This is a genomic window from Pseudomonas sp. 2848 (assembly GCF_003253945.1).
Lineage (GTDB): Bacteria > Pseudomonadota > Gammaproteobacteria > Pseudomonadales > Pseudomonadaceae > Aquipseudomonas.
In genome coordinates this window covers 281,184-392,036 of record NZ_QKZD01000005.1, presented here as the reverse complement: position 1 = coordinate 392,036, position 110,853 = coordinate 281,184, and the positions used below count along the sequence as shown (strand labels likewise).

General features: G+C 64.8%; 105 protein-coding genes and 2 pseudogenes (2 of these 107 running past the window's edge). 52 read left to right on the top strand and 55 right to left on the bottom strand.

Features of this window, described 5'->3' with window-relative positions; genetic code table 11:
- Positions 1-17, bottom strand: partial view of a DUF2388 domain-containing protein gene (locus DFS21_RS26915; protein WP_250888454.1) — the beginning only. The gene continues 142 nt to the left of window position 1, outside the view; 17 of the gene's 159 nt are visible here — the first part of the coding sequence; the start codon lies at positions 15-17; the stop codon falls past the left edge of the window.
- A 324-nt stretch (positions 18-341) separates the two neighbouring features.
- Here DFS21_RS26915 and DFS21_RS12960 point away from each other — a divergent pair, with 324 nt between their 5' ends.
- Positions 342-782, top strand: a complete 441-nt coding sequence (locus DFS21_RS12960; RefSeq protein WP_110699658.1) for an N-acetyltransferase — start codon at positions 342-344, stop codon at positions 780-782.
- On the opposite strand, the gene DFS21_RS12955 is transcribed toward DFS21_RS12960, so the two are convergent.
- The 3 genes from DFS21_RS12955 to DFS21_RS12945 form a co-directional block, all read right to left on the bottom strand.
- Complete coding sequence (locus DFS21_RS12955; RefSeq protein ID WP_111532452.1) at positions 779-1,594, bottom strand: protein phosphatase 2C domain-containing protein; 816 nt, start codon at positions 1,592-1,594, stop codon at positions 779-781. The two genes, DFS21_RS12960 and DFS21_RS12955, sit on opposite strands and share 4 nt — an antisense overlap.
- 61 nt (positions 1,595-1,655) lie before the next feature.
- Positions 1,656-2,264, bottom strand: a complete 609-nt coding sequence (locus tag DFS21_RS12950) for a hypothetical protein (protein ID WP_110699654.1) — start codon at positions 2,262-2,264, stop codon at positions 1,656-1,658.
- A gap of 76 nt (positions 2,265-2,340) precedes the next feature.
- The gene (locus DFS21_RS12945; protein WP_110699652.1) at positions 2,341-2,832 is read right to left on the bottom strand and encodes a GNAT family N-acetyltransferase; all 492 of its coding nucleotides are present in this window, start codon (positions 2,830-2,832) and stop codon (positions 2,341-2,343) included.
- A 244-nt stretch (positions 2,833-3,076) separates the two neighbouring features.
- Here DFS21_RS12945 and DFS21_RS12940 point away from each other — a divergent pair, with 244 nt between their 5' ends.
- Positions 3,077-3,556 carry a VOC family protein gene (locus DFS21_RS12940; RefSeq protein WP_111532451.1) on the top strand — a complete coding sequence of 160 codons (480 nt, stop codon included), beginning with the start codon at positions 3,077-3,079 and terminating at the stop codon, positions 3,554-3,556.
- Between the two features lie 5 nt (positions 3,557-3,561).
- Here DFS21_RS12940 and DFS21_RS12935 read toward each other — a convergent pair whose 3' ends face one another.
- Positions 3,562-4,248, bottom strand: a complete 687-nt coding sequence (locus DFS21_RS12935) for a GNAT family N-acetyltransferase (RefSeq protein ID WP_110699648.1) — start codon at positions 4,246-4,248, stop codon at positions 3,562-3,564.
- 72 nt (positions 4,249-4,320) lie between these two features.
- Positions 4,321-5,250 carry an N-acetyl-gamma-glutamyl-phosphate reductase gene (argC, locus tag DFS21_RS12930; protein WP_111532450.1) on the bottom strand — a complete coding sequence of 310 codons (930 nt, stop codon included), beginning with the start codon at positions 5,248-5,250 and terminating at the stop codon, positions 4,321-4,323.
- A 122-nt stretch (positions 5,251-5,372) separates the two neighbouring features.
- On the opposite strand from argC, the gene DFS21_RS12925 reads away from it, so the two are divergent.
- Positions 5,373-6,254, top strand: a complete 882-nt coding sequence (locus DFS21_RS12925; protein ID WP_111532449.1) for a LysR family transcriptional regulator — start codon at positions 5,373-5,375, stop codon at positions 6,252-6,254.
- 5 nt (positions 6,255-6,259) lie between these two features.
- On the opposite strand, the gene DFS21_RS12920 is transcribed toward DFS21_RS12925, so the two are convergent.
- Positions 6,260-7,057, bottom strand: coding sequence for a helix-turn-helix transcriptional regulator (locus DFS21_RS12920; RefSeq protein ID WP_110699642.1), 798 nt, complete (start codon positions 7,055-7,057; stop codon positions 6,260-6,262).
- A 180-nt stretch (positions 7,058-7,237) separates the two neighbouring features.
- Between DFS21_RS12920 and DFS21_RS12915 the strand changes: the two genes are divergently transcribed.
- Positions 7,238-8,602: an APC family permease gene (locus DFS21_RS12915; protein ID WP_110699640.1), complete on the top strand. Its 1,365-nt coding sequence runs from the start codon at positions 7,238-7,240 to the stop codon at positions 8,600-8,602.
- A gap of 17 nt (positions 8,603-8,619) precedes the next feature.
- Positions 8,620-9,729: a P1 family peptidase gene (locus DFS21_RS12910; protein ID WP_110699638.1), complete on the top strand. Its 1,110-nt coding sequence runs from the start codon at positions 8,620-8,622 to the stop codon at positions 9,727-9,729.
- A 44-nt stretch (positions 9,730-9,773) separates the two neighbouring features.
- On the opposite strand, the gene DFS21_RS12905 is transcribed toward DFS21_RS12910, so the two are convergent.
- The gene (locus DFS21_RS12905) at positions 9,774-11,105 is read right to left on the bottom strand and encodes an MFS transporter (RefSeq protein ID WP_110699636.1); all 1,332 of its coding nucleotides are present in this window, start codon (positions 11,103-11,105) and stop codon (positions 9,774-9,776) included.
- Between the two features lie 158 nt (positions 11,106-11,263).
- Between DFS21_RS12905 and DFS21_RS12900 the strand changes: the two genes are divergently transcribed.
- The 6 genes from DFS21_RS12900 to DFS21_RS12875 all read left to right on the top strand — a co-directional run bounded on the left by DFS21_RS12900 (position 11,264) and on the right by DFS21_RS12875 (position 18,009).
- Complete coding sequence (locus DFS21_RS12900) at positions 11,264-12,361, top strand: sugar diacid recognition domain-containing protein (protein ID WP_110699634.1); 1,098 nt, start codon at positions 11,264-11,266, stop codon at positions 12,359-12,361.
- A 111-nt stretch (positions 12,362-12,472) separates the two neighbouring features.
- Positions 12,473-13,612 carry a glycerate kinase gene (locus DFS21_RS12895; RefSeq protein ID WP_111532448.1) on the top strand — a complete coding sequence of 380 codons (1,140 nt, stop codon included), beginning with the start codon at positions 12,473-12,475 and terminating at the stop codon, positions 13,610-13,612.
- Positions 13,613-13,918: 306 nt separating this feature from the next.
- Positions 13,919-14,392, top strand: coding sequence for a MarR family winged helix-turn-helix transcriptional regulator (locus tag DFS21_RS12890; protein WP_038706300.1), 474 nt, complete (start codon positions 13,919-13,921; stop codon positions 14,390-14,392).
- Between the two features lie 30 nt (positions 14,393-14,422).
- Positions 14,423-15,616, top strand: coding sequence for an HlyD family efflux transporter periplasmic adaptor subunit (locus DFS21_RS12885; protein WP_110699630.1), 1,194 nt, complete (start codon positions 14,423-14,425; stop codon positions 15,614-15,616).
- Entirely contained in the window at positions 15,613-17,148 is a 1,536-nt protein-coding gene (locus DFS21_RS12880) for a DHA2 family efflux MFS transporter permease subunit (RefSeq protein ID WP_110699628.1), read from the top strand. Before DFS21_RS12885 ends, DFS21_RS12880 begins: the two co-directional genes overlap by 4 nt.
- A gap of 114 nt (positions 17,149-17,262) precedes the next feature.
- The gene (locus tag DFS21_RS12875) at positions 17,263-18,009 is read left to right on the top strand and encodes an SDR family oxidoreductase (RefSeq protein ID WP_110699626.1); all 747 of its coding nucleotides are present in this window, start codon (positions 17,263-17,265) and stop codon (positions 18,007-18,009) included.
- A 166-nt stretch (positions 18,010-18,175) separates the two neighbouring features.
- Here DFS21_RS12875 and DFS21_RS12870 read toward each other — a convergent pair whose 3' ends face one another.
- The 6 genes from DFS21_RS12870 to DFS21_RS12845 form a co-directional block, all read right to left on the bottom strand.
- Complete coding sequence (locus DFS21_RS12870) at positions 18,176-20,269, bottom strand: PAS domain-containing protein (protein WP_111532447.1); 2,094 nt, start codon at positions 20,267-20,269, stop codon at positions 18,176-18,178.
- Positions 20,238-22,334: a PAS domain-containing protein gene (locus tag DFS21_RS12865; RefSeq protein WP_111532446.1), complete on the bottom strand. Its 2,097-nt coding sequence runs from the start codon at positions 22,332-22,334 to the stop codon at positions 20,238-20,240. The genes DFS21_RS12870 and DFS21_RS12865 overlap by 32 nt, the downstream gene beginning before the upstream one ends.
- Positions 22,335-22,384: 50 nt before the next feature.
- Positions 22,385-24,451 carry a PAS domain-containing sensor histidine kinase gene (locus DFS21_RS12860; protein ID WP_111532445.1) on the bottom strand — a complete coding sequence of 689 codons (2,067 nt, stop codon included), beginning with the start codon at positions 24,449-24,451 and terminating at the stop codon, positions 22,385-22,387.
- Positions 24,452-24,513: 62 nt separating this feature from the next.
- Positions 24,514-25,923: a GntR family transcriptional regulator MpaR gene (gene mapR, locus DFS21_RS12855; protein ID WP_110699617.1), complete on the bottom strand. Its 1,410-nt coding sequence runs from the start codon at positions 25,921-25,923 to the stop codon at positions 24,514-24,516.
- Between the two features lie 39 nt (positions 25,924-25,962).
- Positions 25,963-27,369 (bottom strand): cytochrome c oxidase accessory protein CcoG, encoded by a 1,407-nt coding sequence (gene ccoG, locus DFS21_RS12850; protein ID WP_110699615.1) that lies wholly within the window; start codon positions 27,367-27,369, stop codon positions 25,963-25,965.
- Positions 27,370-27,681: 312 nt separating this feature from the next.
- Positions 27,682-28,437 carry a DUF4239 domain-containing protein gene (locus tag DFS21_RS12845; RefSeq protein WP_110699612.1) on the bottom strand — a complete coding sequence of 252 codons (756 nt, stop codon included), beginning with the start codon at positions 28,435-28,437 and terminating at the stop codon, positions 27,682-27,684.
- Positions 28,438-28,704: 267 nt separating this feature from the next.
- Between DFS21_RS12845 and DFS21_RS27275 the strand changes: the two are divergent.
- The 4 genes and pseudogenes from DFS21_RS27275 to DFS21_RS12825 all read left to right on the top strand — a co-directional run.
- Positions 28,705-29,058 (top strand): annotated as a pseudogene (locus tag DFS21_RS27275) (hypothetical protein); the annotation flags it as partial.
- A gap of 471 nt (positions 29,059-29,529) precedes the next feature.
- Positions 29,530-30,045 carry a sigma-70 family RNA polymerase sigma factor gene (locus tag DFS21_RS12835; RefSeq protein WP_110699610.1) on the top strand — a complete coding sequence of 172 codons (516 nt, stop codon included), beginning with the start codon at positions 29,530-29,532 and terminating at the stop codon, positions 30,043-30,045.
- Complete coding sequence (locus DFS21_RS12830; protein ID WP_110699608.1) at positions 30,042-30,962, top strand: FecR domain-containing protein; 921 nt, start codon at positions 30,042-30,044, stop codon at positions 30,960-30,962. Before DFS21_RS12835 ends, DFS21_RS12830 begins: the two co-directional genes overlap by 4 nt.
- A 171-nt stretch (positions 30,963-31,133) precedes the next feature.
- A complete protein-coding gene (locus DFS21_RS12825; RefSeq protein WP_111532444.1) occupies positions 31,134-33,545 on the top strand; it encodes a TonB-dependent receptor in 2,412 nt (803 codons plus the stop codon).
- 82 nt (positions 33,546-33,627) lie between these two features.
- On the opposite strand, the pseudogene DFS21_RS12820 reads toward DFS21_RS12825, so the two are convergent.
- From DFS21_RS12820 to DFS21_RS12805, 3 genes and pseudogenes are all read right to left on the bottom strand, one after another.
- Positions 33,628-34,008: pseudogene (locus DFS21_RS12820) on the bottom strand (LLM class flavin-dependent oxidoreductase); the annotation flags it as partial.
- A 392-nt stretch (positions 34,009-34,400) separates the two neighbouring features.
- Entirely contained in the window at positions 34,401-36,251 is a 1,851-nt protein-coding gene (locus DFS21_RS12810) for an ABC transporter ATP-binding protein (protein WP_111532443.1), read from the bottom strand.
- Positions 36,252-36,388: 137 nt separating this feature from the next.
- Positions 36,389-37,615, bottom strand: a complete 1,227-nt coding sequence (locus tag DFS21_RS12805; protein WP_102684034.1) for an MFS transporter — start codon at positions 37,613-37,615, stop codon at positions 36,389-36,391.
- 240 nt (positions 37,616-37,855) lie between these two features.
- Here DFS21_RS12805 and DFS21_RS12800 point away from each other — a divergent pair, with 240 nt between their 5' ends.
- The 5 genes from DFS21_RS12800 to DFS21_RS12780 all read left to right on the top strand — a co-directional run bounded on the left by DFS21_RS12800 (position 37,856) and on the right by DFS21_RS12780 (position 41,459).
- Positions 37,856-38,203, top strand: a complete 348-nt coding sequence (locus DFS21_RS12800) for a metalloregulator ArsR/SmtB family transcription factor (protein ID WP_102684010.1) — start codon at positions 37,856-37,858, stop codon at positions 38,201-38,203.
- A gap of 21 nt (positions 38,204-38,224) precedes the next feature.
- Positions 38,225-39,508, top strand: a complete 1,284-nt coding sequence (locus DFS21_RS12795; protein ID WP_110699602.1) for an arsenic transporter — start codon at positions 38,225-38,227, stop codon at positions 39,506-39,508.
- Between the two features lie 27 nt (positions 39,509-39,535).
- Entirely contained in the window at positions 39,536-40,006 is a 471-nt protein-coding gene (locus DFS21_RS12790) for an arsenate reductase ArsC (protein WP_110699600.1), read from the top strand.
- Positions 40,007-40,018: 12 nt separating this feature from the next.
- Positions 40,019-40,720, top strand: a complete 702-nt coding sequence (gene arsH / locus DFS21_RS12785; RefSeq protein ID WP_110699598.1) for an arsenical resistance protein ArsH — start codon at positions 40,019-40,021, stop codon at positions 40,718-40,720.
- A gap of 304 nt (positions 40,721-41,024) precedes the next feature.
- Positions 41,025-41,459 carry a PRC-barrel domain-containing protein gene (locus DFS21_RS12780; RefSeq protein WP_110699596.1) on the top strand — a complete coding sequence of 145 codons (435 nt, stop codon included), beginning with the start codon at positions 41,025-41,027 and terminating at the stop codon, positions 41,457-41,459.
- A gap of 142 nt (positions 41,460-41,601) precedes the next feature.
- Here DFS21_RS12780 and DFS21_RS12775 read toward each other — a convergent pair whose 3' ends face one another.
- Together DFS21_RS12775 and DFS21_RS12770 are read right to left on the bottom strand one after the other, a co-directional pair.
- Positions 41,602-42,045, bottom strand: a complete 444-nt coding sequence (locus DFS21_RS12775) for a GFA family protein (protein WP_110699594.1) — start codon at positions 42,043-42,045, stop codon at positions 41,602-41,604.
- A 174-nt stretch (positions 42,046-42,219) separates the two neighbouring features.
- Positions 42,220-42,942 carry a tellurite resistance TerB family protein gene (locus tag DFS21_RS12770; RefSeq protein ID WP_111532442.1) on the bottom strand — a complete coding sequence of 241 codons (723 nt, stop codon included), beginning with the start codon at positions 42,940-42,942 and terminating at the stop codon, positions 42,220-42,222.
- Positions 42,943-43,219: 277 nt separating this feature from the next.
- Here DFS21_RS12770 and DFS21_RS12765 point away from each other — a divergent pair, with 277 nt between their 5' ends.
- Genes DFS21_RS12765 through DFS21_RS12750 form a run of 4 tightly spaced genes read left to right on the top strand, consistent with a single transcriptional unit; the run spans position 43,220 to position 45,336 of the window.
- Entirely contained in the window at positions 43,220-43,873 is a 654-nt protein-coding gene (locus DFS21_RS12765) for a hypothetical protein (protein ID WP_110699590.1), read from the top strand.
- A 22-nt stretch (positions 43,874-43,895) separates the two neighbouring features.
- Entirely contained in the window at positions 43,896-44,420 is a 525-nt protein-coding gene (locus tag DFS21_RS12760) for a hypothetical protein (protein WP_110699588.1), read from the top strand.
- Positions 44,417-44,971, top strand: coding sequence for a hypothetical protein (locus tag DFS21_RS12755; protein WP_111532441.1), 555 nt, complete (start codon positions 44,417-44,419; stop codon positions 44,969-44,971). Before DFS21_RS12760 ends, DFS21_RS12755 begins: the two co-directional genes overlap by 4 nt.
- A gap of 50 nt (positions 44,972-45,021) precedes the next feature.
- Positions 45,022-45,336 (top strand): hypothetical protein, encoded by a 315-nt coding sequence (locus tag DFS21_RS12750; RefSeq protein WP_111532440.1) that lies wholly within the window; start codon positions 45,022-45,024, stop codon positions 45,334-45,336.
- A gap of 97 nt (positions 45,337-45,433) precedes the next feature.
- Here DFS21_RS12750 and DFS21_RS12745 read toward each other — a convergent pair whose 3' ends face one another.
- Genes DFS21_RS12745 through DFS21_RS12735 form a run of 3 tightly spaced genes read right to left on the bottom strand, consistent with a single transcriptional unit; the run spans position 45,434 to position 47,687 of the window.
- Complete coding sequence (locus DFS21_RS12745) at positions 45,434-46,672, bottom strand: MgtC/SapB family protein (protein WP_111532439.1); 1,239 nt, start codon at positions 46,670-46,672, stop codon at positions 45,434-45,436.
- Positions 46,657-47,466: a helix-turn-helix domain-containing protein gene (locus tag DFS21_RS12740; protein ID WP_111532438.1), complete on the bottom strand. Its 810-nt coding sequence runs from the start codon at positions 47,464-47,466 to the stop codon at positions 46,657-46,659. Before DFS21_RS12740 ends, DFS21_RS12745 begins: the two co-directional genes overlap by 16 nt.
- 2 nt (positions 47,467-47,468) lie before the next feature.
- On the bottom strand, positions 47,469-47,687 hold the full coding sequence (locus tag DFS21_RS12735) for a hypothetical protein (RefSeq protein WP_111532437.1): 219 nt from the start codon (positions 47,685-47,687) through the stop codon (positions 47,469-47,471).
- A 315-nt stretch (positions 47,688-48,002) separates the two neighbouring features.
- Between DFS21_RS12735 and DFS21_RS12730 the strand changes: the two genes are divergently transcribed.
- Complete coding sequence (locus DFS21_RS12730; RefSeq protein ID WP_111532436.1) at positions 48,003-48,929, top strand: universal stress protein; 927 nt, start codon at positions 48,003-48,005, stop codon at positions 48,927-48,929.
- 28 nt (positions 48,930-48,957) lie between these two features.
- On the opposite strand, the gene DFS21_RS12725 is transcribed toward DFS21_RS12730, so the two are convergent.
- Complete coding sequence (locus tag DFS21_RS12725; RefSeq protein WP_111532435.1) at positions 48,958-49,506, bottom strand: GNAT family N-acetyltransferase; 549 nt, start codon at positions 49,504-49,506, stop codon at positions 48,958-48,960.
- A 181-nt stretch (positions 49,507-49,687) separates the two neighbouring features.
- Between DFS21_RS12725 and DFS21_RS12720 the strand changes: the two genes are divergently transcribed.
- From DFS21_RS12720 to DFS21_RS12710, 3 genes are read left to right on the top strand one after another with little or no spacing between them, the layout of a single operon-like run.
- Complete coding sequence (locus tag DFS21_RS12720; RefSeq protein ID WP_111532434.1) at positions 49,688-50,614, top strand: universal stress protein; 927 nt, start codon at positions 49,688-49,690, stop codon at positions 50,612-50,614.
- Complete coding sequence (locus DFS21_RS12715) at positions 50,605-51,972, top strand: MBL fold metallo-hydrolase RNA specificity domain-containing protein (protein WP_111532433.1); 1,368 nt, start codon at positions 50,605-50,607, stop codon at positions 51,970-51,972. The genes DFS21_RS12720 and DFS21_RS12715 overlap by 10 nt, the downstream gene beginning before the upstream one ends.
- 56 nt (positions 51,973-52,028) lie before the next feature.
- The gene (locus tag DFS21_RS12710; RefSeq protein ID WP_256591377.1) at positions 52,029-52,637 is read left to right on the top strand and encodes a hypothetical protein; all 609 of its coding nucleotides are present in this window, start codon (positions 52,029-52,031) and stop codon (positions 52,635-52,637) included.
- A 219-nt stretch (positions 52,638-52,856) separates the two neighbouring features.
- Here the strand turns inward: DFS21_RS12710 and DFS21_RS12705 are convergent, their stop codons facing one another.
- Both DFS21_RS12705 and DFS21_RS12700 read right to left on the bottom strand, forming a co-directional pair.
- The gene (locus DFS21_RS12705) at positions 52,857-53,426 is read right to left on the bottom strand and encodes a GNAT family N-acetyltransferase (protein ID WP_111532431.1); all 570 of its coding nucleotides are present in this window, start codon (positions 53,424-53,426) and stop codon (positions 52,857-52,859) included.
- Positions 53,427-53,624: 198 nt separating this feature from the next.
- Positions 53,625-54,050 carry a potassium channel family protein gene (locus DFS21_RS12700; protein WP_111532464.1) on the bottom strand — a complete coding sequence of 142 codons (426 nt, stop codon included), beginning with the start codon at positions 54,048-54,050 and terminating at the stop codon, positions 53,625-53,627.
- 320 nt (positions 54,051-54,370) lie between these two features.
- Here DFS21_RS12700 and DFS21_RS12695 point away from each other — a divergent pair, with 320 nt between their 5' ends.
- A complete protein-coding gene (locus DFS21_RS12695) occupies positions 54,371-56,449 on the top strand; it encodes a PAS domain-containing sensor histidine kinase (protein ID WP_111532430.1) in 2,079 nt (692 codons plus the stop codon).
- A 94-nt stretch (positions 56,450-56,543) separates the two neighbouring features.
- Positions 56,544-57,914, top strand: a complete 1,371-nt coding sequence (chrA, locus tag DFS21_RS12690) for a chromate efflux transporter (RefSeq protein ID WP_111532429.1) — start codon at positions 56,544-56,546, stop codon at positions 57,912-57,914.
- A gap of 182 nt (positions 57,915-58,096) precedes the next feature.
- Here chrA and DFS21_RS12685 read toward each other — a convergent pair whose 3' ends face one another.
- From DFS21_RS12685 to DFS21_RS12670, 4 genes are all read right to left on the bottom strand, one after another.
- Positions 58,097-58,783 carry an anti-sigma factor domain-containing protein gene (locus tag DFS21_RS12685; RefSeq protein WP_111532428.1) on the bottom strand — a complete coding sequence of 229 codons (687 nt, stop codon included), beginning with the start codon at positions 58,781-58,783 and terminating at the stop codon, positions 58,097-58,099.
- A complete protein-coding gene (locus DFS21_RS12680) occupies positions 58,780-59,328 on the bottom strand; it encodes a sigma-70 family RNA polymerase sigma factor (protein WP_111532427.1) in 549 nt (182 codons plus the stop codon). The genes DFS21_RS12685 and DFS21_RS12680 overlap by 4 nt, the downstream gene beginning before the upstream one ends.
- A 103-nt stretch (positions 59,329-59,431) precedes the next feature.
- Positions 59,432-59,959, bottom strand: coding sequence for a DUF3455 domain-containing protein (locus DFS21_RS12675; RefSeq protein ID WP_111532426.1), 528 nt, complete (start codon positions 59,957-59,959; stop codon positions 59,432-59,434).
- Between the two features lie 387 nt (positions 59,960-60,346).
- Positions 60,347-61,261, bottom strand: coding sequence for a LysR family transcriptional regulator (locus DFS21_RS12670; RefSeq protein ID WP_111532425.1), 915 nt, complete (start codon positions 61,259-61,261; stop codon positions 60,347-60,349).
- A 207-nt stretch (positions 61,262-61,468) separates the two neighbouring features.
- Here DFS21_RS12670 and DFS21_RS12665 point away from each other — a divergent pair, with 207 nt between their 5' ends.
- The 6 genes from DFS21_RS12665 (at position 61,469) to DFS21_RS12640 (ending at position 70,854) form a co-directional block, all read left to right on the top strand.
- The gene (locus DFS21_RS12665; RefSeq protein WP_110699525.1) at positions 61,469-62,494 is read left to right on the top strand and encodes a zinc-dependent alcohol dehydrogenase family protein; all 1,026 of its coding nucleotides are present in this window, start codon (positions 61,469-61,471) and stop codon (positions 62,492-62,494) included.
- A 208-nt stretch (positions 62,495-62,702) separates the two neighbouring features.
- Positions 62,703-64,082: a hypothetical protein gene (locus DFS21_RS12660; RefSeq protein ID WP_110699523.1), complete on the top strand. Its 1,380-nt coding sequence runs from the start codon at positions 62,703-62,705 to the stop codon at positions 64,080-64,082.
- Between the two features lie 79 nt (positions 64,083-64,161).
- The gene (locus DFS21_RS12655) at positions 64,162-65,814 is read left to right on the top strand and encodes a VRR-NUC domain-containing protein (protein ID WP_111532424.1); all 1,653 of its coding nucleotides are present in this window, start codon (positions 64,162-64,164) and stop codon (positions 65,812-65,814) included.
- On the top strand, positions 65,811-68,066 hold the full coding sequence (locus DFS21_RS12650) for an ATP-dependent DNA helicase (protein ID WP_111532423.1): 2,256 nt from the start codon (positions 65,811-65,813) through the stop codon (positions 68,064-68,066). Before DFS21_RS12655 ends, DFS21_RS12650 begins: the two co-directional genes overlap by 4 nt.
- A 79-nt stretch (positions 68,067-68,145) precedes the next feature.
- Positions 68,146-69,783 carry a phosphoglucomutase (alpha-D-glucose-1,6-bisphosphate-dependent) gene (gene pgm / locus DFS21_RS12645; protein ID WP_110699517.1) on the top strand — a complete coding sequence of 546 codons (1,638 nt, stop codon included), beginning with the start codon at positions 68,146-68,148 and terminating at the stop codon, positions 69,781-69,783.
- Between the two features lie 183 nt (positions 69,784-69,966).
- Entirely contained in the window at positions 69,967-70,854 is an 888-nt protein-coding gene (locus DFS21_RS12640; protein WP_111532422.1) for a pirin family protein, read from the top strand.
- A 70-nt stretch (positions 70,855-70,924) separates the two neighbouring features.
- Here DFS21_RS12640 and DFS21_RS12635 read toward each other — a convergent pair whose 3' ends face one another.
- Positions 70,925-71,341 (bottom strand): RidA family protein, encoded by a 417-nt coding sequence (locus DFS21_RS12635; protein ID WP_111532421.1) that lies wholly within the window; start codon positions 71,339-71,341, stop codon positions 70,925-70,927.
- Complete coding sequence (locus DFS21_RS12630; RefSeq protein ID WP_111532420.1) at positions 71,341-72,657, bottom strand: NAD(P)/FAD-dependent oxidoreductase; 1,317 nt, start codon at positions 72,655-72,657, stop codon at positions 71,341-71,343. The genes DFS21_RS12635 and DFS21_RS12630 overlap by 1 nt, the downstream gene beginning before the upstream one ends.
- A 256-nt stretch (positions 72,658-72,913) precedes the next feature.
- Here DFS21_RS12630 and DFS21_RS12625 point away from each other — a divergent pair, with 256 nt between their 5' ends.
- Positions 72,914-73,591, top strand: a complete 678-nt coding sequence (locus tag DFS21_RS12625) for a DUF1028 domain-containing protein (RefSeq protein WP_111532419.1) — start codon at positions 72,914-72,916, stop codon at positions 73,589-73,591.
- Positions 73,584-74,744 (top strand): acetylornithine deacetylase, encoded by a 1,161-nt coding sequence (gene argE / locus DFS21_RS12620; protein ID WP_111532418.1) that lies wholly within the window; start codon positions 73,584-73,586, stop codon positions 74,742-74,744. The genes DFS21_RS12625 and argE overlap by 8 nt, the downstream gene beginning before the upstream one ends.
- Positions 74,745-74,793: 49 nt before the next feature.
- Here argE and DFS21_RS12615 read toward each other — a convergent pair whose 3' ends face one another.
- Positions 74,794-75,231: a carboxymuconolactone decarboxylase family protein gene (locus DFS21_RS12615; protein ID WP_038705936.1), complete on the bottom strand. Its 438-nt coding sequence runs from the start codon at positions 75,229-75,231 to the stop codon at positions 74,794-74,796.
- 198 nt (positions 75,232-75,429) lie between these two features.
- Here DFS21_RS12615 and DFS21_RS12610 point away from each other — a divergent pair, with 198 nt between their 5' ends.
- Both DFS21_RS12610 and DFS21_RS12605 read left to right on the top strand, forming a co-directional pair.
- Entirely contained in the window at positions 75,430-75,888 is a 459-nt protein-coding gene (locus tag DFS21_RS12610) for a nucleoside deaminase (RefSeq protein ID WP_110699507.1), read from the top strand.
- Positions 75,885-77,078 (top strand): cyanate transporter, encoded by a 1,194-nt coding sequence (locus DFS21_RS12605; RefSeq protein WP_111532417.1) that lies wholly within the window; start codon positions 75,885-75,887, stop codon positions 77,076-77,078. Before DFS21_RS12610 ends, DFS21_RS12605 begins: the two co-directional genes overlap by 4 nt.
- Here DFS21_RS12605 and DFS21_RS12600 read toward each other — a convergent pair.
- From DFS21_RS12600 to DFS21_RS12570, 7 genes are all read right to left on the bottom strand, one after another.
- Complete coding sequence (locus tag DFS21_RS12600; RefSeq protein ID WP_111532416.1) at positions 77,071-78,504, bottom strand: PLP-dependent aminotransferase family protein; 1,434 nt, start codon at positions 78,502-78,504, stop codon at positions 77,071-77,073. The genes DFS21_RS12605 and DFS21_RS12600 overlap by 8 nt on opposite strands.
- A 112-nt stretch (positions 78,505-78,616) precedes the next feature.
- The gene (locus tag DFS21_RS12595) at positions 78,617-78,955 is read right to left on the bottom strand and encodes a hypothetical protein (RefSeq protein ID WP_111532415.1); all 339 of its coding nucleotides are present in this window, start codon (positions 78,953-78,955) and stop codon (positions 78,617-78,619) included.
- A gap of 194 nt (positions 78,956-79,149) precedes the next feature.
- Positions 79,150-80,388: a glycolate oxidase subunit GlcF gene (gene glcF / locus DFS21_RS12590; RefSeq protein ID WP_110699499.1), complete on the bottom strand. Its 1,239-nt coding sequence runs from the start codon at positions 80,386-80,388 to the stop codon at positions 79,150-79,152.
- A gap of 9 nt (positions 80,389-80,397) precedes the next feature.
- Positions 80,398-81,444, bottom strand: a complete 1,047-nt coding sequence (glcE, locus tag DFS21_RS12585; RefSeq protein ID WP_111532414.1) for a glycolate oxidase subunit GlcE — start codon at positions 81,442-81,444, stop codon at positions 80,398-80,400.
- Positions 81,444-82,943: a glycolate oxidase subunit GlcD gene (gene glcD, locus DFS21_RS12580; RefSeq protein ID WP_111532413.1), complete on the bottom strand. Its 1,500-nt coding sequence runs from the start codon at positions 82,941-82,943 to the stop codon at positions 81,444-81,446. Before glcD ends, glcE begins: the two co-directional genes overlap by 1 nt.
- Before the next feature lie 20 nt (positions 82,944-82,963).
- Positions 82,964-84,190, bottom strand: a complete 1,227-nt coding sequence (locus tag DFS21_RS12575) for a M20/M25/M40 family metallo-hydrolase (RefSeq protein WP_110699493.1) — start codon at positions 84,188-84,190, stop codon at positions 82,964-82,966.
- Between the two features lie 72 nt (positions 84,191-84,262).
- Positions 84,263-85,051, bottom strand: coding sequence for an SDR family oxidoreductase (locus DFS21_RS12570; protein WP_111532412.1), 789 nt, complete (start codon positions 85,049-85,051; stop codon positions 84,263-84,265).
- Between the two features lie 103 nt (positions 85,052-85,154).
- Here DFS21_RS12570 and DFS21_RS12565 point away from each other — a divergent pair, with 103 nt between their 5' ends.
- On the top strand, positions 85,155-86,117 hold the full coding sequence (locus DFS21_RS12565; RefSeq protein WP_111532411.1) for a GlxA family transcriptional regulator: 963 nt from the start codon (positions 85,155-85,157) through the stop codon (positions 86,115-86,117).
- Positions 86,114-87,019, top strand: a complete 906-nt coding sequence (locus DFS21_RS12560; protein WP_111532410.1) for a LysR family transcriptional regulator — start codon at positions 86,114-86,116, stop codon at positions 87,017-87,019. Before DFS21_RS12565 ends, DFS21_RS12560 begins: the two co-directional genes overlap by 4 nt.
- A 204-nt stretch (positions 87,020-87,223) precedes the next feature.
- Here the strand turns inward: DFS21_RS12560 and DFS21_RS12555 are convergent, their stop codons facing one another.
- The 3 genes from DFS21_RS12555 to ppnN form a co-directional block, all read right to left on the bottom strand.
- A complete protein-coding gene (locus DFS21_RS12555) occupies positions 87,224-88,234 on the bottom strand; it encodes a zinc-binding alcohol dehydrogenase family protein (protein ID WP_102690666.1) in 1,011 nt (336 codons plus the stop codon).
- Between the two features lie 118 nt (positions 88,235-88,352).
- The gene (locus DFS21_RS12550; protein ID WP_111532409.1) at positions 88,353-89,003 is read right to left on the bottom strand and encodes a TIGR04211 family SH3 domain-containing protein; all 651 of its coding nucleotides are present in this window, start codon (positions 89,001-89,003) and stop codon (positions 88,353-88,355) included.
- Positions 89,004-89,219: 216 nt separating this feature from the next.
- A complete protein-coding gene (gene ppnN, locus DFS21_RS12545) occupies positions 89,220-90,593 on the bottom strand; it encodes a nucleotide 5'-monophosphate nucleosidase PpnN (RefSeq protein WP_046855903.1) in 1,374 nt (457 codons plus the stop codon).
- Between the two features lie 265 nt (positions 90,594-90,858).
- Here ppnN and DFS21_RS12540 point away from each other — a divergent pair, with 265 nt between their 5' ends.
- Complete coding sequence (locus tag DFS21_RS12540) at positions 90,859-91,128, top strand: hypothetical protein (protein ID WP_110699489.1); 270 nt, start codon at positions 90,859-90,861, stop codon at positions 91,126-91,128.
- A gap of 98 nt (positions 91,129-91,226) precedes the next feature.
- On the opposite strand, the gene pncB is transcribed toward DFS21_RS12540, so the two are convergent.
- Entirely contained in the window at positions 91,227-92,426 is a 1,200-nt protein-coding gene (gene pncB / locus DFS21_RS12535) for a nicotinate phosphoribosyltransferase (protein WP_110699488.1), read from the bottom strand.
- A complete protein-coding gene (locus tag DFS21_RS12530; protein WP_110699487.1) occupies positions 92,423-93,073 on the bottom strand; it encodes a nicotinamidase in 651 nt (216 codons plus the stop codon). Before DFS21_RS12530 ends, pncB begins: the two co-directional genes overlap by 4 nt.
- A gap of 140 nt (positions 93,074-93,213) precedes the next feature.
- On the opposite strand from DFS21_RS12530, the gene DFS21_RS12525 reads away from it, so the two are divergent.
- From DFS21_RS12525 to DFS21_RS12510, 4 genes are all read left to right on the top strand, one after another.
- Complete coding sequence (locus tag DFS21_RS12525) at positions 93,214-93,915, top strand: NUDIX hydrolase (protein WP_110699486.1); 702 nt, start codon at positions 93,214-93,216, stop codon at positions 93,913-93,915.
- Between the two features lie 60 nt (positions 93,916-93,975).
- Positions 93,976-95,229, top strand: a complete 1,254-nt coding sequence (locus DFS21_RS12520; RefSeq protein ID WP_110699485.1) for an RES family NAD+ phosphorylase — start codon at positions 93,976-93,978, stop codon at positions 95,227-95,229.
- 13 nt (positions 95,230-95,242) lie between these two features.
- Positions 95,243-95,749 (top strand): hypothetical protein, encoded by a 507-nt coding sequence (locus tag DFS21_RS12515; protein WP_111532408.1) that lies wholly within the window; start codon positions 95,243-95,245, stop codon positions 95,747-95,749.
- Between the two features lie 78 nt (positions 95,750-95,827).
- Positions 95,828-96,223, top strand: coding sequence for a hypothetical protein (locus tag DFS21_RS12510; protein ID WP_111532407.1), 396 nt, complete (start codon positions 95,828-95,830; stop codon positions 96,221-96,223).
- A 3-nt stretch (positions 96,224-96,226) separates the two neighbouring features.
- Here DFS21_RS12510 and DFS21_RS12505 read toward each other — a convergent pair whose 3' ends face one another.
- Entirely contained in the window at positions 96,227-96,844 is a 618-nt protein-coding gene (locus tag DFS21_RS12505; protein WP_038705946.1) for a LysE family transporter, read from the bottom strand.
- Between the two features lie 92 nt (positions 96,845-96,936).
- Here DFS21_RS12505 and DFS21_RS12500 point away from each other — a divergent pair, with 92 nt between their 5' ends.
- Complete coding sequence (locus DFS21_RS12500; protein WP_046855896.1) at positions 96,937-97,203, top strand: Pathogenicity locus; 267 nt, start codon at positions 96,937-96,939, stop codon at positions 97,201-97,203.
- Between the two features lie 80 nt (positions 97,204-97,283).
- Here DFS21_RS12500 and DFS21_RS12495 read toward each other — a convergent pair whose 3' ends face one another.
- The 5 genes from DFS21_RS12495 to DFS21_RS12475 form a co-directional block, all read right to left on the bottom strand.
- A complete protein-coding gene (locus DFS21_RS12495) occupies positions 97,284-98,699 on the bottom strand; it encodes an efflux transporter outer membrane subunit (protein ID WP_111532406.1) in 1,416 nt (471 codons plus the stop codon).
- A complete protein-coding gene (locus tag DFS21_RS12490) occupies positions 98,696-101,875 on the bottom strand; it encodes an efflux RND transporter permease subunit (protein WP_110699477.1) in 3,180 nt (1,059 codons plus the stop codon). Before DFS21_RS12490 ends, DFS21_RS12495 begins: the two co-directional genes overlap by 4 nt.
- 12 nt (positions 101,876-101,887) lie before the next feature.
- Positions 101,888-103,129 carry a multidrug efflux RND transporter periplasmic adaptor subunit MexE gene (gene mexE / locus DFS21_RS12485; RefSeq protein WP_111532405.1) on the bottom strand — a complete coding sequence of 414 codons (1,242 nt, stop codon included), beginning with the start codon at positions 103,127-103,129 and terminating at the stop codon, positions 101,888-101,890.
- Positions 103,130-103,282: 153 nt separating this feature from the next.
- Positions 103,283-103,876, bottom strand: coding sequence for a DUF4157 domain-containing protein (locus DFS21_RS12480; RefSeq protein WP_110699475.1), 594 nt, complete (start codon positions 103,874-103,876; stop codon positions 103,283-103,285).
- Positions 103,863-104,426, bottom strand: coding sequence for a TetR/AcrR family transcriptional regulator (locus DFS21_RS12475; RefSeq protein WP_110699473.1), 564 nt, complete (start codon positions 104,424-104,426; stop codon positions 103,863-103,865). The genes DFS21_RS12480 and DFS21_RS12475 overlap by 14 nt, the downstream gene beginning before the upstream one ends.
- Before the next feature lie 89 nt (positions 104,427-104,515).
- Here DFS21_RS12475 and DFS21_RS12470 point away from each other — a divergent pair, with 89 nt between their 5' ends.
- Together DFS21_RS12470 and DFS21_RS12465 are read left to right on the top strand one after the other, a co-directional pair.
- Positions 104,516-105,247, top strand: coding sequence for an SDR family oxidoreductase (locus DFS21_RS12470; RefSeq protein WP_046855892.1), 732 nt, complete (start codon positions 104,516-104,518; stop codon positions 105,245-105,247).
- Positions 105,248-105,274: 27 nt separating this feature from the next.
- Complete coding sequence (locus DFS21_RS12465) at positions 105,275-105,874, top strand: 2-hydroxychromene-2-carboxylate isomerase (protein WP_111532404.1); 600 nt, start codon at positions 105,275-105,277, stop codon at positions 105,872-105,874.
- Here the strand turns inward: DFS21_RS12465 and DFS21_RS12460 are convergent.
- The 5 genes from DFS21_RS12460 to DFS21_RS12440 all read right to left on the bottom strand — a co-directional run bounded on the left by DFS21_RS12460 (position 105,861) and on the right by DFS21_RS12440 (position 109,666).
- Positions 105,861-106,160 (bottom strand): hypothetical protein, encoded by a 300-nt coding sequence (locus DFS21_RS12460; RefSeq protein WP_111532403.1) that lies wholly within the window; start codon positions 106,158-106,160, stop codon positions 105,861-105,863. The genes DFS21_RS12465 and DFS21_RS12460 overlap by 14 nt on opposite strands.
- A 7-nt stretch (positions 106,161-106,167) precedes the next feature.
- Positions 106,168-106,713: a cupin domain-containing protein gene (locus DFS21_RS12455; RefSeq protein WP_023631327.1), complete on the bottom strand. Its 546-nt coding sequence runs from the start codon at positions 106,711-106,713 to the stop codon at positions 106,168-106,170.
- 79 nt (positions 106,714-106,792) lie between these two features.
- Positions 106,793-108,010, bottom strand: coding sequence for an MFS transporter (locus DFS21_RS12450; protein ID WP_110699467.1), 1,218 nt, complete (start codon positions 108,008-108,010; stop codon positions 106,793-106,795).
- A gap of 79 nt (positions 108,011-108,089) precedes the next feature.
- Positions 108,090-108,623: a cytochrome b gene (locus DFS21_RS12445; RefSeq protein WP_110699465.1), complete on the bottom strand. Its 534-nt coding sequence runs from the start codon at positions 108,621-108,623 to the stop codon at positions 108,090-108,092.
- The gene (locus tag DFS21_RS12440) at positions 108,620-109,666 is read right to left on the bottom strand and encodes a catalase family peroxidase (RefSeq protein WP_111532402.1); all 1,047 of its coding nucleotides are present in this window, start codon (positions 109,664-109,666) and stop codon (positions 108,620-108,622) included. The genes DFS21_RS12445 and DFS21_RS12440 overlap by 4 nt, the downstream gene beginning before the upstream one ends.
- A 133-nt stretch (positions 109,667-109,799) precedes the next feature.
- Between DFS21_RS12440 and DFS21_RS12435 the strand changes: the two genes are divergently transcribed.
- Positions 109,800-110,318 (top strand): sigma-70 family RNA polymerase sigma factor, encoded by a 519-nt coding sequence (locus DFS21_RS12435; protein WP_111532401.1) that lies wholly within the window; start codon positions 109,800-109,802, stop codon positions 110,316-110,318.
- A protein-coding gene (locus DFS21_RS12430) for an anti-sigma factor (RefSeq protein WP_111532400.1) crosses the window boundary here: on the top strand, positions 110,315-110,853 show its 5' portion. Its footprint extends 214 nt past the window's final position; only the first 539 of its 753 coding nucleotides appear in the window; the start codon lies at positions 110,315-110,317; the stop codon falls past the right edge of the window. The genes DFS21_RS12435 and DFS21_RS12430 overlap by 4 nt, the downstream gene beginning before the upstream one ends.

The window sequence follows — 110,853 nt, the reverse complement described above, 5'->3', positions numbered from 1 at the left end:
GCTTTTGCCGATTTCATATTGGTATTCCAGACCGTCAGCGCCGTGGTCCCCCCAACAATTATAAAGGGGAGTAGTGTCGTGCCATACGTCGCGCTTTCGAATGGGTCACTCGTTTCGTGCGCCATTGTAGGAGCGCAAGCACAGGCCAATAAAATCATGCCTAGAGTTCTCAAGAGGTCCATCCCCAACTTGCTTCCTGCTGCCCGGTAGAAGGGCGCTACCATAGCAGGGAAACAGGTTTCTGGCGTTACGCTCTGTACGTAAAGCCTTGATGTAACGTCAAGCAAATTTAACACGGCGCGCTTGGCGCCGCCCCTCCATGGTCAACCGGACGACCTGCCATGACACTCGGTATCGATTTCACCGACCAGGCGACCAGCCTGCATCACGATGCAATTCTAAAACCCTTGCGCGCATTCAACGATGGTGTGATCGGCTCGCCCGGCGCGGCCACTGTCGCCTGGACGCTACGCGATCCTGCCAACGATGAAATCGTCGGTGGCCTTTATGCCAGGCTCGGCGGGGGCTGGATGTTCGTCGAACTGCTGGTGGTGCCCGAGCGGATGCGCGGGCAGGGCTGTGGGCGTGAACTGATGGCCAGGGCCGAGGCTCTGGCGAGGGAGAAGGGCTGTGGCGGGATCTGGCTCGACACCTTCAGCTTCCAGGCGCCGGACTTTTACCGCAAGCTGGGGTTCGAAGTCTTTGGCGAGATTGCCGATTTCCCGCCTGGACATACCCGCTATTTTTTGCACAAGCGCTTGGCCTGGCTCGCGGGGACTTAACCAACCCGCAACCAGATCGCCGAGGCGTCGTCGCTCATCTTGAAGCGCGGGTAGCGCAGGCACGCGGCATCGTCCTGCTCGATACCGCGCAGTGTCCGTGCCAGGTCATCCAGGCCGTGGCTTTGCAGGCGCTCGATGAAACCGGCCGGTTCGTAGGCCCGGTAGGTGTCGAACAGCGCCGCGAAACCATCGCTCATCAGCAGGACATCGTCACCCACGGCAACTGGTGCACGGCTGTAGAGGGTGCCCTCGCGGGACAAACCGGCATCGACGCCGAGTACGGCCCGGGGGCGCTCGCGAGCGACGCGACGGTCGGCCAGCACCGCCGGGGTGCGCACGCCGTGGGCGCCGGTGCCGCGACCCAGTGCCGCGGCTTCTGCACGCTCGGCCTCGCGGTCGGGCTCCGGGGTGAGGAAGTGAATGCCGCGCGCGCTGCGGTGCAGCACCACGCAGTCGGCCAGGTGCGCGCAGACCAGCTCTTCGCCTTCCAGCGCCACGGCGGCAAAGGCGGCACGTGGCAACTCCCAGGTGGCCACGGGCTCGCGCTGACGGTCTTGCAGATAGGCCTGGGCGATCGAGTCGAAGACGGACTCGCAGACCTTGCGCAGCGGCCCCGACGCCATGGCGAAGGCACGCTGGGCTGTGGCTGAGAGCCAGGCCGCGCCGCCGCGCTCACCCAGCAGGCCTGGGGCGCCGAGGTCGGTGGCGCCGTCGATCACCCAGGCATGGCGGTCGGCACTGCCGAGGCGGTCGTCATTGGGCACATCGGTCTTGCCGGCCAGGCTCAGGGACTGGATCAGGTCGAAATGCATGGAGAACTCCGGATCGATGGGGTGCGACAACCTTGAACGCTAGGCCACCGAGCGTCAAATATCACGGCGTGGGTGGGCGGTCCCAGCAGTCGCTGTCCAGGGCGCAGACGCCGTACTGCCGGTCCATCAGCGCCATGCGCCGCAGGTGGGCGTCGATGATGTCGCGGTTTACTTCGCTGTCGATGATGTAGCGGCTGTAACGATCGATCAGGCGGAGCTTCCAGTCCTCGCGAGTGGCTGCGTCCAATGTGTCGGGCGCGTTGGCCAGGCGTTGCAGGGTGAGGTCGTCGACGCGCTTGAGCTGATCGGTGAAGGTGGCGATGTAAAGGGCACGCTGCGCTTCCTTGTGGCGCAGGGTGTCGGCATCGAAAGCATCGAGGTTACGTTGCCATTGTGTCCAGTAGGCGTCCGGCAGCTGAACATCGCGTTTCTGGCGCAGCTTGGCGACGACCTGCGCATTGCTCTGGCGCGGTGCTGGTTGGCGGTTCTGGCTGGCCAGCGGATCCCGGGCGAGCGCCTGGGCGATCCAGGCATTGCGCGCCTCGCTGTCCGGTAGAACCGGGCCCAGTGGCGGGGCGTTGTCGGTGGTGGTGCGAGGCAGGCCATTGCAGCCGGTGAGTGACAGGAACAGCGAAAGGACCAGCAGGGCTGGGAGGTTGTAACGCAACATGAATCTTCCTTGAGTAACTGCACAATCAGGGCGGATGCACGAGAGGTATCGGCGCTTGCGCGGCTGACTTGAGCGCTCAGCCGAGGTGCTTGGCCATTTCCGTGGTAGGTGCCCAGCCCATGCCTGCGTAGACCGGGCGGCCTACCTCGGTGGCATGCAGGACGGCAAAGGCCAGGCCGCGCCGGGTGAACTCTGCCTCGGCCAGACGCATCAGTTTCGACGCCAGTCCCCGGCGGCGATGGGAAGGTTCCACGTAGACATTGAGCACATAGCCGCGCTGGTCGTGACGGGGATGTGCCGGGTGCGGCGGCCAGTCGATCGACATCAGGCCGATGGCCGCCACCGGCTGCTCGTCATCCAGCAGCACGAACCCGTAGTAACGACCATCGGCCAGGCGCGGTTGCAGCCAGGGGCGGAAGTGTTCGGTCATGGCTTGCAGGTTCAGAGGGTCGCCACCGGCCTCCAGGAACATGGCCTCGCGGTGGGCGCAGACCATGGCCTGGTCGCCCGGCAGCAAGCGGCGCAGGACCAGCCCGGAAAAATCGCTGGTGGTGGGCAGTTCGTTCATGGCAGCTCTCCATGGTTGCAGGCTTCGATCCTAGGCGTGGCGGACAATTGCCGTTAGACACAGATGGCGAGCAAACCCGGCATACAGCACCCTTGTTGCTGTCTGCGTTTATTTCAAAGTGTTCGCCACGAAGGCTTCTGCGCTCGATCTCATCTGACTGGCCAGCCGTTGATCGCGCTTGTCGGGGACTGGCGGATCCGGGGGCTAGACTCGTGGGCAGTGAGACCCGCCCAGGAGAGCGCCCATGATCGCCAAGAACAGTGTTTGCCTGTGGTTCGACAACGATGCCGAGGAGGCGGCGAACTTCTATGCCAGCACCTTTCCCGACAGCCGCGTGACCGCGGTGCACAAGGCGCCCGCCGACTACCCCTCGGGCAAGGCGGGCGACGTGATTACCGTCGAGTTCACCGTGATGGGCGTGCCCTGCATCGGTCTGAACGGCGGCAAGGCGTTCAGCCACAGCGAGGCGTTCTCGTTCCAGGTGGCGACCGACAGCCAGGAAGAGACCGACCGCTACTGGGACGCGATAGTCGGCAATGGTGGCAGTGAAAGTGTCTGTGGCTGGTGCAAGGACAAATGGGGCCTGTCCTGGCAGATCAGTCCACGGATACTCACCGAGGCCGTTGCCAGCGCCGATCGCGGCGTGGCGAAGCGGGCGTTCGAGGCAATGCTGCAGATGGGCAGGATCGATATCGCCGCCATCGAGAAAGCCATCAAGGGCTGAACCTATCAGTGCACGCGTTTACGTTCGCTGACGCATGCCCTCGCTTGCTCGGCCAGCGTATCCAACCGTGCGTCGCGCAGCCGTTCGGCCTCGACCATCGCCGCTTCGCCCTGCTGCTTGAGCAGGTAGGCATGGATCTGCCGCACCTCGACGGTCTGGTAGATCGGCGCGATGTCCAGCCGCCCGATCAGTGCGTCGCTGGCCTTGCCGGTACTGCTCATCAATACCTGCGGCCCGGCGCTGGCGACTACCTGCAGGCCCATGTTCTCGAACCACGGCACTTGCTGTGCAAAGGCGCTCAGCTCGACACAGGCATAGCGGCCACGCACGGCATCCAGCAGGCCACGGGCGATGCCTTGGCGGCGGTGGCTGGCGTCCACGGCGAGGTAGGCGAGGACGCAGGCTTGCGGGTTGTCCTGGGCCGGCAGTACCAGGGCAAAGCCGAGCAACCGGTCCGGCGCGTCGGCATCCAGGGCGAGGGTCAGTTCGACCCGCAGGCCGCGGTTGCCGTCCAGGGCCATCAGGTACTGGTGCACCTCCAGGCCGACACCATATTGGTACAGCGGGTACAGCGGGTTGTCCGGGCTGATGGCGACGCTGCTGAGCTGGCCGACATGGTCGATCACCAGTTGGCGGATCTGGTTCTGGAAGGATTCGGGCGGCACGCCGTCGAGGCGGCGGAGGATGAACATCGCGGGTGGAACTCCGGCAAGGTGTGAAACACCCGCCCCGGACGAGGCGGGTGTCCATTCTACCCGCAGATGCTAGCGCAGCCCAGCCAGCAGCAGGTCGAGGTTCTGCACGGCGGCGCCAGACGCGCCCTTGCCCAGGTTGTCGAACACCGCGGTCAGCAGCACCTGGCCGTGCTCGGGGTTGGCGTACAGGGCCAGGCGCAGGTCATTGCTGTCGTTCAGCGCCTGCGGATCGAGCGCCGCGGCCGCGCCATGCTGGTGCAGGGGCATGACCTGCACGTGCCGGGCACCCTGGTAGTGTTGTTCCAGGCAGGCTTGCAACTGCTCGGCGCTGACGCCGGGCAGCAGGCGCAACTGCAGGGGGATGCTCAGCACGATGCCCTGGCGATAGTCGCCATAGCCCGGGACGAACACCGGCCTTGCGCTGAGCCCGGCGTGTCGCTGGATCTCCGGTACATGCTTGTGGGCCAGTTCCAGGCCGTACAGCTGCAGCGTCGGCAGGTAATCATCGCTGCGCCGTTCATGGCGCTCGACGGCGGCACGGCCACCGCCGGAGTAGCCGGAAATGGCATGGATGCTCAGCGGGTAGTCGGCGGGCAGCAGGCCGGCCTTGACCAGCGGATGCAGCAAGGCGATGGCGCCGGTAGGGTAGCAGCCGGGGTTGCTGACCCGGGTGGCCGTGGCGATGCGCTCGGACTGCTCGGCGTTCAGCTCCGGCAGGCCGTAGACCCAGCCTGGAGCTGTACGGTGCGCTGAGCTTGCGTCGATCACCCGCACCGCCGGGTTGCGCAGGGTGGCCACGGCCTCGCGGGCGGCTTCGTCGGGCAGGCAGAGCAGGGCGATGTCGGCGCTGTTGATAGCCTCGCTGCGGCGGGCCGGGTCCTTGCGCTCGGCGTCGGGCAGGGTGAGCAGGCGCAAGTCATCGCGGCCTTGCAGGCGGGCGTGGATCTGCAGGCCGGTGGTGCCTTGGTCGCCATCGATGAAGACGAGAGGTTGGTGCATGCCGATTATCCGGTGACGAGAGTGATGGCTAATCCTCGCTGCTCACTGGACGAAAGAAAATTTGAATATCATGATGGCCACATTCAGTAATTCTGAATTGATAGCCGCTCTTGCGAGACCCCATGCGAGAAATCAGCCTCGACCGCTTGCGCACCCTGGTGGTGATCGCCGACTGCGCGTCCTTCGCGCAGGCCGCACGCCAGCTCAACCTGGCGCCCCCGACCATCAGCCTGCATGTGGCCGAACTGGAGGCGCGCATCGGTGCCCCATTGCTCACCCGTACGCGCGGCCAGGTTCGCCCCACGGCCATCGGCGCGACGCTGCTGGCCCGCGCCCGGCGCCTGCTGGCCGATGCCGACCAGGCGCTGGACGAGGTGCGCCGCCAGGTCGAGGGCCTGACCGGGCGGGTGCGCCTCGGCGCCTCGACCGGCGCCATCGCCCACCTGTTGCCCCAAGCCCTGGAAACCCTGCGGGTGGACCACCCCGGGATCGACGTGCAGGTGCAGGTGCTCACCTCCCAGGCCTCCCTGGCGCGTCTGCGCGAAGGCACCCTGGACATCGGCCTGGTGGCGCTGCCGCAGGTGGCGGGCAAGGGCTTGAGGATCACGCCGTGGCGACGCGATCCGATCATGGCCTACGTGCCCGCCGACTGGCAGCCGCCGGCGCGGGTCACCCCGGCCTGGCTGGCCGGTAGGGCGCTGATTCTCAACGACAGCACCACCCAGCTGTCGCGGGTCACCTCGGAGTGGTTCGCCACGGCGGGGTTGTACCCCGAACCGCGAATCGAGCTGAACTATAACGATGCGATCAAGAGCCTGGTGGCCGCCGGGTATGGCGCCACCTTGCTGCCGCAGGAAGGTGAGGTGCGTCAGCCGCAGGCGCGCATTGCCCAACGGCCGCTGCGGCCAGGTTTGTGGCGCCAGCTGGGCATCGCCTGCCGCGAAGGTGGGGTGGAGCGGGCGACCGGGCATGTACTGGAGGCACTTGGGCGGTTGCGCCAGTGAGATTTTCAAGGGTCCTGCGGATCGTGCCCCAACGATTGCAGAAACAATGAGAACAGCTCAGGTTGCGACGAGATGTCCAGCTTGGCGTAGAGGTGCCGGCGGTGCACCTTGATGGTCTCCGGTGAAATGGCCAGCCGCTCGGCCATGGCTTTCGATGAATAACCGCGCAGGATAAGCCGGGCGATCTCCAGCTCGCGCTCCGACAGCACCTTGGCGCCGAACAGGCTCATGGCGTCGCGCACCTGGTGAGCCATGCCCGCCGCTGGCGCCGGGCGCAGGCTGTGTTGCAGCCAATGATGGGCCATCAGCGCGACCACCCACGGGCAGACCAGCGCCAGCAGGCCGTGGCTGGCGCTGTCGAACCGTTCGCGCCGGCCCAGCGACAGGGACAGGGCGCCGCTGTCGCCGAGCTGGACGATGAACTGCACCTCATCCTCCAGGACATGGTCGTGGAAGTACTTGAGGTAGTACTCGCTCTGGCGGAACTGGTCCGGCGCCACTTCTTCCAGGCGGTGCAGGCCATCGCCAATGCGCTCCTGGCAGGCTTGGTAGAACGGGTCGAGCTGATACAGGCCACTCAGGTACAGGGCCATGGCCTCGGGGTTGCCTTCACCTTGCGCGTCGAAAATTTCCAGTGCCCGGGGCAGCCCGGCGCGGGGGTAGAACATCGCCAGGGCATTGTCGAATGCCAGCCATTGCTGCAGCAGCAGGATCAACTGGCGCCAGAAGCGCGGCTGGCCGATCTGCTCGACGGTGCGGGCAAGGCCAGCGTGGGTGCTGGCTTCGGTGAATAGGTGGTGCATGGGGCCGCCGCGGCTGGTGGTAGGCCCGCAGTGTTCAGAGCTTTGCACCGCTCCGTCAAGGGGCGTACCCCCTAAGGGTAATTGGCCAAAGGCTTGCCCAGGCCTACAGTCCGGCTCAGGTCCAGCGGCCGCGCGACCGGTTTTCCCCTCACAACCAATAACAATCAGAGGAAAAACGCCATGAGCTCCAGCGAAGAGCCCGCAAGCGCGCTCAAGCAGCGCCTGGGTGTGTTCGACGTGGTCGCCATCACTGTTTCCGCGGTGACCCCGGCCAGTTCCGTGTTCGTCATTGCCCCGTTCGCCATCCAACAGGCCGGCAGTGGTGCGTTTCTGTCCTTCATCATGGCGGGTGCGCTGGCGTTGATGTTCGCCTGGTGCTACGCCGAACTGGGGCGCGCCCACAGCTCTGCCGGCGGCGAGTATGTGTACGCCAAGCGCGTGTTCGGCGGGCTGGCGGGCTATGCCACCTTTCTCACCGTGCTGGCCTCGATGCTGTTCATTCCGCCAGTGCTTGCAGGTGGCGCCGCCACCTACCTGAACAATGCCCTGGGCACGCGTTTCGACACCCAGACCGTGGCGCTGGTGATCGTCGTCTCCAGCTATGCGCTGGGTATTCTCAACATCCGCCTGAATGCCTGGATCACCGGGGTGTTCCTGTTCTGCGAGGTCGCCGCGCTGCTGGTGATCGTGATTCTGGGGTTCGGCAATGCCAGCCAACCGGCGGCGAGCCTGTTGCAGCCGCAGATGCTCGAGCAAGGGGCGCTGACGGCGGCACCCTGGGCACTGGTGCTGGGCGCGGTGGGCATGGCACTGTTCGCCTTCAATGGCTATGGTGGCGCTGTGCTGCTGGCCGAAGACATGAAGGACCGTGGCCGCACTGTGCACCGGGCGGTGCTGTGGTCACTGGCGGTGGTGGTGGCGATCGAGGTGATCCCGCTGGCCGCGCTGCTGATCGGCGCGCCGTCGCTGCAGGCGATGCTGGCCAGCGGCGATCCGATCGGCTACCTGCTGACCGCCCATGGCAACGAGACCCTGGCGCGGCTGGTCAGCGCGGGGATCTTCCTCTCGGTGTTCAACGCCATCGTGGCCATTGTCATCCAGGTCGGCCGGGTGGTGTACAGCAGCGGGCGCGACGCGATCTGGACCCCCACGCTCAACCGTGCCTTCACCCTGATCCATCCGCGCTGGGAGTCGCCGTGGCTGGCCACGCTGTTCCTCGCCGTGCCGTCGGCCTTGCTGAGCCTGTCCGGCAGCCTGGAGCAGCTGACTTCGTTCACCGTGCTGCTGTTGCTGCTGATCTACCTGGTGGTGGCCGCATGCGCCCTGTGCAGCCGGGTATTGCGCCGCGACCGCGAGCATCCGTACCGCATGCCGCTGTGGCCGTTGCCGGCGCTGCTGGCGGTCAGCGGCGCTGGCTGGCTGCTGGTGACCCTGCTGCGCGAGGCGTCCCTGCGCGACCTGTTGATCATCCTCGGGCTGCTGGCCGTGTCGGTGACGCTGTACAGCACCCACGGCCGGCTGAGCCCGACCTTCCAGAAATTGTGAGCATCCAAGGAGTACACATGCGTGCGCATCAACTGGGCATAGCCCTCGGCCACGGCACCCCGGGCCCGTTCAATGCCATCACCGACGTACCGGGGGTGCGGGTCGGCCACAGCACCCTGATCGACGAACACCGCCCGGCGCCGATCCGCACCGGGGTGACGCTGATCGAGCCCCGCGCAGGCGCGGCTCGTCAGCAACCCTGTTTCGCCGGCTGCCACGTGCTCAACGGCAACGGCGACGCCACGGGCCTGGAGTGGATCCGCGAGGCCGGTTTGCTGACCACTCCGATCGCCATCACCAATACCCACAGCGTCGGCGTGGTGCGCGATGCGTTGATCGCCGCCGAGCGTGAGCGCCTGCCGGACGAGGCGGTGTACTGGTGCATGCCGGTGGTGATGGAAACCTACGATGGCCTGCTCAATGACATCTGGGGCCAGCACGTGACCCCGGCGCAGGTGCATCAGGCACAGGAAGCGGCCATCTCGGGGCCGGTGCAGGAAGGGCCGGTGGGCGGTGGCACGGGGATGATCTGCCACGAGTTCAAGGGCGGCATCGGCACCGCCTCGCGGCGCCTGGAGGACGGGCAGGGTGGCTGGACCGTAGGCGCCCTGGTCCAGGCCAACCATGGCCAGCGGCGCGAGTTGCGGGTGGATGGCTACCCGGTGGGGCGTCAGCTGGGGCATTTGCCGTCGCCTTTCGCCGAACCTGTGACCGGCACCCCGGGGATGGGCTCGATCGTGGTGGTGATCGCCACCGACGCGCCGCTGCTGCCACACCAGTGCCAGCGCCTGGCCCAGCGCGCGTCGATCGGCATCGCCCGCACCGGTGGCGGCACCGAGGACTCCAGCGGCGATATCTTCCTGGCGTTCTCCACCGGTAACCAGAATCTGCCGCCGGCGGACTATGCACGCAAGGGGCTGGAACAATGCACCGAGTTGCGCATGCTCAACAACGACCATATTTCGGCGTTGTTCATGGCGGCGGCGGAAGCGGTGGAGGAGGCGATCGTCAATGCCTTGCTGGCGGGGCGCACGATGCAGGGCAAGGGAGGGGTGGTGGTGCCGGCGCTGGATGGGGATACCTTGCTGACGGCATTGCATGAAGCAGGTTGGAAACCTCGCGACTAGCGTAGTGGCCATCGCGGGGCAGCCCGCGATGGCCTCGTCGACACTTACTGGCGAGCGCCTGCCAGGGCGCTGCTGGTGCTGCGCGAAACGCGCAAGGCCACCAGGCTACCGACCACGATCAACCCGGCCAACGCATACAGCGCCGCATCGGTCGAGCCGGTCTGGTCCTTGATGAAACCCACCAGGTAGGGGCTGAGGAAGCCGGCCATCTGTCCCACCGAGTTGATGATCGCCAGGCCCGCGACGGCAGTGCCGGCGGTAAGCAGCGCGGTCGGCATCGGCCAGAACATCGGCAGGCCGGTCAGCGCGCCCATGGTGGCAATGGACAGGCCGAGGATGGCGATGGTCGGGTGGGCGGCGAAGTTCACCGCGATCAGCAGGCCCAGCGCGCCCATCAGCATCGGTACCACGAGGTGCCAGCGGCGTTCGTTGCGCAGGTCCGCCGAGCGGCCGACGACAATCATGAACACACCGGCCAGCAGGTAAGGGATGGCGCTGAGCCAGCCGATCAGCAGGGGGCTGTCGAAGCCCATGTTCTTGATGATCGACGGCAGCCAGAAGTTGATGGCATAGACACCGCTCTGGATGCAGAAGTAGACGAAACCGAAGGTCCAGATCAGCGGGTTGCCCAGCACCGACATCACGCTGTCGCCGCGGGTGGCCGGCTTGCCGGCGGCGTCGGCTTTCAGGTCCGCCTCGATCAGTTGGCGTTCGGCCGGGCTCAGCCAGCGGGCGCTCTGGTAGCCGTCGCTGAGCAGCACGATGGCCAGCGCGCCCAGCGCCACGGTGGGCAAGCCCTGGATCAGGAACATCCACTGCCAGCCGGCCAGGCCGTGCTGGCCCGCGGCGAAGTGGTCGAGGATCCAGCCGGAGAACGGCCCGCCCAGCAGCCCGGACACCGGGATCGCCGACATGAACAAGGCCATGATGCGGCCGCGACGGTCCGCCGGGAACCAGCGCGAGAGGTACAGCACAACGCCGGGGAAGAAGCCCGCTTCGGCGGCGCCGGTCAACAGGCGCAGGGTGTAGAACTCGGTGGGGGTGGTGACGAACAGCAGGCAGGTGGACAGGCTGCCCCAGGCGATCATCATCAGCGCGATCCAGCGCCGCGGCCCGAAGCGGTTGAGCGCCAGGTTGCTGGGCAGGCCGCAGAGCACGTAGCCGATGAAGAAGATGCCGGCGCCGAGGCCGTACACGGTTTCGCTGAATTTCAGTGCGTCGAGCATCTGCAGCTTGGCGAAGCCGACGTTGACGCGGTCGAGGTAGTTGAACAGGTAGCAGATGAAAATGAACGGGATCAGCCGCAGGGTGATGCGCCGGTAGAGCGCGTTGCGGGTGAACTCGTTGCCTTGGTCAGGGGCGGGGCTGTGTGCCATGATCGGGTTCTCTGTTGTTATGGTTGTCACCGCGTCGCCTGTGCCGGCGCTCGCCTGGAAAAGTCTCGGGCAGTGTAGCGCGGCTGTCTTTGTGCTTTTGCACAGCTTCAGGTATGGGCTGCTGTGCCGCCGACCAAAGCCTAGGTGAGGACCATTACATGTTTGAGCTGGACCACGACCTGGCCCAGGACATCGTCGACCGGGCGATGGCCATCCTGCCGTGCAACGTCAACGTGATGGACAGCCAGGGGCTGATCCTGGGCAGTGGCGAGGCCGAGCGCATCAATACCCGCCACGAAGGCGCGCAGCTGGTGCTGGCCAATGGGCGCATCGTCGAGCTGGACGTGGAGGCGGCCAAGTGCCTCAAGGGCGTGCAGCCCGGCGTCAACCTGCCATTGATGCTCGATGGCCGGTTGATCGGCGTGCTCGGCCTCACCGGCGATCCTCAGCAACTGCGCACCTACGGTGAGCTGGTGCGCATGACCGCCGAGATGCTCCTGGCCCAGCGTCACCTGCAGGTGGAGCAGCAGTGGAGGCGCCAGCGCTGCGACGACCTGCTGGCGCTGTTGCTGGGCGGCAGCGGCGACTCGCCACGGCTGGTCGATGAAGCCCGGCAACTGGGGCTCAAACCGAATCTGCCACGCGTTGCCTGCCTGTTCGAGTTGCGTGTCGGCCCGCCTGCCGAGGCGCTTTCGGCCTGGCTGATGAGCCGCTACCCGGACAGTTGGTGTGTCAGCCCTGCGCGGCAGTCGCTGCTATGGTGCCGGCCAGCTGGCGTGCCGCTGGACGAGCCGCGCCTGCTCGAGCGCCTGCAACGCCATGGCTGGGACGTCGAGCGTCTGGCCCTGGGCAGCCCGGCGCAGAGCCTGGAGCAACTGCGCCGCAGTTACCGGCGGGTGCGCGACCTGCTGGCCTACGGTCGTGAGGTGCTGCCCGACGAGCGCCTGCTGAGCCTGGCCCGCTATCGCCTGCCGGCGCTGCTGTGGCGGCATCGCAACGACGATGCGCTGGACGAGCTGCTCGAACCCTTGCAGCGCATTCGCGCCAAGGATGCCAGCGGGCAGTTGCTGCTTACCCTGCGCGCCTGGTGCGCCCATGACGGGCAGAGCCAGGCCTGCGCCGAGGCGCTGGGGATCCACCGCAACAGTTTGCGCTACCGGCTGGAGCGCATTGCCGAGGTGGGGGAGGTGGACCCGTTGCGCATGGAGGGGATGCTGAGCTTGTACCTGGGGTTGCAGCTGTTGCCGGCGGACTGACGGCTGGCAAAGGCATCCGCCCAAACTACCCCCCCTGGGTTTTGTGCATCCGACCGAGGCCAGTGCACCGCGCACCTGTCAGCATGCGCGGAACAGGACAGGAGAATCCCCATGAAAATCGTCATCGCCCCCGATTCGTTCAAGGACAGCCTCGACGCCGCTGGTGTCGCCCGCGCCATCGCCAGTGGCCTGGCCGAGGTGTGGCCGGCCTGCGAGCGCATCGAATGCCCAATGGCCGATGGCGGTGAAGGCACCATGGAGGCGATCGTCGCCGCCAGTCAGGGCGAGCTGCGCCGCCAGGTGGTGCGGGGCCCGTTGGGCGAGCCTGTCGAGGCCGCCTGGGGCTGGCTGGCCGAGAGCCGCACGGCGGTGATCGAGATGGCCCAGGCCAGTGGCATCCAGCTGGTACCCAACGGGCAGCGCGATGCGTGTCGCAGCAGCACCTGGGGCACCGGCGAGCTGATCGTCGCGGCGCTGGCGGCCGGCGCCTCGCGCATTGTCCTGGCCATCGGCGGCAGCGCTACCAACGACGGCGGCAGCGGCATGTTGCGTGCGTTGGGCCTGCGCCTGCTGGATGCCCGGGGCGAACCGCTGGCTGAGGGCGGGCTGGCCCTGGCGCAGCTGGCGCGCATCGACGCCAGCGGCCTGGACCCACGCCTGGCGCAGGTGCGGGTGGACGTTGCCGCCGATGTCGATAATCCGCTGTGCGGCGCCAATGGCGCCTCGGCGATCTTCGGTCCGCAGAAGGGCGCCAACCCCGAGCAGGTGCAAGCCCTGGACCAGGCCCTGGCGCACTTCGCCGATCATTGCGCGGGTGTACTGGGCAAGGATGTGCGTGACGAGCCTGGCAGCGGTGCGGCCGGAGGGATGGGGTTTGCGGCCAAGGCGTTCATGGGCGCGCAGTTCCGCCCGGGGGTCGAGGTGGTCGCCGAGCTGGCCGGGCTCGATGCCCTGGTGCAGGGCGCGGATCTGGTGATTACCGGCGAAGGGCGTTTCGATGCCCAGACCCTGCGCGGCAAGACACCCCTCGGGGTGGCGCGGGTGGCCAAGCGCCACGGCGTGCCGGTGGTAGTGCTGGCGGGCACGCTCGGTGCGGGCTACGAGCAACTGTATGGGCAGGGTGTCGATGCGGCCTTCGCCCTGGCCAGCGGGCCGATGAGCCTGGAGCAGGCTTGTGCCGAGGCGGGGGCGTTGCTCAAGGCGCGGGCCGCGGATGTGGCGCGGTTGTGGCAAGTGGCGCGCCAGCACTGACGACGTCACAAGACAACCAGGCTCCATGAGGGTGATCCGGTCCCTGTAGGCGCAGCTGTCTTGGGTTGCTTGCAAGGGCCTCATCGCTGGCAAGCCAGCTCCCACAGGGACGGTGCTTGCCCGCCAAGCAGGTGCCACCCATCTCGATGCGCCGCCTCAGGCGGCGCTCCTTGCCTGTCCTCACGCAGCAAAGCGCTGACGCTTTCAGCCCCTCCCGATAAATATTTATTTAGCCTCCTAATCAAAGCTTTGACATTCACTGCCTAAGCAGTAATATTTTCACACAATTGCCCGAGCAGACCGCCGATGTCCCATTTCACCCCGGAAAACTTCCAGACCTGCGCCATTGGCATGCTGCTCGGCCGCGCCGCGCTGCTCAAGGACCGCATCCTCGACTGGCACCTAGAAGCCGACGGCGTCACGGCCGCCCAGTTCAAGGTGCTGATCATCGTCACCCAGTACCAGGTCGATACCCCGGCCGAACTGTGCCGCTACCTGGGTCTGGACAGCGGCTCGATGACCCGCATGCTCGACCGCCTCGAGCAGAAGGGCTTGATCCTGCGCAACCGCTGCCCCGACGACCGCCGCCAGGTGCGCCTGGCCCTCACCGCCGACGGTCAGCGCCTGGCCGACCGCCTGCCCCAGGTCGGCGCGGCGGCAATGAATGAACTGGTCGGTGTGCTGCAGCCCGAGGAGCTCAAGACCCTTGAGCAACTGCTCGCCAAAGTCCTGCTCAGCGCCGGCGACCCCCTGACGATCCGCCGTTTCGGCGATCGTTGATCCCAGTCACGCATTTTCCAAGGTATTGTCATGGCCACTCCCGTTGACACCTCCACCCCGGCACCCGCGCCTGACAACTCGGGCAAGCGCAAGGCCTGGCTGCTCGCCCTGTTGCTGATCCTGATCCTCGCCGGGGCCGGCACCTGGGCCTGGTACAGCCTGGTCGGGCGCTGGCACGAAAGCACCGACGATGCCTACGTCAATGGCAACGTCGTGGAAATCACCCCGCTGGTGACCGGCACCGTCACCAGCATCGGCGCCGACGATGGCGACCTGGTGCATGCCGGCCAGGTATTGCTGCGCTTCGACCCGGCCGACAGCGAGGTTGCCCTGCAGGCTGCCGAGGCCAAGCTGGCGCGTACCGTGCGCCAGGTGCGCGGGCTGTACAGCAATGTCGACTCGCTCAAGGCGCAGTTGCAGACCCGCCAGGCCGAGCTGCAGAAGGCCCAGCAGGACTACAACCGGCGCAAGGTGCTGGCCGACAGCGGTGCCATCGCCGCCGAGGAAGTCGCCCACTCCCGTGATGACCTGACCGTGGCCCAGGCCGCCGTCAACAGTGCCCGCCAGCAACTCAACACCAGCACCGCGCTGGTCGACGACACGGTGGTTTCGTCGCACCCGGAAGTGATGGCCGCCGCCGCCGACCTGCGCCAGGCCTACCTGGACCATGCCCGCACCACGCTGGTGGCGCCGGTCACCGGCTATGTTGCCAAGCGCACCGTACAACTGGGCCAGCGCCTGCAGCCGGGCACCGCGACCATGGCGGTGATCCCGCTGGACGAGGTGTGGGTCGACGCCAACTTCAAGGAAACCCAACTGCGCGACATGCGCATCGGCCAGCCGGTGGAAATCACCGCCGACCTGTACGGCAGCGAAGTGACCTACTCCGGCACCGTCGACAGCCTCGGCGCCGGCACCGGCAGCGCCTTTGCCCTGTTGCCGGCGCAAAATGCCACCGGTAACTGGATCAAGATCGTCCAGCGGGTACCGGTACGCATCCATCTGGACCCTGAACAGCTGAAGACCCATCCGCTGCGCATCGGCCTGTCCACCGTCGCCGAAGTCGACCTGCACGACCAGAGTGGCCCGGCCCTGGCCCAGCAACCGCCGCAGCAGGCCAGCTACACCACCGAGGTGTACGACCGCCAGTTGGTCGAGGCCGATGACCTGATCGCCCGGCTGATCCACGAGAACAGCGCCACCGGCAAGACGGCCCAGCGATGAGCCAGGCGGCCCCTGCGCAGTTCACCCCGCCGAGCCTGCTGCTGACCACGATCGGGCTGTCCCTGGCGACGTTCATGCAGGTGCTCGACACCACCATCGCCAACGTGGCGTTGCCGACCATTTCCGGCAACCTCGGCGTGAGCTCGGAGCAGGGCACCTGGGTGATCACCTCGTTCGCGGTGAGCAACGCCATCGCGCTGCCGCTGACCGGCTGGCTGAGCCGGCGTTTCGGCGAAGTGAAGCTGTTCATCTGGGCCACGCTGCTGTTCGTGCTGGCGTCGTTCCTGTGCGGTATCGCCCAGTCGATGCCCGAGCTGGTGTTCTTCCGGGTGCTGCAGGGGGTGGTGGCCGGCCCGCTGTACCCGATGACCCAGACTCTGCTGATTGCCGTGTATCCGCCGGCGAAACGGGGGATGGCCCTGGCGTTGCTGGCGATGGTCACGGTGGTCGCGCCGATTGCCGGGCCGATCCTTGGCGGCTGGATCACCGACAGCTATAGCTGGCCGTGGATCTTCTTCATCAACGTGCCGATCGGCCTGTTCGCCGCCGCCGTGGTGCGCCAGCAGATGCGCGCGCGCCCGGTGGTCACCAGCCGCCAGCCGATGGACTACATCGGCCTGCTGACCCTGATCGTCGGTGTCGGCGCCTTGCAGGTGGTGCTGGACAAGGGCAACGACCTGGACTGGTTCGAGTCGTCGTTCATCGTCATCGGCACGTTGATCTCGATGGTGTTCCTGGCGGTGTTCGTCATCTGGGAGCTGACCGACCGCCACCCGGTGGTCAACCTGCGGCTGTTCGTGCACCGCAATTTCCGTATTGGCACCCTGGTGCTGGTGGGCGGGTATGCCGGGTTCTTCGGCATCAACCTGATCCTGCCGCAATGGCTGCAGACCCAGATGGGCTACACCGCCACCTGGGCGGGCCTGGCGGTGGCGCCGATTGGCCTGTTGCCGGTGCTGATGTCGCCGTTCGTGGGCAAGTACGCGCACCGTTTCGACCTGCGCCTGCTGGCCGGTATCGCCTTCCTGGCGATCGGCACCAGCTGCTACATGCGCGCCGGCTTCACCAACGAGGTGGACTTCCTGCACATCGCCCTGGTGCAGCTGTTCATGGGCATCGGCGTGGCGCTGTTCTTCATGCCGACCCTGAGCATCCTGCTGTCGGACCTGCCGCCGCACCAGATCGCCGACGGTTCGGGGCTGGCGACGTTCCTGCGCACCCTGGGCGGCAGCTTCGCCGCGTCGCTGACCACCTGGATCTGGATACGCCGGGCCGACCAGCATCATGCCTACCTCAGCGAGCACATCAGCACCTTCGAGCCGGCCACCCGCCAGACCCTGGAACAACTGGGCGGTGCCAGCCCGCAGAACTACGCGAAGCTGGAGCAGATCCTCAACAGCCAGGCGTACATGATGTCGACGGTGGACTACTTCACCTTGCTGACCTGGGTGTTCGCCGGGTTGATCCTGCTGGTGTGGCTGGCCAAGCCACCGTTCACGGCCAAGGCCGCGCCGGCGTCGGCGGGGCATTGAGAGCAACCTGCGGGGGCGGCCCGACAAGCCCCCTTTTGCGGTGGGGCCGCAGGTTTTCAAATGATGGCATTTCCCCTAATCTTGTAGGTCTTTTCCGGACTACTTGGCAGGCTCATGGACAAGGTCATCGTCATCACCGGCGCTAGCCGGGGCATCGGCGCCGCTACCGCGTTGCTGGCGGCGCAACAGGGTTACCGCATCTGCATCAACTACCACGCCGATGACCAGGCCGCCGAGGCGATGCTGGCACAGGTCCGCGCGCTGGGCGCAGAGGCCATTGCCGTACGCGCCGACGCCAGCGTCGAGGACGAAGTGGTACGGCTGTTCCACTGCGTCGACCAGGAGTTCGGGCCGGTCACCGCGCTGGTCAACAACGCCGGGACCATCGGCCAGCAGAGCCGGGTCGAGGAGATGTCGGAGTTTCGCCTGCTCAAGGTGATGAAGACCAATGTGGTCGGGCCGATGTTGTGCGCCAAGCATGCCTTGCTGCGCATGGCCCGACGGCATGGCGGGCAGGGCGGGGCGATCGTCAATGTGTCGTCGGTGGCCGCGCGCCTGGGCTCGCCCAATGAGTACGTCGACTACGCCGCGTCCAAGGGTGCGCTGGATACCTTCACCCTCGGCCTGGCCAAGGAAGTGGCGGGCGAGGGCGTGCGCGTCAATGGTGTGCGGCCGGGGTACATCCACACCGGCTTCCATGCCCTGAGTGGCGATCCGGACCGGGTTGGCAAGCTTGAGCCCGGCCTGCCGATGGGCCGTGGCGGCAAGCCTGAGGAAGTGGCCGAGGCAATTATGTGGCTGCTGTCGGACAAGGCTTCCTATTCGACCGGCAGCTTCATCGACCTGGGCGGCGGGCGTTAGGGTCTGTATGAAAAGTCTTGAGACGAAGGTCAGGCAAGGCGAAAACAGCCGAGGAACGGTCGGAGTCGCGCCCGACTTTACGGGTTGTAAATGAGCATTCCGAGGCTGTTTTCAACGCAGAATCACCGAGTATCAAGGCTTTTCATACAGAGCCTAGAAGCGCGCCTCAACCCTGCAGCATGTGCTCGATCCGCTCCGTCAGTTGCTGCAAGGAAAACGGCTTGGTCAGCACGCTCATGCCTTCCTCCAGAACGCCATCACGCAGTGCGGCCGTTTCGTCATAGCCGGTGACGAACAGTACTTTCAAACCTGGGTAGCGCAGGCGCAATGCGCTGGCCACCTGTCGGCCGTTGAGGCCGGCAGGCAAGCCAACGTCGCTGATCAGCAGGTCTGGTGCGCTGCGCGCCTGGAGCCCCGCCAGCGCCTGAGGGCCGTTTTCGAACATCCGTGCCTCATGGCCGAGGTCCGCGAGTACTTCGGCAATGACCAGCCGTATGGCCATTTCGTCCTCGACCACCGCCACATGCCGTGCACGAGCCTGGGAACGCGGAAGGGCTACGGGAGCGACAATCGCTGGCTTGCGCTGCACCGCGCTGTGATGACGCGGCAGGAACAGGTTTACGCACGTGCCTTGCCCTGGGGTCGAGTGGATGTTCAACTGCCCTCCGGATTGGCGCACGAAACCGAAGATCATCGAAAGCCCAAGGCCTGTCCCCTGGCCAAGTGGCTTGGTGGTGAAGAACGGGTCCATGGCCCGCGCCAGGGTTTGCTGATCCATGCCACGCCCACTGTCGTACACACTGATGCGTACGTATTGCCCGGCGTTCAGATCCAGAGGGCTGGCGTGTTGTTCGTCGAGCTGCACGTTGCAGCAGGCGATGCGGACCGTGCCACTGCCGCTGATGGCGTCGCGGGCATTGATGCAAAGGTTTAGCAGCGCGCTTTCCAGTTGCGGTGGATCGATGCGCACGTTCCAGAGGTCGTTGTCGTTCTGGCAATACAGTTCGATATGTGGGCCGACACTGCGGGCAATCAGATCATGCATGCCGTCGACCAACGCGGCCACAGCCGTTGGCTCGGGCTGCAAGGTCTGCTGGCGGGAGAACGCCAGCAGCCGGTGAACCAGCGAGGCGGCCCGTTGCGCCGCGTCCCTGGCGTTGTCCAGCAGCGGGGGCAAGGCATTGTGACGTTGCTGATCAAGGCGCTGGCTCGCCAGTTCCAGTGCGCCCAGTATGCCGCCGAGCAGGTTGTTGAAATCATGGGCCACACCGCCAGTGAGCTGGCCCACGGCTTCCATCTTCTGCGCTTGGCGCAACGCGTGTTCGGCGTGTGCCAGGCGCTGTTGCTCCTCGATCCGCTCGCTGATGTCGTAGGCGAACAGATAAGCGCCAAGCGTCTGGTCATTGCTGTCACGCAAGGGGGCAAAGCGCATCTCATAATGACGCCGCGCATCGCCTTCGCCGAACGCGTCGATTTCGATGAAGGTCTCCCCGGCCAGCGCCCTGTTCCACAACGCCAATGAGCGTTGGCAATCGTCTGTGGCGGCTGCGAACTGTGCTTCAAGCGATGCACCAATTTCAGGCTGGAAACCGAAGACTCGCTGGAACTCGCCGCGGGTGGCGGCGTTGATGGCCAGCCAGCGCATCTGCCGGTCCACCACCTGCACGCAGGCCACACTGGCATCGATCAGATCGGCGAAAACCTTGCGCTCGGCCAGCGCCTGTTCAATGCGTTGCTCCAGTTGTGCATTGAGCGCCTGCAAGGCTGTTTCGGCGCGCTTGCGCGCCGTCACGTCGCGAAAGATAACCGCCACCTGATGGCGCTCGGCGGGTTCGACCCGAATTGCCGCCAGCCCCAGGCAGCGGTCGGTGGCATACAGTTCGTGCTCGAAGTAGATCGGCTCGCCGGTGCGCGCCACATGGCCGAAACGTTTCAGCCAGATCTCGGCCTCATCGGGAATGACGTCGCGCAGGGTTCGCCCCACTACATTGGGCAGGCCAGCATGGCGACAATAGGCGGGATTGGCCATCAAGTGCAGGTAGTCGACCCAGTGGCCGTTCGCGTCGGCAATGAATTCGATGATGCAGAAACCTTCCTCCATTGTCTCGAACAGGAACCGATAACGTTCGGCTTCCTGCACGCGCTCACGCAGTTGCTCAAGCTCATGGGCCATGCGCAGGTTGTGCTGGCGTTCGATGCGCAGCGCCTGTCGAAGATCGTGCAACTCGTCAGGGTTCTCGCTGCGTGGGCTCACGCTCATCGATGGGACTCCTTGTCATTGATAGCAATTGCTCCACCTGTTCGACCAGCGCGTCGAGCGTAAAGGGTTTGGTCAGCACGCAGGTCCCGGGTGGCAGGGGACGTTCGTGCAACACGGCCTTTGCATCGTAACCGGTGATGAACAGCACCGGTACATCAGGCAGGCGCTGGCGAAACGCTTCGGCGACTTGTCGCCCATCAAGCCCACCGGGCAGGCCGATATCGGTGATCAACAGCTCGGGCTGGCCTGGCGCTTCCAGGGCTGCGGGGCCGCTTGCGTAGCTTTCGACACTGTGGCCGAGCTCTTCGAGCACTTCGGTGATTATCACGCGCAGCGGCACATGGTCCTCTACCAGGGTGATGCGCCGCCCAGGGGCGTGAGTACGGGCAGCAGGCTCGATCGCCGGCAAGGCCTGGTGTTCGCTCCCGGGCTGCCAGGGCAGATAAAGGCGTATGCATGTCCCTTCACCCCGCGTCGAGCAGATCTGCAGCTGGCCGCCGGACTGGCGGACGAAGCCGTACGCCATGGACAGCCCCAGCCCTGTGTTGCGGCCCGCCTGCTTGGTGGTGAAAAACGGCTCGACCGCACGTGCCGCGACCTCGACGGACATGCCCAGGCCATTGTCCTTGACGCCCAGGCACAGATAACGACCCGCTGGCAGATTCAACGTCTCGGCCGTGTCATCTGGAATTTCTAACTGGCGGCAATCGATATCGATGCGGCCGCCATTGGGCATGGCATCGCGGGCATTGATGCACAGGTTGAGCAGGGCGCTCTCCAACTGTGGCGGGTCGATAAAGGTCACCCCTTCGTCGTGCTCGAAATGGCAGCTCACTTCAATGGCCGGCCCGACACTGCGGCTGATCAGGTCCTGCATGCCCTCGACCAGGGTACGGAGCCGGATCATCTGGGGCTGCAGGGTCTGTTGCCGGGAAAAAGCCAGCAGGCGCTGAACCAGCGTGGCGGCCCGCTGGGCTGAACTGCAGGCGCTGTCGAGCAAGGCCGGGATATCAGCATGGCGTGCTTGCTGCATGCGTTGGCGCATCAGCTCCTGGGCGCCGAGTATCCCCGCCAGCAGGTTGTTGAAGTCATGGGCGATGCCGCCGGTAAGCTGACCGACTGCCTCCATTTTCTGCGCCTGGCGCAAGGCCTTTTCAGCCTCGAGCAGTTTTTGCTGTTCGTTGACCCGACGCGTGATGTCGTAGACGAACAGGTAAGCGCCGACTATTGCTCCGGCGGCATTGCGCAGGGGGGTGAAATGCGACTCGAAGTGGCGAAGGCGGTCGTTTTTACCGTAAGCAATTACTTCGGTAAAGGTTTCACCGGACAATGCCCTGCGCCAGAGCGCCATGGAACCTTCAAGCTCGACGGGGAAATTCGCAAGGCACTCGATCAGGCTATCGCCTGGCTGGAGCCTGTGGCTGAACAGATACTCGAAATCCTTGACCGCGCGTTTGTTTACCGCAAGGAATGTCATCGAGGTGTCCACCACCTGAACTCGCGCGACGCTGTTCTCCACTAACTCGGCGAGCAAAACGCGCTCTGCCAGGGCAGCGGCCACCCGTTGTTCGAGTTGCTCGTTGAGTTGTTGCAGGGCAGCTTCGGCGCGGTATCGCTTGGTGACATCCTTGAACAGTACCGCCACCTGCCGTCGCTCGACCGGCTCGATGCGGAAGGTGGTTACCGACAGCACACGCCCTGTCGCCACCAGCTCCTGTTCGAACTGCAAGGGTTTCCCGGTGCGCAGTACCTCGCCATAGCGGGCGATCCAGTCATCGGCCTCATCCGGCACCATTTCCCGCAGTTTCTGCCCCGTCACGTCGGCAATGCCTGCGTGGCGGGCATAGGCCGCGTTCGCCAGCACATGCACGTAATCGCTGAGCGGGCCGTGGGGGCCATCGAAGAACTCGATGACACAGAAGCCTTCGTCCATCGTATCGAAGAGAAAGTGGAACAGGCCCTGGTCAGCCTGTTGATGGTGGGCCCATTGTGCTTCCAGCTGGGCATTGCGCTGGCGAAGGTCTTCGACCTGTCGACGAAGGGTCTGCAGTTCGCGCGATGGCATAGGGCATGCGGGCTTCCAGTGAAGTGGCAGGGCACTGTAGCTGTTTTGCGTTACACCGTGCCAGGTGCCTGGCTGGCGCTACTGAGCAACTGGTCGACCCGGGCGATCAGCAACGCCAGCTCAAAGGGCTTGTGCAGCAGGGCCGTCAGGTTGGATGTCGTCAGCCGGTCACTGTCCAGGTCACCATCGTAGCCGGTGATGAACAGCACGGGGGCGTGTTCGTTGCTTGCGCGATAAGCGTTGGCAACCTGGTAGCCATCGACGCTACCGGGCAGTCCGATATCGACAATAAGCAATGCTGGGCGGGGAGCCTGCCCCAGCGCCCGCATGGCGGCAGCGCCTTCGTCGAAGACTTGTACCCGATTCCCTCGTTCTTCCAATACCTCGCGGATCACCATGCGCAGGGTTGGCTGGTCTTCGACCAACAGAATGTCGAGGCCAACGTTGCGTGACGGCTGTATTGCGGTGCGAGGGTCGAAGGACGCGAGCGGCACCTCGGTACGCTGTTCACGGGGCAAGTACAGGTTGACGCGTGTGCCGCCCTGGGGAGTGCTGTCAATGCTCAAGTGCCCGCCGGACTGGCGCATCAGCCCGTAGGCCATGGACAAGCCCAGGCCTGTGCCCTGGCCGAGGGGCTTGGTGGTGAAGAACGGCTCGATGGCGCGGGAGGCAATGTCTTCGGACATGCCGCGGCCGGTATCCTCCACCACGATCTGAAGGTAGTCGCCAGGCGCGAGTTGCAAGCTGGCGGCCTGGATCGGGGCGAGTGAATGATCCTGGCAACTGATACGCAGTGTGCCGCCTCTGGTCATGGCATCCCGGGCGTTGATGCATAGGTTCAGCAAGGCGTTTTCCAGTTGCGGTGGGTCCACGCGCACTGTCCATTGCCCGGCCAGCGTCGCATCGACAAAACCGATGCTCGCGTCCAGGGTGCTGTGAATCAGGTCATGCATGCCAGCTACCAGGTGGTGCACATCCACGGTCTGTGGCGTGAGCGTCTGCTGGCGGGCGAATGCCAGCAGGCGTTGGACCAGCGAGCTGGCACGCGAGGCGTTTTGCTGGACGATGCCCAGCATGTGGCGACAATCCTGGCCGCGTCCTTGAACCAGTCGTTTGTCGGCAAGTTCCAAGGCACCCAGGATGCCACCCAGAAGATTATTGAAATCATGGGCAATGCCACCGGTCAGTTGACCGATAGCCTCCATTTTCTGCGATTGGCGCAAAGCCTGTTCGGTCTGGAGCAGGCGCTCCTGCTCCAGCACCCGCTCAGTGATGTCGTAGGCAAACAGGTAGCCACCCTGAATCTGCCCCTCGGCATCGCGCAATGGGTTGTAGCGCATGTCGTAGTGCCGCTGCGCTTCAGGTGGGCCGAGGGTGATGGTGTGAGTGAATGGCTCGCCCGCCAGCACCCTAGGCCATACCGGCTCGAGGCAGTGCAGGATGTCCGGCTTGTCGGCCAGGATCCGCGAAATGGAATCGCCCACCTTGGGTGTGAAACCGTGCAGCCGCTCGAAGGTTTCGCATGCGGTCCGGTTGATGGCGGTCAGGCGCAGGCTGCAGTCGGCGGCGAACACGTTGGCCAGGCTATGGTCGACCAGTTCACCCAGCAGCTTGTTGTTGACCCGTGCTTCGTCAACGTGCTGCTGGGCGCGATCGAGCATGGCATTGATGAGCCGCTCGGTGGCTGGGGCCCCGGTGAACAGCACCGCCACCCGTCGTTCGCTGGCCGGCCCGAGCGGGTAGGCCGCGATCGACAACAGACGATCGGTGGCTTCCAGACGCTGCTCGAAGCGGGCCGGCTTGCCGGTTAGCAATACCTCGGCGAAGCGAGGCACCCAGGCATCGGCTTCGGCCGGGATAAGCTCGCGTATCGTCTGGCCCATTTGCTTGGGGTGTGCGGTGTGATGCGTATAAGCCTCGTTGCTGAGGATATAGCGGTAGTTGCTCAGCGGCCCCTCTGGCCCATCCAGCAACTCCAGCACACAAAACCCTTCGGTCATGTGACTACGCAGCACAGCCAGGCATGCGCGTTCGAACGCATGCTCGGCAAGCTGCGCCTCGAGCTCGGCGATGCGTGCGTTCAAGTGTTCTAGGGAGTGCGCAGGGTCGTCGAGCATGAGCAGGTATCGGTCGGCGTGTCGCGCAACTATAGCCGCGCCGATCGGTCGCCGCCATGGCATCAGAACGAGCGCACGATCCTGCCTAGCGTTTCCATGGCCTGCTCCGCGCCGTCACCCCAAGGGCTGCCATAGTTCAGGCGGATACAGTTACCGAAGCGCCGGGTCGGCGAGAAGATCGGCCCCGGCGCGATGCTGATGCCCTGGGCCAGCGCCATGTGGAACAGCTTCAACGCGTCCATCTGTTCGGGCAGTTCCAGCCACAGAAAGTAGCCGCCGGAAGGCTGGCTGACCCGGGTCTGCGCCGGGAAGTGGCGGGCGATGGCGGCGAGCATGTTGGCCTGCTGGCCCTCCAGCGCGTAGCGCAGCTTGCGCAGGTGGCGATCGTAGCCACCGTGCTGCAGGTAGTCGGCGATCGCCGCCTGGGCCGGCATCGAGGCGCACAGCGAGGTCATGAGCTTGAGTCGCTCGATCTTCTGCGCAAAGCGCCCGGCCGCGACCCAGCCGATGCGATAGCCCGGGGCCAGGCTCTTGGCGAACGAACCGCAATGCATCACCAGCCCTTCGGTGTCGAAGGCCTTGGCCGGCTTCGGCGCCTGCTGCGAGTAGTACAGCTCTGCGTAGACGTCGTCCTCGATCAGCGGCACCTGGTGGCGGCGCAGCAGCTCGACCAGTTCCTGTTTCTTGGCCTCCGGCATGCTCGCGCCCACCGGGTTCTGGAAGTTGGTCATGCACCACACGGCCTTGACCGGGTGTTTGTCCAGGGTCTGGGCCAGCACGCCAAGGTCCATGCCCTCGCGCGGGTGCACCGGGATTTCCACTGCCTTGAGCTTGAGGCGCTCTAGCACTTGCAGGCAGGCATAGAAGGCTGGCGCCTCGATGGCCACCAGGTCGCCGGGCTGGGTCACCGCCTGCAGGCACAGGTTCAAGGCTTCCAGCGCGCCGTTGGTGATCAGCAGCTCTTCCATGGGCAGCATCAGCCCGCCGACCATGTAGCGCAGGGCGATCTGTCGGCGCAGTTGCGGGTTGCCGGGCGACAGGTCGGTGACCACCATGCGCGGGTCCATGGCCCGGCTGGCGCTGGCCAGCGAGCGGGACAGGCGCTGCAGCGGGAACAGGCTCGGGCTGGGGAAGGCAGAGCCGAACGGCACGGTGTGCGGGTCCTTGATCGAGTCGAGGATCGAGAACACCAGGCCGCTCACATCGACATCGGTGGACTCGCTGGCCGGCGCCTGGGGCTGCGGCTCGCAGAACGGCCGCGGCGCGTGGGCGTTGACGAAGTAACCCGAACGCGGCCGGGCACGGATCAGGCCGCGACGCTCCAGCAGGTAGTAGGCCTGGAACACGGTGGACGGGCTGACCCCGTGGGTCTGGCTGGCGTAACGCACCGAAGGCACCCGCTGGCCGGGGCCTAGCACCCCGGAGCGGATCAGTTCGGCAATGTCGTCGGCGAATCGTTCGTAGCGTTTCATTATGGTTTTGGCAGGCAAGGTAAGGGTCAGTGTAAGGGATCAGCGATTCATCGGCGCGACGAAACGGCTGTGTGCGGTGCTGCGGATACCCGGCTGGTCGCTGTCCTGGATCTCGAAGGTCAGTTCCTGGGAGCTGCTGGTCGGGCGATCGGCAAGCATCGCCACCGACACCGGCAGCTCGCTCATCTCGCCGGACGCCAGGGTGAATTCGGTACGGCCATGCAGCTCGAAGCCGTCGGCGTCCACCAGGCGCAGGCGATAGTGCTGCGGTTCCTGGGTCTTGTTGATGATCTTGAGCAGGTAGATGTTCTCGATCTGGCCCAGGGCGTTCTCGCGGAACAGGCCACGGTCCTTGATCACGTCCATCGACACCATCGGACGCATCTGCAGGGCCAACACCAGGGCGCCGATCATCAGCGTCAGCGCGGCGGCGTAGCCGAGCAGGCGAGGGCGCAGCCAGTGGGTCTTGCCGCCTTGCAGGTTGTGTTCGGACTTGTAGCCGATCAGGCCACGGGCATAGCCCATCTTGTCCATCACCCCGTCGCAGGCGTCGATGCACGCGGCGCAGCCGATGCAGGCCATCTGCAGGCCTTCGCGGATATCGATGCCGGTGGGGCACACCTGCACGCACAGGGTGCAGTCGATGCAGTCGCCCAGGCCCTGGCTGCGCGCGTCGCTGCCTTTCTTGCGCGGGCCACGGGCTTCACCGCGGCTGGGGTCGTAGGCCACCGCCAGGGTGTCCTTGTCGAACATCACGCTCTGGAACCGTGCATAGGGGCACATGTGCATGCACACCGCTTCGCGCAGCCAGCCGGCATTGAGATAGGTGGCGGCGGTGAAGAACAGCACCCAGAACAAGGCCACCCCACCCAGCTCGAAGGTGAACAGTTCGGCAGCCAGCGGGCGGATCGGCGTGAAGTAGCCGACGAAGGTCAGCCCGGTGAGCACGCCGATGGCCAGCCACAGGCCATGCTTGAGGGCGCGGCGGGCGATCTTCTCCGCGCCCCACGGCGCGGCGGCCAGCTTGATGCGCTGGTTGCGGTCGCCCTCGGCGATCTTCTCGCACCACATGAACAGCCAGGTCCAGGTGCTTTGCGGGCAGCTGTAGCCGCACCACACGCGCCCGGCGAACACGGTTATGGCGAACAGGCCGAAGGCGCAGATGATCAGCAGCGCCGACAGCAGGATGAAGTCCTGCGGCCAGAAGGTCGCGCCGAAGATGTGGAACTTGCTGTCGGCCAGGTCCCAGAGCACGGCCTGGCGGTCGCCCCATTGCAACCAGGCGGTGCCGAAGAACAGCACGAACAGCAACCCGGCGAAGGTGATCCGCAGGTTGCGGTAGAAACCGGTGAAACTGCGTGTATGAATGCCACCGGCCACCTGGCTTTTGCTCTTGTGGGTGGTGGGGGCAATCTCGATGACTCGGAAGGGGATTCTGTCGCTCATGGTTCGTCGCTCATCAGGCCTCGATCAGGCCAGGGCACTATGGCCCTCGATCTGTTTTCAGCACAGGCCCAGGTATCGAGATAAAAACCATATCAGATGGGAGATGAGTTTGTTGAAGCCTTGTATTTCGGTGCTTGGCGTACTGGATTGCAGATGCCTGCGGCTATCCACCGCACCTTTGTTTAGTGGTATTGGCCGCTTTGCGCCCCATCACCCGGCTGGCTGAAAAAGAACCGCCGGATCGTAACGCGCTTCGACAAAAAGGCATGCCGCCGCGAGGTCACCACCCAGAACGCAAGCGTTCCCGCTCCCTTAAAGCTGCATTACGGCGAGCGCTCTGCGCAGCGGCTCGTCGGATATCTGGATAGGGCCATGAAATGGCACGTCCATGTCCAATACGAGGTACACGGAAGCCGAAATAAGCAATGAAGAAATGATGAACATTGCTATTACCATCGAATTAGGGGGCGCGCGGTATCCAAAACTGGCGAAAATGAGCGTCAACCAAGCAGCAAGCATCCCGATAAGCGGGCCAGGAATTGCCCCCTCTGACTGCTCGACGATCCTCCAGCGTTGCTCGATGAGCGAATGATATTGCTGACGAATATCCTGCAGCATCGTTTCATGGTAACGGTCTGGCGGCTTAATAACGGCCAAAGATTTTCCTATGTCATCCAAGTATTTAGCTGCTTCGCTGTTACGATGTTGCAGCGCCTCGTCCCCCCGGTATGGCGTCGCGATAGCGTGCTCAAGATAGATGATCAGTCGGTTGCGAGTCTCCTGGGCCGAATCGCCATAGCCCCGCAGTGTCCGATCAAAAATGATCATGCTGGTTGCATACCCATGGAAGTTTGCATCAATGGACTCGAAGGTATTTTTGGCAGAATTGATCATCAAGCCAAAGACCAGTGATGTCATAACCACAAAAATGTTAGCTACCAGGCGAATTACTGTATTTGTGTCTTCATCCCTGTGGTGGGATGCCAGCTTTGGGTACCACAGCATCATGAGCAACGAGGCGGCAATCAAGCACCCAAAAATGGCCAGTGCGATCCAGAGAGCGTTCATGCATCAGGGCCCTGATCAATCTGAGTCAAGCCTTAAAAGATAGTCCGTGACCGACCGCTATGGTTGGAAAGCTGCTGGCCGTGGATGGCCGATTCCGACCCAGAACTGCCCACCTGATTGGCAAGACCGATCTTGCAGGAGCGATTCAATCCGTGAAGAATCAAAAATGTAGACGCCTTGAAGGTCGATGGCTCAGCGCTTGTAGAGGAACGCTTCAACTACAACGGCAAACGCTGATGAATGTTCTCGGCGATTGGGGTAGCCAACAGCGGCAGCTATGCCCTGTAGGGTGGTTTTTCGACTTTCGACAGCCGCTTCGGAGGGGCGTGGAGAAACAACCCAGGCAACAGTACTGGCACGTTTTTTATCGATTTGGGTCGCCTACCGCTCTTTCAAATTGACCTCACCCAAGGTCGCCCACCATCGCCTAGGCACTCCTTTACGATCGGCAATGGTAGCCAGGTGGATCATTTCAATGACGGGTCATTGGCGCTATCTTGCCCTTGGCTGGGGGTTGACCTGAACCTCGTCAACAGCAGTTCCGACCTGCAGGGTGCTGGTTGTGATGTGTATGCAGGAATTAATAGCTATTGCGAGAGCATGGTGATATTCAAGGCGTAGCGAAGCTTTTTCTAAATAGCCGCTAACAGTGACGCAGAGCATTTGGTGGTTTTTCAACGAAGATTTTCCAGCATATTTTAATGGCTGGATGGAGGCCATTGCTCGACTATGCTGGTGTCAGCCTGGGTCGAAAGGAGCCACTAGGCTCTGTACGAAAAGCCTTGATACTTGTTCATGCTGCGTTGAAAACAGCCTCGGAATGCTCATGTACTCCAGTACACTGCGCTTCCTCGGCTGTTTTCGCCTTGCCTGACCTGCGTCTCAAGACTTTTCGTACAGAGCCTAGCAAAGTCCTCTTTGCCTCGCTTTGCGCTCGCCCATTCATCCTGCTATGCCCAAGCTCCGCCAGGGCTTATGGCGGACTTCAATCCCTGCGACCCCTTTCACATGCCAGCATTCCCAATCCCTCCCTCACTGAGTACACTTGAGACACGTTCTTATTTGCACCTGGTAATTTTTTAGGGAGGCGTGATGTCCACCGTTGTTCCCGATGGCACTGCGCACACCGGCCTGGAAGCACTGTACCGTGAGCATAGCGGCTGGCTGCACGGCTGGTTGCGCCAGCGTCTGAACAACTCCGCCGATGCCGCGGACCTGGCCCAGGACACCTTCATCCGGGTGTTGTTGGCGCGCACCGCCGACACTCTCAAGGAGCCGCGGCACTACCTGGCGACCATCGCGCGCGGGCTGACCATCGACCTCTACCGCCGCCGCAGTCTGGAAAGCGCCTACCTCGAAGCCTTGGCGCAGCAGCCGGAGCGTTATGCGCCCTCGGCCGAAACCCACGCCGCGATCCTCGATACCCTGATGGCCATCGACCGTATGCTCGATGGGCTGGGCTCGCGCACGCGGGCTGTGTTTCTCGCCGTGCAACTGGACGGCCTAAGCTACGACAAGACCAGCGAACGCCTGGGTGTTTCGGTGAGCACGGTGCGCAAGCACCTGGCCCGCGGGCTGATGCATTGCCTGCTGTTCGAGGACGCATGAAGGCCATTCTCAGCGAGGCGGTGGACTGGTACGTGCGCCTGCATGACAGCAGTGTCGATGACGCCACCCGCGCCGCATGGCAAGCCTGGTGCATGGCCGACCCTCGCCACGCCGCAGCCTGGGCGCGCCTGGAGCAACTGCAATGCCGCCTGGGCAGCGCCCCCCGCGGTGCCGCGCAGACCTTGGAGAATGCCCGGCGTGACCGGCGCCATGCCGTGAAGGCACTGGCGCTGTTGCTCGGCGTCGGGGCCGTTGGTTGGCAGGGGTACCGGGCTTCGCCCTGGAGTGCCGACTATGCGACACGGATCGGCGAGCGCCGCCGACTGACCCTGGCCGATGGCACACGCCTGGACCTCAACACCGACAGCCGTGTCGATGTTCGCTACGACGCGGGCCAACGCCTGATCCAGCTGCAGCGCGGCGAGATCCTGGTGGAAACCGCCAAGGATGCGCGGCCACTCAGCGTGCGCACCGTGGCAGGCGACATCCTGGCCCTGGGTACCCGCTTCAGCGTGCGTCAGGACAACGACGTGAGCCATGTGGCGGTGGCCGCCCATGCCGTGGAGGTGCGGCCCAGCCGGGCGTCGCAGGTGGTGCGTATCGACAGCGGGTACAGCCTGAGTTTTGCCGCCGACCATATCGGCCCCCTGCAACCCTTGGCCCCCGGTGGCCAGGCCTGGGCCGAGGGCATGCTGGTCAGCGTTGACTGGCGCCTGGACGAGGTGGTCCATGAGCTGGCGCGCTACCGCCCCGGTTATCTCGGCTGCGCGGGGGAGGTCGCCGGCTTGCGCCTGTCTGGCGCATTCAACCTGGACGACACCGACGTCGCCCTGGCCAGCCTGGAAGACGCGTTGCCGGTTCGCGCACGGCGCATGACGCGCTACTGGGTGCGCCTGGAGCCAATCGGCAAGGGGTAGGGGCCCACAATCGTGGAGGCCCGAGCCGGGAAGAGTGGTTGAAATCTCATTCGCTCTCAAACATTCGAGAATTTTTCGCATTTGGGGTAGCAGATTTCCTTCGCTGCTTCGGCTCTTGAGGGCGCGCGCATCAAGCGTGCCCAAGCCAACCCGAAACAGGAACCCCTTTTCATGTCCGCACGCCGTACCTCGCTAGCCTGCAGTATTCGCCAGGCGACCCTCGCACTGAGCCTTTGCGGCGCCGCGCTGGCGACCTCGACCGCCTGGGCCGCCGCGCAGCGCTACGATATCCCGGCCGGCAGCCTGGCCTCCGCGATCAGCCAGTTCGCCGCTGCCAGCGGCGTGACCATCAGCTTCAGCAATGACGAAACCAGCGGGCTGCATTCCTCGGGGCTGCACGGCAGCTTCGAGCTGGAGCAAGGTTTCTCCGCGTTGCTGCAGGGATCGGGGCTGCGCGTGCAGCAGGTGGGCGACAAGCGCTATGTGCTGAGCAAGGTGTACAACGACGGCGCCGTCGAGCTTGGCGCGACCAGCGTCGACGCCCTGGGCCTGGGCAGCACCACCGAAGGCACCGGCAGCTACACCACCGGTTCTGCCAGCACCGCGACCGGCCTGCGCCTGTCGGCACGCGAGACGCCGCAGTCGGTCAGTGTGGTGACCCGTCAGCAGATCGAGGACCAGAACCTGACAGACGTCACTCAGGTGCTCGAGCAGACGCCGGGCGTGGTCGTTGACAGCATGGGCCCGGCCGGCAGCGACGCCAACCATATCTATGTACGCGGCTTCCAGGTCGGCAGCATCCAGGTCGACGGCGTCAACCGCCCCGACACCTTCGGCTTTCGCGACGACCTTGCCGACATGGTGTCGTACGACCGGGTCGAGGTGGTGCGCGGCGCCACCGGCCTGATGTCGGGGACCGGCGACCCCGGCGCCACCATCAACCTGGTGCGCAAGAAACCGACCCTCGAGACGCAGCGCAAGCTGACCCTCAAGGCAGGCTCCTGGGACAGCTACCGCACCGAGCTGGACCTGTCCGGCAAGCTGTCGGAGAGCGGCCATGTGCGTGGGCGTTTCGTGGCGTCGACCACCGACAGCCAGAGCCATGTCGATCGTCAGTCACTGGAGAGGCAGGTGGCCTACGGGGTGGTGGAATGGGATGTCACCGACAGCACGATGCTGACCGTGGGCGCCGAGTACCAGGAGATGGACAACGACGGCGCAGGCAACCACGGCTTCCCGATGTTCAATGCCGATGGCAGCCACTTCAATCCATCGCGTTCGTTCAACTCGGCCTCGGACTGGAGCTATCACAAGCGCCGCACGAAAACGTTGTTCACCACGCTGGAACACCAGCTGGACAACGGCTGGCAGTTGAAACTGAATGCCGAGCACAGTCGCCGCAGCTATGATGACACCTTCGCCACTGCCGCCGCCGGTAGCGTCAAGCCCGATGGCAGTGGTATCAGCACCTGGACCGGGCGTTGGGCGGGCGAGCCCCGGCAGACGTCGTTCGACCTGTCCGCCAGCGGCCCGTTCGAGCTGCTTTCCCGCGAGCATCAAGCGTACCTCGGCGCTAGCCACTATCGGGCCTACTACCGTAATCCCGGTTACCAGCTATGGACGAGCCAGCCTATCGACAACATTCATACCTGGGACGGTTCGCTGGCGATTCCGGACGCTATCCACAACAAGTATTCGCAAGATGCGCTGGACGAAACCCAGGACGGCCTGGTGGCGTCGGTGCGCTGGAGCCTGGCCGATGACTTGTCGCTGATCACCGGCGCGCGGGTGATCGACTGGAAACGCGACGAAACCGGGACCACTCTTTCAAGCGGCGCCACCACGCGCACCTCGCGCAGCGAAACCGGGGTTGTCACGCCTTACGTGGGGCTGGTCTACGACTTCGCCGAAAACTGGTCGGCGTACGCCAGCTATACCGCGATCTTCAAGCCGCAGAGCAGGCAGGATGCCAGTGGCGGCTACATCGAGCCGCTGGAGGGCGTGAACTACGAGTTGGGTATCAAGAGCGAGTTCTGGGACAAGCGCCTGACCACCGCCTTCAGTGTCTTCGAGGTGCAGCAGGACAACCTGGCCGTGGCCGACGGCGACAAGCTGGCACCAAACGGCGACCAGGCCTACCGCGCCGAATCTGGCACCAAGACCCGTGGTTTCGAGATGGAAATGGCGGGGCAGATCCTGCCTGACTGGCAGGTTTCCGCCAGCTACACCTATGCCCAGGCCGAGGATTCCGATGGCAAGCGCCTGCTCACCGAAGTACCGCGCGATACCTTCAAGCTGTTCACCAGTTACCAACTGCAGTCCTTGCCACAGTTGAAGATTGGCGGCGGCGTGCGCTGGCAGGGGATGGAGTACAAGAAGAACGCCGGCCCGAACAAGGAGACGTTCACCCAGGGCGCCTTCAGTGTGGTCGACCTGATGGCGCAGTATGCGTTCACGCCGCAGACCAGCGTCGCCTTGAACCTCAACAACGTGCTGGATGAGAAGTACTACTCCGCGATCGGTGGGCGCGGGTGGTACGGCACCCCGCGCAGCGCCACGGCGACATTGGTCTACGCATTCTGATCCACGTCGGCCAGATCGGGTGGGGCCCACAGCCGGGACTACCCGACATACCGCGATGGACAGGCTCTGCGGCTGCCTGGCGCTACCAGCTTTGTGAATGAGGCTGCGGCCCTGGCAGCGTCGGAAACAACGGCGATACCTCCTCGGCCAGCTCCTGGATGATGTCCTGCGCCGGACGCCTGGCCATCTGCAATCCCAGCGCGGCGTGGTTCACCCCGGCCGCGCGCCATTCCTCCAGCAGCTCGACCAGCCCATGGCGCCCTGTGCGCAGTACGTAACCGCCCTGCAGGGGCGTTCGGGGAAAGTGCGGGTCGTCGTCCAGGTCGATCCATTCATTGGTCATGTGCGGGCGGAAACCGCCACCGGGTATCGCTTCGCGCCAGGCGCGGACTTTTGCCGCCAGGCGCAGCGGCCCGTGCCTGTCGTGGGTGGCGTGCGGGTAGGTGAGCCAGCCATCGGCATGTTCGCGAAAGGTGTCGGCGTTGGCGCCACAGGTGTTCGGGGTGGTGTTCATGACTGCTCCTTGGGTCAGCATGCTCACGGGCCGGTGGCCGGGGCGGGGAGGCAGATACTGCGTTGCACGGCCGGGCGCCGTTCGACCTGCCGGTACCAGCGCGTCAGGTGGCGTGGGCACTGAAATCAAAGCCCACCAGGGCTGCGATATGCAGCCAGGCGAAGGTGGCCCTGGACCGGCCCTGGCCGTCGCGTTTCGCCTATTCCGTGGTCGCCCGCAGGGAGAAGCTCGAACGACCGCCGGTGCGGGCGTTCATCGACTGGCTGGGCAGCTTGTTGGTGGCTAGAGGGTAGGGGGGCAGTATTTTTCCGGGTCGCGACTTTCACGATGTTTCCCCGCCGCTACTCCACTGCCTCCGCCAGCCCCTGGTCCTCACCCAGGAAACCACCGCTCTGATGCCGCCACAGCCGTGCATAGGTGCCGTTCCTGTCGAGCAGTTCGGCATGGCTGCCTTGTTCGATGATGCTTCCTTCGTCCATGACGATGAGCCGGTCCATGGCGGCGATCGTGGACAAACGGTGGGCGATGGCGATGACGGTCTTGCCCTGCATCATGTCGTCGAGGCTCTCCTGGATCGCGACTTCAACCTCCGAGTCCAGGGCGCTGGTGGCTTCGTCGAGCAACAGGATCGGCGCGTTCTTGAGCATCACCCGGGCAATGGCAATGCGCTGGCGCTGGCCGCCGGACAGCTTGATGCCACGCTCGCCCACCAGGGTGTCGTAGCCGCTGTGACCTTGCCGATCGCTCAGCTGGCTGATGAAACCATCGGCCTGGGCGTTGGCCGCGGCGCTGCGGATCTGCGCCTCGGTCGCTTCGGGGCGGCCATAGGCGATGTTGTCGCGGATGGAGCGGTGCAGCAATGACGTGTCCTGGGTGACCATGCCGATGGCGCTGCGCAGGCTGTCCTGGGTGACCTGGGCGATGTTCTGCCCATCGATGCGGATCTCGCCGTCGTTGACGTCGTAGAAGCGCAGCAGCAGGTTGATCAGCGTGGACTTGCCGGCGCCGGAGCGGCCCACCAGGCCGACTTTTTCGCCGGGGCGAATGTGCAGGCTCAGGTCATCGAGCACCTGGCGTTCGCCGTTGTAGTTGAAGCTCACCTTGTCGAAGGTCACCGCGCCACCGCGGGTCACCAGCGTGCCGGCGTCGGGCGCATCCTGCACCTTGGGGCCGCGGGTCAGGGTGGCCATGCCGTCCTGCACGGTGCCGATGTTTTCGAACAGGGAGGTCATCTGCCACATGATCCAGTGCGACATGCCGTTGATCCGCAGGGCCATGGCCGTGACCGCCGCCACGGCGCCCGCGCCAACCTGGCCCTGGTGCCAGAGCCACAGGGCATAGCCGCCGGCCCCCAGGATCAAGCCGACCACCAGCGCCTGGTTGACGATCTCGAACTGGCTGACCAGGCGCATCTGGCGAAAGCCGGTGAGCTTGAAGTCCTCCATCGCCGCCCGCGCAAAGTGTGCTTCGCGTTTGGAATGGGAGAACAGTTTCACCGTGGTGATGTTGGTGTAGGCATCGGAGATGCGCCCGGTCATCGACGACCGCGCATGAGCCTGCTCCTGGCCGACCTTGCCCAGGCGCGGCACGAAGTACAGCATCGCCAGCCCGAACAGGGCGCCCCAGGCCAGGAACGGCAGCATAAGTTGCAGGGCGAAACCGCCGGCCAGGGCGATGATGGCGATGAAGTACACGCCGATGCCGGGCAGGACCTCGATCAGGGTGAACAACACCTCGCGCACGGCCAGCGCGGTCTGCATCACCTTGGTGGTGACCCGGCCGGAAAACTCGTCGGAGAAGAACGACAGGCTCTGGCGCAGCATCAGCCGATGGAAATCCCAGCGCAGGCGCAGCGGCAGGTTGATCGCCAGCACCTGGTGCTGCATCAGGGTGCGCAGGGTCACCAGCACGATACTGGTCAGCAGGACGATACCGATGCTCCAGAGCACGCGGCTTTCCTGTTCGCTCGTGCCACCCGCCTGCCAGGCGGGAAGCAGGTCGACCACCTGGCCAAGGAAGGAAAACAGCCAGGCTTCATAGATCGACACGCCGGCACTGAACAGCGCGAGGGCCAGGAGGTACCCGCGCGCGCCCCGCGTGCAGGCCCACAAAAAGCGCAGCAGGCCTAGCGGTGGCGGTGGTATTTCATCAGGCGGGAAGGGGTCGAGCCATCGTTCAAAAACACGCAGCATGCTGGTCTCCGGAAGGGCGCGGCGTTGATCGGCAACGCCGTAGCGATCGTGCAACCATACCGCACATCGAGGTGTTCGCCTTGCCGCTCGTGTCCTCCTGAGGCCAACTGCTGCCCAGTGTCATCTACCGCGATCGGTCAGCAAGGCTGCGCCGCCATCCGATTGGAGACGTTGCGCCCGAGCACCAGTACCGCGACAAAACCGCAGCCCACCAGGGCCGTGGCCAGGCTCAACAGCACCGCGGTACCGAGCTGATCGACAATGCGCCCGCCGAAGAACGAGCCCAAGGCAATGATCACCTGGAACATGGCGACGAACAGCGGCATGCCGCGTTCGACATCCTTGGGTGCCACCACGAACATCCAGATACTGGCGCAGGCCGGGAAGGCACCAAAGGCGAAGCCCCACAGCGCGATCAGCATCGCGGCGCCGGTCATGCCGGTGGCGAAGTAGGGGAACAGGGCGGTGCTGATGCCGATCATCAGGGCGACCAGCAACAGGGTGTGGCGCACGCTGCGGTTGGCGGCGAAACCGGCGAAGATGTTGCCGATCACCCCGGCCACGCCGTACAGCAACAGCAGCGAACCGATGGTCGGCCCATCGAAGCCGGCGCTTTGCTTGAAGAACGGTGCGACATAGGTATAGGCGGCAAAATGCGCCAGGCCGATCAGCAATACCGCGATCAACCCGACCCGTGCCTGCGGATTGACGAACAGCGCCGGCAGGTCGCTGATGCGAATGGCTTTGTCGGGGGTGAGCCGCGGCAGCAGGAAGACCTGCGCCAGCAGTACTGGCACGCCAACCAGCGCGGTAGCCAGGAAGGTCATGCGCCAGCCCATCAGGCCGCTCAGCCAGGTGCCGACCGGCACGCCCAGCACGGTGGCCAGGGTCACGCCGACCATGATGATCGAGGTGGCCTGGGCCACGCCCACGCCCTTGGGGGCCAGGCGGCCACTGAGGGCAATGGCGGTGGCCCAGAAACCGCCGATGCTGATGCCCAGCAGCACGCGGCCGAACAGCAGCAGGCTGAAGTCGCTGGCGTAGGCCACGACGGCGTTGGCGAGGATCATGATCAGCGTCAGGCCGATCAGCAGGTAGCGACGGTCCAGGGCGCCGATGCCCACCGACAGCAAGGGCGCGGCGAGGGCGGCCATGATGCCGGGCAGGGTGACCATCAGGCCGGCCTGGCCGGCGCTGATGCCCAGGTCGCTGGCGACATCGTTGAGTACGCCCACCGGGAGAAACTCACTGGTGACCAGGGCGAAGGCGCCCACGGCGACCGAGAGAATCGCCAGCCACTGTTGGCTGACGCTTTGTTGACTGTGTTCGGGACGGCCGTGAGACGGCGGAGTGACACTGGGCATGGTGTTGGATTCCATGGGGGGATGCCGCCTGGGGCGGACCGGGGAGCGGAAAAAATGGTTGGCGATTATAAGAGACAGTTTTGCCGAGCCGACAGGCGGGGCGCTCGATAGTAAACATCAGCCTGATCGATGGTTGTACCGCGAATACGACCACCCCTGGCACGCCTGAACGCCCGTAGACGCTTGCAAAATACATATGGGTATCCGTATATTTGGATTTCCATATGTATTGGTGCAGCCATGATAACCCCGCCCGATGTGTTCAAGAGCCTGTCTGACGAAACCCGTGCTCGCGCCAGCCTGCTGATTGCCAGTCTCGGTGAGCTATGTGTCTGTGAGCTGATGTGCGCGCTGAACGACAGCCAGCCGAAGATCAGTCGTCACCTGGCGCAGCTGCGCAGCAGTGGCCTGCTGCTGGACCGCCGCCAAGGGCAATGGGTGTACTACCGCCTCAACCCGGACCTGCCCGCCTGGGTACACGAGATCTTGCAGGCGACACTGCAGGCCAACAGGCAATGGTTGGCAGAAAACACCCTGCGTCTGCAGAACATGGACGGTCGCCCCGTTCGTGACGCTGCCTGCTGCTGATCATCACTGTACGAGGTCATCATGCTGGTAGCGATTGCAGTCTTCGTTTTCACCCTCATCCTGGTCATCTGGCAGCCGAAGGGGCTTGGCGTTGGCTGGAGCGCAGCGCTCGGTGCCCTCATCGCCCTGGCGGCAGGCACCGTTTCGCTGCACGACATCCCGACTGTGTGGGCCATCGTCTGGAACGCCACCGTCACCTTCATCGCCGTCATCATCATCAGCCTGCTGCTGGATGAGGCCGGTTTCTTCGAGTGGGCCGCGCTGCACGTGGCGCGCTGGGCAAACGGCAGCGGCTATCGCCTGTTCGCCTTTTGTGTGCTGCTCGGCGCCTCTATGTCGGCGCTGTTCGCCAACGATGGTGCGGCGCTGATCCTCACACCTATCGTGATGTCGATGCTGCTCGCGCTACGTTTCTCGCCCGCCGCGACACTGGCCTTCGTCATGGCGGCCGGTTTCATCGCCGACACGGCGAGCCTGCCGTTGGTGGTCTCCAACCTGGTGAACATCGTCTCGGCCGACTACTTCAAGCTGGGCTTCAGCGAATACGCTTCGGTGATGGTGCCAGTGAATCTCGCCAGTGTGTCGGCAACCCTGCTGGTGCTGTTCCTGTTCTTCCGCCGTGATATCCCGAGACAGTACGCGCTCGCGGCCCTGAAGATGCCAAACGAGGCAATTCATGACCGCGCAACCTTCAAGGTTGGTGGCTGGGTGCTGCTGGTGTTGCTGATCGGCCTGTTCGCTCTGGAGCCACTGGGTATCCCGATCAGTGCGGTAGCTGCAACTTGTGCCGCGATCCTGTTTACCGTCGCCGCCCGTGGCCACCGCATCTCGACCCGGCGTGTGCTGCGCGAAGCACCCTGGCAGGTGGTGATCTTTTCTCTCGGTATGTACCTGGTGGTATACGGTCTGAAGAACGCCGGCCTCACCGACATGCTCACCCACCTGCTCGACCGCCTTGCGCAGCAAGGGCTGTGGAGTGCCGCCATCGGCACCGGGCTGATCGCTGCATTGCTGTCCTCGATCATGAACAACATGCCCAGCGTGCTGATCGGCGCTTTGTCGATCCAGGCCAGCGAGGCGCAAGGACTGGTACGCGAGGCGATGATCTACGCCAACGTCATCGGCTGCGACCTCGGCCCGAAAATCACCCCCATCGGCAGCCTCGCCACGCTGCTCTGGCTCCACGTGCTGGAGCGCAAAGGCATGCGCATCACCTGGGGTTACTACTTCAAAGTCGGCATCCTGCTGACGCTGCCAGTTCTACTGATCACCCTTTCGGCTCTGGCATTGCGCCTCAGCCTCTGAAACCCGCCACGAAGCGCAGGAGCCCTCATGCGAGTCCTATTCATGTGCACGGCCAATAGCTGCCGCAGCATCCTTTCCGAGGCCATGTTCAATCACCTGGCCCCTCACGGATTTGAAGCCGTCAGTTCCGGCAGTTACCCGAAAGGCCAAGTGTTGCCTCGCAGCCTGACCACCTTGCAGCATGCCGGCATCTCGATCGAGGGTCTGAGCAGCAAGGGCAATGACGCGTTCGAGCGTTGCCCTCCTGACATCGTCATCACCGTTTGCGACAACGCTGCCGGCGAAGCCTGCCCCGTGTATTTCGGCCCTGCGCTGAAGACGCACTGGGGGCTGGAGGATCCGTCCGCTGTCGTGGCTGACGAAGCGTCGGTCGACGCTGCATTCCGCGCAACGCTGGCCCGGATCCAGTCTCGCTGCCAGGCCTTCTTTGCGCTGCCATTCGAACATCTCGATCGTGAGCAGCTCAAAAATGAGCTGGATCGCATCGCTACGCTTTGAGCAGGAGGAAACATGTCCGAGCAACTGCCTAATCTCGATCTCTCGCTGTTCGATCTGCCGCCAGCGGCAACCCGCTCCAGCGAGCACAAACCGCGCATCCTGTTGCTGTATGGATCGACCCGCGAACGTTCCTTCAGTCGCCTGCTGGTGGAGGAAGCTGCACGCCTGCTGGAGCACTTCGGTGCCGAGACCAAGGTCTTCAATCCGTCGGGCTTGCCGCTACCTGACGATGTACCTGTTGAGCACCCCAAGGTGCAGGAGCTGCGTGATCTGGTGCAGTGGTCGGAAGGTCAGGTCTGGTGTTCGCCAGAGCGCCACGGTGCAATGTCAGCGGTGTTCAAGGCGCAGATCGACTGGATTCCTCTGGCACTGGGTGCGGTTCGCCCCACTCAAGGCAAGACCCTGGCGGTCATGCAGGTGTGTGGCGGCTCGCAGTCATTCAACGTGGTCAACCAGTTGCGCGTGCTTGGCCGCTGGATGCGCATGTTCACCATTCCCAACCAGTCTTCGCTGCCCAAAGCCTACCTTGAGTTTGATGACGCCGGGCGGATGAAACCCTCGCCGTACTACGATCGTGTGGTGGACGTCATGGAGGAGCTGGTGAAGTTCACCGTTCTGTTGCGCGACCGCCAGGCGTTCTTGGTGGATCGCTATTCGGAACGTAAGGAAAACGCCGAGCAACTCGCTGCCCGTGTGAACCAGCGCTCGATCTGAGACGGATGCCGCTTCAGTCGTCTCCACGTCCCACCGCTGGTCGCAAATAGCGAACGGCTGATGATGCTCATCACTCTCCTGTTCTGAGCACCGCAGCAACGGATCCAGGCCCTCGAAGCTTAGTGTCCTAGCCCGTCGCTCGCTGTCCCGCCCGTCTCTCTTACGAGCCTTGCTGATGCAGGAGAGATACCGTGCGGTTAAAAAATGTCTGATCACGCCGGGCATCTCCGCCGGCGTCACCCGAGCAGCCTTGAACCAAGCGTCGAGATGCTCACTGCCTATGGCCTCTGGCCAGGAGCGCACTATGAACTTCGAAGAACGCGACAAGTACGGTATGTACAAGGGACGGACCGATTTCACTGTCGAGGGAGACCGCGGACCGGGGCCGCGGCTGATGGGGGCGGAAACGCTCATCGGCAACGACGTGTATAACACGCAAGACGAAGACTTGGGTGACATCAAGGAAATCATGTTGGACACCGCCAGCGGCAAGGTTGCGTACGCTGTACTGTCGTTCGGCGGTTTCCTTGGGATGGGTGAAAAGCTGTTCGCCGTGCCGTGGGGGGCTTTACGCCTGGATACGGTGAACAAGCGCTTCGTCCTTGATGCCGACAAGGACCGCCTGAAGAACGCCCCAGGCTTCGATAAGGACAACTGGCCAAACATGAGTGACCCGACTTGGGGCAGAGGTATCCACGACTACTACGGCACCACGTGGGAAAACGATCCCCGGCTGTGACGTGCCAACCTGCTTGGCCGGGCTCCCGGCCAAGCCTATCCTGATCAACAGGACCGTGACAGGCGGCTTTGGGTCGATGGACGTGCTCTTCGCAGCGAGAGCCACCCGCCCTCGCAGCACGGTCTCCAGGCAGGCTGTGCAGTCACTCTGCGGTGCTTTCGTATCGCACCCATCCTGCAACCTCTGAGCCCCCGACTACACGGTCTTTAGGATGAGTCCGACCTTCACAGACAGGCACCTCTGGGAAGTCAAATGGGCTCATGCCCTCAATGCAGGCCACATTAACTCCGTACTGATCAGGCGCAGAACGGCGCTGGTGGAAGGTGTAGATGCCACACTTCGAGCAGAAGTAGTGCTTTGCTTCGCGTGTGTTGAACTGATAAAGAGTCAGCGCCTCTTCCCCTTGGGTAACAGTGATGTCGCCAAGGTTAGCTGATACCGCCACGGCACCACGCATACGGCAGAGAGAGCAGTTGCACCTGCGCGCTGTACGCGTGCCGTCGGTCAAGCGCAATGAGAATTGCACCGTCCCACAATGGCAGGCTGCTTGGTAGACAGCGCGGTTATCGTTTGTTTCATTGAGCATGGCATTCCTCTACTTGAGTCTGGGAACGGATGGCCGGCCCAACAGGTTGGGGCGAGTATTTTGAGTCGTAAGTGGTCACTCGCAGATGGTAGCGATCGCCCCACGGCCGTCGTTCGCAAAAGCCTTGCCCACTCTGGCCGCGGATCAATGGCGAGTACAGTCATTGCCGCCCGGTCAGGCTACTCCCTTGGCCTGCTGCTCCAGATGCACCTGCAGTGCCGGATCGAGTTGCAGTGCGCCGGCCAGCTCATCCAGGTAGGCCCGCTCAGCTGCCTGCTGGTCATCCACCAGCATCACGCTGGCCAGGTACATTTCTGCGGCCATGGCCGGGTCCCGCACGGACTGCGCCACTTCTGCAGCATCGAGTGGCTTGCCGACTTCTTCATCCAGCCATTGCTGCAGTTGCGGGTCGCTGGTCTGGCGTTTGATTTCGGCGTAGATCAACTGTTCTTCCTGCTGGTCGATGCGCCCGTCGGCCTTGGCCGCCGCAATCAGTGCGCGCAGGATCGCATGGCTGTGATCCTCGGCCTCGGCGCCGGACAGTTGATCCACCGTGCGGACCGCCTGCTGCGGGGCTGTCGCCTGGCTGCGCTGCCAGCTCTGATAGGCCTTGAATGCCATCATCCCCAGTGACGCCAGAGCCGCGTAATTGACGCCGCCCGCGGAACGCCCCTGGGTAGAGCCGCCAGTGTTGCTGCCACCGCCGCCCAGCAGTCCGCCCAGCAAACCACCAAGGCCGCCACCGCCAGCCGTCGTACCGCCGCCGCCAAGCAGGCTGCCGAGCAAGCCACCCAAGCCACCCAGGCTGTCTTGCGATGAGCTGCCGCCGCTCCCTTTTCGCATCTGCGAAGCTTGTCCGGCCCGAAGCAGCTGTTCGAGTAGATCACTGGTATTCATGGCACCGCCCTCGTCGGTCGTGGTCGCCCAGACAAGCAACGATAGCCCCCTGAAGGCGATCCGCCATGACCGCCTGACCAAAGGGGCGTTCGGCTCAATGCGTTGTCGTTGCTTGGATCAAGGGAGGGCAATAGCGCATGCGCAAGAGTGGTGGCAAAAGGCCGTATTCCTGCTCGCCTGATCCCTTACCGCGCTATATCATTGCGTCCCCGCAGCTGAGGTGCTTGCTCGCTGATTGCAGCTGCCGATGGATCGAGACCCGCCCCAAGGATTTTTCATGCCTGGATTGCTCCGTGCGTTCGCACGTCTGTTACCGCTTGCCCTACTTACCGGCTGCGCCGCCAAATCTCCCGCCCTGGTCAGCGAGGCCCTGCAACCGGCCGCTGGTGGTCCAGTAACGTACCTGGTAGGCAGCATCGGCCCCCTTGGCCGTGATAGTGCCTACACCAACCAGCGTATCCTCCTGCGCAAACGTGGCGCGCAGGACGGCGCGGCGGCATGGTGGGGTTTCGCCGAGGTGGCCCACACCCCGAAGGACATCGAAGAGGTGCGCGGCCCCGACAAGCAGGCGTTGCCCGGCGAGGCCAGCGTGTTCGTCATGCCCCTCAAGCCCGGTGACTACGAGTTCTATGACTTCCAGTTCTTCTGGAACGGCTACAACGGTGGCTACAGCTCCATCCGGGCACGGGAACAGTTCCTCGTGCCCATGCACCTGGAAGCCGGCAAGGCGTACTACATCGGCGAATTCCGTTCGCGTTGCCTCGGGCCTTCCGCCTGCCTGTTCTTCCATGGCGACCAGCAGCCGCGCGATGAAGTGATCGCCCGGCGCTACACCCCCGCATTGCCGCCCCTGCAAGCCCTGAACTTGAACATGGCGCCAGCATTCCCCTTCGTCATGCCACTGCCCCAAGCCGCCCAGCCGGCGAAGTGACCCGTACCCAGGAAAACCCGCAATGAAAAAGACTCTGTTCCTCAGCGCCAGCCTGCTGCTGGCCGGCTGCGCAGGTACCCAGACCTTGCCCGATCCGCGCATCGAGGCAGGCCAGGATTACCTGCCGCCGATCGCGGTAATGGTCGATTCGCTTGAACACGGCACCGAGCTGCGCAATTACCTGCGCGAGAGCGGCGTGTTCAGCAAGGTCGAGAACGGTGCCGCTGGCGAAGGGCAGACCCAGGTGATGGTCAAGCTGGATGCCCAGCGCAAGGTCGCGCCTGCGCCGTTGCTGTTCCTCAGTGCCGCCACTCTGTTCCTCTTGCCCTTGCAGAGTGACCTGGACACCAAGGCCGACTTCACCGTGATGCGTGATGGCAAGGTGCTGAAGCGCTATCACTATGAGAACTACATGGCCAAGTACGCCTGGCTGCTCGACCTCGGTATTCCTGAGCGCGAGGAAAACATCCGTCGGGTCGCCCGTGCTTTCGCCCGTGACATGCAGGCCGCCAACCAGGCCAGCAAGCCGCTGGAGGCGCAGCGATGAACAACCTGGTCAAGGCGGCGCTGATGGCGGCCGGGCTGGCATTGCTCGGTGGCTGTAACCCGTCGATGAAGCCGCTGGGCTATCACGCGCAAAAGCCCTATGTGCCGATGAGCCTGTTGGTGATGCCGGATGGATACACCCGCTTGGACGTCCAGAAGCGCGACGAGCTGACCAAGGCGGTCAGGTCGTCGGGCGCGTTCTCTTTCGTCGACCACGGACTGCCGCGCAAGGGTTACGCCCTGGTCATCAGCCAACCGCCAGGGGAAGGGGCTGGTTTTCTGGTCGCGCTCAACGCCCTGACGCTGCTGACGTTCCCGATGCCCTACAGCTACGTGCACAACCTCACCGGCAAGGTCTACAAGGATGGCGAGCTGCTGCGCAGCTTCAGCTACAAGCGCGAGGGCATGAGTGTGGGCGCCTGGTATGTGCCGCCACCGATCACCGAGAACCAGCGGCAGATGCTGACTGAACTGATGCGCGACCTGGAGGCCAGTGGGCTGATTCCCCATGTTGACGATGCGGGGCAGGTTGGGTTGGTTGATCAACGGTAAGTCGTGGGCAGGCCAATGAATTCTCCGTCGCGCAGCAAGGGCGCTTGAACATGGCCAGAAGCGCAAGACTTCAAAAGAAATTGCACAAGCGCCATCTGATCGAGGTCGCCGAAGGGGTGGTGTTGAATGACAAGCTCGTCGAAATGCTATGGGCACTCGATCATGGCGAGATATTCGAGTTGAACTCGGGTTCGTTTAACGCTGGCGCCATCCTCCGATACCGCTTGAACTATGTGATAACGAGAGGGCCGGTTGCCGGGCACTGGTTATACAGAGCGTTCGACCCTGGGGAGTTGGCCTTGTTCTTCACGGCGAAAGACGTCGAAGGTTTGGGGCATGGTTGGACCTTGTTCGAGGATGAGTGATCCAGAACGGGCGTCGTTCTGAATGTGACTTGCCACCGCCCAAGTGTTCGAACTGCGCGTCAGCGACTGTGGGGCGATCGCTGGCGGCAATGGGGCGTTACGCCAGCATCCCCAGCCACATCGTCCCAAGAATGATGAGCTGCGCCGGCACCAGGTACCGCGCAAAATCGTAGCCACCATTGCTGAACGCCAAAACACATTTGGTCAGCGTGTTCCCCGTCAAAGCCATCATGCCCGGTACCACCAGCTCGGTCATTTGCAGCCGACCTGCAACCACCAGCGAGGCTGCTGACGCCGTTGCCGCGTGGGCATCGCCCAGGCCGCTGACGAACGCTGCGATGCTGGCACCGTTGTGTCCCAGGTGTTCGAGCAGAAACGCCGAGAGCAAAGCGATACCGGTCAGGGCGAGCGTGATGATGAGGGCTGTCCACAGGTTGAAGGCGCCAGTGCCTGGATTCACCGCCGAGCAGCTTGAGTCGGCGCGCCAGGGCGCGAGCAGTAGCACGCCATAGAGCGCGGTAACCAGCGCGCCGAGGCCGACCGCTGGCAGGAAAGGGCCGAGCAGGTGACGGTCGATGAAGATCAGCACCAGGGCGAACTGGGTGATGGTGGCCAGGTTCGACAACACCGCCGCCGCCGCGAAGGGGCGCACCGCTGCGCTTTGTCGTCGGGCTTCATGGGCCAGCAGGGCAATGGTCGCCGAGCCGGAGGCAAAACCTGAAGCGATGGCACTCAAGGGCAGGCCATAGCGCGGGCCCAAGAGGCGTATGGCGATATGGCCCAACGCTGCCACCGTCATCAGCAAGACGACCAAGGTACAGATGGTGCGTGGGTTGAGCACGTTGTAGGGGCCCAGAAAGCGATCCGGTGTAAGTGGCAATACCACCAGGGCTACCGTCAGCAATGTCAGCCCATCACGCAGCTCCTGTTCGCTCAGTCGCTGCAGCACGAAATGATGCAGCTCATGGCGCAGGGCCAGCAATACGGTCGTGACCACACCAGCTGCAGCGCCGAGCTCAGGCTCGGCAACGCTCAGCGCGCCCAGGACAAGCACCAGCAAGAGGGCTATCTGCCCTGTCACATCCGGCATTCTCCTGGGCGAGTGGCGGTATTGCAGGCAGAGCAGCAGTACCAGGCCCAGGCTCGTTGTGCCGACCAGCACCGGTCCTGCCAGCAGCATGCTGACATAGCCAAGCAGGGCAGTGATGGCGAAGGTCCTCAGCCCCGCTGCGGCAGGTTCCTCGTCGCGACGTTTCTTGCGTTCGCGCTCAAGGCCTACCAGCATGCCGATCCCCAGCGCCACGGCGCCGTGGCCAACATTCAGCATGTCGAGCATGGCGCTTTCAGGCTTTGCTTGCGTTCACTGTCAGGGCCGCCTTGCTCGAGCGCCATCAACGCTGGCATGTCAAGTATTTCCACCAGCCTGCCGCATAGGCTGACGATGCCTTGCGCACGCAAGCGGGCGACCGAACGGCATACGGTCTCCAGGCGCAGGCCCAGGTAAGATGCCATGTCCTCTCGTGACATGCGTAACATGAAACCATGGGCGGAGTAGCCACGGTTGACGAAGCGCCTGGACAGCCCGATCAGAAAACTGGCCAGGCGCTGCTCGGCGGTGAGGTTGCACAGCATCAGCACGCGCCCGTGCTCACGCACGATCTCCCGGCTCATCAAGCGGTTCAGGCTTTGCTGCAATACCGGAAAGTCGCGTGCCAGCGCTTGCAGGCGACGATACGGCACTGGGCAGACTTCGCTGTCTTCCAGGGCAATCGCGTCGCAGACATGGTGGTCGGTGGCGATGGCGTCCAGGCCAAGCACATCACCCGTCATCCAGAAGTTGATCACTACACCCTGGCCTTCGACGCTGTTCAGGCTGGTCTTGAAACTGCCGCAGCGCACGGCATAGAGCGTGGTCAAGGGGTCATTGGCATTGAACAGCGCCGCCCCTTTGCGGATACGCATGCGTGGCCCGATCAGCGCGCCCAGGCAGCCGGTGTCATGCAAGGGCAGACCGGTGGGCAGGCACAAGCCGCTGACCCTACAGTCGCGGCACAATGTCGCCAGTGGTTCCAGGTGAACCGCAGGTGAAGGAGGCTGCTCGAACAGTGTGACTTTCAGTTGGCCAGACATGTTCAGGCCTCCTTCGCACATCGCCGGCCAGCCCGGACTGTCACGCCTGGGCGGAGCGACGAATCCGCGAGCATGTCCAGCGAATGCGGGGCGTTGAGGCGGGCGTTGAGCCGCTCGACAAACTGTTCGGCTTCAGCGGCGGTGCTGAAACCTACCCGCCAGTCGTCCATGCGGACCCAACAGCGGTTCCGTTCGGTGTTGTGCTCGATGTAGATGTTCATGGGTGCCTCCGGAGCATGCATGGGCAGGAAAACTGCGGAACAATGCGAAGCGAAGGCGTCCCTGCCAGCACGGTTCGGTTTCTGTCGCCGAACACCGTTGCGTTGATGAGGGCCATGGCACGCCTCCGGAGGCTGGAGATTGTTGTTGATATGTGAGTAGCGTGCGCCCGGCAAGCGGCGATACGTTGATCCTCGTCAAGTTTTTGTGCAGCGGGATATGCCGTTGGTCCGTGGGGCGTCAGTTGACAAACGTCAAGTCTGCAAAGCACGGCTAAACGATGCTTGGGTTACGTATCGCAACCGCCGAGGTGTGCCATGGAAACCCTGCAAAGACTGCTGCTGATCGCATCGCCCCTGATGCGCCGAACCCCCGTCTACGACCGCGCCGCAGCACTGGCCAAGGCCAAGGGCATGGCGTTGCACATCGTGGCTTTCGATTATGTGGAAGGGCTTGCCACGGCGGGCCTGGTGAATGACCAGGCACTGGCGGTGATGCGCGAAGGCTACGTGCGGCAACACCGGGAATGGCTGGAAAGCCAGGCGCAGTCGATGCGGCGCAATGGTGTCACGGTCACCACCGAGGTGGTGTGGGTGCAGCATCCCTTGAGCGAGATTCTGGTGCACCTGCGCGAACAGCCGTTCGCCATGTTGATCAAGGCGTTCGAGCATGAACCCTGGTGGGCGCGTGCCATGTTCACCTCCCTGGATATCCAGCTGCTGCGTGAAACCCGCATCCCGCTGCATCTGGTGCACAAGGCCAGCCATGCGCTGCCGCGCCGGATCCTCGCGGCTGTGGACCTGTCCAGGCCCGAGGATCAGTTCGAAGGCTTCAACGACCAGATCATCAGCGAGGCGTTGAAACTGGCCCTGCAGTGCAACGCGCAGATCGAATTGCTGTATGCCTATGACCTGGGTTCGATGTACCTGGACGCCGGCGGCAGCCGGGAGCATTCGTTTCTGTTCGATTCCAACCTCGCCCAGACGCTTCACGAAGCCCAGAGCGATGCCTTCCAGGCCCTTGCCGAGCGCAATGGCATCGCCGTCGAGCACCGGCACATGCGCATAGGCGACCCAGCCAAGGTTCTGGCCGTGTTCATGGATAACAATGATATCGATGTGCTGGTGATGGGCAGTTATCACCACCACGGCATTGGATGGTTCATCGGCAGTACCGCGGAGCGGGTACTGCATCGCTTGTCCAGCAGTGTGCTGGTGATTTCCCCCGAACATGCCCAGGGGTAAGGTACAAGGCCCGCAAGGGCCTTGGTTTTCAGGCCCGCAGGTCAAGTTCGTGAAGGATCTCGCTGACATCGCCGCCCAGGTAACGTGAGGTGAACCCCTGCGCCTTGGTCAGGCGGTGCATGGCGTAGTTGTTCGCCAGGTCCCTGGACATCATCCACTCATAGCCATTGCGCCGCGCCGCTTCGATCAGGTGCAGCAACAGGCGCTTGCCCAGACCTCTACGCTGCCAGTCCTCCCGCACCGCCACGGCACACTCGCAGCACGGGCTACCCGATATTCCGGCGTAGCGGCTGACGCCAATCTGCTGCAAGCAGCCGTCGACGTGAGCCAGCGCGACATAGGCCATGCGCTGGTGGTAGTCGACGGGCATCCTTTGCGGGTCCAGGCTGGGCAGGCCGCTGCTGATCCCGGCGATGAAGCGGAAACGCCGGGCCTCGGAGGTGATCGACCTGAGGAACTGCCGGTCGCGGTCGTGATCTTCCTCGCGCAGCGGCCGGATCAGCACGGGCGTGCCGTCATCAAGCTTTTCGACCCAGTGCTCGCAGGCGCCCGGCTGTTCGGTCTGCTGCGTATTCATATTGCCTCCCATCACCCGGATAGATGCCTGAAGCCGTTGTAACGTGGACGGCCGCCGCGGTTCTGACAATCGTCAAGTTCGGACCGGATCACGCGTTTCTGATCTGCATCAAGCGCCAGCGCGACCATCCCCGGAAAATCCCTTTCATCGCACCCCAGCGGCGCAAGTCCGGAGGTCCACCATGAGTCAATATCGACAGTTGCTGGTGCTGATTATCGACGTCGATCCGCATTCAGCCGCGCTGCGTAGGGGGCTGGCGCTGGCGCATGCCAGCGGAGCCCGCGTGCACGTGCTGGGGGTGTTCGTGCCAAGCGAGGCGCACCTGCTGCGCGAAGAGCGGCTGAATGAGGCCGATATCAAGCGCCAGTACGATCACTATCGCGAGCAGTTGCGAACGCTGGTCGAGCGGCACCGCAGCAGTGGTGTGGCACTGACGGTCGATAGCCTCGCCGCCGAGGATGTCCGCAGCGAGGCCCTTGACTATATTCGCGAACTGCAACCGGACATGGTCATCAAGGACAGTGAAGCCGCGTCGGCCATGGCGCGGCTGTTCGGTACCCCGTTGGACTGTGCGCTGATGCGCGGCTTCAAGGGGCTCACCCTGTTCGTGCCGATGGCGGCCGCCTCATTGCCCCGGCGTGTTCTCGTAGCCGTGGACACCCGCTTCAGCGAGACGCCAGCCGTACAGGAACAGTTCAACCGTGGACTCATTCGTGTTGCCCAGGCCTTGGCACTGCAGTGCGATGCCGAGTTGCACCTGCTCTCTGCCTACAACATGGCCGGAGTGTTCGCAGCGGATATCAACGTCACCCAAGCGTGGATCGAAGAGATGCGCGAAGCACTGCAGGAATCCTTCAATGCCTTGGCTGAGGCCGAAGGGGTGGCGCCGGACTGTCGGCACTTCATGGAGGGCGGACCGGTGCAGGTGATCCGCGAACAGGTCGCGGCCCTGGAGGTCGACGCCGTGGTGATGGGTGTGGTGCAGCCCAAAGGGCTGGACAAGCTGCTGGGCGATACCACTGAACGTATCGTTGATCACCCACCGTGCAGCGTGCTGGTGGTTCATCCCCATGTGTTCGAAACCCAGGAGCCTTGGCCATGCAACTGACCTTTCTCGGCGGCACCGGGACAGTGACCGGCAGCAAATTCCTGTTGACCCACAACAGCACGCGGGTGCTGGTCGACTGCGGACTGTTCCAGGGCTACAAGCAATTGCGTCTGCGCAACTGGGAGCCCTTGCCACCGGCACTGCGGGCGCTCGATGCGGTCGTGCTGACCCATGCCCATCTCGACCATAGTGGCTACCTGCCGGTACTGGCCAGGGAGGGCTATAGCGGGCCGATCTATGCCACCCCGGCAACCTGCGCCCTGGCTGAAGTGCTGTTGCTCGACAGCGCGCGGCTGCAGGAAGAGCAGGCCGAACATGCCAATCGCCACGGCTATTCCAGACACACGCCGGCGCGGCCGCTCTATACAGAACAGGATGCAAAGCGGGCGCTGGCACTGTTGCGCCCGGTGGAGCTGCACCAGGCAATGCCGATCGCCGAGGGCATGGACCTGCTGTTGCGCACGGCAGGCCACATCCTGGGTGCGGCAACGGTGCAGCTCAGTGCCCAGGGGCAGACCTTGGTCTTCTCGGGTGACTTGGGCAGGCCGCAAGACCCGATCATGCGGGCGCCGGAGCTGATCCGAACGGCGGATGTGCTGCTGGTGGAGTCCACCTACGGTGATCGCCAGCACCCGACAGAATCGACCGAGCAGTACCTGGCCCAGGTGATCAACCAGACACTCCTGCGCCATGGCATTGTCCTGGTGCCGTCATTCGCTGTCGGGCGCGCCCAGCTGCTGATGTATTACCTGTACAAGCTCAAGCGTGACCGGCTGATCCCGGATATCCCGGTGTACCTCAACAGCCCGATGGCCACCGATGCCACCGCCCTGTATCAGCAGTTTCGCAACGAACATCGGCTAACGGCGGCGGAGTGCGCCGCGATGAGCAAGGGCACGCGTATCATCCGCACGGTCGATGAGTCCCGCCACCTCGACCAGCTGCGCGAGCCGGCGGTGATCATTGCCGCCAGTGGCATGGCTACCGGCGGCCGGGTGCTGCACCACCTGAAGGCGCTAGCCCCCAATCCGCGCAACAGCATCCTGTTCTCGGGTTTCCAGGCGGGAGGCACGCGCGGCGCCGATATCGTCGCTGGCGCCCGCAGCGTACGCCTGCAGGGCGAAGACGTTCCCATTCGGGCGCAGGTGCACGCCATGGAAAACCTTTCGGCCCATGCCGACGCCGACGAGATCATGGAGTGGTTGCGCGGTTTCACCCGGCCACCGCGGCAGACCTATGTGATCCATGGCGAGCCACATGCCGCTGACACCTTGCGACGGCGAATCAGCCTGGAGCTCGGTTGGCAGGTGTGCGTGCCGGAATATGAGGAAACCGTTGCCATCGACCCTGTGCGCTGAACCCGGCGCGGGAGGTAGTCATGAACACGCAAGCACGAGCGAAACTACGGGCCTGGATGCACCGGCCCAGGGGCAGCCTGGGCTGGATCGTGGCCATTGTCGCGTTACTCGTCGCGGCATCTGTCTACCACGCCTTGAGCCCCAGCTGGCGCATGCCCATGCGTGATCCGGTCGTGCTCCTGAGCCTGCTGGCATGGAGTGTGGCGCTGGGCTGGGCCGTGCAGCACGGAGTGAAACGCACGGTCGGCAAAACCATTTTCAACGGCCAGGAGTCGGGCTGGCAGGCCAGGCTGGCATTGCTGCGCTCGATCAGCCGGGAGTCGAATGTGCTGATGGGCATGCTGTTGCTCCTGGCGGTGCTGGGCGCTGCCACCGCATGGCTGGCCGGGCGCTCTGTGGCGCAGATTGTTGAAAACTGCTCGGCCAACCTGCAGGCACAGGTGCAGGTGCCCGAAGATGAGCAGCTTGCGGCGCTGGTCGGCAAGCCCGTATGCACCTGCCTGGCGCAAACCTTTCTGGAGCGAAATGGGGTGATCCGCCTGGCGTTGTTCGAGACACCGCTGCAGAAAGTGAGCGGCCTGCGGGCGCTGACCCCTGCTGATGAGCAGCGCTGCCTCGCGCAGTTCGACCTGGTGCCCGAGGAAGGCAGTGCAACCAGGCCTTGAACCCAGGCGGTTGCCATCATGGGCACGCCTACGCAGGTAGGCCGCCGCGCCTTAGGCTTTGTACGAAAAGTGCCTGCGCGACAATCATGCTGCGTTGAAAACAGGCTCGGAATGCTCATTTACAACCCGTAACCTCCGCTTCCTCGCCTGTTTTCGCCTTGCCTGATCGCCGCTCGGCTACTTTTCGTACAAACCATAGGCCTGCGCGGCGGCCAGGGATCAACTCAGAATGAGCAGATGAATAACCTGGCTCAGGTCATCCGGGTCGGAGGTTGTGGTGAAGCCTGCCGCCTTGGCCAGGTCGCGCATCGGCTGATTGGCTGCCGAGTCGATCGAGTACATCTGCCGGAATCCCTTGGCCTTGGCGTGATCGATCAGGTGCCTGAGCAACAATTGGCCCAGCCCATGATGTTGCCAGCTGTCGAGTACCGTCACCGCGCACTCGCATTCATCCTTGCCGGCACAGGCGGCGTAGCGCGAAATGCCTACTTCCTGCAGTTCTCCGTCCACATGGGCGAGGGCGACATAGGCTGCCTGCCGGTTCTGGTCGACCATCATCAACTGGTCGAGCATGGCTTCACCGGGTTCCTTGACCTGGCAGAGGAAACGAAAATGCCGCGACTCAGGCGACAAGCGCTCGATGAAGGCCTTTTCGCGTTGCCGGTCCTTGGCTTGCAACGGTCGGATCAGCACATGGCTGCCGTTGTCCAGGGCTTCGATCCAGTGCTCGCCAGGGGGTGTTGGAAACACGGGTTTGGAGGGTTGGCGTGAAGTCTCGGCGGGGGGCATGGCAATATCCTCGGCAGTGATTGAACCAGGAAACGCCAGTGTGGGCGATCCACCTGAAACTGACTTGACAGTTGTCAAAGGCGTGCAAGAGCCCCCGATCAAGCCTTCATCAACGCTGGCGGGAGGAAGATCTGCGCACCGAGGGTCTCTGAGCTTCTTCTGGCCTTTTGCGCTTCTGAACACCTGGCTACTCGACCTTCATTTGGCTTTCCAGTACTTCTGCATTTCCAGAAACAGGAATGAAGCAGTCCAGGTGATCAGCACCAGGCCCGTCAGCGCCTGCAGGCCGGTGAGGTATTTGAGGTGGCCGGTGGGGACGATGTCGCCGAAGCCTATGGTGGTGTAGGTGGTGAAGGAAAAATACACGCAGTCCAGAAAGCTCCCGTCGAAATGTCCGCTGAGCGTCCCCCAGCCCTTGGCATGGGCCATCAGGTAATAAGCCAGGGCGAAGCACCAGACTTCCACGGCATGGGCCAGCAACGCGCCGAACACCCCCGCGACGATACGGAACCGGCTCCACAGCCTCAGGCGTGGTAACCAGTCATTCAGGCGCAGCAGGCATTCGTAGTGGATGACCACCACCAGGATAACGATCAGCATGTTGATCAGCGTGACAGTGAGCATCATCGTTACTCGGGACGGGGTTGCACGGTCAATGCTAGCTCACGCCCGGCACCGACCAGGCTGCACGCTCGACGACTTCGCGCTTGCAGCAAATGGCTGGCAATCGTGTGATCGCAGGTACCTTCAAGTCTGTTGGGAACCATGAGTAGTGCAGTATTGATGTCAAAAGGCCGCCTTGCTGGAACGCCTTTGGTTGCCAGAAGTCCGCCTTGCTGGAACGCCTTTAGTTGCCAGAAGTCTGAAGGGGTGGGTGGCCATTTACCAGCAACTATCAAAGCAGGTATCAGTCCAGAACGAAGCACAACGAAAGAAGGTGTGTAATGGACACGAAAGGCACTCACACAATCGAGCGAGAAAGTGGCGATGAGCCTCAAATGCTGCCGGCGGATGCGTGCGAACGTCTTCAGCTGGCACTGGAAGCAGGGGCTATCGTGGGCACGTGGGTCTGGGACATTTCAAAGAACTGTGTGACGGCTGACGAGCGCTTTGCCCGTACCTTCGACCTTTCACCGGCATGTTGCGCGCGCGGTATCCCCATTGAAGAGGCACTCACTTCGATCCATCCAGAGGATCATGTACGTCTGGATGAGGCCATTGAAGACGCCATGGTTCGCGGGGGCGCGTTCCGGTGTGAATACCGCGTCAAGCAGACCGATGGAGGCTACCGGTGGATCGAGGCCAATGGCCGTGCCCAGCACGATGATAAGGGCGTAGCGGTCAGATTCCCGGGAGTGCTGATCGATATTGAATCGCGCAAGGCGGCGGAAGCTGAACGCGATCGCGCATCGGCGTTGCTTCGCGCGTTCACCGCGGCTGTTCCTGGAGTGGTGTACGCCAAAGACCGCGATGGCCGGCTCTTGATAGCAAACGATGGTGCCACGCGGCTGATCGGTAAGCCGCCGGAGTTTTATCTAGGCAAGACCGACTTGGAAATACTCGAGGACAAAGCGCAGGCCCTCAAGGTGATGGAGACGGACCAACGCATAATGCGCGGCGCCATGGCGGAGCAGATCGAGGAGCGAGTGGACATGCCGGATGGCTCGGAAACGATCTGGCTATCCGTCAAGGCACCGATGCTCAACGCTGCAGGCGAGGTGATTGGGCTGATTGGCTCATCTATTGATGTAACGGCAAGGAAGAACGCCGAGGCAGCATTGTTGGAACTGAACCAGAACCTGGAGGCGAGGGTCGGCGAGGCCATTGCCGAACGGGAGGCTGCGCAGGCGGCCCTTCGCCACTTGCAGAAGATGGAAGTGGTGGGGCAATTGACGGGAGGAATCGCCCATGATTTCAACAACTTGCTTGCAGGTATCGTTGGCAGTTTGGACCTGATCAAGGTTCGCTTGAGCAAAGGCCGCACGGCCGATCTTGAACGATATCTCTCGGTGGCCTATGGCGCCGCCCAGCGGGCCACGGCACTCACACATCGTTTGCTTGCCTTTTCACGCCGCCAGACGTTGTTGCCTCAAGTCACCAATGTGAACGAGCTGATCGCTGGCATGGAAGAACTGATCCGTCGTACCGTCGGCCCATTGATACGTTTGCAAGTAGATCTCTCTGCAACGAGCTCTACGTGCTTGATCGACCCTGGCCAGATGGAAAACGCTTTGTTGAACTTGTGCGTCAATGCAAGGGATGCCTTACCGGAAGGCGGAACCATCGCTATCGAGACGTCGAGCGTGACCCTTGAGGAAGGGGCCGGGCTGGATCCGGATTTACAGCCTGGAACTTACCTGAGCATCCGTGTGGTGGACGATGGCATCGGAATGAGCGAGGAAACCCTGGCCAAGGCATGTGAGCCGTTTTTCACCACCAAGCCAACAGGCGCAGGCACCGGCCTTGGGCTTTCGATGATCTATGGGTTTGCCAAGCAATCCCGTGGGCAGATGAAAATTGAATCGGCGTTGGGCAAAGGTACGAAGGTCTACTTGCAGCTACCCAATTGTGCCGAGCCGACCCAGGCGCCACCGCCCACTGCAGTCACAAGTGCGGTGCCGCAGGTCTGTGAGGGGGAAACGGTTCTGGTCGTCGATGATGAACCGTCCGTTCGAATGTTCGTCAGCGAAGTCCTTGGCAGCCTTGGCTATATTGTCGTGGAAGCTGCCGATTCCCAGGCAGGTTTCCAGGTGCTGTGCTCGGACACGCGTGTGGATCTGCTCGTCACCGATATCGGCTTGCCGGGTGGGTTCGATGGCCGGGAGATGGCCGAAAAGGCCCGTCTAAGCAGGCCCGGATTACCTGTTCTGTTCATGACGGGGTACGTTGAACCGCAGATTCTTGAAGACTACCCACCAGGCCCGGCGATGGCTGTGATTATCAAACCATTCAGTCTGGATGCGTTCAGGGCGAGCCTCCACGCAGTGCTGCAGGAGGCTCTCTCGATTGCGCAAGAGCCATGATTGACGGTTCGGCTATGGCGACGACTACTGGCAATGGTCGCAGAAGGCATTTTCGATGTAATGCTGGCAGCGCCTGCGCGTGAGGAAAAAAACAATGGTTGATACCACCCCCGCTGTGAGTAGACAGCCCCCATCGCAAGCGACTCAGCAGCCGATAGGCATTTATGAAGCTTTTCTGTTTTGGCTCAAGCTGGGCTTCATCAGCTTTGGCGGACCCGCCGGACAGATCTCGATCATGCACCAGGAACTGGTCGAGCGTCGCCGCTGGATCAGCGAGAAGCGGTTTTTGCACGCGCTGAACTACTGCATGTTGTTGCCTGGCCCTGAGGCTCAGCAGCTTGCCACCTACATCGGTTGGCTCATGCACCGCACCTGGGGTGGGGTGATTGCCGGCGCATTGTTCGTGCTGCCTTCGCTGTTCATTCTGATCGGTTTGTCCTGGGTCTACGTCGTGTTTGGCGAGGTGCCGGTAGTCGCGGGGATCTTCTATGGCATCAAACCGGCAGTCACGGCCATTGTGATCCACGCAGCCCACCGAATTGGATCGCGCGTACTGAAGAATGGCTGGCTGTGGGCTATGTCCGCAGCCTCGTTCGTGGCCATCTTCGCCCTCAACGCGCCGTTCCCCCTTATCGTGCTGGTGGCCGCCATCATTGGCTATATAGGCGGTCGCCTCGCCCCAGGCAAATTCGTGATCGGTGGCGGTCATGGGGGCGCGACGAACAGCTATGGTCCGGCTGTGATCGATGACGACACCCCACCCCCTGAGCATGCCCGTTTCAGCTCGAGGCACCTGGTACGCCTGCTGCTCACCGGTGCCGGACTATGGGCAATACCCATGGGGCTGCTGGTGCTGTGGTTTGGCTGGGATGGCACCCTGACGCAAATGGGCTGGTTTTTCACCAAGGCCGCTCTGATGACCTTTGGTGGCGCCTACGCGGTGCTGCCTTATGTCTACCAAGGGGCTGTCGGGCACTATGGGTGGCTGTCACCCACCCAGATGATCGATGGCCTCGCGTTAGGGGAAACCACACCAGGGCCATTGATCATGGTGGTTGCCTTCGTCGGCTTTGTCGGTGGCTACGTCCATCCGATGTTCGGTGCCGAACATCCATTCCTTGCTGGCGCAGTCGCAGCGAGTCTTGTCACTTGGTTCACCTTCCTGTCGTCGTTCATCTTCATCCTTGCTGGAGGCCCGGTCGTGGAGTCGACTCACAACGAGATTAAATTCACCGCCCCGCTTACAGGCATCACCGCCGCTGTAGTTGGCTTGATCCTGAACCTCGTTATGTTCTTCGGCTACCACGTGCTCTGGCCTATGGGCTTCAATGGGGCGTTCGACTGGCCGTCCGCAGTGATCACGGCTCTAGCTGCGATTGCTTTGTTTCGCTTCAAGCGAGGTGTGATTGAGGTGCTGTTCACCTGCGCACTGGCCGGCATCGCAGTTCACATGATGGGTATATGAGACCAGAGGTTGTGCCGAAAAGGGTTTCCCAGTGACCGGCGAGCCCTTGTCAATCCTTAGCCTGGCGCTGTAAAAAGCAGCGCTCAGATTACCTCTCGCCACTACCTGCTTGGGGGGGCGAAAGCGGAGTATTGTGGATAGCCTCTAACGGCTCAGGCGGCCAGTAGTTGCAGACTTGTGGGTCATATCACTTTTACCGCACGGCCAATGAACTTCACCGGCCCTGTCGGCAGCCCGGTGGGCGAACCGCTGGATTTCTCCAATGTCAGCTCGAACAACTGATTGGCCTCCAGTGGCGGCAGGCTCTGCAGCGGAACACGATAGGGCTCACCGGGTTTGACCAGGCCCAGCGAAACCGGTGCGCGCCACTGCTCGCCCTTGGTCCAGAACTGCAGGGCCATGCCTTCGGGGACTGCATCCTTGCCAAGCGGGATCAGCTCGATCATACGGCTGTCGCTGGTCTGTACCACCCAGCCAGGTGCCTGGCTGCTCGGTGCCACGAGCACTACCACGAATTGAGTGGTGGGCGGGGGTGTCGTCAGCAGCATGAACGTCAGCAACACGCTTGCTGCCAGCCCCGCAGTACTCAGTGCTTGCCACAGGCCGAGCCGTTGCCACCACTTGACTGACGGGGGGGCCAATTCACTCAGGCTGCGCTGGATTCGGCCCCACAGGCGGGCGCTTGGTGGCCGCGCAGCAGCCAGCGCGGTCAGCTCCAGCAGGCGTGCCTCCCAGGCATCCACCGCGGCGCGCAAGTACGGGTCGGTGCCCAGGCGCTCGGTCACTGCGGCGTGTTGCTCCGGTGACAAGACCCCCAATACGAACTCGCCGGCGAGGGTGTCCAGTGCTTCGGCAGTATCCGGGTTCATTCCAGGCACTCCCGCAGAGCCTTCAGGCTGCGCTTGATCCAGGCTTTGACGGTGCCCAATGGCGCACCCAGTAGCCCGGCGATTTCGGCGTGGCTGCAACCGTCCACATAGGCGTGCAGGATGCAACGCTGGGGGGCGGGCTGCAATTGTTCGAGGCAACGGTAGATTTTCGCCGAGCCTGACCAGAGGTCAATGTCATCGAGCTCCCCGTGTAATGCAGTTGAAATGTCGAGGTGGGCGTCATCCAGCACGGCTTCACGGCGAGTATCGCGGATCGTATTCAGCGCCAGGTGGCGGGTGATGCTGTAGATCCAGCCCCGAGCTGAGCCGCGCGTCGGATCGAAGCTGGCAGCGCGGGTCCAGATGCGGATGAAGGCATCGTGGACGATATCTTCTGCGGTGGCGTCATCACGGGCAATGCGCCGGGCAACCCCCAACAGGCGTGCACCCTCGTGATCGTAGAGCGCCTGCAGGGCTCGGCGGTCGCCCTGTGCACAGGCCTTCAGGCAACGATCGAAATCGAAGTCGGTGACAGGCGAGTTCAACGTGTGCGGTTTCCTTGTTGTATGCAAGTTACCCCGGCCAATCAGCCGGGGGCTTGCCAACGAGCGTAGATGAACGGTTGCAACGTGTCTGCTCAAGCGTCCTTCACTTGGCTGTCCAGAACACATAGTCAGCCTGGTACTGGACGATCTGCTTGGCACCTTTGTTTTGCGCCGTGCAGTCGCTTGCCGGCGCCACGCCGCCGCGGGTGGCCAGGCGCTGGATATAGCTGACTCCCTGCATGGCGCCTTTGCCTTCGGCCGGGTTGGCCTTGACCAGTTGATAGGGTATGGCGCCCTTGTCGGCAGGTGCCACCGCCAGCTGGGTGCCGGTGACTTTCGATCCGTCCTTGGCCTGCCAGGTGGCGGGTGGGCCGAAGTAGTCGCCCACCTGTTTGCCTGCACGGTCATTGAGCACGGCCTTGGGGCCGACGAAGGTCCATTCGGTCTGGCCGGGGGTGTTGGCCTTGTCGCGGCACTCGTAGGTGATCTCGCCGACGCCTACGGTCTCGAGCAATACGCGATGGCCATCGGGGACCTTGACCGCATCAGGCAGCGCGGATTGGGCGTATGCGGGTTGCAGCGTCAGGGCGAGGCTGCAGGCGAGCAGGCAGGCGGAGGATTTGAGGCTCATGGGTATGGCTCCTGACAGGTGATTGGGCTGGGCAGTCACAGGCCGCCCACTAGCAATACCCGCCAACGAGCAAACTGGATGCACTTAAATGGGAAAAATGGGTTTAGCCCACAACCTGCCAATAGGTCGACGCCTTTCCTGCGCATTTTCACCAACGCACCATGACTCTCTGGGACTGAACACCTAGCCAGCGCATCGTGATGCTACTCAAGACACCGCGAACGCCCGCGAGGGATTTACTCACCAGTCACTGTTCGGATACGTCACGGAAGGTGTGCTCTTCATCGAGCAACTGTGAAATGAGCGGAATACGATGGGCGGTTTTGGACTGATGTGCTCAACATCTCTATGAATCGATTAGTATTTTTTCATCTAAGTAGAAGCTTTTCACAAGCTGTCAGGATCGCCAAAGAACATCTGTATCCGCGACCTCAACCACCGCTCCGCCGGATCATTATCCTGCGCCCCGCGCCAGGCCATGTGCAGCTCGAAGCTGCGCACCTCCAGCGGCAGGTCCTCGGCCCGCAGGCCGCCCGCCGCCGTAAGGGCATCGGCGGTGTAATCCGGCACGGTGGCGACGATATCGGTCCCCGCCAGCAAGCTCCCCAAGCCGTTGAACTGTGGCACGGCCAGCACCACATGGCGCTTGCGGCCGATCTCCTCCAGCGCCTCGTCGATGAACCCGGACAGGTCGCCGGCGAACGACACCAACGCATGGGGGCGGGCGCAGAAGTCGTCCAGGGTGATGTTGCCGGGCATGCTGTCGGCGCGCAGCAGCTTGGGCATGCTGCGGCGCAGTACCTTGCGCTTGGCGTTGGCCGGCAGGTCGCTGGTGTAGCTCACGCCCACCGAGATTTCGCCAGAGGCCAGCAGGGTGGGCATCAGCAGGTAGTTGACCCGGCGCACCACCAGCACGATGCCGGGCGCCTCGGCGCGGATGCGCTTGAGCAGCTGGGGCAGCAGGGCGAATTCGGCGTCATCCGACAGGCCGATGCGGAACACCGCGTTGCTGGTGGCCGGGTCGAACTCGGCGGCGCGGCTGACGGCGGTGGAGATCGAGTCCAGCGCCGGCGACAGCAGGGCGAAGATTTCGTAGGCGCGCGCCGACGGCTCCATGCTGCGTCCGGTGCGCACGAACAGTGGGTCGTCGAACAGGTTGCGCAGGCGCGACAGCGCGGCGCTGATCGCCGGCTGGCCGAGGAACAGTTTCTCGGCGGCGCGGGTCACGCTGCGTTCGTGCATCAGCGTCTCGAACACGATCAGCAGGTTGAGGTCTACGCGACGCAAGTCGTTACGATTCATTCGATGCGGCTCGCCTGAAGTGGGGCAGGGGTGAATCTTAAGGCCAAAGGCTGGTACCCTGCACCGATTTCCGGGTGCCAATGCACAGATTTGTCAGGGGCCCAATCAATGACAGGCATGTCGACTATTAACAGCCACTGATGGTCCAACCGTGAAAGCCCGGATAAAGTCCGTGGTAATACGAGATTCACAAAGGCGAGGTATGCGATGTCCCGCATGATCCGTTTCCACAAGTTCGGCCAGGCCGATGTGCTCCGTTGCGAGGAGCAGGCCGAACCGTCCCCGGCCACCGGCGAGGTGCAGATCCGCGTCGAGGCGATCGGCATCAGCTGGTACGACGTGCTCTGGCGGCAGAACCTGGCGCCGTCCCAGGCGCGGCTGCCGGCGGGTATCGGCCATGAGATGGCCGGCGTGGTCACCGCGGTCGGCGAGGGCGTGGACGATATCGCGGTGGGCGACCGGGTCGCCAGCTTCCCGGCCACCAGTCCCAACGACCATCCGGTCTACGGTGACGTGATCGTGCTGCCGCGCAGCGCCATCACCCGTTACCCTGACGTGCTGACCCCGATCGAGGCCAGCGTGCACTACACTCCGCTGCTGATCGCCTACTTCGCCTATGTCGACCTGGCCCGGGCCAAGGCCGGGCAGACCGCGCTGGTCACCGACGCCAGCCACTGCGCCGGGCCGGCCTTCGTGCAGCTGGGCAAGGCCCTGGGGTTGAAGGTGTTCGCTGCCACCAAGGAACCCGCGCAGCGTGAATACCTGCTGGGCCTGGGTGCGGACAAGGTGATCGTCACCGAGGAGCAGGACCTGCTGATGCAGATCGGCAAGTACACCGATGGCCGTGGCGTGGACATGGTCCTCGACGGCATGGGCGGCCCGCAGATGTCGCTGCTCGGCGATGTCCTGGCGCCACGTGGCAACCTGGTGCTGTATGGCCTGCAAGGCGGCAACCAGACGCCGTTCCCGGCCTGCGCGGCGTTCCAGAAGAACATCCAGTTCCATGTGCACTGCATCGGCAACTTCACCGGCAAGCCGGAGCTGGGCATCGCCCAGGACCAGGTGGCGTTGCAACGGGCCTTGCGCGACATCAACCAGTTCACCGCCGACCAGCTGCTGACACCGCAGATCATCAAGGTGTACCCGTTCGAGCAGGTAGTCGAGGCGCACCGGCATATGGACGCCTGCCCTTGCGGTGGACGGGTGGTGCTGGACATGGGCGGGCAGGGCTGACGCTGCTGACGCCAGCGCCGGGCAAGCCCGCTTCTACCGCCGTGGCATGAAGCCCGCCCTGTAGGGGCGGGCTTTGGTTCGTGGCCTCACTGCCAAACATTGCTAATTTTCTTACCCGGTTTTGGGAAGTTTCCTTCAAGCTCGGTCAGCTATTCATCTGCCAGAATCGGACTTCAATTCGAAGCCGTCAGGGAGATGGAGCGATAGCATGACCGAGACCCACGACCAAGCCATGCACTATATCTACCAGCAGGTCCTGCAGCGCCTGCTGGAGCACATGAGCCAGGCCCAGCGCGCCTCGGTGCAGTTGCTGGTCCAGCGCCTGCTGGTCATCGCTGGCGGCCAGGAATACATCGGCAACCTGCGGGTACTGGCCCTGCACGGCGTGGACCGACGCAGCGCGCATCTGCTGGCCTGCCTGCGCGCCGCGCAACTGAGTATCGCCATTCGCCACGCCGCCACCTTCCGCCTGCGGGTGCTGGCGGCCCGCCTGCCCACCCTCGACGACACCGCCCTGGCCCTTCACGACCGTTGCTTCAGCGCACTGTTCCTGCACGATGATCCGCGGGTGGAGCTGTTGCGCGCCGATGGCGGGCAGCTTGGCCCATTTGGTGCCCGACAGGCCTGTTCGGCCGAACAATTGGCCGCCGCGGGTAACGCCTGGCTGCTGTTCGGGCACCTCGCCGGTGGGCAGCCCGGGGCTTTGCTCGGCGCCAGGGGGTATCTGGATGTGGGGGCCAGCCTTGGGCAGGTGCTGGGCGGGCAAGACGGCGAGCAGCTCCTGGTCAGCGCCGCGCCGCTTGCCCAGCGCCACCGTCTGCTGGCCTGGGGGCGGCGTTGCCTGCGCCATAGCGGGGAGGTCGCGCACACCGTGACACCCCACAGCGTCCTGGCCGCCGGTGTCGAACAGCTGCACCAGATACTGTCTGACCCTTGGCAGTCGCCGGCAGCGCCCATGCGCGATCAGCCCTGGGGCGATACCCACCTGATGACGGTGGAGGATCTGCTGCGCCATCCCGACGACGGCGGGCACCTTGACCGCATGCTCGGGCGGGAGGAGGCGCAGGCCTGGCATGCCCAGGGGCCGGCAGGGTTGTTCGACCCTTTGCCGCTGGCCCACCTGCATGGCCTCAAGGCGCAGTACCTCGAGCAGCGTACCTACCGCGAGGGCGCGCAGGCGTTCTACCAGCGTTTGCGCCAGCCGGCGGTGGCCTGGCCGCAGGGGCGGGCCTTGCGCGACGAGGCCCAGGCGCGACTGCTTGCGGCCTATGGCGTCAATGAAGCGCAATTGGTCTGCCAGTTGTTCACCCCCTTCGACGCGCAGGGGCACAACCTCGAAGCCTTCGTGCTGCGCTGCCATCCCGGTATGCGCGTGGCGTTGCCATACCTGCACCGTGCCCTGCAGGGCCAGCCTTGTCCGGAGCCTGTCAGCCAGTGGCTGGTGGATACCAGCGGCCTGCAGCTCGCGCAGTTGCGGGCGCTGTACGCCGGCACGCTCGGCAGCCAGGCACGGCGCCTGTACCAGTTACTGGGGCGGCGCGACCTGTGGCTGCGGCCGCTGCCGGCCGGTTCGTGGAGCAGCGCGTGACCGTTGATCCAGCGCACTTGCCCCAGTAGGCGGTCTGTATGTATAACCAGTGCTTGTTCCCCAGCGCCCGACTTGCACCGTGATCGCTCATTCTGTCGATGATCCCTTGTACTACCTGTATAACTTCCGTCAGGTCCTGAGCTGGGTGGGGCAACGCTACGCCGACCTGCTGGACCACGACGAGCATGCTTTCATCGAAGCGTTCAGCGAGCTACCGGTATCCGCGCAGGCCTTGCTGGTACGGATGGTCATGCGCAAGGGCGAGTGGTTTCGCAGGGACAAGCTCGACTACGCCGAGATCGGTGATACCGACGCGGCCCTGGTACCGTTGCTGGCTTTGGACTGGGTAGCAGCCGACGCACCGCTGGCCGTCGAGCAATTGTGGGCTTTGCTGCGCAAGGACGAACTGGTCGGGCTTTTCACCGGGAAAATTCCCCGGCCTCGGGCCAGCAAGGCCGAATTGCTGGAACAGTTGCAGGCACTCGAGCTGGCGCCCAGGCCCCTGGCACAGTGGTGCCCCGATTTCCCGACGCTGATCCTGCACTGGAGCCGGCAGCCATTATGCGACCGGCTGCGGCTGTTGTTCTTTGGCAACCTGTACCAGAGCTGGTCCGATTTCGTGCTGGCCGACCTGGGCGTGTTCCGTTACGAACAGGTGGCGTTCAGCGCCGACTCGCGGGCCTTGCGCCAGCGTAGCGAGGTCGACCTGGCCATGGCCCTGCACCAGTGCGCCGAGCGCCTCGAGCAGGGCGCCGCGCCCGCCGAACTGCTCGCGGCACTCGCGGGCCTTGACCACAGCAACCCCTGGTTGGTCCGTCGTCGGGCGCGGCTGCTGTTCAGCATCGGCCAGCAATGCGAGCGTGCTGGCGACTGGGACCTGGCGTTGCAGGTCTATGCCGACTGCGCCCACCCCGAGGCGCGCATCCGCCAGGTCCGGGTATACGAGCGCAGCGAGCAGTGGCAGCCGGCACTCGCATTGGCCCAGGCCATGGCCCAGGCGCCTGCCAACGCGTTGGAATGCCAGGCGTTGGAGCGCATGTTGCCACGGTTGGCGCGCAAGCTCGGCGGCCCGCCACAACCGCGTCGGCGCACGAGCGCGGTCACGCTCATCGAGCTGGAACTGCCGGCCGCGATGGCGGCACTGGGGGTGGAAGAGGCGGTGCGTCTGTATCTGGAGCAGCAGGGCGGGGCTGTCCACTACGTCGAGAACACCCTGTTCAACAGCCTGTTCGGCCTGCTGTGCTGGGAGGCGATCTTCGCACCGGTACCAGGTGCTTTCTTCAACCCATTCCAGGCCGGGCCCCAGGACCTGCATGACACGGACTTCCAACTGCGCCGCGCCGAGCTGTTCGCAACCTGCCTGGGCCGGCTCGACGATGGCAGTCACCGTGAGGCCATTCGGGCCTGCCATGCGGCCAAGCAAGGCCTGCAGTCGCCGTTTGTGTTCTGGCAGATGCTCGATGAGCCACTGCTCGAACAGGCACTCGAGCACCTGCCGCCCGAGCATTTGAAAGCTTGCTTCCTGCGTTTGCTGCAGGACATCCGCGCCAACCGCGCCGGCATGCCCGACCTTATCCAGTTCTGGCCGGGGCAGGGCGGCTATCGCATGGTCGAGGTCAAGGGGCCGGGCGACCGCCTGCAGGACAACCAGCTGCGCTGGCTCGAGTTCTGCCACGCCCACGGGTTGCCGGTGGCGGTCTGCCATGTGCGCTGGCAGGCTACGCCGGCATGAGCTACACCGTGGCCGTGCGCGCCCTGTGCGAATTCAGCGCCAAGGTCGGCGATCTCGACCTGCGTTTCACGCCGTCGCCCAGTGCCCAGGAAGGTATCGCCGGGCACCGCCGGGTGGTGGCCAAGCGCGGTGCCGGCTATGAGTCGGAGGTGGCGCTGGAGAGCGAATACCAAGGTTTGAGGGTGCGCGGCCGGGCCGATGGCTACGACCCGGCACGCAACCGGCTGGAAGAGATCAAGACCCATCGCGGCGACCTCGCCCGCCAGCCCGACAATTACCGCCAACTGCACTGGGCCCAGGCCAAGGTCTACGCCTGGCTGCTGTGCCAGGCGCGGCAGTTGCCGGCGATCGACGTGGCGCTGGTGTACCTGGACGTCGACAGCGACGGCCAGACCGTGATCAGCGAGCATTGCGGCGCCGACGACCTCAGGCGTTTTTTCGAGGCTCAGTGCCAGCGCTTCCTGGCCTGGGCGCAGGCGCAGGAACGACGCCTGGCTGAACGCGACCGGGGTCTGCTGGCCCTGACCTTTCCTTACCCTGCGTTGCGTCAAGGCCAGCGGCAACTGGCCGAGACCCTGTACAAGGCGGTGAGCACCGGCCGTTGCTTGATGGCCCAGGCCAGCACCGGCATCGGCAAGACCCTCGGCACCCTGTTTCCGCTGCTCAAGGCCGTGGTGCCTCAGCAGTTGGACAAGCTTTACTTCCTCACGGCCAAGACCCCAGGGCGGGCCCTGGCCCTCGATGCATTGCGCCAGATTACCCAGGCGTCGCCGCAACCGGCCCTGCGCAGCCTGGAGCTGATCGCCCGCGACAAGGCCTGCGAGTTTCCGCAAAACGCCTGCCATGGCGAGTCCTGTCCCTTGGCGCGGGGCTTCTACGACCGCTTGCCCGCTGCCCGTGAAGCGGCCGCGCAAGTGCCGTTGCTCGACCGCGCCAGCCTGCGCGAGGTGGCCTTGGCACACCAGGTCTGCCCCTATTACCTGGGGCAGGAGATGGCGCGCTGGGTCGACCTGCTGGTGGCCGACTACAACTACTACTTCGACGCCCATGCATTGCTGTTCGGCCTGGCCCAGGCCAACCAGTGGCGCACGGCGGTGCTGGTGGACGAGGCGCACAACCTGGTCGAGCGCGGGCGGCAGATGTACAGCGCGAGCCTCGACCAGGGCCAGTTGCTGGCGCTGCGCCAGGCCAAGCCGACCGGGCTGGGCAGCGCGCTGGACCGGCTGAATCGGCAATGGAACGCGTTGTACAAGGCGCAGGTCGCGCCTTACCAGGCGAGCGAACAGCTGCCCGACGCCTTCCTGCGCGCCCTGCAGCAGTGCATCGGGCTGATCCAGGAGCGCATGAACCAGGCGCCTGCCGAGGTCGAGCCCAAGGTGCTGGAGTTCTACTTCCAGGCCTTGCAGTTCAGCCGTATCGCCGAGCTGTTCGACGAGCACTTCCTGTTCGATATCAGTCCGCGCAACGGCCCCCGTGGGCGGCGCCTGGCCACGTTGTGCCTGCGCAACGTGGTGCCTGCCCGGCTGCTGGGCCCCCGCATGAGCGCGGCGCGCAGCGTCACGCTGTTTTCCGCGACCCTGAATCCCCGGCACTTCTACACCGACCTGCTGGGCATGCCGGCCGACACTGCCTGGCTGGAAGTCGCCGCGCCGTTTCGCGCCGAGCAGTTGCAGGTGCGCATCGTCAGCGAGGTGTCTACCCGCTACCAGCAGCGCCATGCCTCACTGGCGCCGATCGTCGAGCTGATCGCCGCCCAGTTCGCCGGCCAGCCGGGCAACTACCTGGCCTTCTTCAGCAGCTTCGAGTACCTCGAACAGGTGGCGCGGCTGCTGGCCGAACGCTACCCGGCGCTACCCATCTGGCGCCAGTCTCCCGGCATGGACGAGGCCAGCCGCGAGGCCTTCCTGGCGCGCTTCGTGGAGCAAGGGCAGGGGGTAGGCTTCGCCGTGCTCGGTGGCGCCTTCGGCGAGGGTGTCGACCTGCCGGGCAGCCGCTTGATCGGCGCTTTCGTCGCCACCCTCGGCCTGCCCCAGGTCAATCCGGTCAACGAACAGTTCAAGCAGCGCCTGGGTCGCCAGTTCGGCGCCGGTTTCGACTATGCGTATCTCTATCCTGGAGTGCGCAAGGTAATCCAGGCCGCGGGCCGGGTGATCCGCGGCGACCACGACCGGGGTGTGCTGGTACTGATCGACGAGCGCTTTGCCGAACCGCGGGTGCGGCAGATGTTCCCCGGCTGGTGGCAACTGGCGTGAACGCCGCCATCGCCTGGCGCCGAAACTCCCAGTACACTGCGCGTTCCAACACCAACATCCGTTGATTTCGAGGTTCCGCATGACGCTCAGTCCTTTGGCAGGCAAGCCGGCTCCGGCCAGCGTGCTGGTCGATATCCCCCGCCTGTTGACCGCTTACTACACCGGCCGTCCCGACGCCGCGGTGGCGGCCCAGCGCGTGGCCTTCGGCACCTCGGGCCACCGCGGCACTTCGTTTGAACTGAGCTTCAACGAATACCACGTGCTGGCGATCACCCAGGCCATCTGCCTGTATCGCCAGGAGAAAGGCATCGACGGCCCGTTGTTCATCGGTGCCGATACCCACGCGTTGTCCGCCCCGGCCGCCGCCAGCGCCCTGGAAGTGCTGGCCGCCAATGGCGTGCAGGTGATGCTGAGCAAGGACGACGAGTACACCCCGACCCCGGCGGTGTCCCATGCCATCCTCTGCTACAACCGTGGCCGCCAGCAGGGCCTGGCCGACGGCATCGTCATCACCCCGTCGCACAACCCGCCGCAGAGCGGCGGCTTCAAGTACAACCCGCCCAACGGCGGCCCGGCCGACAGCGATGTGACCAAGTGGATCGAGGCCAAGGCCAACGAGCTGCTGGCGGCGAACCTGGCCGGCGTCAAGCGCATGGACTATCAGCAGGCGCTGGTGGCGCCGACCACCCAGCGCCACGACTACGTGAGCAGCTATGTCGCCGACCTGGAAAACGTCATCGACTTCGACGTGATCCGCAGCGCCAACCTGCGCCTGGGCGTCGACCCCTTGGGCGGCGCCGGCGTGCGCTACTGGTCGGCCATCGCCGAGCGCTACCAGCTGAACCTGGAAGTGGTGAACACCGAGGTCGATCCGACCTTCCGCTTCATGACCGTCGACTGGGACGGGCAGATCCGCATGGACCCGTCCTCGCCTTACGCCATGCAAGGCCTGATCGGCCTGCGCGAGCGGTTCGACGTGGCCTTCGCCTGTGACCCGGACCACGACCGCCACGGCATCGTCACCGCCGATGGCCTGCTGCAGCCGAACAACTACCTGGCCGTGGCAATCGACTACCTGTACCGCAACCGCCCGCAATGGCGCAGCGATGCCGCCGTGGGCAAGACCGTGGTCTCCAGCGGCCTGATCGACCGCGTCACCGCGGGCCTTGGCCGTGAGCTGTATGAAGTGCCGGTGGGCTTCAAGTTCTTCGCCCAGGGTCTGTTCGACGGCTCGCTGGGCTTTGGTGGCGAAGAGAGCGCGGGCGCCTCGTTCCTGCGCAAGGACGGCTCGGTCTGGGCCACCGACAAGGACGGCCTGATTCCGGCGCTGCTGGCGGCCGAGATGACCGCCCGCACCGGGCGCAACCCGAGCCAGATCTACGCCGACCTGACCGCCAAACTGGGCAAACCGTACGCCACCCGCGTCGAGGCCAAGGCCGACGCACGGCAGAAGGCGCTGCTGAGCAAGCTGGCGCCGGAGCAGGTCAAGTCCACCGAGCTTGCCGGCGAGCCGATCCAGCAGATCCTCAGCCATGCGCCGGGTAACAACCAGGCCATTGGCGGCCTGAAGGTGATGACCGAGAACGGCTGGTTCGCCGCGCGGCCGTCCGGTACCGAGGATATCTACAAGATCTACGCCGAAAGCTTCATCGACGAGGCGCACCTCAAGCGCCTGGTGGCCGAAGCCCAAGTGTTGGTGGACGCGGCGATCGCCTGATCGATGCTGATACGCATCGCGGGGCAAGCTTGCTGCCACTGTCTGCTTCGTTCAGGCGTGGTAGCGGGCTTGCCCCGCGAGTCGTTTGGTTGTTCCACTGATGGAACGAACCATGCCATTTCAGCTATCTACCGCAGTATTGGCCTCATCTGTAAGGTGTAACCCATCAACAGGAGGCTTCTCATGAAAAAGATCCAGGGTATCCACCGCAGCCCCAACGCCCACTGGGTGGGCGACGGTTTCCCGGTGCGCAGCCTGTTCACCTACGACCACCTGGCGCGGCATATCAGCCCGTTCCTGCTGCTCGATTATGCCGGGCCGCATGACTTCGCCCCGACCACTGCACGGCGTGGTGTCGGCCAGCACCCGCACCGCGGTTTCGAGACCGTCACCATCGTCTACCAGGGCGAACTGGAACACCGCGACTCCACCGGTGCGGGCGGACTGATCGGCCCGGGCGACGTGCAATGGATGACCGCCGCAGGCGGCATCATCCACGAGGAGTTCCATTCCCCGGCCTTTGCCCGTAGCGGCGGCACGCTGGAGATGGTGCAGCTGTGGGTCAACCTGCCAGCCAGGGACAAGCGCGCCGCCGCCGGCTACCAGACGCTGTTGGCCAACGACATTCCCGTGGTGACGCTGGAAGGCGAGGCGGGCAGCCTGCGGGTGATCGCCGGACGTTACCTTGACCAGCAGGGGCCGGCGCGCACCTTTACCGAGATGGACGTCTGGGACCTGCGCCTGAAGGCGGGTGCCACGCTGCAACTGCCGGTGGCCGCCGGGCGCAATGCCGCGCTGGTGGTGCTGCGCGGCACGCTGCGGGTCAACGATGAGCGCGAAGCCGGTGCGGCCAGCCTGGTATTGCTGGAGCGCGACGGTGACGGCGTGCGCCTCGAGGCACTGGCGGACGTCAGCGTGCTGCTGCTCAGCGGCGAGCCGATCGACGAGCCCATCGTCGGATATGGCCCGTTCGTGATGAACAGCCAGGCCGAGATCGCCGAATCGTTCGATGATTTCCAGGCCGGGCGGTTTGGGCAGATGGGTGGGGTCGAACTCGGCGCCACTCGCTGAAAACGCATCGCGGGGCAAGCCCGCTCCCACAGAAGTGAGAGCGAGCTTGCCCCGCGATTTTTTTTGCGCGTCACAGCTGATCCGGCACCACTGCGATCACATCGATCTCCATCAGCCACTCGGCTTGCGCCAACCCCGCCACCACCAACCCGGTGGAAATCGGGAACACGCCCTTGAGCCACTTGCCCACTTCCTTGTACACCGGCTCACGGAACCGTGGGTCGGTGATGTAGGTGGTGGTCTTGACGATATGCGACAGGTCCGAGCCTGCCTCTTCAAGCAACTGCTTGACGTTCTTCATCGCCTGTTCGGTCTGCGCCTGCGGGTTTCCCAGACCGACCAGGCGGCCTTCGAAATCGGTGCCGACCTGCCCGCGCACGTAGATGGTGTTGCCGGCGCGCACCGCCTGGCACAGGTCATTGTCCAGGGTCTGGTTGGGGTAGGTGGCCTTGGTGTTGAACATGCGGATGCGAGTGTGAGTAGGCATCAGTGGGCTCCGAAAGTGCTGATGTTGCTGATCGAGGGTTGCTGTTCATCCGCCGCGCGCTGCTCGCGGTCGCGGTAAGCCAGGTAGGTACGCTGGGTGGCGATGTGACCGGCGACGTGCTTGGCGTCGTGCCACACGCCCCAGATGAACGACGAGCCACGGCGTGACAACCAGGGCAGGCCGAGGAAGTACACGCCTGGCTCTTTCGACACGCCACGCTGGTGCTGCGGCTTGCCGTTGGCGTCGAAGGCGTCCACCTGCAGCCAGCTGAAATCCACGCCGTAGCCGGTGGCCCAGATGATGGTGGTGACGTTGGCCTGGGCCAGGTCCAGCTCGCGCAGCGGGTTGCTGACGCAGGCCGGGTCGGGCAGGCGCTTGCGCGCTTCGGGCTCTGGCGGCAGGTCCAGGCCGTTGCGTTCGACATAGGCGTCGGCGGCGTCCAGCAGGGCCAGGTAGTTCTCGTCGCCACGGTTGATGTTCTCGGCCAGGTTGTCCTGGAAGCGCGCCACGCCGCCCTCGAACGACTGGGTCAGGCCGACCAGGGTCATGCCCTGGTGGGCGAGGGCGCGGAAGTCCACGGTATGGCCGCCACGGGCACCGGACACGGCGATGGTCACGTGCTCGCGGCCGGGCTTGGCGATCTCGGCATCCCACTCGCCGAGCACCCCCAGCCACCAGCAGAAGTCACGGTTGCGGTAGCTGCGTGGCGGGCGGTCGTGGGCGCCCACCGACAGGTACACCTGGCGCCCGGCGCGCATCAGCTCCTCGGCGATCTGCACGCCGGAGGAGCCGGCGCCCACCACCAGCACCGCGCCTTCAGGCAGTTGCTCGGGGTTGTAGTAGGCGGCGGAGTGGATCTGGTGCAGGCCGTCGTCCTTTGGCGCGATGGCCGGGATCACCGGGCGCTGGAACGGGCCGGTGGCGGCCACCACGCGGTTGGCGCGGATCACGCCCTGGTTGGTTTCGATGGTGAAGCCCGGGCGGTCGGCGTTGCGTACCACCTGCCTGACCTCGACGCCGGTGCGCACCGGCAGGTTGTATTTGCGCACGTACTGCTCGAAGTAGTCGGCGACCTGGTCCTTGCCGGCGAAGGCGTCGGCGTCGAGGTCGAATTCAAGGCCCGGGAAGCGGTCGTGCCAGGCCGGCCCGTTGGCCACCAGCGAATCCCAGCGGCCGGTGCGCCAGGCCTCGGCGATGCGCTTGCGCTCCAGCACCAGGTGCGGCACGCCGAGCTTGCTCAGGTGTTCGCTCATGGCCACGCCGGCCTGGCCGGCGCCGACTACGAGGGTGTCGATTTCGATGTTGTTCAGTGTCATGTCCCAGCCCTTCTTCAGCGGCGTTCTTGTTCAGGTCGGTGGGGACCGCCTTTGCCTGGGGCCAGACTAGGGATGGGGGGGCAATCGCGAAAATAGTATTTAGCTGGGGCTTGCCGATAAATTGGCGAAGGGTGGATGAGCGCCGCTGCGCGCCGAGCCGCCATAGTTTTTTTCTGCCCTGTGCCGAGGAAAATGTTGGTTTCGCCGCTGCCTTGGCCCGCCGAGAATGCCGGTAACTCACCACAGGAGCTGCACCATGACCTTCTCCATCATCGGCCGCTGCCAGGAAACCGGCCAGGTCGGCATCGCCATCAGTTCATCGAGCATCGCCGTCGGCGCCCGTTGCCCGTGGGTGCGCGCCGGGGTCGGTGCCGTGGCCACGCAGAACATCACCCTGCCGGCCCTCGGCCCGCAGATCCTCGATGCCCTGGAGCAAGGCCAGCTGCCGCCTGCCGCGGCGCTGGACCGGGTGCTGAGTGCCAATGGCTGGAGCGAGTACCGCCAGGTCACGGTGATCGACAGCCACGGGCAGGTGGCGCTGTTCACCGGCAAGGAAGCGCTGGGCACGCACAATGCGGTGGCCGGTGAGCAATGCGCGGCGGCCGGCAACCTGCTGTCGTCGCAGGCGGTGATCGCGGCCATGGTCACGGCATTCGAGCAGGCCGGCGGCCACCTGGCCGACCGCCTGCTGGCGGCCATGCACGCGGCGATGGCGGCTGGGGGCGAGGCGGGGCCGGTGCACTCGGCGGCGCTGAAGATCGCCGGCGAGCTGACCTGGCCGTTGGTTGACCTGCGAGTGGACTGGACCGAGCAGGACCCGATCACTGAACTGGACACCCTGTGGCAAGCCTATCGCCCGCAGATGCAGGACTATGTGACCCGCGCCCTGAACCCGACCGCCGCGCCCAGCTACGGAGTGCCTGGGGATGAGTGAGGTCGACAGCCGCGCGCTTCTGGAGCGACTGGTCGGTTTCGCCACCGTGAGCCGCGATTCCAATCTGGAGCTGATCGCCTTCATTCGCGATTATCTAGCCGGGTTTGGCATTCACAGCGAACTGTTCCACAACGACGAAGGCACCAAGGCCAACCTGTTCGCCACGATAGGCCCGCTTGACCGGGGCGGCGTGGTGCTGTCCGGGCACACCGATGTGGTGCCGGTCGACGGCCAGGCCTGGAGCGTCGAGCCGTTTCGCCTGAGCGAGCGCGACGGGCGCTTGTATGGCCGCGGCACGGCCGACATGAAGGGCTTCATCGCCTCGGTGCTGGCGGCGGTACCGGCGTTTCTCGCCCAACCCCTGAAGATGCCGGTGCACCTGGCGTTCTCCTACGACGAGGAAGTCGGCTGCCTGGGCGTGCGGTCGATGTTGGCGGCGTTGGCGCGGCGCCCCCACAAGCCGCGGCTGTGCCTGATCGGCGAGCCCACCGAGCTCAAGCCGGTGCTCGGGCACAAGGGCAAGCTGGCCATGCGCTGCGAGGTGCACGGTGCCGCCTGCCATTCGGCCTATGCCCCTTATGGCGTCAATGCCATCGAGTACGCGGCGCGGTTGATCGGCAAACTGGGCGAGATCGGTGAAGAGCTGGCGCATCCCGAGCATCACGACGGGCGCTTCGACCCACCGTTCTCCACGGTGCAGACCGGGGTGATCAAGGGCGGGAGGGCGCTGAACATTGTCCCCGAGGAGTGCGAGTTCGATTTCGAAGTACGCGCCTTGCCGGGCTTCGAGGCCCAGGTGGTAGCGGACCGGCTGCAGACCTACGCCGAGGCCGAGCTGCTGCCGCGCATGCGCGCCGTCAATGCGGCCAGCGCGATTCGCTTGCGGCCATTGAGCGCTTACCCGGGGCTGGCCACGCCTGCCGCCAGTGAGGCCGCGCAACTGGTGGCGTTGCTCAGTGGCTCGGATGACTTCGGCACGGTGGCGTTCGGCACCGAGGGCGGGTTGTTCGACCAGGCGGGGATTCCTACCGTGGTTTGCGGGCCGGGGAGCATGGAGCAGGGGCACAAGCCCGACGAGTTCGTCAGCGTCGAGCAGTTGCGTGGCTGTGATGCGATGCTGCGGCGGTTGGTCGAGTACCTGACGCAGGCATGATCGATGGCGATACAAGCCCGCCCCGGCAGGGGGCGGGGACCCGGTTGACTTAAGCCGGCACCATCGCAAAGCCCACGCCGAAGCGGTTCCAGGCATTGATGGTGGCGATGGCCAAGGTCAGGTTGGCGATTTCCTTGGCGCTGAAGTGCTCGAGCAACGCCTGGTACTCGTCTTGCGGCGCGCCGCGCTCTGGGAGGCGGGTCAGGCTCTCGACCCAGGCCAGGGCGGCACGTTCGCGTGGGGTGAAGTAGCGGGTCTCGCGCCAGACACTCAGGGTCTGCAGGCGCGCCTCGGTTTCACCGGCCTTGCGCGCATCGTTGGCGTGCATGTTGACGCAGTAGGCGCAGCCATTGACCTGCGAGGCGCGCAGGCGGATCAGCTCCAGCAGCGAGTGTTCCAGGCCGGAGGCGACCAGCGCCTGTTCGAGGCCGATCATGGCCTTGTAGGCTTCCGGCGAGTGCTTGGCCCATTCGATACGGTCATGCATGGTGAGGCTCCAAAGGTGTTCAGGTGGCAAGTGGCACTACCTTAGCGCCGCGTCGCTCCGTGCCGAATAGCCAATCCCGCGCTTTGCCAGGAGGCCAATCGCGCATTTGGATGGCCACTGACAGGCATCCAATCTCTTCATTTCTGTCGGCGCGTCGCAGCCGGGATAATGGCCGGGTCAATACCGGAGAACCGTTTCATGTCCGCAGATCGCTACATGCGCGAGGCCCTCGAGCTGGCCCGCGCCAATATCCAGGCCGGCGGCCGCCCGTTCGGCGCCGTGCTGGTCTACCAGGGGCAGGTGATCGCCCGCGCCGTCAACGAGATCCACAGCACCCAGGACCCGACCAGCCACGCCGAGATGCAGGCCATCCGCCAGGCCGCCCAGGTGCTCGGCCGGTCGCGCCTGGAGGGCGCCGAGATCTATGCCAGCGGCCACCCGTGCCCGATGTGCCTGGCAGCCATGCACCTGTGTGGCATCGAGCGTGCCTGGTTCGCTTACGACAACGACGAGGGCGAGCCCTATGGCCTGTCCACCGCCGCGGTGTATGCGCAGATGGCCCGCCCGCCGCAGCAGCAGAGCCTGCCCCTGCGCCCGATGAAACCCGTGGGTGAGGGCGGCCTGTACCGTGAATGGCAGCAGGCCAGCCAAGGATGAGGGGCGCGCTGAACCTGTTGCTGGTGGTGCTGCTGGCCCTGAACCTGCGGCCGATCCTCACCAGCATCGGCCCTTTGCTCGAACCCATGCGCCAGGGCACCGGCCTGGGTTACCAGCAGGCGGCGTTGCTGACTGCGTTGCCGGTGCTGTGCATGGGCCTGATCCCGTTGTTGCAACCCTGGCTGCGGCGCTGGCTGAGCGAGCATGGCGGCATGCTCGCAGGGCTTGCGGCCATTGCCCTGGCCTGCCTGTGGCGCCTGCAGCTGGACAGCGCCTGGGCATTGATCGCCAGCGCCGTGGTCGCCGGCTTGGGCGTTGCCGTGGTGCAGGGCATGATGCCGGGGCTGGTCAACCGCTGGTTCCCCAGCCGCCTGGCGGCGAGCATGGGGCTGTATTCGGCGGCGTTGATGAGCGGCGGTGGTTTGGCCGCGGTGCTCGGCCCTGCGCTTGCCGCACACTTTGGCCATTGGCAATTCGGCCTGGGCCTCTGGGCGCTGCCGGCGCTGCTGGCAATGGCCGCCTGGGTGCTGCTGCGTCCGCGCCAGCTCACGCCAAGCCTGGCCGCCGGCAGTGGCGGGCACTGGTTCGGCAACCGCAGGGCCTGGCTGCTGGCGTTGTACTTCGGGCTGATCAATGGCGGCTATACCAGCATGGTGGCGTGGCTGCCGGCCTATCACCTGGAACACGGCGGCACGGCCCAGGGGGGCGGCGAGCTGGTCGGCCTGATGACCCTCTTCCAGGTCTGCGGAGCCCTGGGTCTGCCATTGCTGCTGCGGCGCCTGGTCGATCGCCGACCCGGCCTGTGGTTGGCCTTGCTGATCCAGCTCGGTGGCTTCCTCGGCCTGCTGCTGGCGCCGGCCAGCGCCATGGGCCTGTGGGTGGCGATGATCGGCCTGGGCCTGGGAGCCTGCTTCAGCCTCAGCCTGACGCTGACCCTGGAGCACCTGCGCAGCCCCGGCGAGGCCGGCAGCCTGGCGGCGTTCGTCCAGGGCGTGGGCTTCATCGTCACCGGCATCGTGCCGTACATCACCGGCTGGCTGCGCGATGTCAGCGGCGACTTCCAGGCCTCCTGGACCCTGCTGGCCTGCACCGTGCTGGCGATGTTGCTGGTGACCGCGTGCTTTGCGCCGCAGGGCTACGCCAGGGCGATTGCCCGTGGCCAGCGGCCCAGTGAAGCGCTGATCAACTGAGGCGCTGCAGGGTGTCGGCGACCCGGTCCAACGCCGGGTCGATATCCAGCAGCTCGATGGCACCGAAGCCCAGCAGCAGCCCCGGCCGCACCGGGGCTTCGCTGAAGAACGGCGCCAGGGAGTAGAGGCCCACCTCCACCTTGCGCGCCAGGCTGATCAGCAACTCGACATCCACTCCAGGCTTGGCCAGTGCGCTCAGGTGGAAACCGGCGCTGGTCGGCACCGCGTCGAACCACGGCGCCAGGTCGCCGCCAAGCCGCGCCAGGATCCGCTCGCGGCGGGCGCTGTACACCTCGTGGCAACGGCGGATGTGCTTGTTCAGGTGGCCTTCGCCAAGGAACCGCGCCAGCGCCCATTGCTGCAGGGTCGGGCTGTGCCAGTCGCTCAGGTGCTTGGCCACGCAGGCGGCCTGCAGCACGGCGGGCGGCAGCACCGCGTAGCCCAGGCGCAGTTCGGGCAGCAGGGTCTTGGAGAACGTCCCGACATACGCCACCAGGCCATGCCGGTCCATGCGTTGCAGGGCCTCGGCGGCAGGCCCCTGGTAGCGGAACTCGCAGTCGTAGTCATCCTCGATGATCAGCGCGCCAAGCGCGGCAGCTCGCGCCAGCAGCGCCTCGCGCCGTGGCACGGCCATGGGCATGCCCAGCGGGAACTGGTGCGAGGGGGTCACGTAGATCAGCCGGGTGCCATCCTCGATCTGCTCCACGCACAATCCCTGGTCGTCCACCGGCACTGACTGCAGGCGTGCGCCCAAGGCCTGGAACAACTGCCGGGCCGGTGGGTAGCCGGGGTCTTCCATGGCCACCTTGCAGCCGGGCTCGACCAGTACCCGGGCAATCAGGTCCAGGGCCTGTTGGGCGCCGTTGCACACCAGCACATCACTGGGCGCGCACTGGATGCCGCGGGTGAAGGCAATGTGATGGGTGATGGCCTCGCGCAGTTCGGGCAGGCCCTGGGCGGAAAACTGCCGCTCGGGGTGACGCTGGCTGCGGCGCAGGGCGTAGTTCATGCAACTGCGCCACTGATCGTAGGGAAACTGCGATTTGCTCGAGGCGCCGCCGATGAAGTCATAGCGCGAAGGCGCGTCCAGCGCCCGCTGGGCCAGTACCGTGGCGCGCTGGCGCCAGCGTTCGAGGGTGTCGGCGGCGGCCAGCGGAATGTGCTCGTTGTCGCCCTGGCGCAAGGTGCGGCGTGGGGTAATGAAGGTGCCGCGGCCAACCACGCCGCTGAGCAGGTTGTCGTAGGTCAGGCGTGAATAGGCTTCGGCCACGGTCTTGCGCGAGACCCCCAGCTGTTCGGCCAGCAGACGGGTGGGCGGCAGTTGCGTGCCGGCGGCAAGGTGGCCGCTGTCGATGCCGGCGCGCAGTTGCCGGTAGAGCTGCTCGGCAAGGCCTTTGCGGCCTTCGAGGCGAATGTGCAGTTCCATCGTGGGAAGGGTCCGAAGCGCAAGGATGTAGAAGCTTCGGGGTTTATCGGCAAAGCCGCAAGGGCCGTAGGCGCGAGCCGGGCCCGCGCCTGCGCCTGCAGGCAGCGGGTGTTCACAGGCGGGCGGTACTGATGGTGATGTAGCCTTTTTCGGGCAGCGCGATGCGGATCACCGTTTCGTCGTCGCAGGCCTTGCGTTTCTGCTTGATGCATACGCCATCCACCGTTGCCTCGCGCATGCGGGCGGGGATGGCGCGACCCTTGGCGTCGAAGAAGGCCTCGCTGGCGAGCAGCTCGACGCGCTCGATCAGTTGGCGGGTGTGCTCGTCGGTGGCGCAGAAGAAGCGCACGCCCGACAGGTTCGGGTTGTCGTCGGGGTTGCTGACTTCATGGGCCAGCAACTGGCGCAGGGTATGGCGCAGTTCGCGGGTGGGGCGGTCGTGTGTGGGCATGGCATGGCCTCGTCTGGATGGGGTTGGCCGCGTCGGGGCGACCGTAACGTCTCCAGGTCGGATGATGTTTTGCCAAGGGTGTGGCAACAATCAAGAAGCGTCCTTGCTTTTGGTAGGAGGGTTCCGAAAATATAGGCAGGAGGTTGAACATCGCCTTGATCCGCGTCAGCTCCAGCGCCTGTTGCCGAGTCCGTTCATGCCCAGTCAGAAGGCTTGGGATCGAGCGCCGCCTCGACGATCTCGACCCAGTGCCGCACCGGTGTTCGCCCAGCGCTTCCAAGGTGCACCTGGCAACCGATGTTGGCAGTGGCAATGACCTGTGGGCTGCCGCTCTCCAGGGCATGCAGGCGATCATCGCGCAATTGCCGCGCCAGCGTCGGCTGGGTCAATGAATAGGTGCCGGCCGAGCCGCAGCACAGGTGGCCATCGGGCACCGGGGTGAGGTGAAAGCCCAGGCGCGTCAGCAGGCTTTCCACCGCGCCGCCGAGCTTGAGCGCGTGCTGCAAGGTACACGGGCAGTGAAAGGCCAGGCGTTGCTCGGCGCACACCCCCAGTTGCTCCAGTGGCTCGGCCTGCAGCACCTGCACTAGGTCACGGGACAGCGCGCTGACCTTGGCGGCCTTGTCGGCATAGCGTGGGTCGCCTTCGAGCAAGTGACCATAGTCGCGCACGAATGCGCCGCAGCCGCTGGCGGTCTGCACGATGGCCTCGGCGCCGGCCTCGATGGCCGGCCACCAGGCGTCGATGTTGCGTCGGGCACGCTCCAGGCCGCGTGCCTGGGCATCCAGGTGATAGTCCACGGCCCCGCAGCAAGCGGCCTCGGCTATCGGTTCGACACTGATACCGAGGCGGTCGAGCAGGCGTGCGGTGGCAGCGTTGGTATTGGGTGAGAGCGCTTGCTGCACGCAACCCTCAAGCAGCAATACGCGGCGGGCGTGCCCCGTTGGCGGGCGCTGGCCGGCGGCGGCGATCCGTGGCGGCAGCTTGGCCTTGAGGTTGGCGGGGAGCAGGGGGCGCAGGGCTAGGCCGGTGTGGAGCAAGGCCTTGAACAGCGCCGGCCGCGGCACTACCGCACGCAAGCCGCCGCGCAGCAGGCGCTGGCCCAGTGGTCGCGGCACCTGACGGTCGACCACCGCACGGCCGATATCCAGCAGGTTGTGGTACTGCACCCCCGACGGGCAGCTCGTCTCGCAATTGCGACAGCTCAGGCAACGGTCCAGGTGCGTCTGGGTGCTGGCGCTGACCGGTTCGCCTTCGAGCACCTGCTTGATCAGGTAGATGCGCCCGCGTGGGCCGTCCAGCTCGTCGCCGAGCAACTGGTAGGTGGGGCAGGTGGCGGTGCAGAAGCCGCAGTGCACGCAAGAGCGCAGGATGCGCTCGGCCTCGTCGGCGCGGGCCAGGCAGCGGGCGGAGTCACTCAGTCGGGTTTGCATGCCGTGGCCTCACAAGTGTGCATACAGGCGGCCAGGGTTGAAGATGCCCTGGGGGTCGAGTTGGCGCTTCAGCGCCTGGTGGTAGCGCAGCGTCATCGGGTCCAGAGGCGCGCTGCTGTCGTCGCCGGGCGCGTAGGCGGTGGCATGGCCGCCGACCTCGGCCAGCAGGGCACGCAGGGTGGCCGCCGGCGCCTCGGACTTGAGCCAGCGCTGGGCGCCGCCCCAGTCGATCAGCTGCTGCCCGGGCAGATCTAGCACGCCGCAGGTGATGGGCAGGGACAGCCGCCACAACGTGGCCGGCGCGGTGAAGAACGCCAGGCGTTGCTCGCGCAGGTCGCCCCAGTACTGCGGGTCGAGTACCTCGCCGCCCAGGCGCTCGCGTGCCGAGCGCACCGAGCCTTCGCCGCCCTCCAGGCGCAGGTGCAGCGCCTCGCCGTCGTGGCTGGCGGCGCTGATCGGCAATGGCTGCTGGCCCCATTCGGCCAACCTGGCCAGCGCCTGGCGGGCATCCATCTCCAGGCGCAGGCCCAGGCACTGGCGCGGCCTGGGCAGCACCTTCAACGAAACCTCGGTAAGCAGCCCCAGGCAACCGAAGCTGCCCGCCATCAGCCGCGATACGTCGTAGCCGGCGACATTCTTCATCACCTCGCCGCCAAAGCGCAGGTGCTTGCCGTGGCCGGTGATCAGCCGGGTGCCAAGTACATAGTCGCGCACCGCGCCTGCCCAGGGCCGGCGCGGCCCCGAAAGCCCGGCGGCTACCATGCCGCCCAGCGTCGCCTCGGGCCCCAGGTGCGGCGGCTCGCAGGCCAGCATCTGCCCGGCCTCGCCCAGCGTCGCCTCGATCTCCCGCAGCGGCGTGCCGGCGCGGGCAGTGAGCACCAGTTCGGTGGGGGCGTAGCTGACGATACCGCGGTGCCCGCGGGTGTCGACAAGCTCGCCGGCCACCGGGCGGCCAAGCATGGCCTTGCTGTTGCCGCCCTGGATGCGCAGCGCGGTACCCTGGCGCAACGCCTGGTTGACCTGCTCCAGCCACTGCTGGCTGAGATCCGTGCCCATCAGAAGCGCTCCAGGTCGGGGAAGGGCAACTGCCCATGGTGCACATGCAGCGCGCCGAACTCGGCGCAGCGCTGCAGGGTGGGGATGTTCTTGCCCGGGTTGAGCAGGCCCCGTGGGTCGAAGGCGGCCTTGACCGCGTGGAACAGGGTGATCTCGTCGCTGTTGAACTGGGCGCACATCTGGTTGATCTTCTCCCGGCCCACGCCGTGCTCGCCGGTGATGCTGCCGCCCACTGCCACGCACAGCTCGAGGATCCGGCCACCGAGGGCTTCGGCGCGTTCCAGCTCGCCGTGCAGGTTGGCGTCGAACAGGATCAGCGGGTGCATGTTGCCGTCGCCGGCATGGAACACGTTGGCGACCCGCAGGCCGTATGTCTCGGACAGTTGGCTGATGCCAGCGAGCACTCGCGGCAGCTCGCGCCGCGGGATGGTGCCGTCCATGCAGTAGTAGTCCGGCGAAATGCGCCCCACCGCCGGGAAGGCGTTCTTGCGCCCAGCCCAGAAGCGCACGCGCTCGGCTTCGTCGCAGGCCAGGCGCACCTCGCGGGCACCGGCCTGGCGCAGCACGGCATCGACGCGGGCGCAGTCGTCCTGCACATCGGCCTCGACCCCGTCCAGCTCGCACAGCAGGATCGCCGCCGCGTCCACCGGGTAGCCGGCGTGGATGAAGGCCTCGGCGGCGCGGATCGCCAGGTTGTCCATCATCTCAAGGCCTGCCGGGATGATCCCGGCGGCGATGATATCGGCCACCGCGCGCCCGGCGTCCTCGACGCTGGCGAAGCTGGCCAGCAGCACCCTCGCCACTTGTGGCCTGGGCAGCAGTTTGACGGTGACCTCGGTGACGATACCGAGCAGGCCCTCGGAGCCGGTGAACAGCGCCAGCAGGTCGAAGCCAGGGCTGTCCAGGGCGTCGCTGCCGAGGGTCAGGCACTCGCCCTCGACGGTGAGAATGTCCACCTTGAGCAGGTTGTGCACGGTCAGACCGTACTTCAGGCAGTGCACGCCGCCGGCGTTCTCGGCGACATTGCCGCCGATCGAGCAGGCGATCTGCGAGGAGGGATCCGGTGCGTAGTACAAGCCGTAGGGTGCCGCCGCCTGGGAAATCGCCAGGTTGCGCACCCCGGGCTGGACCCTGGCGAAGCGGCCCTGCGGGTTGACTTCGAGGATGCGGTTGAACCGTGCCATCACCAGCAGGATGCCCTGGCTCAGCGGCAACGCGCCGCCCGACAGACCGGTGCCGGCACCGCGCGCGACCACCGGCACGCCGCGCTGGTGGCAGAGCCGCAGTAGCGCCTGCACCTGTTCCAGACGCTCGGGCAGTGCCACCAGCAGGGGCAGCGTGCGGTAGGCCGAGAGGCCGTCGCACTCATAGGGCTTGAGGTCTTCGCTGCGGTGCAGGATGTCCAGGTCGGGCAGGGCCTCGCGCAGGGCGGCACGCAGCGCCGGCTTGTCCACGCTGGGCAACGGGCCGTCGACACGTTCGTCGTAGAGGATGTTCATGGGCGCTCCTGCGCAGCGGCCTATTGCGCCAGTTGCCTGATCATTGCCACCGTCAGGTACAGGCGCGGCGCCACGCTGGCGATCTCCATGTACTCGTCGTCGCCATGCAGGCCGGCGCCGACCACCCCCAGGGTTTCCAGCACGGCCGGCTTGTCGCTGTCGGGCACGTAGGCGTAGCCGGCGTCGGTACCAAAGCGCATGGCGATCGGCTGCAGTTGCCGGTCGATCTTGCTGTAGAGCTGCCGCGCAGTTTGTGCAAGCTGCGTGGAGGCGTCGTTTTTCGCCAGCGGCGGCCGGCCTTTCTCCATGACCAGCTCGACCTGGGTATCGGCGACCAACTGCTTCTTGATGATCCGCAAGGCATCCTCCTGCACCCGCTCGGTCTCGCTCAGGTCGGAATAACGCATGTCGGCCTCGGCGCTGGCCAGGGCAGGGATGATGTTGGCCTTCTCTCCGGCCTTGGCCAGGGTCCAGTTGACGGTGGTGCCCTTGTCCTTGTCGCCGAGAGCGTTCAATTGCAGCAACTGGTGCGCCAGTTCGATCAGCGCGTTGCGCCCGGCCTCGGGCGCGGAGCCGGCGTGGGAGGCACGGCCGTTCACCGTAAGTTTCAGGCGGTTGATGCCGTTGGTGGCGACGGTCACCGCGTCCTTGTCCGGTGGCTCGTAGGAAAAGACGAAGTCGTGCTGGCGCGCCAGCTCGGCGATTAGCTGCCTGGAGCCTGCCGAGCCCATTTCCTCGTCCGGGTTGAACAGCACGGTGAGGGTGCGATAGCCCTTGTACTGCTGGTCCTGCAGCAGCTTCAGCGCATGCAGGATCATCGCCACGCCGCCCTTGGCATCGGCCACGCCAGGGCCATAGGCGCGTTCGCCTTCGATACGGAACGGGCGCTTGGCCACGGTACCGGGGCCGAACACCGTGTCGTAGTGAACCATCAGCAGGAAGTCCTTGTCGCCGGTGCCCTTGAATGTGCCGACGATGTTGTCGCCCACCGACGGCGTGGCCGGCTGGGTGGTGACCTTGGCGCCCAGGGCCTCAAGGCGTTTCACCAGCTCGGCGCCGACCTGTTTCAGGCCCGCCTCGGTACCGGTGCCGGTGTCCACCGAAACCAGGGACTTGAGGGTTTCCAGGTAATGAGGCTGTTCGGCCTGGGCCTGGCTGTACAGCTCCTGGGGCGTGGGCTCGGCGGCCTGGGCGGTGGCGCAGGCGAGGGCAAGAGCAAGGGCCAAAGTGCAGAGTCGCAGATGCATGGGCAGGGTCTCGTTGTCATGAACCCTTCAGCGTAGACCCTACCCGATGAATGGCCGCCCGAGCCGTTGTGTCTACAGGCCGTAACGATGCGCCAGACGCTGGTTTGACAACTGCCCGGCCAGGCCCAGGCGGGCACCTTCAAAGGCTTCGTAGCGCTCGAACTCATGCAGTGACGGGATCGAGATCAACCGCTGCGCATCGAAGTCCTGCAACGCCGCCTCGACCAGGTCCTGCGCCGTCATCACGATAGCCGGGTCGAGGTTTTCCACCGGCAGCCCGCCGATGGCCCAGAAGTCCGTGGCGGTGGCGCCGGGCAGCACGGCCTGGACCTGCACGCCGCTGCCGGCCAGCTCCTTGTGCAACGACTGGCTGAAGGCGGTGACATAGGCCTTGCTCGCGCCGTATACGCCGTTGAGCAGTTCGGGCGCCAGGCTCACCACCGACGAGATGTTGATCACCGCGCCGCGCCCGCGGCCGACGAAACCGGGTACCGCCGCGTAGGTCAGGCGGGTGAGGGCGGTGACGTTGAGGGCAATCATCCGGCTCATCTGCTCCACGTCGCTGTCCAGCAGCGGGGTGTGGGTGCCGACCCCGGCATTGTTGACCAGCAGGTCGATGCTGGCGTCCTCGCGCAGGCGCGCCTCGATGCGTGCCAGGTCCTGGGCATCGGCCAGGTCTGCCGGCAATACCTCGACGCTGTGGCCGGTCAGGGTGGTGAGGCGCTCAGCCTGCGCGTTGAGGCGTTCGCGGTTGCGCGCCACCAGGACCAGGTCGTGGCCACGGCGGGCCAGCTGTTCGGCGTACACAGCACCGATGCCGGTGGATGCGCCAGTGATGAGTGCGGTGCCTTTCAAGTTCATGGTTGTGACTCCGTGGGTTGGGGTGAGGCCATGATGCTAGGCTTTGCCGTTGGCGCAAATGACGCATATAGTACGTATTCGAGACATGCTCCGGAGTATACCCATGCATCGGGTCGGTTATCTGTTGTGCGAAGGGTTCCAGGTGATGGCGCTGGCCTCGCAGTCGGTGTTCGAGTTCGCCAACCTGCTGGCCGGGCGGCCGGTCTACGCCTTGGGCAACTTCAGTGTCGCAGGCGGCCCGCTGCGTTCGTCGCTGGGCCTGGTGCTCGACACCCAGGCGGTAGGGTCGCCGAGCCATGCCGATACCTGGCTGGTGGCGGGCACCTTGTCGCCGGTCGACTTACCGCCTGCACCCGAGTCGGTTGCGCTGGTGCGGCGCCTCGGCGGCCAGGCCCGGCGCACGGCGGGCATCTGCACCGGGGCTTTCATACTGGCGCAGGCCGGCCTGCTCGACGGGCGCCGCGCCACCACCCACTGGGCCTTTGCCCGTGAGTTCCGCGAGATGTTTCCGCGCATCCAGCTGGAGGAAGACCGCATCTTCATCGCCGATGGCAACCTGTGGACCTCGGCCGGCATGACCGCCTGCATCGACATGGCCCTGGGCATGGTCGAGCAGGACCTGGGCGCCGAGATCGCCCGGGGCGTGGCTCATCGCCTGGTGATGCACCAGCGCCGTTCGGGCGGGCAATCGCAACATTCACAGCTGTTGGCCATGGCGCCACGCTCGGACCGTATCCAGGCGGCGCTGGAGCATGTGCGCGGGCACCTGGGGCAGCCCCTGACCGTCGAGACGCTGGCCGAGGTGGCGCACCTGAGCCCGCGTCAGTTCAGTCGCGTGTTCAGCGCCGAGACCGGTGAATCGCCGGCCAAGGCCATCGAGCGCCTGCGCCTGGAGGCGGCGCGGCTGCTGATCGAACAGAGCCGCCACAGCCTTGATGTGGTAGCTCGCGAGACCGGTTTTCGCGATCGTCGGCATCTGCGCGAGGCGTTCCTGCGCGGCTTCGGCATTCCGCCGCAGGCCGTGCGCCGCGATGCGCGGCGCCTGGACAACGAGGTGCCGGCATGAAGAAACTCGTGCGCATGGACGACCTGCAGGTGTTCGTCAGTACCGTGGCAACCGGCAGTTTCTCCGCGGCGGCGCGCCAGCTGGACATCTCGCCGGCCCTGGCCAGCGGCGCCGTGCAGCGCCTGGAACGCAGCCTGGGGTTCCGCCTGCTGGTGCGTTCGACCCGGCGCCTGCGTCTGTCGGATGAAGGCCAACGCTACCTGCCCCATGCGCGGCAGGTGCTCGAGGCACTGGTAGAGGGCGAAATGGCCCTGGAGCAAGGGCGCGACGAGATCGGCGGGGTACTGCGCCTGTCCATGCCCTCGGACCTGGGGCGCAATGTGCTGCTGCCCTGGCTCGACGAGTTCCAGTTGCAGCACCCGGGCATCAGCCTGCAACTGCGTCTGAGCGACCAGGTGGCGGACCTGGTGGGGGATCGCCTGGATGCCAGTATCCGCTATGGCCAGTTGGCCAATTCAGGCCTGGTGGCGCTGCCCCTGGCCGCGGACAACCGCCGCACGCTGTGCGCCGCGCCGGCCTACATCGCCCGCCATGGCGCGCCGCGCACGCCGGAGGAACTGGTCGGGCACAACTGCCTGCGCTATGTGATGGGCGAGCAGACCCACGAACGCTGGGGCTTCCACCTGCCGGACGGGGTCAGGACGGTGAGTGTTTCGGGCGATCGCACCAGTGACGACGCCGATGTCGTCCGCCGTTGGGCGGTGGCGGGGCTGGGGATCGTCTACAAGTCGCGGTTGGATGTGCTGGCCGACGTGCGGGCCGGGCGGCTCGTGGAGCTGTTCCCACCAGAATGCTGCCAGGCGGCGCCGCTGCAACTGGTGTGCGTGCACCGCCAGGCGGTGTCGCCGGCGATCCAGCGGTTGCGCAGCTACCTGGGGGAGAAGTTTGCCGAGCTTGGCTAGGGTCTGTATGAAAAGTCTTGAGACGAAGGTCAGGCAAGGCGAAAACAGCCGAGGAACGGTCGGAGTCGCGCCCGACTTTACGGGTTGTAAATGAGCATTCCGAGGCTGTTTTCAACGCAGCATCACCGAGTATCAAGGCTTTTTATACAGAGCCTAGCAAGGCGCCTGCAGGTACGTCATCGCGCCTACAGGGCCCCTATCGGACTAGAAACCTTCCAGTACAACCTTGCCCTTTGCCTTCCCGCTTTCGATCAACTCGTGGGCGCGGCGCAGGTTGGCCGCGTTGATCGCGCCGAAATGCTCGCCCAGCGTGGTCTTGATCACGCCTTCATCGACCAGCCCGGCGATTCGCTCCAGCAGTGCGTGCTGCTTGATCATGTCGGTGGTCTGGTACAGCGAACGGGTGAACATCAGCTCCCAGTGCAACGACAGCGACTTGCGCTTGAGCGGCACCACGTCGAGGCTGGCCGGGTCGTCGATCAGTGCCAGGCGGCCTTGTGGGCGCAGCACCTCGACCAACTGGGCGAAGTGGCGGTCGGTGTGGGTCAGGCTGATCACCAGGTCCACCTGGCCTATACCCACGGCCTCCAGCTGGGGTGCCAGCGGCTGGTTGTGATCGATCACCTGGTGGGCGCCGAGTTGGCGTACCCAGGCCTGGGTTTCAGGGCGCGAGGCGGTGCCGATCACGGTGAGGTTGGTGAGCTGGCGCGCCAGCTGGGTGAGGATCGAGCCCACGCCACCGCCGGCGCCGACGATCAGCAGGCTTTGCCCTTCGCCGCCGCCTTCGCGCACGCCCAGGCGGTCGAACAGCAGCTCCCAGGCGGTGATCGAGGTCAGCGGCAGGGCGGCGGCGCTGGCATTGTCCAGGCTGCGCGGCTTGTGGCCGACGATGCGCTCATCGACTAGATGCAGTTCGCTGTAGCTGCCGGGACGGTCGATGGCACCGGCATAGAAAACCTCGTCGCCGGGCTGGAACAGGGTCACCTGTTCACCGATGGCGCGCACCACACCGACCGCATCCCAGCCCAGCACCTTGGGTTGGCTGGTGCTGCCGCTGCCGGCGCGGACCTTGGTATCGACCGGGTTGACCGCGATGGCGCGGACTTCCACCAGCAAATCGCGTGGGCCGGGGACAGGCGCGGGCAGGTCGCTGTCATAGAGCGAGGCCGGGTCGGTAAGCGGCAGGCCGTGTTGGGTGAAGACGATGGCTTTCATGGCATCAGGGTCCCTGAGTGGTAGGTAGGGCAACCTTAGCCTGCAAGATTTATCGCAAAAACATCGCAATCACGGGAACAGTTTCAGCATTTTATTGAAAATGTAGCGGCCATGCTGGTCAGAACCAGCGATCGTTGCGTTTGCGCCCGCGGGTCAGCGCCGGCAGGATCAGCCCCGCCAGCAGCCCGGCGCCGGCGATGCTGCCGCCATACACCATGTAGCGCATCATCACCTGCTTGTTCTCGTCCCCCAGGCGCGCCTGGGTGTCGCGCAGGCTCGACTGGCTCTGCTCGAGCTGCTCGTTGAGTGCCTTGTTGCGGGTTTCCAGCTCGTCGATCAGCGCCTTGCGCGAGTCGAGGGTCTCCTGCATGCCCTGCACGCGGTTCTTCCAGCTGTCGTCGATGGTCTTGAGCTGGCCGGACAGTTCGGCCACCTGGGCGTCGAGCTGCGGCAGGCGCTCGCTCTGGCCGGGCACCGCCTGCAGGTCACTGGTGAGGATCCACACCAGGTCGCCGCTTTGCCCGCGTACCTGGCTGTAGTTGCCCTGGCTGGTGACCAGGGTGACCTTCTGCCCGGACCTGAGCGTGCCGACGATGCGATGGCCATCGGTAGGGCCGCTGCGTACGTAAGTGTTCAGGCTGTCACTGACCCAACGCGCATCAGTGGCCGGTTCTTCGGCGTGGGCCGGGGCGGCGAGGGCGATCAGGGCTGCGATCAGGCCACCGCGCAGGGCGGTGAGGGCAGGGGAAGCGGGCTGGATGTCTGGCATGCTGGTCTTCGCTGAAACAGGACGAATGAAGGCCCGATGACTGGGCCGGCGATCCGGTCGGGTGGATTGACCGTCAGCGAAAGACCGTTTTTTTGTGGGCAGGTTCACCACCTGGCGCAGGAAATATCTGCAAAATATTGCGAAAAACCAGGAGTTATTGGCTGCTGTGGGCGCCAGTTCGCCGGCGAAAGGGCCGCAAAGCGGCCCACAGTGCCCTCAGGCCACTACTTCATAGCACGGCACATACGCAGCCCCACCGGGCAACTTCATGCGGTGCTGGTCGACGAACGCCTGCAGCAGGCGCCCGAGCGGGTCGAGGATCGCCGCATCGCCGCGGATCTGGTAAGGCCCGTGCTCCTCGATCAGGCGGATGCCCTTGTCCTTGACGTTGCCGGCAACGACGCCCGAGAACGCCCGGCGCAGGTTGGCCGCCAGCTCGTGTGGCGGCAGGTCGCGGCGCAGGGCCAGGTTGGCCATGTTCTCGTGGGTCGGGTCGAACGGGCGCTGGAAGCCTTCGTCGATCTTCAGCAGCCAGTTGAAGTGGAAGGCGTCGTTGCGCTCGCGGCGGAACTGCTTGACTGCCTTGAGGCCTTCGACCATCTGCCGCGCCACCTCGGCCGGATCGTCGATGATGATCTGGTAGTGGCGCTGCGCCGCCTCGCCGAGGGTGGCGCCGACGAAGGCATGCAACTGCAGCAGGAACGGCTCGGCGCTGCGCGGCCCGGTGAGCACCACCGGGAACGGCAGGCCCTGGTTGTCCGGGTGCATGAGGATGCCGAGCAGGTAGAGGAACTCCTCGGCGGTACCGGCGCCGCCGGGGAAGATGATGATGCCGTGGCCGACACGCACGAAGGCTTCAAGACGCTTCTCGATGTCCGGCAGGATCACCAGCTCGTTGACGATCGGGTTGGGCGCCTCGGCGGCGATGATGCCCGGCTCGGTCAGGCCCAGGTAGCGGCTGCCGTGCATGCGCTGCTTGGCATGGGCGATGGTGGCGCCCTTCATCGGCCCTTTCATCACGCCCGGGCCGCAGCCGGTGCAGACATCCAGCTTACGTAGGCCCAGCTCGTGGCCGACCTTCTTGGTGTACTGGTATTCCTCGGTGCTGATCGAGTGGCCGCCCCAGCACACCACCATCTTCGGCTCGACACCGGGGCGAAGGGTGCGGGCGTTGCGCAGCAGGTGGAAGACGTAGTCGGTGATGCCTTGCGAGCTTTCCAGGTCGATGCGCTGGCTGGCCAGTTCGCTCTCGGTGTAGACGATGTCGCGCAGGGCGCTGAACAGCATCTCGCGGGTACTGGCGATCATCTCGCCATCGACGAAGGCGTCGGCCGGGGCGTTGAGCAGCTCCAGGCGCACGCCGCGGTCCTGCTGGTGGATACGCACCTCGAAGTCCTTGTAGGCCTCGAGGATGGTCTTGGCATTGTCGACATGGGCGCCGGTATTGAGGATGGCCAGGGCGCACTGGCGGAACAGGGTATAGAGGCTGCCGGTACCGACTTCGCTCAGTTGCTGGACTTCACGTTGCGACAGCGTCTCCAGGCTGCCCTTGGGGCTGACGGAGGCGTTGATGACATTGCGTTGGGGCATCTGGTCTTTCCTGTGCGGGTAAAACATCCTTCTTGGACAACACCATACAAGCAAATGTGCGTGGCAACGAGGGGGAGGGTGAAAAACCTTGGTGGCCAGAGGCGCCACGAATGCGCGCTTTGCACAGCGTTCTGTCAATAGCACAGTTGAGCGACTGTGCCGTTGGCCCGGCGGTGATAGGTTTGCCGATAGCCTGGCCTGTCACGATGTTGGCAGGTCGGGCCAATGCCTGTGCGCCTGTCAGATCACTGAAAGGATTTCCAACATGAAAAAGCCAATGACTGCCCTGGCCGTATCCGTAGCGCTCACCTTCGGCATCACTGTCGCGAACGCTTCCGTGCACCCGGCCTCCATCGCTGCGCCGCAAACCGTCAACCAGGGAACCTCCTCGCTTGGGACGCCCTTCGCTAGCGCTCAACCAGCCAAGAGCATCCAGGTGGCAAGCCTTGCCAGAAACTGCGCCGATGAGCGCTATTCCTGGTGGGAATACAGCGGTTGGGAAATCGTTGGCTGCCTCGCAAGTGGCCAGTGGTAACGATTGACGCGGGCCTGGCGCGTGGCAAGCGCGCCAGGGCTCCTGGATCAGCTGGCTGAGCGGCGTGCTTGTCCGCAAGGGGCAGGCCGGCTTCGCGGTCAATCGACCTTGAACACATGCCGCAGGTACGCCACGAAGTTCTCGTCCCGGCACTGGGTCTTGCCTGGGCTGTCGGAGATCTTTGCCACCGGCGCGCCATTACACGCGGTCATCTTGATCACGATGTTCATCGGCGTGACACCGGGAATGTCGCAGGTGAGGTTGGTGCCGATGCCAAAGCTGACCTGGATACGGCCATTAAGCGCACGGTACAGCTCGAGCATCTTCTGGAAGTCCAGGCCATCGGAGAAGATCAGGGTCTTGCTCCTGGGGTCGATGCCCAGCCGCTGGTAGTGCGCGATGGCTTTCTCGGCCCAGGCCAGCGGCTCGCCCGAGTCGTGGCGCAGGCCGTCGAACAGCTTGGTGAAATACAGGTCGAAGTCGCGCATGAAGGCATCCATGCCGATGCAGTCTGTCAGGGCGATGCCCAACTGACCACGATACTCACGCACCCAGCACTCCAGTGCGGCGGCCTGGCTGTCGAGCAGCCGTGGACCGAGCTGCTGGTGGGCCATGAACCACTCGTGGGCCATGGTGCCGATCGGCTTGACCTGGTACTCGCGGGCCAGGTGCACGTTGCTGGTGCCGACGAACTTGCCCGGGAAGTCGCGCTTGAGGATGTGCACCACCTCTTCCTGTACCCGGTACGAGAAGCGCCGGCGGGTGCCGAAGTCGGCCAGTTGCAGGCCGGCAAGCTCGTCGTCGCTGGCCTCGGCCCTGAGCCAGTCGAGCTTCTGGTACAGACGCTCGCCGACCTGCTCGATCACTACCTCGCGATAGCGGTAGCGGTTGCGCACCTCGCTGATGATCGCCAGCAGCGGGATCTCGAACAGGATCACGTGCAGCCACGGGCCGCGCACGTGGATCGCCAGCTGTCCGGTAGCGTCCAGGCCTACCTGCACGTAGCGCAGGTTGAAGCGGAACAGGCTGAGAAAACGGATGAAATCCGCCTTGATGAACGGGATCTTCTCAAGGTAGGCCAGCTGGTCGTGGGTTACCGAGACATCGGTCAGTTGTTCGATCTGGTAGCGGATCTCGGCCAGGTAGGGCGCCAGGTCTTCGTTGTTGCGGCAGCGGAATTCCCATTCCACCTCGGCGTTGGGGTAGTTGTGCAGCACCGCCTGCATCATGGTGATCTTGTAGAAGTCGGTATCCAGCAGGTTCTGGATGATCCGTGGGCCGAAAACGCTGTCGCTCATGGGCGATCCTCCTTGAGTTGCGCCAGTTGGCGGTCGAGGTCCTGTTCATCGGGGCACAGGTGGATGCCGGCGGTGGCCATCTCTGTGCACGCCTGCTGCGCGCCCTCGGCGCTCAGTGCGCGGCAGGCCGGCAGGTACAACAACACCTCGAAACCGGCGCGGCGCAGTTGCAGGGCGGTGGTGCGCACGCAGTAGTCGAGCGCCAGGCCACCAACGATGATCGCCTGTACCTGTTGCACCTTGAGGAACTCGATGACACCGGTGGAGCGGCGTTCCGCCAGGTCGTGGTAGCAGGCGCCGTAGGGGTGCAGGTCGGGTTCGACGCCTTTCCAGACGAAGTAGTCGTAGTCGATGGGGGCGGGCAGGCCGGGGAGCAGTTCGAAGCCGGGCGTGCCGGGGACGCAGTGGCTGACCCAGGTCAGGTCGGCGTTGGCCAGGGGCAGCGGTTGCAGCATCTGCCCGGCGTCGGCGACCACCCAGGCGGCATTGGCCGGGTGCGCGTCCTTGCTGCCCAGGCGCAGGGACGCGCGTTGGGCCATGGCGTTGAGCGCGGGGGCGATCTGCTCGCCACCGGGGACCGGTAGCTCCTGGGGCGCGTTGCTGGTGAAGCCGTTTTGCGCGTCGACGTCGAAACTGGCGGTCTTCATTTGGGGTCACTCCCTGGCTGGATGGTCAATATAATCCATCTGGTGAATTAAATCTGTCAAGGGTGCTTTTATGGCGAATTTATCGCTTGATCTATTTAGTTGCCCTGATGGAATATAGGCGGAAGAAATGGAGTGAGCATGTGACTAGTCCAGAAGTCTTGGCCAGCGTGGATATCGTCGCGTTGCGCCTGTCGCCGCAAACCCAGCGTCTGCAAGTGCTGCTGCACCTGCGTGATCGCGAACCCCATGCCGGGCAGTGGGCCTTGCCGGGTGTGATCGTCAATGGCCGGACTCCGGACAACAGTCTGGACGCCGCCGCGGAACGTGCGTTGGTGGAGAAGGCCCAGGTAGTGCCGCGCCACCTGGAGCAGGTCGGCACCGAAGGCAATGCCTTTCGTGATCCACGAGGGTGGTCGTTGAGCACCTACTACCTGGCGCTGCTCGATCCAGATGGCGAGGTCGACGCCGCGCAACCGATGTTTGTCGACGTCGACGAGGTGTTGGCGCGCAAGCGGCTACTGCCGTTCGACCATCGCCTGCTGGTCGAGCGCGCTTGCGAACGGCTGGCGGCCAAGACCGTGTACAGCAACCTGCCGCTGTACCTGGTGCCGGAGCGCTTTACCGTGCTGGATGCCTTGGCCGCGGTACAAGCGTGCCTAGGGCAGGCGGTCAACGGCACCTCGCTGCGCAAGCGCCTGGAGCGGATGAAGGCAGCGGGCTGGGTGGTGGATACCGGCGAGAAGAACCAGCCCAGGCTGGGACGGCCACAACAACTGTACCGGCATACGCCGCAAGGGGCTGGGGTGTTCATGTTCGACCGTAGCCTTTTGGCTGCCGGGTAAGGAGGCTACCGGGGTGCGTAATCGGCAGATGTTGAGCAAGAGTGTCAGGGGGAGATTCGTATGAGCTACAGACTACTGAATGATCTTTTTGCTGATGCTGAGGACAAGGTTCAGGCATGGATTTGTCGAGATTGCCTGGGCGATTGGATTATTGCCTCCCAGGCCATGACGTTGCGTGAACGCAGGACCTGTTGCGCGTGCGAGCGTGAAGTGGAAAAAGCGCGTGACATCCAGATGATTGCCGATCGTATCCAAGGGGAATTGCCAAAGTATTTTGAAGTCGTGCCCAGCGCAGAAGAGGCCGTTGGCTTTGAATTGGCCCAGGTCGTCGGTCTCTCGATCGACTGTGGCAGCGAAAAGGCCAATGCGCTGATAGCCACTTTATTGGTCAATCCTGAAGCCAGTACCGAGGGCTTCTATCGGGCCGGCCAGCGTTATCGGCAGACGCCGGCAGGAACCTTCGCCGTTCTGCGTGATGAGGTTATAAGCGAATGGCAAGGCTTTGCTCATGAGCTCATCCACGGGCGTCGATACTTCAATCAGGATGTGCAGAATTTCTTTGGTTCTCTGGTATGTGAGGCCTTGCGGGCCAAGCCTCATGAGGGCGCTGAAATTCCCTTGGTTGTAAAGACACTAGCGGCAGGCAGTGAGCTATTCCGGGCGCGCATTGCCCGCTCTGAGAAAGAGCTGCAAGAGATTCTGGAGAACCCAGGTGCCCAGCTAAGCGCTCCACCCAAGCTGTCTGCGGCGAACAACCGCATGAGCGCTGCCGGCATGCCGTTGTTGTATGTCTCGCAAACGCTGGAGACCTGCGTGGCCGAAGTTAGACCCTCCATCGGCGACACGGTTGTAGTGGGAACGTTTTCACCGACACGGGATATGACGATCTTTGATTTCACTGCATTGGAAGGCGAGTTTCATCATGAGGCTTTGAGTCTTTTCGAGCGAGGGCAGCAACAGCGAGCACGGCACCGTCATATGCTGCGGCTCTTGCATGAAGAGCTTGGGCGGCCATTGCGGGCTCAGGATACCGACTATGTGATGACTCAGGCCCTGACCGAATTCATCAGGTACCACAAGGGCGTGGAATTCGATGGCGTTGCCTTTCGATCGGTCCAGAATAAGGAAGGGATCAATTATGTGCTTTTCGATAGTGGCGACGAGAGCCGCCGAAAGTCCCCCGACTGGACGCCGGAATTTGCTGTGGTGCTATCGGAGGCCGATGTGAAAGTGAAAACGATTCAAGCGGTTCACTATGGGCTGTCCGATGCTCAACCCAGTGCACTGACACTGACGGTACAGGCGAATGGATAAAGCAGCTTACCCCATGAAAACCTTGATACTCAGTGCGAGTATCGGCCTTGCAGGTTGCGCCTTGGCGTTGTTCAGCCGTCAGCGCAGTGTTGCGCAATTGAACACGTTGTTTGACTGGCTAGGCGGTGGAGAGGCGAGCCTGGTGGAGCACTTTCTCAGCGGCCTGGGTGTCGTGTTGCTGAGTATTTTCCTGGTGGTGCTCCACGCGAGAATGTCCACCCGGCAAGCATGGCCCAAAGCGTGGCTGCGCGCTGGATGGTTCGTTGCCCTGCGCTCGAAAGTATTCAGAGCGACACGCCCTATCTACATCGTGCATTGGTCCGCAGTGATTGCGACCGTCTATGTGCTTGCGAGTTGCCAATGGGAGCTTGGCCAGGCCCAGGCGGGGCGAGCCTTTCAGACCTTGCAGCTGTCGATGGATATCGCCGGCAGTGCGACGGCGTGTCTTTTTCTGATGCTATTGATGCGGGCCGATTATCGGCGCGCTCGTCAATCCAGAAGTCTGGTGCTTGGTAGATGATCCGGTTGAGTTATCGCGCAGCGGGCCGTGTCGACTACCTCGGCTACCTGCGAGGTGCGTCATGACTATGCTTGCGAGATGAGTACGCCCATCCAGACACGTCATCCCTGTCCGCCTGGCGCTTGCGACTGCGGACGCGAACACCTGGCCGACGGCCCCGAGCGACGCGTCCTGCTGCTCACCCGCGAGGAAGAGAAGCGCCTGCTCGCCCGGTTGGAGAACCTCAAGGACCTGGACGACCTGCGCCACCTGCAACAGCGCCTCTTCGAGCAGCTGGGTATCCGTGTACATATCAGCCCTGGGCTCAATGAAGTGCGGACCATGCGCGGCATCGCCATCGAACTGGAGCCCCAGCCGGGCCTGTGTCGCAAGACCCGCCAGTCGATCCCTGCCGCCATTCGCCGTGGCCTCGAGCGCAACCCGCAAGTGGCCTTCCGCCTGCTCGACGCCCACGACCTGCTGCGCGACGCCTGAGCCTCAGCGCATCGCCGCCAGCTTGATGCCGAAGCCGACCAGGCAGGCGCCGGCCAGCCGTTCGAGCAGGTTGGCGATGCGCGGGCTGGCGCGCATGCGCTCGGCCAGTCGGTGGGTAAGGAACACCGCGATCAGGCCGTAGAGCAGAGTCAGCCCGGCCACGGTCAGCGCCATGAAGGCGAAGGTGACCACGCCCTGGTGGCGCACCGGGTCGATGAACAGCGGGAAGAACGCCATGTAGAACATGATCGCCTTGGGGTTGAGCAGGGTGATCATCATGGTCTGGCGCAGGTAGCGGCCGCTGGCCATGCGGCTCTCGCGCGGGGCGCCGCCGGGCTTGCTCAGCACCATGCGCAGGCCGAGCCAGGCCAGGTAGGCGGCGCCGGCCCACTGCACCACGTGGAAGGCGGTGGGGTAGGTGGCCAGCAAGGTGGCCACGCCGGCCACCGCCAGCCACATCAGCACCTGGTCGCCAAGGATCACCCCGAAGGTGGCGGCCAGCCCGCCCTTGATGCCGCCCTTGCCGGTGGCCGTGATCAGGGCGAAGTTGCCGGGCCCGGGGATCGCCAGGAGGATGAGGAACGCGATCACGAAAGCGCCGTAGTCGGTCACGCCGAGCATGGGGATTCTCCTGGTGGAGGTGGGCAGGCAGACTTCGATATATGCCATCATTCGCCGCGTTTGCAAAGCCACGACGTTACAGGGAGGTGAAGATGGCGTTCAGTGCGGATGAGCGGGCGGTGCTGCTGGCGGTCAAGGGCGTGGGCCCGACCGTGGTGCAGCGCCTTGAACAACTGGGATATGGCTCGTTGGCACGGCTGGCCGAAGCCGATGCCTTGCAGATCGTCACCGAGGCTGCTGGGTTGGTGGGCAGCAGTTGCTGGAAGAACAGCCCCCAGGCACGAGGGGCGATACAGGCGGCGATTGCCCGGGCCAGAGAGCATGTCCCGCAGGGCGCGTGCCCCGCCAGCGGCGCATAAAAAAGCCCCGAAGACCAAGGCTTTCGGGGCAAACGGTTGGGGGAGGAACCAACCAAAGGAGTCTTCACATCAGGGGGCGGTCAGCGCGAACTGGCCACCACTTCGGGTTGCCAGCCGCCGCCAAGCGCCTTGTAGATCGCGACGATGCCGCTGTAGAGCTCGACCTCGCCCTGGGCCTGGGCGTCTTCGGCGCTCAGGCGCTCGCGCTCGGCGTCGAGCAGCACCAGGTAATCCACCGTGCCTTCGCGGTAGCGCACCGAGGCCAGGTCCGCCGCCTTGCGGCTGGCGTCGCTCTGGCGCATCAGCGCCAGCAGGCGCTGTTGGCGCTTGCCGTAGTCGCTGAAGGCGTTGGAGGACTCTTCCAGGGCCAGCAGCACTTGCTGTTCGTAGTTGGCCAACGCCCCTTCGGCATCGGCCTTGGCGCCGCGCAGGCGGGCGCGCACGCTGCCCAGGTCGAACGCCGCCCAGGTGATGCTCGGGCCCAGCGCCCAGGCGTTGGCCGCCGAGGAGCCGATCTGCGAACCGCGGGCGGCGGTGAAGCCGAGGAAGCCACTCAAGCTGACCCGCGGGAACAGGTCGGCGGTGGCCACGCCGACGTTGGCCGTGGCCGCAGCCAGCTGGCGCTCGGCGCTGCGAATGTCCGGGCGGCGGCGCAGCAGCTCGCCGGGGTCGCCCACCGGCAAGGCCTTGGCGATGGCCGGCAGGGCCTTGGGCGACAGGTCCACGGCCATCGCGTCCGGGCGCTGGCCGAGCAGGGTGGCGATGCGGTTCTTCGCCCGTACCTGTTCGGCCTGCAATTGCGGCACGGTGGCTTCGACACCCGCCAGGCGGGCGTCGGCGCGCACCACGTCGAGCTCGTTGCCGACCCCGGTGTCGCGCAGGGTCACGGTGATGTCCCGCGACTGCTGCTGGGTCTTCAGGTTGGCCACGGCGATCTGCTCGCGCAGTTGCGCGCCGCGCAATTGACCGTAGGCGTCGACCAGCTCGGCGATCAGGCTGACCTGCAGTTGCTGCAGGTCGGCCTCGGCCGCCGCTTCCTGGGCTTCGCTGGCCTCGATCTGGCGCTGGATGCGGCCGAACAGGTCAAGCTCCCAGGCCATGTCCAGGCCCAGGTCATAGCGTTCGCTGTTGACCCGGCGCTCGGTCTGGCCGGGCACCTGGCCCTTGCCCAGGTCGCTGCTGGCGCGGCTGGTGACCACGGGGATCTGATCATTGGACACGTCCTCGCGAATCGACCGCGCCGCTTTCAGGCGGGCGAAGGCCACGCGTAGGTCGCGGTTGCCGTCCAGCGATGCCTGCACCAGCTGGTTCAGCACCGGGTCGTCGAACTGTTTCCACCACACGCTCTCGAAGCGGCTGCGGTCATAGGCTTTGGCTTCAAGGCCGGCGTCCAGCTTGGCCGGTTCGGTCAGCGGGGCCTGGTAGTCCGGGCCCACCGCGCAGGCCGCCAGGGCCAGTGCCAGCAGGCTCGGGGTCAGGGGTTTGAGCAACTTCATGCATGGTTCTCCAGGGCCACGGCGTGCTCGGCCTTGCGGGCCTGGCGACGCTCGACGAAACGGCGGATCAGGAAGAAGAACACCGGGGTCAGGAACAGGCCGAACACGGTCACCCCGATCATCCCCGAGAACACCGCCACACCCATGGCGTGACGCATCTCGGCACCGGCGCCGGAGGAGAACACCAGCGGCACCACACCCATGATGAAGGCGATCGAGGTCATCAGGATCGGACGCAGACGCAGACGGCAGGCTTCCAGTACCGCAGCCAGCGGGTCGAGGCCCTTGGCCTGTTCATCCTTGGCGAACTCGACGATCAGGATCGCGTTCTTGCACGCCAGGCCCACCAGTACGATCAGGCCGATCTGGGTGAAGATGTTGTTGTCGCCACCGGAGATGATCACCCCGGTGATGGCCGACAGCAGGGTCATCGGCACGATCAGGATCACCGCCAGCGGCAGGCTCCAGCTTTCGTACTGAGCGGCCAGCACCAGGAACGCCAGCAGCACGCACAGCGGGAACACGAACAGTGCGGTATTGCCCGAGAGGATCTGCTGGTAGGTCAGGTCGGTCCACTCGAAGGTCATGCCGTTGGGCAGCTCTTCCTTGAGCAGCTTCTCGATCGCAGCCTCGGCCTGGCCGGAGCTGTAACCGGGGGCCGCAGCGCCGTTGATTTCGGCGGTGATGAAGCCGTTGTAGTGCATCACGCGGTCAGGCCCCGAGGTGTCGCTGACCTTGAGGAAGGTCGCCAGCGGGATCATCTCGCCCAGGTTGTTGCGCACCTTCAGCTGGCCGATCTGTTCGGCGTCGAGGCGGAACTGCTGCTCGGCCTGGACGTTGACCTGATAGGTGCGGCCAAAGCGGTTGAAGTCGTTGGTGTACAGCGAGCCCAGGTAGACCTGCAGGGTGTCGAAGATGTCGTTGATCGCCACGCCATGGGTCTTGGCCTTTTCCCGGTCGATGGCGGCATCGACCTGCGGCACGTTGACCTGGTAGCTGGTGAACAGGCCCGCCAGTTCCGGCACGTTGTGGCTCTTGGCGATGATGTTCTGGGTTTCCTTGTACAGCGCTTCATAGCCCAGGTTGCCGCGGTCCTCGATCTGCAGGCGGAAGCCGCCGATGGTGCCCAGGCCTTGTACCGGCGGAGGCGGGAAGATCGCGATGTAGGCATCCTGGATATCGGCGAACTGGGCGTTCAGCGCGGCCGCGATGGCTGCCGCCGACTGGCTCGGGTCCTTGCGCTCGTCGAACGGCTTGAGCGGGGTGAACACGATGCCGCTGTTCGGGCTGTTGGTGAAACCGTTGATCGACAGGCCCGGGAAGGCCACCGAGTCGGCCACGCCTGGCTGCTTGAGGGCGATCTCGCTCATCTTCTTGATCACCGCCTCGGTACGGTCGAGGCTGGCGGCGTCAGGCAACTGGGCGAAGGCCACCAGGTACTGCTTGTCCTGGGCCGGCACGAAGCCGGTCGGGGTGGACGAGAAGCCCAGGTAGGTCAGGCCCATCAGGCCGGCATACACGAACAGGGCGATACCGCTGGAGCGGATGACCCGGCGCACGCCACCGACATAGCCATGGCTGGCGCGGTCGAAGAAGCGGTTGAACGGGGCGAACAGCCAGCTGCCCAGCAGTTTTTCCAGGAACCGCGAGAAACGGTCCTTGGGCGCGTGGTGGTCCTTGAGCAGCACGGCGGCCAGGGCCGGCGACAGGGTCAGCGAGTTGAACGCCGAGATCACGGTGGAGATGGCGATGGTCAGGGCGAACTGTTTGTAGAACTGCCCGGTAAGGCCCGAGATGAACGCCGCCGGCACGAACACGGCGCACAGCACCAGCGCCGTGGCGATGATCGGCCCGGTCACTTCGCTCATGGCCTTTTGCGTGGCTTCCAGCGGTTTCAGGCCCAGTCCGATGTTGCGTTCGACGTTCTCCACCACGACGATGGCGTCGTCCACCACGATACCGATGGCCAGCACCAGGCCGAACAGCGATAGCGCGTTGAGCGAGAAGCCGAACAGGTGCATGACCGCGAACGTACCGATCAGCGACACTGGCACGGCCAGCAGCGGAATGATCGAGGCGCGCCAGGTCTGCAGGAACAGGATGACGACCAGCACCACCAGGACCAGCGCTTCGAACAGGGTGTGCACCACCGCCTCGATGGAGCCACGGACGAACACGGTCGGGTCATAGACGATGCTGTAGTCCATGCCTTCGGGGAAGTCCTTCTTCAGCTCGGCCATCTTCGCCCGCACTTCGTCGGAGATCTCGATGGCGTTGGAGCCCGGACGCTGGAAGATCGGGATGGCCACCGCCGGCTGGTTGTTCAGCAGCGAGCGTAGGGCGTACTGGCTGGAGCCGAGTTCGACCCGGGCGATGTCCTTCAGGCGGGTGATCTCGCCGTTGGCACCGGCACGGATGATGATGTTCTCGAACTCTTCCTCGTTGACCAGGCGGCCCTGGGTGTTGATCGACAGCTGGAAGCTGGTCGAACCGGGGGCGGGCGGGGCGCCGAGCTGGCCGGCGGCGACCTGGCGGTTCTGCTCGCGGATCGCGGCCACCACGTCGCTGGCGGTCAGGTTGCGCGAGGCGGTCTTGTTCGGATCGAGCCACACGCGCAGCGAGTAGTCGCCCATGCCGAACAGCTGCACGTCGCCCACGCCGCCCAGGCGCGCCAGCTCATCCTTGATGTTGAGGATGGCGTAGTTGGACAGGTAGAGCATGTCATAGCGGTTGTCCGGCGAGGTCAGGTGCACGACCATGGTCAGGTCGGGCGAGGCCTTGTCGACGGTGATGCCGATACGGGTCACTTCTTCCGGCAGCTTGGGCTGGGTACGGGTGACGCGGTTCTGCACCTGCACCTGGGCGTTGTCCAGGTCGGTGCCCAGGGCGAAGGTGATGGTCAGGGTCAGCTTGCCGTCGGCGGTGGATTGCGATGACATGTACAGCATGTTCTCGACACCGGTGATGGCTTGCTCAAGCGGCGCGGCGACGGTCTCGCCGATCACCTTGGGGTTGGCGCCGGGGAAGTTGGCGCGCACCACCACGGTGGGCGGTACCACTTCGGGGTATTCGCTGATCGGCAGCTGGAACAGCGAGATGGAACCTGCGATCAGCAGCACCAGCGACAGCACCGCGGCGAAGATCGGCCGGGTAATGAAGAATTTCGAAAAGTTCATCGGTGTTGTCCCTTAACCGCGCGGCGCTTGGGCGCTGGCGACTTTGACATTGGCGCCGGCAACCTTCGGCGCCGGGTTGCTGGCCTCCAGGGCCTGACGCTGCTGGGCGAGGGCGGCGAGGGTCTGCTCGCTGGCCATCTGGGTTTCCTCGGGCGTTACCGGCGAGCCAGGGCGCACGCGCTGCAGGCCCTTGACCACGATGCGGTCGTCCTTGCCCAGGCCGCTGCGCACGATACGCAGGCCTTCGAGCTTGGGCCCCAGTTCCACGGCGCGGTAGGCGGCCTTGTTGTCCTTGTCCATGACCAGCACGAATTTCTTGCCCAGGTCGGTGCCGACCGCTTCGTCGTTGATCAGCACGGCGTCGTACTGGGCGCTGCCGACCAGCTTCAGGCGCGCGTACAGGCCGGGGGTGAACTGGCCGTCGCGGTTGTCGAACACGGCGCGGCCACGGATGGTACCGGTGCGCGGGTTGACCTGGTTGTCGACGAAGTTCATCTGGCCCAGGTGCGGGTTGCCGGTCTCGTTGGTCAGGCCCAGGTACACCGGGGTGCTCTGGCCGCGCTGGCCGTCGCGGGCCAGTTGGCTGTACTTGAGGTACACGCGCTCGTCGGCGTCGAAGTAGGCGTAGACCTTGTCGGTGGAGACCACGCTGGTCAGCGGGGTGACGTCGGCCGTGACGATGTTGCCGGCGGTGAACTGGGCGCGGCTGACCCGGCCGCTGATCGGCGCGGTGACGCGGGTGAAGCTCAGGTTCAGGCGGGCCAGGTCGAGCTGGGCCTGGATCGCGTCGACCCCGGCGCGGGCCTCGGCGGCGGCGCTGGTGCGCGACTCGGCCAGTTCCGCGGAGATGGCGTTGCTGTCACGCAGGCGCTCGCCACGGCGGGCTTCGTTGGCGCTGCGGATGGCGGTGGCCTTGGCTTGTTGCAGCTGGGCTTCGAGGCGGCGGACTTCGGCCTGGAACGGGCGCGGGTCGATCTGGAACAGCAGGTCGCCTTTTTTCACCTGGGCGCCTTCGGTGAAGGCCACCAGGTCGACCTGGCCGGACACCCGCGGGCGTACCTCGACGGTTTCCGGCGCTTCGAGGCGGCCGGTGAACTCGTCCCATTCGTTGATCGGCTGTTCGATCACCTTGGCTACGCTGACTTTGGGCGCGGCGGGAGCCTGCACGGCGTCGGGGGTGCGACCGCAAGCGCTGAGCACCACCACTGCCAGGGCAGCGAGGGGGAAGCGCAAGGGTTTGAGTGAGTGATCCATGGAGAACTCCGCCGAGATATTAGTAGTGGGCGGAGTTTGAGTGTCTTGCGCGTGACGCACGAATCAAATGGAGCGAAGGTTATTATCACGGGCAATGATATGTCGGGTGCCATCATCAATCATGACGCATGGGCACCCATCAGAATTGCGCAGTCAGCGCGGCCCGCCAGCGGCCTTTTCACGCAATGCCTTGGCCACCTTGGCCTCGATCTCGTAGGCGGGGCCCTCCAGCGCCTGGTAGTCACGGGTGTACTGCTGGGCGAAGCCCTCGACGCCCAGCGCCTGATACTGCTGCACGTGCTTGAGCTCATGGGCCCACAATGCCACGTTGTCCTCGGCATCGGCGGGGCGGCGGAAGATGACCGTGTCGATCAGGGTCACGGCGTTGACGTCCGGGTTCTGCAGTAGTGCGTTGGCGGCGCTGATCTGCTGTTCGTTGCCGACCCGGTAGCGCGCCGCGTCGAGCACGGCGAAGTCGTACCAGGGTTCGAGCTGGGCGCGGATATGCAGGGGAATCGGCTGCGTGCCATTGGCGGTGGCTTCGTCGCGGGCCTGGCGCAGGGCGAACACCAGGCTGCCGGTGGCCATGCGCTCGACATCCTGCAGCACCTGGCCGCCTTGGTTGGGGTCGATGGGCGCGCAGAAGCATACCACCAGGCAGACCTGGTACTGCCCGGTCGGGCAGCTGTCCTGGGCGAAGGCGGGCAGGGTCATCAGCAACCCCAGCAGCGTGCTAGCGAACTTCATCGAAGACCTGCTCGACCAGCTTGCGGCTGGCGTCCAGCACCTGTGCCTGCACCGGTTCGCTGGCCAGCATGCGCCCCACCACCAGCGCGCCGACACACTGGCTGAGCAAGGCCCAGGCCAGATCGGGATCATCCAGGGTTTCGCTCCAGGCCTCATGCAATTCCAGCAGCCAGTGTTCGGCCTGTTCGCGCACTGGCCGTTCGGCGCGGGCGATCTCCACCCCCAGTGGCGGCAACGGGCAGCCGCCTTCGGCATTGTGCAGGTGCGCCAGGCTCAGGTACTGGTCGAGCAGGCGCTTGAGCCGCGCACGATCGGTGCCACGTTCGACCAGGCGCGCCAGCGGGCTGTTGGCCAGCTCGCGGCGGACGATCTCGCTGAACAGGTCGTCTTTGGACGGGAAGTGGTTGTAGAAGGCGCCGCCGGTCAGGCCGATGGCCTTCATCAGCCCGGCCACGCCAGTGGCGGCGAAACCGCCGCGCTTGGCCAGGGCGCCGCTGCTGGACAGCAGTTTTTCGCGGGTCTGTTGCTTGTGGTCGGTGGCATAGCGCATGCGCGCAACCTCGTGGTGTGGGCTTGACGATGAGCTGATCGTAGCATAGCGTTCGTTTACTAAACGATCATTCATCAATGGAGCGGTCCATGGCAGAACAACAAAAAGTCGTGCTGGTGATCGGGGCGGGTGATGCCACCGGCGGCGAGATTGCCAAGCGTTTCGCCCGCGAGGGCTACATCGCCTGCGTGACCCGGCGCGAGGCGCAGAAGCTGCAGCCGCTGCTCGCCGAGATTCGCGCCGAGGGCGGCCAGGCCCATGGCTTTGGCTCGGATGCGCGCAAGGAAGAGGAGGTCGCCGAGCTGGTGGAGACCATCGAGCGCGATATCGGCCCGATCGAGGCGTTCGTCTTCAACATCGGCGCCAATGTGCCGTGCAGCATCCTCGAGGAGACCCCGCGCAAGTACTTCAAAATCTGGGAAATGGCCTGCTTCGCCGGCTTTCTCACCGCCCAGGCGGTCGCCCGGCGCATGGTCACCCGAGAGCGAGGCACCATCCTCTTCACCGGTGCCACTGCTGGCACCCGCGGCGCGGCCGGTTTCGCCGCCTTCGCCGGCGCCAAGCATGGCCTGCGCGCCCTGGCCCAGAGCATGGCGCGGGAACTGGGGCCACGGAACATCCATGTCGGCCACGTGGTGGTCGATGGTGCCATCGACACCGCCTTCATCCGCGACAGCTTCCCTGAACGCTACGCGCTCAAGGACCAGGACGGCATCCTCGATCCTGCGCATATCGCTGACAGTTACTGGTTCCTGCATGCGCAACCGCGTGATGCCTGGACCTTCGAGCTGGACCTGCGCCCGTGGATGGAGCGCTGGTAAATCCCTCCCTCATACAAGGATTGAATCATGAGCAAGACCGTCGAGTTCTTCCTGGACCTGGGCAGCCCGGCCACCTACCTGGCTTCCACCCAGCTACCCGCCCTGTGCGCGCGTCATGGGGCGCGGTTGGTGTACAAGCCGATTCTATTGGGTGGGGTGTTCCAGGCCACCGGCAATGCCTCGCCGGTAATGGTGCCGGCCAAGGGGCGCTATATGCGCATCGACCTCAAGCGTTATGCCGATCGCTATGGCGTGCCGCTGACCCTGCCGCCGGGGTTCCCGGTCAACACCCTGAACCTGATGCGCGGGCTGATCGGCATCCAGTTGTTTGCCGAAGAGCGTTTCGAGGCGCTGTTGAAGGTGTTGTTCGAAGGGTTGTTCGTGCACGGGCGCAATCTGGCAGATCCCGCGGTACTGGATGAAACCCTGGCCGCCGGCGGCTTCGAGGCCGAGATGTTTCACGAACTGGCCGCCCGGCCCGAGGTCAAGGACGCCTTGCGCAAAGCCACCGAGGAGGCGGTCGAGCGCGGTTTGTTCGGGGCGCCGACGTTCTTTGTCGACGGGCAGATGTTCTTCGGCCAGGACCGCCTGGATTTCGTCGAGCAGGCCTTGGTCAGGCAGGCATGACTGGAAGCAGTCGCTCTATCTGCCTGCGTTCCCAAAGGCTCAGGTGATCGACCGGATTGGTGCCGTAGCGGTGCCAATCGTCCAGCGTGCCCAGCCGTCCATCCGGACACTGGCAGTGGCTGCAGTGGGCCAGCCCCTCGCTGTCCAGCACCAAGGTCAGGCGCCAGCCTTCGACCAGCACCTCGACCTGCCCACCGGCCAAACGAGCGACCGCCACCAGCGGGCGGACGCCAAGGGCGGCATCACGCAGGCACTGGTAGGCCTCGCGGCTGGCAACGGTGGTCATGCGCGGGTCAGAAGTTCGCCGGGGTGTTGGCGCTGATGATCTCGGCCTCGTCGGGGCCGATGTTCTTGAAGCTGTGGGGCAGGGTGGTGGGGATGTAGTAGCCGTCGCCGGCATTGAGGATGCTCACCTGGCCATCGACCCACAGTTCCAGGGTGCCACGGGTGACCAGGCCGCATTCCTCGCCTTCGGCATGCACGATCGGCTCGCCGGAATCGGCACCCGGTGCGTACAGCTCGCGCAGCATGCGCATCTGCCGACCTTCGACGCTGGCGCCGACCAGCAGCATGCGCAGGCCGTTGCGGCCCAGGTCGGGTTGTTCGCCGCCACGGAACACATAGCGCTCCTCGCGCACCGGCTCGTCGAAACTGAAGAACTCGGCCAGGGACATGGGGATCCCTTCGAGCAGTTTCTTCAGGGAGCTGACTGAAGGGCTGACCCGGTTCTGCTCGATCTGCGAGATGGTCGAGTTGGTCAGGCCGCTGCGGCGGGCCAGCTCCCGTTGGGAGAGGTTGTTGCGTTCACGCACCAGTTTGAGTCGTGTCCCCGTGTCCATAGCCGCCTTGTTTGCAGAGGTGTCAAAAATAATGGGCGAGGCATTAAAACACACTCTGCACGCTTGCGCGCTGTGCGCGTCAGTGGCGCTGGTCGGACGCTGCCGGCCACAGACCGACCAGTAACAGCAGGGCGCCCACGGCCAGGAACGGCAGGCGCGGATCGAGGGCGTAGACCAGGGCGCCGGCCAGTGGCCCGATCACCGCGCCCATGCCCTGGGCGGCGCCGATCGAGCCGGCCGTCGCACCTTGTTCGCTGGCGTGCATGGCGTTGGCCGCCAGCGCCGAAAAGGCCGGGAACACGAAGCCCATGCCGAACGCGGCGACGAAGAACGCGCCCCATAGCCACGGCGCGCTGGTGGCCAGGGCCGCGGCGGCGAAACCAAGCCCGGATACGCAGGCGCCGACCTTGATCATCTTCAGAGGTGGCCATTCCAACTGGCGCAGGAACACCTGGGCCAGCATCAGCGCCACGCCCACGCTGGTAAGGGCGATGCCCGCGGCCTGGGCGGCGGCGCCGGCCTCGAGTTGCAGGCGGTCGAGGGCGAAGAAGCCGACGGCGATCTGCGACACGGTGATGCTCAGCATGGCGCTGAAGGCCACCAGCAGAGGCCTGCGCAGGCGCGGGTCGGACAGTCGCACCGGGTTGGGCGCATGGGGCTGGGCCAACGGCTGTGGCTTGAGCTTGAACAGCAGCACGACGAACGCCGTAGCCGGCAGCAGCGACAGCACATAGAACGGCATGCTCAGGCTGTAGCGCGACAGCAGCGCGGCCAGGGCCGGGCCCAGTACCAGGCCGACCGCGTTGGCCGCACCCAGCGAGGCCATGGCCCGGGCCCGGCGCTGCGGCTCGACGTGATCGGCGATCAGCGCGTTGCCGCCCACCGGCAGCGCGGCATAGAAGGCGCCGATCATGCCCCGAGCCAGCATCAGGCCGAAGAAGGCCAGGGTCGCGCCCGGCAGCCAGCGCAACGCGCCGTCGATGAACAGGCACAGTACCCAATAGGCCAAGGTGAAGCCGCCGCTGCCCAGCAGCAGTACCCGGCGCCGGCCAAGCCGATCGGCCAGGCGCCCCCAGGGCCGGGCCAGCAGCACCCAGACCACGCCGGCCACGGTCACCGCCGCGCCGGCCTGCCAGGTGGCCATGCCCAGCAAGCGGGCGATCGGGCCGATCAGGGCGACGAAGGCCATCATCGACATGGTGCAGGCCATGTTGGCCAGCATCAGCGGGCGCAGGTCCAGGGTGCTGGGCGGGCTGCTCACCGGGGCAAGCGTGGCAGGGTCCTTTGCGGCGTTCATAAGGCAGTCCAGGGCAGTTCGACGAAATGAGCGCCGATGTTAGTAATTATTATTTACATTTGTCGAGCCCTGGCGGTGCTCATTCACCGCGACGCAATGGGCCTGGCCACATGCTACGCAAGACGCCGTCGCGACGCACCAGGCCATGCACCAGGGCTGCGCCCAGGTGCGCCAGCACCGTGGCGAACAGCAGGTAGCCGGACCAGCCGTGGGCCTGGCGTAGCACGGCGTAGAGCTGCAGGTCGTGGGGGGCGATGGCGGGCAGTTGCAGCGGGCGGGGGTAACCGCCTGCCGAGAGCATCGCCCAGCCGAGCAGCGGCATGGCCAGCATCAGCCCATACAGCAGCAGGTGCGAGGCGCCGGCGGCCAGGCGCTGCAGGGCGGGCAGGTCGCGAGGCAGTGGCGGGTGCGCCAGGCTCAGGCGCAGGACGATGCGCAGGATCACCAGCACCAGCAAGGCCAGGCCGGTGGCCTTGTGCAGCTCGACCAGCCAAGGGTGGCGGGGCGACAGGTCGGCGACCATGCTCACGCCGATGAACAGCATGGCCAGGATCAGCACGGCCATCAGCCAATGCAGCAGCCGGGCCAGGGGGTGAAAGGCAGTGGCGCTCATGGGCGGGCTCCTTCGGTCAGCGACTCGTGGCTGCGGCGGTTGAACGACACCGAATAGGCTGCCGAGCGGGCGGCGAGGATCGGGTCGGCGGAAGGTTCGATGCCGTGGGGCAGGATCAGCGGGTCGAAGTTCAGGTCGCGGCAGGCGCCTTGCTCGGGGCCGTCGACCTGCTCCAGGACCAGGGTGCCGGCATAGAGGCTGCGGCGTTCGGCGGGCCACGGACGGGCAGGGTCGTCCACCGGATCGCCGGGCTCGGCCAGGGTCAGGCGCAGGGTCCAGCGCAGCGGGCCCTGGGCCAGGCGTTGCCGCAGGTCGTGCTGCAGGAACTGCTTGTCGTCGACCTGCGCGGGCAAGGCGGCGTAAGGCGCCTGCGGCTCCAGTGCCCAGCGCACCGGGTGCGCCTGGCCGTTGGCATCGATCAGGCGGAAGGCGTTGATGCTGTTGTAGGCGGTGCTGGCGAAACTGTCGCTCGGCTTGTAGCTGGCCGCCCACTGGCGAAACGCCGCGCTCTCCGGGTGGGCGGCGAAGAAGGCTTGCAGCCTGGCCGGGTCGGGTTTGCCGGTGGCCGGGTCCGGGGCGCCGGCCAGGACCTGTTCATAGAAACCTTCGACCGTGCTCACAGCCAGTACCGGCGGGTTGTTCATGCCGGTGCGCCAGACCTGGCCGTCGTCGCTGGTCAACTGCACCGCCAGACTGCGCACCGGTATGGCGGTGTCCGGCGCGAACGGATTGGCGCCGCCGATGGCGAAGCGGCCGATCACCGGCACTTTCTGCTGGCTGAACACCCGGGCGCTGGACAGCGAGGCGGCCTGGCCGCTGGCCTGGAAGTAACCGCTGACACACAGGCCCTTGGCATGGTTCTTCCGGTAGCCGGGGTGGTGGCCGGCCTGGGCTTCGAAGGTGTCGATGATGCGTTGCGGGGTCAGCCTTGGCGCGTCGATCCAGCCGGCGGCGTAGGCGAAGCCTGCGCCCAGGGCGGCCAGCGTGGCAGCGATGGCGGCCAGGCGCAGGGCCTTGGCGGGGCCGTGCAGGGGAGTAGTCATGGGAACGGTCCGGTCAGGTGGAATGAACCGGTACGACGCAGGGGCAAACGATTTATTCCCGGCGGGGGAATAGATTCCGTGCCCGCGCGTCTGCCTTGTACACTGACAGCCCGCAGGGCCCCGGAACCCGACCATGCACGATCTGGACGACCAACAATGGCGCGAGCTGCTGCAGCGCCTGCGCCGCTTCGCCCTGTGGCTGACCCGCGAGCCTGGTACCGCCGACGACCTGGTCCAGGCCACGGTCGAGCGCGCCTTGAGCCGTCGCGGCCAGCAGCGTGATGCCGACAGCCTGCGCCCCTGGCTATTCACCATCCTTTACCGGCTGTTCCTCGACGGCAAGCGCCGCGAGCGCCTGCATGCGCGCTGGCTGGCCTGGTTCGGTCGGGGCCAGGCCGAGGAGCCGACGGGCGGCGAGATCGAGAGCATCGTGCTGGCCCAGGCCGACTTGCAGGCTTTCGCCCGCTTGTCGTCCGAGCAGCGGGCATTGCTGTTGCTGGTCAGTGTCGAAGGCTTGAGCTACAAGGAGGCGGCCGAGACGCTTGGCATCCCCATCGGCACCGTGATGTCGCGCCTGTCGCGTGCCCGTGCCGCCCTGCGTGAACTGACCGAGGGCAGCCCTACGCCCCCGGCCTTGCGGAGACTCAAATGACACGCCTGATCCCCACCGAGCACGAACTGCACGCCTATGTCGACGAGCGCCTGGAGCCGGCGCGCCGGGCCGTGGTGGAGGCCTGGCTGGCCGCCAATCCGCAGGAGGCCGTGCGCATCGAGGCCTGGCGTGCCGATGCCCGGCGCCTGCGTGCGGCCCTGGCCGGCTTTGGCGAGCGGCCGAGCGATCCGGAGCTTGACCTGGCGCCGCTGCGTCGCCGCCTGCGTCAACGCCGGCAGCGCCGCCTGGCAGCAGCGGCGGTGCTGATGCTGGCGGTAGGCCTGGGCGGGCTGGGCGGCTGGCAGGCGCGTGAGGCGACGCTGTTCGCTGGCATGCTGCCCATGGCCGACGCCGTGCAGGCGCACCGGTTGTTCGCCGATGCCAGCACGCTGGACATCGAGGCCCGCGAGCCGGCACGCCTGCAGGCTTGGCTGAGAACCCACTTCAACCGTGTCGGCCGCTTACCGGACCTGGCCGGCTATGGCTTCCAGCCCGTGGGCGCGCGCCTGCTGAGCAACGAGGCGGGGCCGGCGGC

What these genes read in the sequence shown, in the direction of transcription:
- DFS21_RS12960 (WP_110699658.1), top strand. Translation starts at nt 342, where the DNA reads ATGACACTCGGTATCGATTTCACCGACCAGGCGACCAGCCTGCATCAC.
- DFS21_RS12955 (WP_111532452.1), bottom strand. Translation starts at nt 1,594, where the DNA reads ATGCATTTCGACCTGATCCAGTCCCTGAGCCTGGCCGGCAAGACCGAT.
- DFS21_RS12950 (WP_110699654.1), bottom strand. Translation starts at nt 2,264, where the DNA reads ATGTTGCGTTACAACCTCCCAGCCCTGCTGGTCCTTTCGCTGTTCCTG.
- DFS21_RS12945 (WP_110699652.1), bottom strand. Translation starts at nt 2,832, where the DNA reads ATGAACGAACTGCCCACCACCAGCGATTTTTCCGGGCTGGTCCTGCGC.
- DFS21_RS12940 (WP_111532451.1), top strand. Translation starts at nt 3,077, where the DNA reads ATGATCGCCAAGAACAGTGTTTGCCTGTGGTTCGACAACGATGCCGAG.
- DFS21_RS12935 (WP_110699648.1), bottom strand. Translation starts at nt 4,248, where the DNA reads ATGTTCATCCTCCGCCGCCTCGACGGCGTGCCGCCCGAATCCTTCCAG.
- argC (WP_111532450.1), bottom strand. Translation starts at nt 5,250, where the DNA reads ATGCACCAACCTCTCGTCTTCATCGATGGCGACCAAGGCACCACCGGC.
- DFS21_RS12925 (WP_111532449.1), top strand. Translation starts at nt 5,373, where the DNA reads ATGCGAGAAATCAGCCTCGACCGCTTGCGCACCCTGGTGGTGATCGCC.
- DFS21_RS12920 (WP_110699642.1), bottom strand. Translation starts at nt 7,057, where the DNA reads ATGCACCACCTATTCACCGAAGCCAGCACCCACGCTGGCCTTGCCCGC.
- DFS21_RS12915 (WP_110699640.1), top strand. Translation starts at nt 7,238, where the DNA reads ATGAGCTCCAGCGAAGAGCCCGCAAGCGCGCTCAAGCAGCGCCTGGGT.
- DFS21_RS12910 (WP_110699638.1), top strand. Translation starts at nt 8,620, where the DNA reads ATGCGTGCGCATCAACTGGGCATAGCCCTCGGCCACGGCACCCCGGGC.
- DFS21_RS12905 (WP_110699636.1), bottom strand. Translation starts at nt 11,105, where the DNA reads ATGGCACACAGCCCCGCCCCTGACCAAGGCAACGAGTTCACCCGCAAC.
- DFS21_RS12900 (WP_110699634.1), top strand. Translation starts at nt 11,264, where the DNA reads ATGTTTGAGCTGGACCACGACCTGGCCCAGGACATCGTCGACCGGGCG.
- DFS21_RS12895 (WP_111532448.1), top strand. Translation starts at nt 12,473, where the DNA reads ATGAAAATCGTCATCGCCCCCGATTCGTTCAAGGACAGCCTCGACGCC.
- DFS21_RS12890 (WP_038706300.1), top strand. Translation starts at nt 13,919, where the DNA reads ATGTCCCATTTCACCCCGGAAAACTTCCAGACCTGCGCCATTGGCATG.
- DFS21_RS12885 (WP_110699630.1), top strand. Translation starts at nt 14,423, where the DNA reads ATGGCCACTCCCGTTGACACCTCCACCCCGGCACCCGCGCCTGACAAC.
- DFS21_RS12880 (WP_110699628.1), top strand. Translation starts at nt 15,613, where the DNA reads ATGAGCCAGGCGGCCCCTGCGCAGTTCACCCCGCCGAGCCTGCTGCTG.
- DFS21_RS12875 (WP_110699626.1), top strand. Translation starts at nt 17,263, where the DNA reads ATGGACAAGGTCATCGTCATCACCGGCGCTAGCCGGGGCATCGGCGCC.
- DFS21_RS12870 (WP_111532447.1), bottom strand. Translation starts at nt 20,269, where the DNA reads ATGAGCGTGAGCCCACGCAGCGAGAACCCTGACGAGTTGCACGATCTT.
- DFS21_RS12865 (WP_111532446.1), bottom strand. Translation starts at nt 22,334, where the DNA reads ATGCCATCGCGCGAACTGCAGACCCTTCGTCGACAGGTCGAAGACCTT.
- DFS21_RS12860 (WP_111532445.1), bottom strand. Translation starts at nt 24,451, where the DNA reads ATGCTCGACGACCCTGCGCACTCCCTAGAACACTTGAACGCACGCATC.
- mapR (WP_110699617.1), bottom strand. Translation starts at nt 25,923, where the DNA reads ATGAAACGCTACGAACGATTCGCCGACGACATTGCCGAACTGATCCGC.
- ccoG (WP_110699615.1), bottom strand. Translation starts at nt 27,369, where the DNA reads ATGAGCGACAGAATCCCCTTCCGAGTCATCGAGATTGCCCCCACCACC.
- DFS21_RS12845 (WP_110699612.1), bottom strand. Translation starts at nt 28,437, where the DNA reads ATGAACGCTCTCTGGATCGCACTGGCCATTTTTGGGTGCTTGATTGCC.
- DFS21_RS12835 (WP_110699610.1), top strand. Translation starts at nt 29,530, where the DNA reads ATGTCCACCGTTGTTCCCGATGGCACTGCGCACACCGGCCTGGAAGCA.
- DFS21_RS12830 (WP_110699608.1), top strand. Translation starts at nt 30,042, where the DNA reads ATGAAGGCCATTCTCAGCGAGGCGGTGGACTGGTACGTGCGCCTGCAT.
- DFS21_RS12825 (WP_111532444.1), top strand. Translation starts at nt 31,134, where the DNA reads ATGTCCGCACGCCGTACCTCGCTAGCCTGCAGTATTCGCCAGGCGACC.
- DFS21_RS12810 (WP_111532443.1), bottom strand. Translation starts at nt 36,251, where the DNA reads ATGCTGCGTGTTTTTGAACGATGGCTCGACCCCTTCCCGCCTGATGAA.
- DFS21_RS12805 (WP_102684034.1), bottom strand. Translation starts at nt 37,615, where the DNA reads ATGCCCAGTGTCACTCCGCCGTCTCACGGCCGTCCCGAACACAGTCAA.
- DFS21_RS12800 (WP_102684010.1), top strand. Translation starts at nt 37,856, where the DNA reads ATGATAACCCCGCCCGATGTGTTCAAGAGCCTGTCTGACGAAACCCGT.
- DFS21_RS12795 (WP_110699602.1), top strand. Translation starts at nt 38,225, where the DNA reads ATGCTGGTAGCGATTGCAGTCTTCGTTTTCACCCTCATCCTGGTCATC.
- DFS21_RS12790 (WP_110699600.1), top strand. Translation starts at nt 39,536, where the DNA reads ATGCGAGTCCTATTCATGTGCACGGCCAATAGCTGCCGCAGCATCCTT.
- arsH (WP_110699598.1), top strand. Translation starts at nt 40,019, where the DNA reads ATGTCCGAGCAACTGCCTAATCTCGATCTCTCGCTGTTCGATCTGCCG.
- DFS21_RS12780 (WP_110699596.1), top strand. Translation starts at nt 41,025, where the DNA reads ATGAACTTCGAAGAACGCGACAAGTACGGTATGTACAAGGGACGGACC.
- DFS21_RS12775 (WP_110699594.1), bottom strand. Translation starts at nt 42,045, where the DNA reads ATGCTCAATGAAACAAACGATAACCGCGCTGTCTACCAAGCAGCCTGC.
- DFS21_RS12770 (WP_111532442.1), bottom strand. Translation starts at nt 42,942, where the DNA reads ATGAATACCAGTGATCTACTCGAACAGCTGCTTCGGGCCGGACAAGCT.
- DFS21_RS12765 (WP_110699590.1), top strand. Translation starts at nt 43,220, where the DNA reads ATGCCTGGATTGCTCCGTGCGTTCGCACGTCTGTTACCGCTTGCCCTA.
- DFS21_RS12760 (WP_110699588.1), top strand. Translation starts at nt 43,896, where the DNA reads ATGAAAAAGACTCTGTTCCTCAGCGCCAGCCTGCTGCTGGCCGGCTGC.
- DFS21_RS12755 (WP_111532441.1), top strand. Translation starts at nt 44,417, where the DNA reads ATGAACAACCTGGTCAAGGCGGCGCTGATGGCGGCCGGGCTGGCATTG.
- DFS21_RS12750 (WP_111532440.1), top strand. Translation starts at nt 45,022, where the DNA reads ATGGCCAGAAGCGCAAGACTTCAAAAGAAATTGCACAAGCGCCATCTG.
- DFS21_RS12745 (WP_111532439.1), bottom strand. Translation starts at nt 46,672, where the DNA reads ATGCTCGACATGCTGAATGTTGGCCACGGCGCCGTGGCGCTGGGGATC.
- DFS21_RS12740 (WP_111532438.1), bottom strand. Translation starts at nt 47,466, where the DNA reads ATGTCTGGCCAACTGAAAGTCACACTGTTCGAGCAGCCTCCTTCACCT.
- DFS21_RS12735 (WP_111532437.1), bottom strand. Translation starts at nt 47,687, where the DNA reads ATGAACATCTACATCGAGCACAACACCGAACGGAACCGCTGTTGGGTC.
- DFS21_RS12730 (WP_111532436.1), top strand. Translation starts at nt 48,003, where the DNA reads ATGGAAACCCTGCAAAGACTGCTGCTGATCGCATCGCCCCTGATGCGC.
- DFS21_RS12725 (WP_111532435.1), bottom strand. Translation starts at nt 49,506, where the DNA reads ATGAATACGCAGCAGACCGAACAGCCGGGCGCCTGCGAGCACTGGGTC.
- DFS21_RS12720 (WP_111532434.1), top strand. Translation starts at nt 49,688, where the DNA reads ATGAGTCAATATCGACAGTTGCTGGTGCTGATTATCGACGTCGATCCG.
- DFS21_RS12715 (WP_111532433.1), top strand. Translation starts at nt 50,605, where the DNA reads ATGCAACTGACCTTTCTCGGCGGCACCGGGACAGTGACCGGCAGCAAA.
- DFS21_RS12710 (WP_256591377.1), top strand. Translation starts at nt 52,029, where the DNA reads ATGCACCGGCCCAGGGGCAGCCTGGGCTGGATCGTGGCCATTGTCGCG.
- DFS21_RS12705 (WP_111532431.1), bottom strand. Translation starts at nt 53,426, where the DNA reads ATGCCCCCCGCCGAGACTTCACGCCAACCCTCCAAACCCGTGTTTCCA.
- DFS21_RS12700 (WP_111532464.1), bottom strand. Translation starts at nt 54,050, where the DNA reads ATGCTCACTGTCACGCTGATCAACATGCTGATCGTTATCCTGGTGGTG.
- DFS21_RS12695 (WP_111532430.1), top strand. Translation starts at nt 54,371, where the DNA reads ATGGACACGAAAGGCACTCACACAATCGAGCGAGAAAGTGGCGATGAG.
- chrA (WP_111532429.1), top strand. Translation starts at nt 56,544, where the DNA reads ATGGTTGATACCACCCCCGCTGTGAGTAGACAGCCCCCATCGCAAGCG.
- DFS21_RS12685 (WP_111532428.1), bottom strand. Translation starts at nt 58,783, where the DNA reads ATGAACCCGGATACTGCCGAAGCACTGGACACCCTCGCCGGCGAGTTC.
- DFS21_RS12675 (WP_111532426.1), bottom strand. Translation starts at nt 59,959, where the DNA reads ATGAGCCTCAAATCCTCCGCCTGCCTGCTCGCCTGCAGCCTCGCCCTG.
- DFS21_RS12670 (WP_111532425.1), bottom strand. Translation starts at nt 61,261, where the DNA reads ATGAATCGTAACGACTTGCGTCGCGTAGACCTCAACCTGCTGATCGTG.
- DFS21_RS12665 (WP_110699525.1), top strand. Translation starts at nt 61,469, where the DNA reads ATGTCCCGCATGATCCGTTTCCACAAGTTCGGCCAGGCCGATGTGCTC.
- DFS21_RS12660 (WP_110699523.1), top strand. Translation starts at nt 62,703, where the DNA reads ATGACCGAGACCCACGACCAAGCCATGCACTATATCTACCAGCAGGTC.
- DFS21_RS12650 (WP_111532423.1), top strand. Translation starts at nt 65,811, where the DNA reads ATGAGCTACACCGTGGCCGTGCGCGCCCTGTGCGAATTCAGCGCCAAG.
- pgm (WP_110699517.1), top strand. Translation starts at nt 68,146, where the DNA reads ATGACGCTCAGTCCTTTGGCAGGCAAGCCGGCTCCGGCCAGCGTGCTG.
- DFS21_RS12640 (WP_111532422.1), top strand. Translation starts at nt 69,967, where the DNA reads ATGAAAAAGATCCAGGGTATCCACCGCAGCCCCAACGCCCACTGGGTG.
- DFS21_RS12635 (WP_111532421.1), bottom strand. Translation starts at nt 71,341, where the DNA reads ATGCCTACTCACACTCGCATCCGCATGTTCAACACCAAGGCCACCTAC.
- DFS21_RS12630 (WP_111532420.1), bottom strand. Translation starts at nt 72,657, where the DNA reads ATGACACTGAACAACATCGAAATCGACACCCTCGTAGTCGGCGCCGGC.
- DFS21_RS12625 (WP_111532419.1), top strand. Translation starts at nt 72,914, where the DNA reads ATGACCTTCTCCATCATCGGCCGCTGCCAGGAAACCGGCCAGGTCGGC.
- argE (WP_111532418.1), top strand. Translation starts at nt 73,584, where the DNA reads ATGAGTGAGGTCGACAGCCGCGCGCTTCTGGAGCGACTGGTCGGTTTC.
- DFS21_RS12615 (WP_038705936.1), bottom strand. Translation starts at nt 75,231, where the DNA reads ATGCATGACCGTATCGAATGGGCCAAGCACTCGCCGGAAGCCTACAAG.
- DFS21_RS12610 (WP_110699507.1), top strand. Translation starts at nt 75,430, where the DNA reads ATGTCCGCAGATCGCTACATGCGCGAGGCCCTCGAGCTGGCCCGCGCC.
- DFS21_RS12605 (WP_111532417.1), top strand. Translation starts at nt 75,885, where the DNA reads ATGAGGGGCGCGCTGAACCTGTTGCTGGTGGTGCTGCTGGCCCTGAAC.
- DFS21_RS12600 (WP_111532416.1), bottom strand. Translation starts at nt 78,504, where the DNA reads ATGGAACTGCACATTCGCCTCGAAGGCCGCAAAGGCCTTGCCGAGCAG.
- DFS21_RS12595 (WP_111532415.1), bottom strand. Translation starts at nt 78,955, where the DNA reads ATGCCCACACACGACCGCCCCACCCGCGAACTGCGCCATACCCTGCGC.
- glcF (WP_110699499.1), bottom strand. Translation starts at nt 80,388, where the DNA reads ATGCAAACCCGACTGAGTGACTCCGCCCGCTGCCTGGCCCGCGCCGAC.
- glcE (WP_111532414.1), bottom strand. Translation starts at nt 81,444, where the DNA reads ATGGGCACGGATCTCAGCCAGCAGTGGCTGGAGCAGGTCAACCAGGCG.
- glcD (WP_111532413.1), bottom strand. Translation starts at nt 82,943, where the DNA reads ATGAACATCCTCTACGACGAACGTGTCGACGGCCCGTTGCCCAGCGTG.
- DFS21_RS12575 (WP_110699493.1), bottom strand. Translation starts at nt 84,190, where the DNA reads ATGCATCTGCGACTCTGCACTTTGGCCCTTGCTCTTGCCCTCGCCTGC.
- DFS21_RS12570 (WP_111532412.1), bottom strand. Translation starts at nt 85,051, where the DNA reads ATGAACTTGAAAGGCACCGCACTCATCACTGGCGCATCCACCGGCATC.
- DFS21_RS12565 (WP_111532411.1), top strand. Translation starts at nt 85,155, where the DNA reads ATGCATCGGGTCGGTTATCTGTTGTGCGAAGGGTTCCAGGTGATGGCG.
- DFS21_RS12560 (WP_111532410.1), top strand. Translation starts at nt 86,114, where the DNA reads ATGAAGAAACTCGTGCGCATGGACGACCTGCAGGTGTTCGTCAGTACC.
- DFS21_RS12555 (WP_102690666.1), bottom strand. Translation starts at nt 88,234, where the DNA reads ATGAAAGCCATCGTCTTCACCCAACACGGCCTGCCGCTTACCGACCCG.
- DFS21_RS12550 (WP_111532409.1), bottom strand. Translation starts at nt 89,003, where the DNA reads ATGCCAGACATCCAGCCCGCTTCCCCTGCCCTCACCGCCCTGCGCGGT.
- ppnN (WP_046855903.1), bottom strand. Translation starts at nt 90,593, where the DNA reads ATGCCCCAACGCAATGTCATCAACGCCTCCGTCAGCCCCAAGGGCAGC.
- DFS21_RS12540 (WP_110699489.1), top strand. Translation starts at nt 90,859, where the DNA reads ATGAAAAAGCCAATGACTGCCCTGGCCGTATCCGTAGCGCTCACCTTC.
- pncB (WP_110699488.1), bottom strand. Translation starts at nt 92,426, where the DNA reads ATGAGCGACAGCGTTTTCGGCCCACGGATCATCCAGAACCTGCTGGAT.
- DFS21_RS12530 (WP_110699487.1), bottom strand. Translation starts at nt 93,073, where the DNA reads ATGAAGACCGCCAGTTTCGACGTCGACGCGCAAAACGGCTTCACCAGC.
- DFS21_RS12520 (WP_110699485.1), top strand. Translation starts at nt 93,976, where the DNA reads ATGAGCTACAGACTACTGAATGATCTTTTTGCTGATGCTGAGGACAAG.
- DFS21_RS12515 (WP_111532408.1), top strand. Translation starts at nt 95,243, where the DNA reads ATGAAAACCTTGATACTCAGTGCGAGTATCGGCCTTGCAGGTTGCGCC.
- DFS21_RS12510 (WP_111532407.1), top strand. Translation starts at nt 95,828, where the DNA reads ATGAGTACGCCCATCCAGACACGTCATCCCTGTCCGCCTGGCGCTTGC.
- DFS21_RS12505 (WP_038705946.1), bottom strand. Translation starts at nt 96,844, where the DNA reads ATGCTCGGCGTGACCGACTACGGCGCTTTCGTGATCGCGTTCCTCATC.
- DFS21_RS12500 (WP_046855896.1), top strand. Translation starts at nt 96,937, where the DNA reads ATGGCGTTCAGTGCGGATGAGCGGGCGGTGCTGCTGGCGGTCAAGGGC.
- DFS21_RS12495 (WP_111532406.1), bottom strand. Translation starts at nt 98,699, where the DNA reads ATGAAGTTGCTCAAACCCCTGACCCCGAGCCTGCTGGCACTGGCCCTG.
- DFS21_RS12490 (WP_110699477.1), bottom strand. Translation starts at nt 101,875, where the DNA reads ATGAACTTTTCGAAATTCTTCATTACCCGGCCGATCTTCGCCGCGGTG.
- mexE (WP_111532405.1), bottom strand. Translation starts at nt 103,129, where the DNA reads ATGGATCACTCACTCAAACCCTTGCGCTTCCCCCTCGCTGCCCTGGCA.
- DFS21_RS12480 (WP_110699475.1), bottom strand. Translation starts at nt 103,876, where the DNA reads ATGAAGTTCGCTAGCACGCTGCTGGGGTTGCTGATGACCCTGCCCGCC.
- DFS21_RS12475 (WP_110699473.1), bottom strand. Translation starts at nt 104,426, where the DNA reads ATGCGCTATGCCACCGACCACAAGCAACAGACCCGCGAAAAACTGCTG.
- DFS21_RS12470 (WP_046855892.1), top strand. Translation starts at nt 104,516, where the DNA reads ATGGCAGAACAACAAAAAGTCGTGCTGGTGATCGGGGCGGGTGATGCC.
- DFS21_RS12465 (WP_111532404.1), top strand. Translation starts at nt 105,275, where the DNA reads ATGAGCAAGACCGTCGAGTTCTTCCTGGACCTGGGCAGCCCGGCCACC.
- DFS21_RS12460 (WP_111532403.1), bottom strand. Translation starts at nt 106,160, where the DNA reads ATGACCACCGTTGCCAGCCGCGAGGCCTACCAGTGCCTGCGTGATGCC.
- DFS21_RS12455 (WP_023631327.1), bottom strand. Translation starts at nt 106,713, where the DNA reads ATGGACACGGGGACACGACTCAAACTGGTGCGTGAACGCAACAACCTC.
- DFS21_RS12450 (WP_110699467.1), bottom strand. Translation starts at nt 108,010, where the DNA reads ATGAACGCCGCAAAGGACCCTGCCACGCTTGCCCCGGTGAGCAGCCCG.
- DFS21_RS12445 (WP_110699465.1), bottom strand. Translation starts at nt 108,623, where the DNA reads ATGAGCGCCACTGCCTTTCACCCCCTGGCCCGGCTGCTGCATTGGCTG.
- DFS21_RS12440 (WP_111532402.1), bottom strand. Translation starts at nt 109,666, where the DNA reads ATGACTACTCCCCTGCACGGCCCCGCCAAGGCCCTGCGCCTGGCCGCC.
- DFS21_RS12435 (WP_111532401.1), top strand. Translation starts at nt 109,800, where the DNA reads ATGCACGATCTGGACGACCAACAATGGCGCGAGCTGCTGCAGCGCCTG.